The organism is Geodermatophilus sp. SYSU D00697 (assembly GCF_054050175.1).
Map to the genome: position 1 here is coordinate 168,128 of NZ_JBJGYV010000001.1, position 113,086 is coordinate 281,213.

117 protein-coding genes, 4 tRNA genes and 1 pseudogene (2 of these 122 cut by a window edge) are annotated in these 113,086 nt (G+C 72.9%); 99 read left to right on the forward strand and 23 right to left on the reverse strand.

Annotated features, from left to right (window positions below):
• The 13 genes from nuoE to ACI79C_RS00905 form a co-directional block, all read left to right on the forward strand.
• Positions 1–421 carry the 3' portion of an NADH-quinone oxidoreductase subunit NuoE gene (nuoE, locus tag ACI79C_RS00845; RefSeq protein ID WP_456943721.1) on the forward strand. It extends 593 nt beyond the left edge of the window, so the window shows 421 of its 1,014 coding nt (coding positions 594–1,014); the start codon falls outside the window, past its left edge; it ends in the stop codon at positions 419–421.
• 1 nt (position 422) lies between these two features.
• Positions 423–1,751, forward strand: a complete 1,329-nt coding sequence (nuoF, locus tag ACI79C_RS00850) for an NADH-quinone oxidoreductase subunit NuoF (protein WP_456943722.1) — start codon at positions 423–425, stop codon at positions 1,749–1,751.
• 73 nt (positions 1,752–1,824) lie between these two features.
• Positions 1,825–4,281, forward strand: a complete 2,457-nt coding sequence (locus ACI79C_RS00855) for an NADH-quinone oxidoreductase subunit G (protein WP_456943723.1) — start codon at positions 1,825–1,827, stop codon at positions 4,279–4,281.
• Positions 4,278–5,765, forward strand: coding sequence for an NADH-quinone oxidoreductase subunit NuoH (gene nuoH, locus ACI79C_RS00860; protein ID WP_456943724.1), 1,488 nt, complete (start codon positions 4,278–4,280; stop codon positions 5,763–5,765). Before ACI79C_RS00855 ends, nuoH begins: the two co-directional genes overlap by 4 nt.
• Positions 5,758–6,438 carry an NADH-quinone oxidoreductase subunit NuoI gene (gene nuoI / locus ACI79C_RS00865; RefSeq protein ID WP_456943725.1) on the forward strand — a complete coding sequence of 227 codons (681 nt, stop codon included), beginning with the start codon at positions 5,758–5,760 and terminating at the stop codon, positions 6,436–6,438. Before nuoH ends, nuoI begins: the two co-directional genes overlap by 8 nt.
• Positions 6,435–7,247: an NADH-quinone oxidoreductase subunit J gene (locus ACI79C_RS00870; RefSeq protein WP_456943726.1), complete on the forward strand. Its 813-nt coding sequence runs from the start codon at positions 6,435–6,437 to the stop codon at positions 7,245–7,247. The genes nuoI and ACI79C_RS00870 overlap by 4 nt, the downstream gene beginning before the upstream one ends.
• Positions 7,244–7,543, forward strand: a complete 300-nt coding sequence (gene nuoK / locus ACI79C_RS00875; RefSeq protein ID WP_456943727.1) for an NADH-quinone oxidoreductase subunit NuoK — start codon at positions 7,244–7,246, stop codon at positions 7,541–7,543. Before ACI79C_RS00870 ends, nuoK begins: the two co-directional genes overlap by 4 nt.
• A gap of 16 nt (positions 7,544–7,559) precedes the next feature.
• Positions 7,560–9,455 (forward strand): NADH-quinone oxidoreductase subunit L, encoded by a 1,896-nt coding sequence (gene nuoL, locus ACI79C_RS00880; RefSeq protein WP_456943728.1) that lies wholly within the window; start codon positions 7,560–7,562, stop codon positions 9,453–9,455.
• Between the two features lie 34 nt (positions 9,456–9,489).
• On the forward strand, positions 9,490–11,148 hold the full coding sequence (locus ACI79C_RS00885; RefSeq protein WP_456943729.1) for an NADH-quinone oxidoreductase subunit M: 1,659 nt from the start codon (positions 9,490–9,492) through the stop codon (positions 11,146–11,148).
• Positions 11,148–12,713 (forward strand): NADH-quinone oxidoreductase subunit NuoN, encoded by a 1,566-nt coding sequence (gene nuoN, locus ACI79C_RS00890; RefSeq protein WP_456943730.1) that lies wholly within the window; start codon positions 11,148–11,150, stop codon positions 12,711–12,713. The genes ACI79C_RS00885 and nuoN overlap by 1 nt, the downstream gene beginning before the upstream one ends.
• Positions 12,713–13,771, forward strand: a complete 1,059-nt coding sequence (locus ACI79C_RS00895) for a polyprenyl synthetase family protein (protein ID WP_456943731.1) — start codon at positions 12,713–12,715, stop codon at positions 13,769–13,771. Before nuoN ends, ACI79C_RS00895 begins: the two co-directional genes overlap by 1 nt.
• 22 nt (positions 13,772–13,793) lie before the next feature.
• A complete protein-coding gene (locus ACI79C_RS00900; protein WP_456943732.1) occupies positions 13,794–15,008 on the forward strand; it encodes a PQQ-dependent sugar dehydrogenase in 1,215 nt (404 codons plus the stop codon).
• Between the two features lie 121 nt (positions 15,009–15,129).
• Positions 15,130–15,630, forward strand: coding sequence for a hypothetical protein (locus ACI79C_RS00905; protein ID WP_456943733.1), 501 nt, complete (start codon positions 15,130–15,132; stop codon positions 15,628–15,630).
• Between the two features lie 180 nt (positions 15,631–15,810).
• Here ACI79C_RS00905 and ACI79C_RS00910 read toward each other — a convergent pair whose 3' ends face one another.
• Positions 15,811–16,899, reverse strand: coding sequence for a 2-oxoacid:ferredoxin oxidoreductase subunit beta (locus ACI79C_RS00910; protein ID WP_456943734.1), 1,089 nt, complete (start codon positions 16,897–16,899; stop codon positions 15,811–15,813).
• Positions 16,896–18,815 (reverse strand): 2-oxoacid:acceptor oxidoreductase subunit alpha, encoded by a 1,920-nt coding sequence (locus ACI79C_RS00915; RefSeq protein ID WP_456943735.1) that lies wholly within the window; start codon positions 18,813–18,815, stop codon positions 16,896–16,898. The genes ACI79C_RS00910 and ACI79C_RS00915 overlap by 4 nt, the downstream gene beginning before the upstream one ends.
• 204 nt (positions 18,816–19,019) lie before the next feature.
• On the opposite strand from ACI79C_RS00915, the gene htpX reads away from it, so the two are divergent.
• Positions 19,020–19,895, forward strand: coding sequence for a zinc metalloprotease HtpX (gene htpX, locus ACI79C_RS00920; RefSeq protein ID WP_456943736.1), 876 nt, complete (start codon positions 19,020–19,022; stop codon positions 19,893–19,895).
• Positions 19,896–19,929: 34 nt separating this feature from the next.
• Here the strand turns inward: htpX and ACI79C_RS00925 are convergent, their stop codons facing one another.
• Entirely contained in the window at positions 19,930–20,481 is a 552-nt protein-coding gene (locus ACI79C_RS00925) for a cupin domain-containing protein (RefSeq protein ID WP_456943737.1), read from the reverse strand.
• Between the two features lie 82 nt (positions 20,482–20,563).
• Between ACI79C_RS00925 and ACI79C_RS00930 the strand changes: the two genes are divergently transcribed.
• The gene (locus ACI79C_RS00930) at positions 20,564–21,445 is read left to right on the forward strand and encodes a sigma-70 family RNA polymerase sigma factor (protein WP_456943738.1); all 882 of its coding nucleotides are present in this window, start codon (positions 20,564–20,566) and stop codon (positions 21,443–21,445) included.
• Positions 21,446–21,547: 102 nt separating this feature from the next.
• Here the strand turns inward: ACI79C_RS00930 and ACI79C_RS00935 are convergent, their stop codons facing one another.
• Positions 21,548–22,210 (reverse strand): response regulator, encoded by a 663-nt coding sequence (locus ACI79C_RS00935; RefSeq protein WP_456943739.1) that lies wholly within the window; start codon positions 22,208–22,210, stop codon positions 21,548–21,550.
• Positions 22,207–23,325: a histidine kinase gene (locus ACI79C_RS00940; protein WP_456943740.1), complete on the reverse strand. Its 1,119-nt coding sequence runs from the start codon at positions 23,323–23,325 to the stop codon at positions 22,207–22,209. Before ACI79C_RS00940 ends, ACI79C_RS00935 begins: the two co-directional genes overlap by 4 nt.
• A 213-nt stretch (positions 23,326–23,538) precedes the next feature.
• Here ACI79C_RS00940 and ACI79C_RS00945 point away from each other — a divergent pair, with 213 nt between their 5' ends.
• Positions 23,539–23,958, forward strand: a complete 420-nt coding sequence (locus ACI79C_RS00945; RefSeq protein ID WP_456943741.1) for a DUF6223 family protein — start codon at positions 23,539–23,541, stop codon at positions 23,956–23,958.
• A gap of 160 nt (positions 23,959–24,118) precedes the next feature.
• Here ACI79C_RS00945 and ACI79C_RS00950 read toward each other — a convergent pair whose 3' ends face one another.
• On the reverse strand, positions 24,119–24,610 hold the full coding sequence (locus tag ACI79C_RS00950; protein WP_456943742.1) for a YajQ family cyclic di-GMP-binding protein: 492 nt from the start codon (positions 24,608–24,610) through the stop codon (positions 24,119–24,121).
• 100 nt (positions 24,611–24,710) lie between these two features.
• Here ACI79C_RS00950 and ACI79C_RS00955 point away from each other — a divergent pair.
• Positions 24,711–24,792: transfer RNA gene (locus tag ACI79C_RS00955), tRNA-Tyr, on the forward strand.
• Between the two features lie 65 nt (positions 24,793–24,857).
• On the opposite strand, the gene ACI79C_RS00960 is transcribed toward ACI79C_RS00955, so the two are convergent.
• The gene (locus tag ACI79C_RS00960) at positions 24,858–25,289 is read right to left on the reverse strand and encodes a pilus assembly protein TadG-related protein (protein ID WP_456943743.1); all 432 of its coding nucleotides are present in this window, start codon (positions 25,287–25,289) and stop codon (positions 24,858–24,860) included.
• A gap of 707 nt (positions 25,290–25,996) precedes the next feature.
• On the opposite strand from ACI79C_RS00960, the gene ACI79C_RS00965 reads away from it, so the two are divergent.
• The 7 genes from ACI79C_RS00965 (at position 25,997) to ACI79C_RS00995 (ending at position 31,382) form a co-directional block, all read left to right on the forward strand.
• On the forward strand, positions 25,997–28,450 hold the full coding sequence (locus ACI79C_RS00965) for a putative bifunctional diguanylate cyclase/phosphodiesterase (protein ID WP_456943744.1): 2,454 nt from the start codon (positions 25,997–25,999) through the stop codon (positions 28,448–28,450).
• A gap of 69 nt (positions 28,451–28,519) precedes the next feature.
• Positions 28,520–28,592: transfer RNA gene (locus tag ACI79C_RS00970), tRNA-Thr, on the forward strand.
• Positions 28,593–28,637: 45 nt separating this feature from the next.
• Positions 28,638–28,711, forward strand: a tRNA-Met gene (locus tag ACI79C_RS00975).
• 112 nt (positions 28,712–28,823) lie between these two features.
• Entirely contained in the window at positions 28,824–28,988 is a 165-nt protein-coding gene (gene rpmG / locus ACI79C_RS00980) for a 50S ribosomal protein L33 (RefSeq protein WP_113782538.1), read from the forward strand.
• A 95-nt stretch (positions 28,989–29,083) separates the two neighbouring features.
• On the forward strand, positions 29,084–29,530 hold the full coding sequence (locus ACI79C_RS00985; protein WP_456943745.1) for an FAS1-like dehydratase domain-containing protein: 447 nt from the start codon (positions 29,084–29,086) through the stop codon (positions 29,528–29,530).
• Positions 29,527–29,955 (forward strand): MaoC family dehydratase, encoded by a 429-nt coding sequence (locus ACI79C_RS00990; protein WP_456943746.1) that lies wholly within the window; start codon positions 29,527–29,529, stop codon positions 29,953–29,955. Before ACI79C_RS00985 ends, ACI79C_RS00990 begins: the two co-directional genes overlap by 4 nt.
• Complete coding sequence (locus tag ACI79C_RS00995; protein WP_456943747.1) at positions 29,952–31,382, forward strand: M1 family aminopeptidase; 1,431 nt, start codon at positions 29,952–29,954, stop codon at positions 31,380–31,382. Before ACI79C_RS00990 ends, ACI79C_RS00995 begins: the two co-directional genes overlap by 4 nt.
• A gap of 130 nt (positions 31,383–31,512) precedes the next feature.
• Here the strand turns inward: ACI79C_RS00995 and ACI79C_RS01000 are convergent, their stop codons facing one another.
• A complete protein-coding gene (locus ACI79C_RS01000) occupies positions 31,513–32,769 on the reverse strand; it encodes a pyridoxal phosphate-dependent aminotransferase (RefSeq protein WP_456943748.1) in 1,257 nt (418 codons plus the stop codon).
• 289 nt (positions 32,770–33,058) lie between these two features.
• Between ACI79C_RS01000 and ACI79C_RS01005 the strand changes: the two genes are divergently transcribed.
• From ACI79C_RS01005 to ACI79C_RS01050, 10 genes are all read left to right on the forward strand, one after another.
• A tRNA-Trp gene (locus ACI79C_RS01005) sits at positions 33,059–33,131 on the forward strand.
• Between the two features lie 112 nt (positions 33,132–33,243).
• On the forward strand, positions 33,244–33,798 hold the full coding sequence (secE, locus tag ACI79C_RS01010; protein ID WP_456943749.1) for a preprotein translocase subunit SecE: 555 nt from the start codon (positions 33,244–33,246) through the stop codon (positions 33,796–33,798).
• A 44-nt stretch (positions 33,799–33,842) separates the two neighbouring features.
• Positions 33,843–34,721, forward strand: coding sequence for a transcription termination/antitermination protein NusG (gene nusG, locus ACI79C_RS01015; RefSeq protein ID WP_456943750.1), 879 nt, complete (start codon positions 33,843–33,845; stop codon positions 34,719–34,721).
• An 85-nt stretch (positions 34,722–34,806) separates the two neighbouring features.
• Positions 34,807–35,238 (forward strand): 50S ribosomal protein L11, encoded by a 432-nt coding sequence (gene rplK, locus ACI79C_RS01020; RefSeq protein WP_091446692.1) that lies wholly within the window; start codon positions 34,807–34,809, stop codon positions 35,236–35,238.
• 133 nt (positions 35,239–35,371) lie between these two features.
• On the forward strand, positions 35,372–36,091 hold the full coding sequence (rplA, locus tag ACI79C_RS01025) for a 50S ribosomal protein L1 (RefSeq protein WP_456943751.1): 720 nt from the start codon (positions 35,372–35,374) through the stop codon (positions 36,089–36,091).
• A 156-nt stretch (positions 36,092–36,247) separates the two neighbouring features.
• On the forward strand, positions 36,248–36,904 hold the full coding sequence (locus ACI79C_RS01030) for an NADPH-dependent F420 reductase (protein WP_456943752.1): 657 nt from the start codon (positions 36,248–36,250) through the stop codon (positions 36,902–36,904).
• Between the two features lie 277 nt (positions 36,905–37,181).
• Entirely contained in the window at positions 37,182–37,778 is a 597-nt protein-coding gene (rplJ, locus tag ACI79C_RS01035) for a 50S ribosomal protein L10 (protein WP_456943753.1), read from the forward strand.
• A 17-nt stretch (positions 37,779–37,795) separates the two neighbouring features.
• Positions 37,796–38,194 carry a 50S ribosomal protein L7/L12 gene (gene rplL, locus ACI79C_RS01040; protein WP_456943754.1) on the forward strand — a complete coding sequence of 133 codons (399 nt, stop codon included), beginning with the start codon at positions 37,796–37,798 and terminating at the stop codon, positions 38,192–38,194.
• A gap of 551 nt (positions 38,195–38,745) precedes the next feature.
• Entirely contained in the window at positions 38,746–42,255 is a 3,510-nt protein-coding gene (gene rpoB / locus ACI79C_RS01045) for a DNA-directed RNA polymerase subunit beta (protein WP_456943755.1), read from the forward strand.
• Positions 42,256–42,343: 88 nt separating this feature from the next.
• Positions 42,344–46,249 carry a DNA-directed RNA polymerase subunit beta' gene (locus ACI79C_RS01050; RefSeq protein WP_456943756.1) on the forward strand — a complete coding sequence of 1,302 codons (3,906 nt, stop codon included), beginning with the start codon at positions 42,344–42,346 and terminating at the stop codon, positions 46,247–46,249.
• Positions 46,250–46,361: 112 nt separating this feature from the next.
• Here the strand turns inward: ACI79C_RS01050 and ACI79C_RS01055 are convergent, their stop codons facing one another.
• From ACI79C_RS01055 to ACI79C_RS01065, 3 genes are all read right to left on the reverse strand, one after another.
• Positions 46,362–47,402 (reverse strand): LLM class F420-dependent oxidoreductase, encoded by a 1,041-nt coding sequence (locus tag ACI79C_RS01055; RefSeq protein WP_456943757.1) that lies wholly within the window; start codon positions 47,400–47,402, stop codon positions 46,362–46,364.
• Positions 47,403–47,480: 78 nt separating this feature from the next.
• Entirely contained in the window at positions 47,481–47,696 is a 216-nt protein-coding gene (locus ACI79C_RS01060; RefSeq protein ID WP_456943758.1) for a hypothetical protein, read from the reverse strand.
• Positions 47,697–47,796: 100 nt separating this feature from the next.
• Positions 47,797–48,774 (reverse strand): hypothetical protein, encoded by a 978-nt coding sequence (locus ACI79C_RS01065; RefSeq protein ID WP_456943759.1) that lies wholly within the window; start codon positions 48,772–48,774, stop codon positions 47,797–47,799.
• Between the two features lie 573 nt (positions 48,775–49,347).
• Between ACI79C_RS01065 and rpsL the strand changes: the two genes are divergently transcribed.
• From rpsL to truA, 37 genes are all read left to right on the forward strand, one after another.
• Positions 49,348–49,722 (forward strand): 30S ribosomal protein S12, encoded by a 375-nt coding sequence (rpsL, locus tag ACI79C_RS01070; RefSeq protein ID WP_012950487.1) that lies wholly within the window; start codon positions 49,348–49,350, stop codon positions 49,720–49,722.
• A 1-nt stretch (position 49,723) separates the two neighbouring features.
• Complete coding sequence (rpsG, locus tag ACI79C_RS01075) at positions 49,724–50,194, forward strand: 30S ribosomal protein S7 (RefSeq protein WP_456943760.1); 471 nt, start codon at positions 49,724–49,726, stop codon at positions 50,192–50,194.
• Between the two features lie 102 nt (positions 50,195–50,296).
• Positions 50,297–52,396: an elongation factor G gene (fusA, locus tag ACI79C_RS01080; RefSeq protein ID WP_456943761.1), complete on the forward strand. Its 2,100-nt coding sequence runs from the start codon at positions 50,297–50,299 to the stop codon at positions 52,394–52,396.
• A gap of 91 nt (positions 52,397–52,487) precedes the next feature.
• A complete protein-coding gene (gene tuf / locus ACI79C_RS01085; protein WP_456943762.1) occupies positions 52,488–53,681 on the forward strand; it encodes an elongation factor Tu in 1,194 nt (397 codons plus the stop codon).
• 167 nt (positions 53,682–53,848) lie between these two features.
• Entirely contained in the window at positions 53,849–54,154 is a 306-nt protein-coding gene (rpsJ, locus tag ACI79C_RS01090; RefSeq protein ID WP_014742859.1) for a 30S ribosomal protein S10, read from the forward strand.
• Positions 54,155–54,169: 15 nt separating this feature from the next.
• Positions 54,170–54,835 carry a 50S ribosomal protein L3 gene (gene rplC / locus ACI79C_RS01095; RefSeq protein ID WP_456943763.1) on the forward strand — a complete coding sequence of 222 codons (666 nt, stop codon included), beginning with the start codon at positions 54,170–54,172 and terminating at the stop codon, positions 54,833–54,835.
• Positions 54,832–55,794 (forward strand): 50S ribosomal protein L4, encoded by a 963-nt coding sequence (gene rplD / locus ACI79C_RS01100; protein ID WP_456943764.1) that lies wholly within the window; start codon positions 54,832–54,834, stop codon positions 55,792–55,794. The genes rplC and rplD overlap by 4 nt, the downstream gene beginning before the upstream one ends.
• The gene (gene rplW, locus ACI79C_RS01105; RefSeq protein ID WP_456943765.1) at positions 55,791–56,093 is read left to right on the forward strand and encodes a 50S ribosomal protein L23; all 303 of its coding nucleotides are present in this window, start codon (positions 55,791–55,793) and stop codon (positions 56,091–56,093) included. Before rplD ends, rplW begins: the two co-directional genes overlap by 4 nt.
• A 43-nt stretch (positions 56,094–56,136) precedes the next feature.
• Positions 56,137–56,970, forward strand: coding sequence for a 50S ribosomal protein L2 (rplB, locus tag ACI79C_RS01110; RefSeq protein ID WP_456943766.1), 834 nt, complete (start codon positions 56,137–56,139; stop codon positions 56,968–56,970).
• 23 nt (positions 56,971–56,993) lie between these two features.
• A complete protein-coding gene (rpsS, locus tag ACI79C_RS01115) occupies positions 56,994–57,275 on the forward strand; it encodes a 30S ribosomal protein S19 (RefSeq protein ID WP_089402109.1) in 282 nt (93 codons plus the stop codon).
• A gap of 21 nt (positions 57,276–57,296) precedes the next feature.
• On the forward strand, positions 57,297–57,764 hold the full coding sequence (gene rplV, locus ACI79C_RS01120) for a 50S ribosomal protein L22 (RefSeq protein ID WP_456943767.1): 468 nt from the start codon (positions 57,297–57,299) through the stop codon (positions 57,762–57,764).
• Entirely contained in the window at positions 57,764–58,675 is a 912-nt protein-coding gene (rpsC, locus tag ACI79C_RS01125; protein WP_456943768.1) for a 30S ribosomal protein S3, read from the forward strand. The genes rplV and rpsC overlap by 1 nt, the downstream gene beginning before the upstream one ends.
• A 3-nt stretch (positions 58,676–58,678) precedes the next feature.
• Positions 58,679–59,095, forward strand: coding sequence for a 50S ribosomal protein L16 (gene rplP / locus ACI79C_RS01130; protein ID WP_091362954.1), 417 nt, complete (start codon positions 58,679–58,681; stop codon positions 59,093–59,095).
• Positions 59,095–59,328, forward strand: a complete 234-nt coding sequence (rpmC, locus tag ACI79C_RS01135; protein WP_072919070.1) for a 50S ribosomal protein L29 — start codon at positions 59,095–59,097, stop codon at positions 59,326–59,328. Before rplP ends, rpmC begins: the two co-directional genes overlap by 1 nt.
• Positions 59,325–59,639 carry a 30S ribosomal protein S17 gene (rpsQ, locus tag ACI79C_RS01140; protein WP_456943769.1) on the forward strand — a complete coding sequence of 105 codons (315 nt, stop codon included), beginning with the start codon at positions 59,325–59,327 and terminating at the stop codon, positions 59,637–59,639. The genes rpmC and rpsQ overlap by 4 nt, the downstream gene beginning before the upstream one ends.
• 231 nt (positions 59,640–59,870) lie before the next feature.
• Positions 59,871–60,239, forward strand: coding sequence for a 50S ribosomal protein L14 (gene rplN / locus ACI79C_RS01145; protein ID WP_012950472.1), 369 nt, complete (start codon positions 59,871–59,873; stop codon positions 60,237–60,239).
• Between the two features lie 2 nt (positions 60,240–60,241).
• Entirely contained in the window at positions 60,242–60,577 is a 336-nt protein-coding gene (gene rplX, locus ACI79C_RS01150) for a 50S ribosomal protein L24 (RefSeq protein WP_456909084.1), read from the forward strand.
• A gap of 4 nt (positions 60,578–60,581) precedes the next feature.
• Positions 60,582–61,166 (forward strand): 50S ribosomal protein L5, encoded by a 585-nt coding sequence (gene rplE, locus ACI79C_RS01155; RefSeq protein ID WP_456943770.1) that lies wholly within the window; start codon positions 60,582–60,584, stop codon positions 61,164–61,166.
• A 22-nt stretch (positions 61,167–61,188) separates the two neighbouring features.
• The gene (locus tag ACI79C_RS01160; protein WP_012950469.1) at positions 61,189–61,374 is read left to right on the forward strand and encodes a type Z 30S ribosomal protein S14; all 186 of its coding nucleotides are present in this window, start codon (positions 61,189–61,191) and stop codon (positions 61,372–61,374) included.
• Between the two features lie 154 nt (positions 61,375–61,528).
• Complete coding sequence (rpsH, locus tag ACI79C_RS01165) at positions 61,529–61,933, forward strand: 30S ribosomal protein S8 (protein WP_456943771.1); 405 nt, start codon at positions 61,529–61,531, stop codon at positions 61,931–61,933.
• Between the two features lie 12 nt (positions 61,934–61,945).
• Positions 61,946–62,485 (forward strand): 50S ribosomal protein L6, encoded by a 540-nt coding sequence (gene rplF, locus ACI79C_RS01170; RefSeq protein ID WP_456943772.1) that lies wholly within the window; start codon positions 61,946–61,948, stop codon positions 62,483–62,485.
• On the forward strand, positions 62,485–62,895 hold the full coding sequence (gene rplR, locus ACI79C_RS01175; RefSeq protein WP_456943919.1) for a 50S ribosomal protein L18: 411 nt from the start codon (positions 62,485–62,487) through the stop codon (positions 62,893–62,895). The genes rplF and rplR overlap by 1 nt, the downstream gene beginning before the upstream one ends.
• Positions 62,896–62,935: 40 nt before the next feature.
• Entirely contained in the window at positions 62,936–63,550 is a 615-nt protein-coding gene (rpsE, locus tag ACI79C_RS01180) for a 30S ribosomal protein S5 (RefSeq protein ID WP_026857030.1), read from the forward strand.
• 1 nt (position 63,551) lies between these two features.
• Positions 63,552–63,734, forward strand: a complete 183-nt coding sequence (gene rpmD / locus ACI79C_RS01185; protein WP_456943773.1) for a 50S ribosomal protein L30 — start codon at positions 63,552–63,554, stop codon at positions 63,732–63,734.
• Between the two features lie 24 nt (positions 63,735–63,758).
• Positions 63,759–64,202 carry a 50S ribosomal protein L15 gene (gene rplO, locus ACI79C_RS01190; protein ID WP_456943774.1) on the forward strand — a complete coding sequence of 148 codons (444 nt, stop codon included), beginning with the start codon at positions 63,759–63,761 and terminating at the stop codon, positions 64,200–64,202.
• A gap of 180 nt (positions 64,203–64,382) precedes the next feature.
• Positions 64,383–65,693, forward strand: coding sequence for a preprotein translocase subunit SecY (gene secY / locus ACI79C_RS01195; RefSeq protein ID WP_456943775.1), 1,311 nt, complete (start codon positions 64,383–64,385; stop codon positions 65,691–65,693).
• Entirely contained in the window at positions 65,693–66,319 is a 627-nt protein-coding gene (locus ACI79C_RS01200) for an adenylate kinase (protein ID WP_456943776.1), read from the forward strand. The genes secY and ACI79C_RS01200 overlap by 1 nt, the downstream gene beginning before the upstream one ends.
• Positions 66,320–66,334: 15 nt before the next feature.
• Positions 66,335–67,195: a type I methionyl aminopeptidase gene (gene map, locus ACI79C_RS01205; protein WP_456943777.1), complete on the forward strand. Its 861-nt coding sequence runs from the start codon at positions 66,335–66,337 to the stop codon at positions 67,193–67,195.
• A gap of 273 nt (positions 67,196–67,468) precedes the next feature.
• Positions 67,469–67,690 (forward strand): translation initiation factor IF-1, encoded by a 222-nt coding sequence (gene infA, locus ACI79C_RS01210; RefSeq protein WP_012950459.1) that lies wholly within the window; start codon positions 67,469–67,471, stop codon positions 67,688–67,690.
• 67 nt (positions 67,691–67,757) lie between these two features.
• Positions 67,758–67,871 (forward strand): 50S ribosomal protein L36, encoded by a 114-nt coding sequence (gene rpmJ / locus ACI79C_RS01215; RefSeq protein WP_012950458.1) that lies wholly within the window; start codon positions 67,758–67,760, stop codon positions 67,869–67,871.
• Between the two features lie 14 nt (positions 67,872–67,885).
• Complete coding sequence (gene rpsM / locus ACI79C_RS01220; RefSeq protein WP_456943778.1) at positions 67,886–68,266, forward strand: 30S ribosomal protein S13; 381 nt, start codon at positions 67,886–67,888, stop codon at positions 68,264–68,266.
• A gap of 98 nt (positions 68,267–68,364) precedes the next feature.
• Positions 68,365–68,772 carry a 30S ribosomal protein S11 gene (gene rpsK, locus ACI79C_RS01225; protein ID WP_012950456.1) on the forward strand — a complete coding sequence of 136 codons (408 nt, stop codon included), beginning with the start codon at positions 68,365–68,367 and terminating at the stop codon, positions 68,770–68,772.
• Between the two features lie 35 nt (positions 68,773–68,807).
• Positions 68,808–69,434: a 30S ribosomal protein S4 gene (rpsD, locus tag ACI79C_RS01230; RefSeq protein WP_456943779.1), complete on the forward strand. Its 627-nt coding sequence runs from the start codon at positions 68,808–68,810 to the stop codon at positions 69,432–69,434.
• A 139-nt stretch (positions 69,435–69,573) separates the two neighbouring features.
• The gene (locus ACI79C_RS01235; protein WP_456943780.1) at positions 69,574–70,650 is read left to right on the forward strand and encodes a DNA-directed RNA polymerase subunit alpha; all 1,077 of its coding nucleotides are present in this window, start codon (positions 69,574–69,576) and stop codon (positions 70,648–70,650) included.
• Between the two features lie 209 nt (positions 70,651–70,859).
• Complete coding sequence (gene rplQ / locus ACI79C_RS01240; protein WP_456943781.1) at positions 70,860–71,561, forward strand: 50S ribosomal protein L17; 702 nt, start codon at positions 70,860–70,862, stop codon at positions 71,559–71,561.
• Positions 71,558–71,941, forward strand: a complete 384-nt coding sequence (locus ACI79C_RS01245; protein WP_456943782.1) for a hypothetical protein — start codon at positions 71,558–71,560, stop codon at positions 71,939–71,941. Before rplQ ends, ACI79C_RS01245 begins: the two co-directional genes overlap by 4 nt.
• On the forward strand, positions 71,913–72,797 hold the full coding sequence (gene truA, locus ACI79C_RS01250) for a tRNA pseudouridine(38-40) synthase TruA (protein ID WP_456943783.1): 885 nt from the start codon (positions 71,913–71,915) through the stop codon (positions 72,795–72,797). The genes ACI79C_RS01245 and truA overlap by 29 nt, the downstream gene beginning before the upstream one ends.
• Before the next feature lie 49 nt (positions 72,798–72,846).
• Here the strand turns inward: truA and ACI79C_RS01255 are convergent, their stop codons facing one another.
• The gene (locus ACI79C_RS01255) at positions 72,847–73,509 is read right to left on the reverse strand and encodes an NAD(P)H-binding protein (protein ID WP_456943784.1); all 663 of its coding nucleotides are present in this window, start codon (positions 73,507–73,509) and stop codon (positions 72,847–72,849) included.
• Positions 73,510–73,518: 9 nt separating this feature from the next.
• A complete protein-coding gene (gene mobA / locus ACI79C_RS01260) occupies positions 73,519–74,130 on the reverse strand; it encodes a molybdenum cofactor guanylyltransferase (RefSeq protein ID WP_456943785.1) in 612 nt (203 codons plus the stop codon).
• A 41-nt stretch (positions 74,131–74,171) separates the two neighbouring features.
• On the opposite strand from mobA, the gene fdhD reads away from it, so the two are divergent.
• Positions 74,172–74,999, forward strand: coding sequence for a formate dehydrogenase accessory sulfurtransferase FdhD (gene fdhD / locus ACI79C_RS01265; protein ID WP_456943786.1), 828 nt, complete (start codon positions 74,172–74,174; stop codon positions 74,997–74,999).
• 40 nt (positions 75,000–75,039) lie between these two features.
• On the opposite strand, the gene ACI79C_RS01270 is transcribed toward fdhD, so the two are convergent.
• From ACI79C_RS01270 to moeA, 3 genes are all read right to left on the reverse strand, one after another.
• A complete protein-coding gene (locus ACI79C_RS01270; RefSeq protein ID WP_456943787.1) occupies positions 75,040–75,531 on the reverse strand; it encodes a MogA/MoaB family molybdenum cofactor biosynthesis protein in 492 nt (163 codons plus the stop codon).
• Entirely contained in the window at positions 75,528–76,073 is a 546-nt protein-coding gene (gene moaC, locus ACI79C_RS01275) for a cyclic pyranopterin monophosphate synthase MoaC (protein ID WP_456943788.1), read from the reverse strand. The genes ACI79C_RS01270 and moaC overlap by 4 nt, the downstream gene beginning before the upstream one ends.
• Positions 76,074–76,142: 69 nt before the next feature.
• Positions 76,143–77,336, reverse strand: coding sequence for a molybdopterin molybdotransferase MoeA (moeA, locus tag ACI79C_RS01280; RefSeq protein ID WP_456943789.1), 1,194 nt, complete (start codon positions 77,334–77,336; stop codon positions 76,143–76,145).
• A gap of 134 nt (positions 77,337–77,470) precedes the next feature.
• On the opposite strand from moeA, the gene ACI79C_RS01285 reads away from it, so the two are divergent.
• From ACI79C_RS01285 to tsaD, 15 genes are all read left to right on the forward strand, one after another.
• Positions 77,471–78,487 (forward strand): methyltransferase, encoded by a 1,017-nt coding sequence (locus tag ACI79C_RS01285; protein WP_456943790.1) that lies wholly within the window; start codon positions 77,471–77,473, stop codon positions 78,485–78,487.
• A 54-nt stretch (positions 78,488–78,541) separates the two neighbouring features.
• Entirely contained in the window at positions 78,542–79,027 is a 486-nt protein-coding gene (locus ACI79C_RS01290) for a beta-class carbonic anhydrase (RefSeq protein ID WP_456943791.1), read from the forward strand.
• Between the two features lie 160 nt (positions 79,028–79,187).
• The gene (rplM, locus tag ACI79C_RS01295) at positions 79,188–79,631 is read left to right on the forward strand and encodes a 50S ribosomal protein L13 (protein ID WP_456943792.1); all 444 of its coding nucleotides are present in this window, start codon (positions 79,188–79,190) and stop codon (positions 79,629–79,631) included.
• Positions 79,628–80,047, forward strand: coding sequence for a 30S ribosomal protein S9 (gene rpsI / locus ACI79C_RS01300; protein WP_456943793.1), 420 nt, complete (start codon positions 79,628–79,630; stop codon positions 80,045–80,047). The genes rplM and rpsI overlap by 4 nt, the downstream gene beginning before the upstream one ends.
• 11 nt (positions 80,048–80,058) lie before the next feature.
• Positions 80,059–81,402: a phosphoglucosamine mutase gene (glmM, locus tag ACI79C_RS01305; RefSeq protein ID WP_456943794.1), complete on the forward strand. Its 1,344-nt coding sequence runs from the start codon at positions 80,059–80,061 to the stop codon at positions 81,400–81,402.
• Between the two features lie 255 nt (positions 81,403–81,657).
• The gene (gene glmS, locus ACI79C_RS01310; protein ID WP_456943795.1) at positions 81,658–83,520 is read left to right on the forward strand and encodes a glutamine--fructose-6-phosphate transaminase (isomerizing); all 1,863 of its coding nucleotides are present in this window, start codon (positions 81,658–81,660) and stop codon (positions 83,518–83,520) included.
• Between the two features lie 126 nt (positions 83,521–83,646).
• A complete protein-coding gene (locus ACI79C_RS01315; RefSeq protein ID WP_456943796.1) occupies positions 83,647–84,039 on the forward strand; it encodes a holo-ACP synthase in 393 nt (130 codons plus the stop codon).
• Positions 84,036–85,493, forward strand: coding sequence for an NAD(P)H-hydrate dehydratase (locus ACI79C_RS01320; RefSeq protein WP_456943797.1), 1,458 nt, complete (start codon positions 84,036–84,038; stop codon positions 85,491–85,493). Before ACI79C_RS01315 ends, ACI79C_RS01320 begins: the two co-directional genes overlap by 4 nt.
• 73 nt (positions 85,494–85,566) lie before the next feature.
• Positions 85,567–86,703 (forward strand): alanine racemase, encoded by a 1,137-nt coding sequence (gene alr, locus ACI79C_RS01325; RefSeq protein ID WP_456943798.1) that lies wholly within the window; start codon positions 85,567–85,569, stop codon positions 86,701–86,703.
• Positions 86,703–87,905 (forward strand): alpha/beta fold hydrolase, encoded by a 1,203-nt coding sequence (locus ACI79C_RS01330; RefSeq protein WP_456943799.1) that lies wholly within the window; start codon positions 86,703–86,705, stop codon positions 87,903–87,905. The genes alr and ACI79C_RS01330 overlap by 1 nt, the downstream gene beginning before the upstream one ends.
• A gap of 2 nt (positions 87,906–87,907) precedes the next feature.
• A complete protein-coding gene (locus ACI79C_RS01335) occupies positions 87,908–88,537 on the forward strand; it encodes a uracil-DNA glycosylase (RefSeq protein ID WP_456943800.1) in 630 nt (209 codons plus the stop codon).
• Positions 88,534–88,989, forward strand: coding sequence for a tRNA (adenosine(37)-N6)-threonylcarbamoyltransferase complex ATPase subunit type 1 TsaE (gene tsaE / locus ACI79C_RS01340; protein WP_456943801.1), 456 nt, complete (start codon positions 88,534–88,536; stop codon positions 88,987–88,989). Before ACI79C_RS01335 ends, tsaE begins: the two co-directional genes overlap by 4 nt.
• Positions 88,990–89,000: 11 nt before the next feature.
• Entirely contained in the window at positions 89,001–89,639 is a 639-nt protein-coding gene (gene tsaB, locus ACI79C_RS01345; RefSeq protein WP_456943802.1) for a tRNA (adenosine(37)-N6)-threonylcarbamoyltransferase complex dimerization subunit type 1 TsaB, read from the forward strand.
• Entirely contained in the window at positions 89,636–90,082 is a 447-nt protein-coding gene (gene rimI, locus ACI79C_RS01350; protein ID WP_456943803.1) for a ribosomal protein S18-alanine N-acetyltransferase, read from the forward strand. Before tsaB ends, rimI begins: the two co-directional genes overlap by 4 nt.
• On the forward strand, positions 90,079–91,125 hold the full coding sequence (tsaD, locus tag ACI79C_RS01355) for a tRNA (adenosine(37)-N6)-threonylcarbamoyltransferase complex transferase subunit TsaD (protein WP_456943804.1): 1,047 nt from the start codon (positions 90,079–90,081) through the stop codon (positions 91,123–91,125). The genes rimI and tsaD overlap by 4 nt, the downstream gene beginning before the upstream one ends.
• A 43-nt stretch (positions 91,126–91,168) precedes the next feature.
• Here tsaD and ACI79C_RS01360 read toward each other — a convergent pair whose 3' ends face one another.
• Entirely contained in the window at positions 91,169–92,392 is a 1,224-nt protein-coding gene (locus ACI79C_RS01360; protein ID WP_456943805.1) for a THUMP-like domain-containing protein, read from the reverse strand.
• A gap of 182 nt (positions 92,393–92,574) precedes the next feature.
• On the opposite strand from ACI79C_RS01360, the gene groES reads away from it, so the two are divergent.
• A complete protein-coding gene (gene groES / locus ACI79C_RS01365) occupies positions 92,575–92,883 on the forward strand; it encodes a co-chaperone GroES (RefSeq protein WP_089402145.1) in 309 nt (102 codons plus the stop codon).
• A gap of 146 nt (positions 92,884–93,029) precedes the next feature.
• The gene (gene groL / locus ACI79C_RS01370) at positions 93,030–94,673 is read left to right on the forward strand and encodes a chaperonin GroEL (RefSeq protein WP_456943806.1); all 1,644 of its coding nucleotides are present in this window, start codon (positions 93,030–93,032) and stop codon (positions 94,671–94,673) included.
• Between the two features lie 219 nt (positions 94,674–94,892).
• On the opposite strand, the gene ACI79C_RS01375 is transcribed toward groL, so the two are convergent.
• Positions 94,893–95,192 carry a WhiB family transcriptional regulator gene (locus ACI79C_RS01375; RefSeq protein WP_456909005.1) on the reverse strand — a complete coding sequence of 100 codons (300 nt, stop codon included), beginning with the start codon at positions 95,190–95,192 and terminating at the stop codon, positions 94,893–94,895.
• Positions 95,193–96,099: 907 nt separating this feature from the next.
• Between ACI79C_RS01375 and ACI79C_RS01380 the strand changes: the two are divergent.
• Positions 96,100–96,237 (forward strand): annotated as a pseudogene (locus ACI79C_RS01380) (response regulator transcription factor); the annotation flags it as partial.
• A 120-nt stretch (positions 96,238–96,357) separates the two neighbouring features.
• On the opposite strand, the gene ACI79C_RS01385 reads toward ACI79C_RS01380, so the two are convergent.
• Both ACI79C_RS01385 and ACI79C_RS01390 read right to left on the reverse strand, forming a co-directional pair.
• Positions 96,358–97,674 carry an S-layer homology domain-containing protein gene (locus ACI79C_RS01385; protein ID WP_456943807.1) on the reverse strand — a complete coding sequence of 439 codons (1,317 nt, stop codon included), beginning with the start codon at positions 97,672–97,674 and terminating at the stop codon, positions 96,358–96,360.
• A 204-nt stretch (positions 97,675–97,878) separates the two neighbouring features.
• Positions 97,879–98,280, reverse strand: a complete 402-nt coding sequence (locus tag ACI79C_RS01390) for a DUF5319 family protein (protein WP_456943808.1) — start codon at positions 98,278–98,280, stop codon at positions 97,879–97,881.
• A 125-nt stretch (positions 98,281–98,405) separates the two neighbouring features.
• Here ACI79C_RS01390 and guaB point away from each other — a divergent pair, with 125 nt between their 5' ends.
• From guaB to guaA, 3 genes are read left to right on the forward strand one after another with little or no spacing between them, the layout of a single operon-like run.
• Complete coding sequence (gene guaB / locus ACI79C_RS01395) at positions 98,406–99,926, forward strand: IMP dehydrogenase (RefSeq protein WP_456943809.1); 1,521 nt, start codon at positions 98,406–98,408, stop codon at positions 99,924–99,926.
• A 2-nt stretch (positions 99,927–99,928) separates the two neighbouring features.
• Positions 99,929–101,077: a GuaB3 family IMP dehydrogenase-related protein gene (locus tag ACI79C_RS01400; RefSeq protein WP_456943810.1), complete on the forward strand. Its 1,149-nt coding sequence runs from the start codon at positions 99,929–99,931 to the stop codon at positions 101,075–101,077.
• A complete protein-coding gene (gene guaA, locus ACI79C_RS01405; RefSeq protein WP_456943811.1) occupies positions 101,077–102,639 on the forward strand; it encodes a glutamine-hydrolyzing GMP synthase in 1,563 nt (520 codons plus the stop codon). Before ACI79C_RS01400 ends, guaA begins: the two co-directional genes overlap by 1 nt.
• Before the next feature lie 60 nt (positions 102,640–102,699).
• On the opposite strand, the gene ACI79C_RS01410 is transcribed toward guaA, so the two are convergent.
• From ACI79C_RS01410 to ACI79C_RS01420, 3 genes are all read right to left on the reverse strand, one after another.
• Entirely contained in the window at positions 102,700–103,680 is a 981-nt protein-coding gene (locus ACI79C_RS01410; protein WP_456943812.1) for a hypothetical protein, read from the reverse strand.
• A 264-nt stretch (positions 103,681–103,944) separates the two neighbouring features.
• Positions 103,945–104,247, reverse strand: a complete 303-nt coding sequence (locus ACI79C_RS01415) for a hypothetical protein (protein ID WP_456943813.1) — start codon at positions 104,245–104,247, stop codon at positions 103,945–103,947.
• On the reverse strand, positions 104,240–105,175 hold the full coding sequence (locus tag ACI79C_RS01420; protein WP_456943814.1) for a PspC domain-containing protein: 936 nt from the start codon (positions 105,173–105,175) through the stop codon (positions 104,240–104,242). The genes ACI79C_RS01415 and ACI79C_RS01420 overlap by 8 nt, the downstream gene beginning before the upstream one ends.
• 124 nt (positions 105,176–105,299) lie before the next feature.
• Between ACI79C_RS01420 and ACI79C_RS01425 the strand changes: the two genes are divergently transcribed.
• From ACI79C_RS01425 to ACI79C_RS01450, 6 genes are all read left to right on the forward strand, one after another.
• On the forward strand, positions 105,300–106,475 hold the full coding sequence (locus tag ACI79C_RS01425; RefSeq protein ID WP_456943815.1) for an ATP-binding protein: 1,176 nt from the start codon (positions 105,300–105,302) through the stop codon (positions 106,473–106,475).
• Positions 106,476–106,486: 11 nt separating this feature from the next.
• Entirely contained in the window at positions 106,487–107,143 is a 657-nt protein-coding gene (locus ACI79C_RS01430) for a response regulator (RefSeq protein ID WP_456943816.1), read from the forward strand.
• A 153-nt stretch (positions 107,144–107,296) separates the two neighbouring features.
• The gene (locus tag ACI79C_RS01435) at positions 107,297–108,361 is read left to right on the forward strand and encodes a glycosyltransferase family 2 protein (protein WP_456943817.1); all 1,065 of its coding nucleotides are present in this window, start codon (positions 107,297–107,299) and stop codon (positions 108,359–108,361) included.
• A 59-nt stretch (positions 108,362–108,420) separates the two neighbouring features.
• A complete protein-coding gene (locus ACI79C_RS01440; RefSeq protein ID WP_456943818.1) occupies positions 108,421–111,996 on the forward strand; it encodes a CDP-glycerol glycerophosphotransferase family protein in 3,576 nt (1,191 codons plus the stop codon).
• Positions 111,993–112,802, forward strand: a complete 810-nt coding sequence (locus tag ACI79C_RS01445; protein ID WP_456943819.1) for an ABC transporter permease — start codon at positions 111,993–111,995, stop codon at positions 112,800–112,802. Before ACI79C_RS01440 ends, ACI79C_RS01445 begins: the two co-directional genes overlap by 4 nt.
• Before the next feature lie 4 nt (positions 112,803–112,806).
• Positions 112,807–113,086 carry the beginning of an ABC transporter ATP-binding protein gene (locus ACI79C_RS01450; protein ID WP_456943820.1) on the forward strand. It continues 461 nt past the right edge of the window, so only the first 280 of its 741 coding nucleotides appear in the window; it begins with the start codon at positions 112,807–112,809; its stop codon lies beyond the right edge, outside the window.

The following is a 113,086-nucleotide window of genomic DNA, read 5'->3' on the forward strand; positions in this document are numbered from 1 at the left end:
CTTCCGAGGCATCTCGCGGCAGCTGGCCGGCTTCGACCAGTTCGGCAGCGAGGCCGCCCGTCGGGCCGCGATCGACGCCGAGGGCGCCATCGGCCCCACGCTGGCCGGCCTGCGCCTGGCCGCCGAACGCGGCGAGACGGCCCCACCGATGGCCGGCCCCGAGCAGCCGCCGGCCGATGCCGGCGAGCCTGCGGAGACCGTGCGACCCTCCGGCCGCACCGGGGAGACCCCGGAGGAGGAGGCGGCCGACGCCCGCGTCGCCGCCGCCGACACCCCGGCCGAGCGGGCCGGTGCCGCGCAGGCCCACCCGGACAAGGGCGCCGAGTACGGGCAGCCGCGCGGCCGGCAGCGCGCCGGCACGGAGAACCCGCCGGCCGCCGAGCCGGCCACCGGGACGACCCCCACTGACGGGAAGGCGTGACATGCCCCTCGCACCCGTGCTGACCGCCCGCTGGGCCGAGCCGCAGTCGTGGCGGCTGTCGACCTACGAGCGGCTCGACGGCTACACCGCACTGCGCACCGCGCTGGGCATGAGCCCCGACGAGCTGGTCTCCCTGGTCAAGGACTCCGGCCTGCGCGGCCGCGGCGGCGCCGGCTTCCCGACCGGCATGAAGTGGAGCTTCATCCCGCAGCCCAAGCCGGGCGAGACGCCGACCGGGCCGGCGGCGATGCCCAAGTACCTGGTGGTCAACGCCGACGAGGGGGAGCCGGGCACCTGCAAGGACCTCCCGCTGATGATGGCCGACCCGCACTCCCTGATCGAGGGCGTGGTCATCGCCGCGTACGCGATCCGCTCGCACCTGGCGGTCATCTACGTCCGCGGCGAGGCGGTGCACGCGCACCGGCGGCTGGTCAACGCCGTCGAGGAGGCCTACGCGGCCGGCTACCTCGGGACGGACGTCCTCGGCTCCGGCTACGACCTCGAGCTGATCGTGCACGCGGGCGCGGGCGCCTACATCTGCGGTGAGGAGACCGCGCTGCTGGACTCGTTGGAGGGCTACCGGGGCCAGCCGCGGCTGAAGCCGCCGTTCCCCGCCGTCGCCGGCCTGTACGGCGCCCCCACCGTGATCAACAACGTGGAGACGCTGGCCAGCGTGCCGTTCGTCGTCCGCGGCGGGTCGGACTGGTTCAAGGAGTTCGGTCCGGAGAAGTCGCCAGGCCCGAAGATCTACTCGCTGTCGGGGCGGGTCGTCCGGCCCGGCCAGTACGAGGCCCCCATGGGGACCACGATGCGCGAGCTGCTGGAGATGGCCGGCGGCGTCCGCCCCGGGCACCAGCTGAAGTTCTGGACGCCGGGCGGCTCCTCCACGCCGTACTTCACCCCCGAGCACCTCGACGTCCCGCTGGACTTCGACTCCGTGGCCGCCGCGGGCTCCATGCTCGGCACCACCGCGCTGATGGTCTTCGACGAGACCGACTCGATCGTCGAGGCGACCCTGCGGTTCACCGAGTTCTACGCGCACGAGAGCTGCGGCAAGTGCACCCCGTGCCGGGAGGGCACGTACTGGCTGGTCCAGATCCTCGAGCGGCTGGTCCACGGCCGGGGGACGGCGGCCGACCTGGACCTGCTCACCGACACCTGCGACAACATCCTGGGCCGCTCGTTCTGCGCCCTCGGCGACGGCGCGACCAGTTGCATCAGCAGCTCGCTGAAGTACTTCCGCGACGACTACGTCGCGCTGCTGCCGCCGGAGGAACAGGCCCGTCTGGGCCGCAGCCTCCGGCTCGAGCCCGTCGGGGTGGCCTCGTGACCGAGCTCGCGAGGTCACGCACGGGCACCGCACGACACGGCGCTGGGCCGACGAGCGCCAGCGAGGAGGACCAGTGACCACGCCCCAGCCCGCGCCCGCCGCCGTCCCGGCGGTGCCCGGCCCCCACACCCCGCCGGACGCGGTCCACTGCGTCATCGACGGCTTCGACGTCGCCGTGCCCAAGGGCACGCTGATCATCCGGGCCGCCGAGATGATCGGCGTCCAGATCCCGCGGTTCTGCGACCACCCGCTGCTGGAGCCGGTCGGCGCCTGCCGGCAGTGCCTGGTCGAGGTGGAGGGCCAGCGCAAGCCGGTGGCCTCCTGCACGATGCCGGTCACCGACGGCATGGTGGTGAAGACCCAGCTCACCAGCCCGGTCGCGGACAAGGCGCAGCAGGGCACGATGGAGCTGCTGCTGATCAACCACCCGCTGGACTGCCCGGTCTGCGACAAGGGCGGGGAGTGCCCCCTGCAGAACCAGGCGATGACCAACGGGCGCACCGAGAGCCGGTTCGTCGACGTCAAGCGGACCTATCCCAAGCCCCTGCCGATCAGCAGCCAGGTCCTGCTCGACCGGGAGCGCTGCGTCCTCTGCGCCCGCTGCACCCGGTTCTCCCAGCAGGTCGCCGGTGACCCGTTCATCGAACTGTTCGAGCGTGGCGCGCTGGAGCAGGTGGCGATCTACGAGGACGAGCCCTTCTCCTCCTACTTCTCCGGCAACACCACCCAGATCTGTCCGGTCGGCGCGCTGACCAGCGCCCAGTACCGGTTCCGGTCCCGGCCGTTCGACCTGCGCAGCGAGCCCAGCGCCTGCGAGCACTGCGCCTCGGGCTGCGCCCAGCGCACCGACTACCGCCGTGGCCGGGTGCTGCGCCGGCTGGCGGGGGAGGACCCGGCGGTCAACGAGGAGTGGAACTGCGACAAGGGCCGCTTCGCGTTCCGCTACGCCACCTCCAACGACCGGCTGACCACGCCCCTGGTCCGCCGCGACGGCGTGCTGCAGCCGGCGTCCTGGCCGGAGGCGTGGGCCGCGGCCGCCGAGGGGCTGCGCGCCGCGCGGGACGCCGGCGGGGTCGGCGTCCTGCCCGGCGGCCGGCTGACCGTCGAGGACGCCTACGCCTACGCCAAGTTCGCCCGGGTCGCGCTGGGGACCAACGACGTCGACGCCCGGGCCCGCGCCCACTCGGCGGAGGAGCTGGCCTTCCTCGCCGCGCACGTCGCCGGGACCGGCCCCTCCAACGGTGCGGTCACCTACGCCGACCTCGCCGAGGCGCCCGCGGTGCTGCTGGCCGGGTTCGAGCCCGAGGAGGAGTCGCCCATCGTCTTCCTGCGGCTGCGCCGGGCGGTGCGCACCCGGGAGCTGCGGGTGTTCGACCTCGCCCCGTTCGTGACGCGCGCCGCGGAGAAGCTGCAGGCGACCGTGCTCGCCACCCTGCCCGGCACCGAGGCCCGGTCCCTGGCGGCGCTGGCGGAGGGCACGTGGGGTGGCCCCGCGGTCGAGGCGATCCGCCAGCCCGGCGCCGTCGTGCTCGCCGGCGAGCGGCTGGCCGAGGTCCCCGGCGCGTTCTCCGCGCTGGACGCCCTCGCCCGCGCCACCGGCGCCCGCGTGGCCTGGGTGCCGCGCCGGGCGGGGGAGCGCGGGGCGGTCGAGGCCGGCGCGCTGCCGACGCTGCTGCCCGGTGGACGGCCGGTCACCGACGCGGGCGCCCGCGCGCAGGTCGCCGCAGCCTGGGGCGTCGCCGACCTGCCGGCCACGCCCGGCCGCGACACGAACGGCATCCTCGCGGCGGTCACCCACGGGCAGCTGAGCGGGCTCCTGGTCGGCGGGGTCGACCCGGCCGACCTGCCCGACCCGCGGCTGGCCGAGGCGGCGCTGGCCGACGCGGACTTCGTGGTCAGCCTGGAGATGTTCCCCAGCGCGGTCACCGAGCACGCCGACGTCGTCCTCCCCGTCGCCGCCGCTCCGGAGAAGGCCGGCGGGTACCTGGACTGGGAGGGCCGGCTGCGCTCCTTCGACGCCACGCTGCACGGCACCGGGCAGCTGCCCGACGGCCGGGTCCTGCAGGGGCTGGCCGACGAGCTCGACGTCGACCTGCGGCTGCCCGCGCCCGAGGCGGCCCGCGCCGAGCTCGCCGCGCTGGGCGCCGTCGCCGTCCGGCCCGAGGTCACCGGCCTGGACGTCGCCCCGCCGGCCGACCCGCCGCTGGCCGAGGACGAGGCGGTGCTGGCCTCCTGGCGGCAGCTGCTCGACGTCGGCACGCTGCAGCGCGACGAGCCCGAGCTCGCCGGGACGGCCCGGCCGCCGGTGGCCCGGCTCGGCAAGGACGCCGCCCGCCGGCTGGGCCTGGCCGACGGCGACCGGGTCACCGTCTGCGGCGCGATGGGCGAGGTCAGCCTGCCGGTCCAGGTCACCGAGATGCCCGACCAGGTGGTCTGGCTGCCGATGCGCTCGCCCGGCAGCGAGATCCGGACCTCACTCGGCACGCCGCCCGGCGGCGTCGTCCGACTCGTCGCGGGAGGCCTCGCGTGACCCTGCTCGCCGCCATGCCCTCGTCGCTCGCGGCGGAGAACCAGCCGACGCTCGAGGACTTCGGGCACGACGTCTGGTGGATCGTCCTCATCAAGATCGTCGGCGTCTTCGTCGTCCTGGTGCTGATGACGCTGTTCGCGATCGTCTTCGAGCGCAAGGTCGTCGCCCGGATGCAGCAGCGGATCGGCCCCAACCGGGTCGGGCCCCGCGGCTACCTGCAGAGCCTCGCCGACGGGCTGAAGCTGGCGTTCAAGGAAGACATCATGCCGGCGCTCGCGGACAAGCCGGTCTACTTCCTGGCGCCGGTCATCGCCGCGATCCCGGCCTTCCTGGCCTTCTCGGTGATCCCCCTGGGCCCGACGGTGAGCATCTTCGGCCAGCGCACCCCGCTGCAGCTGACCGACGCCCCCATCGGCGTGCTCGTGGTGCTGGCCTGCTCGGCGATGGGCGTCTACGGGATCGTGCTGGCCGGCTGGGCGTCGGGCTCGACCTACCCGCTGCTGGGCAGCCTGCGCAGCGCGGCGCAGATGGTCAGCTACGAGATCGCGATGGGGCTCTCCATCGTCGCGGTGTTCCTCTACGCCGGCACGATGTCGACCTCGGAGATCGTCGCCGCGCAGGCCGACGGCACCCAGCTGTCGTTCTTCGGGCTGGAGTTCACCGGGCCCAGCTGGTTCGCGGTCCTGCTGCCGGTCTCGTTCGTGGTCTACGCCGTCGCGGTGGTCGGCGAGACCAACCGGGCGCCGTTCGACCTGCCGGAGGCCGAGAGCGAGCTCGTCGGCGGGTTCCACACCGAGTACTCGTCGCTGAAGTTCGCGCTGTTCTTCCTCGCCGAGTACATCAACATGGTCACCGTCTCCGCGCTGGCCGCGACGCTGTTCCTCGGCGGCTGGCGGGCGCCGTGGCCGCTGTCGATCTGGGACGGCGCCAACAGCGGCTGGTGGCCGCTGCTGTGGTTCTTCCTCAAGGTCGTCGTCGCGCTGTTCGTCTTCATCTGGCTGCGCGGCACGCTGCCCCGCCTCCGCTACGACCAGTTCATGCGCTTCGGCTGGAAGGTGCTGGTGCCCACGGCGCTGGTCTGGATCCTCGCCGTCGCGACCATGCGCACCGTGGCCCGCGAGGCCGAGCTGTCCTCCGGCGAGGTGGCGGTCTTCGTCGGCGTGCCCCTCGCGCTGCTCGTGCTCGCCGGGTTGCTCGTCGCCAGCCGGGTCAGCAACCGCGACACCCGGATCGCGGCCACCAAGGCGGCCGCCGGGTCGATCCACCCGACCGACGCCGAGCCGGAGGTGCTGCCCCCGGCCGGGGCGCGGCGCCGGCCGGCCGGCGGTCCCAGCCGCGCCGAGGGCGGCTTCCCGATCCCGCCGATGGACCTGGCCGTGCCGCCGTCACCGCGGCTGCGCAGCCGGGAGGCCGTCGCCGCCGGCGGCGTGGTGAGCACCGGACGGCGCGGCACACAGACCGCAGAGGAGGACGGCGATGCCTGAGCGGGACCCGTTCACGGAGGGCTCGGAGAAGGGCCTGGCGCAGGCTGCCCGCGGCGAGCTGGCCCGCCGCGACGACCAGGACGCCGGGCCGGTCAAGCGCTCCAGCCTGCTGCCCGGCCCGGCGCAGGGCTTCGGGGTCACCTTCGCGCAGATCTTCCGGAAGGTGACCACCGAGGAGTACCCCTACGAACCGAAGGTGACCAAGCCGCGCTACCACGGGCGGCACGTGCTCAACCGGCATCCCGACGGGCTGGAGAAGTGCGTCGGCTGCGAGCTGTGCGCCTGGGCGTGCCCCGCCGACGCCATCTACGTCGAGGGCGGGGACAACACCGAGGACGCGCGCTACTCGCCCGGTGAGCGGTACGGGCGCGTCTACCAGATCAACTACCTGCGCTGCATCTTCTGCGGGCTGTGCATCGAGGCGTGCCCCACTCGCTCGCTGACGATGAGCAACGACTTCGAGCTGGCCGACGACAACCGGCAGGACCTGATCTACACCAAGGAGCAGCTGATGGCACCGCTCCTGCCCGGGATGGAGGCCCCGCCGCACCCCATGCGGCTCGGGGACGACGAGAAGGACTACTACGTCCGGACGCCGGACGTCCCGGTCCCGCCGGCCGACCGCTCCGCCGGGGCGCGGGAGGACCAGCCGGTCCCCGGGGGCGCGGCGTGAACCCCGACGTGGTGATCGGCACCGGGGAGGCGGTCGTCTTCTGGGTCCTCGGCCCGATCGCGCTGGCCGGCGCGCTGGGCATGGTGCTCTCGCGCAACGCCGTCCACTCGGCGCTGTGGCTGGTGAACACGATGCTGGCGCTGGGCGTGTTCTACGTCGTCCAGGAGGCGCCGTTCCTCGGCGCGGTGCAGATCATCGTCTACACCGGCGCGATCATGATCCTGTTCCTGTTCGTCCTCATGCTCGTCGGCCGGGACTCCTCGGACTCGGTGGTGGAGACCCTCCGCGGGCAGCGGGTGGCCGCGATCGTGCTCGGCATCGGCTTCGCCGGGCTGGTCGGCGCGGGGATCGCCCGGGCCACCCAGGACCTCCCGATCACCGGCCTGGCGGCGGTGCAGGGCGGGGAGACCAGCAACATCGAGGCGATCGCCCAGCTGCTGTTCACCCGGTACCTGCTGGCGTTCGAGGTCACCAGCGCGCTGCTGATCACCGCCGCGGTCGGGGCCATGGTCCTGGCCCACATCGAGCGCGAGCCCGGCAGCCGCCGCACCCAGAAGGAGCTCTCGCGGGCCCGGTTCCTCACCGACCGGCCGCAGACCCTCCCCGGTCCCGGGGTGTACGCGCGGGCCAACTCCGTCGCCGCCCCCGCGCTGCTGCCCGATGGCCGGACGGCCGAGGACAGCCTCGCCACCGGGATCGATCCCCAGGAGGTCGAGCAGATGCCGCGTCCCACCGGCCGGGCCGAGCTCGGCAGCCCCGACGCGGCGCTCGGGGACGTCGACGGCGTGCGCGGAGGGGACCAGCGATGAGTCTCGCGCACTACCTGGTGCTGGCCGCGATCCTGTTCACCATCGGCGCGGTCGGCGTGCTGGTGCGGCGCAACGCGATCGTCGTCTTCATGTGCATCGAGCTGATGCTCAACTCGGTGAACCTCACGCTGGTCACCTTCGCCCGGGCCAGCGGCACCGTCGACGGCCAGATCATGGCGTTCTTCGTCATGGTCGTCGCCGCCGCGGAGGTCGTCGTCGGCCTGGCGATCATCATGTCGATCTACCGGACCCGCCGGTCGGCGTCGGTCGACGACGCCAACCTGCTCAAGTACTGAGAACGGGGATCCGGGGATGGACACCGTGCCCGCCGACGGGCTGCTCGCCGCCTCCTGGCTGCTGATCGCGCTGCCCCTGGCCGGCGCCGCCGTGCTGCTGCTGGGTGGACGCCGCACCGACCGCTGGGGCCACCTGCTCGGCGTGGCCACCGTGGTCGTGGCCTTCGTCATCGGGCTGGTCTGCACCTTCCAGCTCGACGGGCGGTCGGTGAGCGTCGACCTGTTCACCTTCGTCGCGACCGGCTCGCTCGACGTGCAGGCCGGGCTGCTCTACGACCCGCTGTCGGCGGTGTTCGTCCTGCTGATCACCGGCGTGGGCGCGCTCATCCACGTCTACTCGGTGGGCTACATGGCCCACGACCCCGGCCGGCGCCGGTTCTTCGCCTACCTCAACCTCTTCGTCGCGGCGATGCTGCTGCTCGTCCTCGGCAACAACTTCGTGATGCTCTACGTGGGCTGGGAGGGCGTCGGCCTGGCGTCCTACCTGCTCATCGCCTTCTGGTACACCCGCCCGTCGGCGGCCACCGCCGCGAAGAAGGCGTTCATCATGAACCGGGTCGGGGACGTCGGGCTGGCGCTGGCGATCTTCCTGATGTTCGCGCAGCTGGGCACCGTCACCTACGAGGGCGTCTTCAGCGCGGTCGGCACGCTGGCCGGCGGCACGGTCACCGCCCTGGGGCTGCTGCTCCTGCTCGGGGCCTGCGGCAAGTCCGGCCAGTTCCCGCTGCAGGCGTGGCTCCCGGACGCGATGGAGGGCCCGACCCCGGTCTCCGCGCTGATCCACGCCGCGACCATGGTCACCGCCGGCGTCTACCTCATCGCCCGCGCCGCCCCGATCTACGACGAGACGGCGACCGCCCGGGCCGTCGTCCTCGCCGTCGGGGCGATCACGCTGACCATCGGCGCGATCGCCGGCTGCGCGCAGGACGACATCAAGAAGGTGCTGGCCTACTCCACGGTCAGCCAGATCGGCTACATGTTCCTGGCCGTCGGGCTGGGGCCGGTCGGCTACGTCGCGGGCCTCGCGCACCTGCTCACCCACGGCTTCTTCAAGGCCGGGCTGTTCCTCGGCGCCGGGTCGGTCATGCACGCGATGGACGACTCCGTGGACATGCGCCGCTTCGGCGGGCTGGCCACGCGGATGCGCACCACCTTCGTGACCTTCGGGCTGGGCTACCTGGCCCTCATCGGCTTCCCGTTCCTGTCCGGCTTCTACACCAAGGACGCGATCATCGAGGCCGCGTTCGACCGCGGCGACGGCTGGGGCTACCTGCTCGGCACGCTGGCGATCCTGGCGGCCGGGCTGACCGCCTTCTACATGACCCGGCTGATGCTCATGACCTTCTTCGGGCGGCCGCGCTGGGAGGAGGGCGTCCACCCGCACGAGGCGCCGCCGGTCATGACGGTGCCGATGGTGCTGCTGGCCGTCGGCTCGGTGGTCGCCGGGTTCCTGCTGGTCGTGGCCTTCCCGCTGGAGGAGTGGTTCACGCCGGTGTTCGGCGAGCCGGAGGCCGCCGAGCACGTGGTCGCGCCGCTGCTGGTGAGCGTGCTGGTGACGCTGGTGATGCTGCTCGGGGTGGGCGCCGCGTGGCTGTTCGTGGGCCGCCGCGAGGTCCCGGTGACCGCTCCGGCCCGGGTCTCCCTCCCGGTCCGGGCCGCGCGCCGCGCGCTGTACGCCGACACGGTCAACGAGTCCCTGTTCATGCGGCCCGGACAGTGGCTGACCCGGGCGCTGGTGTTCGTCGACAACCGCGGCGTGGACGGCGCGGTCAACGGGCTGGCCGCGACGCTGGGCGGCTCCTCGTCCCGGCTGGGCCGCACGCAGACCGGCTTCGTGCGCTCCTACGCGCTGTCCATGCTCGGCGGCGCCGTCGTCGTCGCCGGGGCGCTGCTGGCGGTGACGGCGGGATGACCCGAGCGACGACGAACGAGAGGGGTCCCCGACCGTGACCGACTTCCCGTGGCTGCTGGCGATGATCGTCGTCCCGGCGGCCGGAGCGGCCGTGGTCGCCGCCCTGCCCAGGGGCCGTGACGACCTCGCCAAGCAGCTCGCCCTCGGCGTCAGCGCCGTCGTCCTGCTGCTGGCCGTGCTCGCCACGGTCGCCTTCGACACCGGCGGCGAGCGGTTCCAGCTGACCACGTCGGTGTCCTGGATCCCGGACTTCGGGGTGGACTTCGCCCTCGGCGTCGACGGCATCGCGCTGGTCATGCTGCTGCTCATCGGCGTCCTGGTGCCGGTGGTCGTGGTCGCCTCCTGGCGGGACACCCCCGCCGGCCGCCGCTCGATGCGCGCCTTCTTCGCCTGGCTGCTGCTGCTCGAGGCGATGATGGTCGGCGTCTTCGCCGCAACCGACGTCTTCCTCTTCTACGTCTTCTTCGAGGCGATGCTCGTCCCGATGTACTTCCTGATCGGCAGCTTCGGCGGCCCGCGACGGCAGTACGCGGCGGTCAAGTTCTTCCTCTACAGCCTGGTCGGCGGGCTGGTCATGCTGGCCGCAGTCATCGGGCTGTACGTGGTGAGCAACAGCGAGCTGGGGCAGGGGACGTTCGCCTTCGACGCGCTGCGGCAGATCGACATCGACCCGGGTGTGCAGAAGCTGCTGTTCCTCGGCTTCTTCGTCGCCTTCGCGATCAAGGCGCCGCTGGTGCCCTTCCACACCTGGCTGCCCGACTCCGGTGCCGAGGCGCCGATCGGCGGTGCGGTGCTGCTGGTGGGCGTCCTGGACAAGGTCGGCACGTTCGGGTTCATCCGCTACTGCCTGCCGCTGTTCCCGGACGCCTCCCGCGACCTCGCCCCGTACGTGCTCGTCCTCGCCGTCGCCGGGATCCTCTACGCCGCACTCCTGGCGATGGGGCAGTCGGACATGAAGCGGCTGGTGTCCTACACCTCGATCGCACACTTCGGCTTCATCGCGCTGGGCATCTTCGCCTTCACGACCGAGGCGGCCACCGGCGCGGTGCTCTACATGGTCAACCACGGCATCGCGACGGGCCTGCTCTTCCTCGTCGTCGGGATGCTCATCGCGCGCGGCGGCAGCCGGCAGGTCGGGGACTACGGCGGCGTCGCCGCCCAGGCCCCGTTGCTGGCCGGCGTCTTCCTCGTGGCGGGGCTCGCCTCGCTGGCCCTGCCGGGCACCAACAGCTTCGTCAGCGAGTTCCTCGTGCTGATCGGGTCCTTCCCGGAGGTGCCGGTCTACACGGTCCTCGCCACCGTCGGGATCATCCTGGCCGCGCTCTACGTCCTGCTGGTGTACCAGCGCACCATGCACGGCCCGCCCCGTGGCGTGCTGCTGGAGACCGCAGAGGGGACGGCGGACGGGGGGACGTCGTCGGCAGCGGTGACCCCGGCGGACGGCGGCACCGCGACCCTGACCGCGCCGGCCCCGGCGCCGGCACGACTGCGGGTGCACGACCTGTCCCGCCGGGAGCTGGCCGTCGCCGCGCCGATGGTCGCGCTGGTCATCGCGCTGGGGGTCTACCCGCAGCCGCTGCTGGACCTGATCGAGCCCGCGGTCGCCGCGACGATGACCGACGTCGGCGCCGACCCCGCCGGCGTGCAGCCGGCCGCGGCCCCGGCCGCCGACGACACTGCCGGGGGGAACTGATGCTGGTCAGCGCGGTCGACGCGATCGAGGCGCCGAGCCTGTCGCTGGGGGCCCTGGCGCCGCTGGCGATCGTGCTCGGGGCCGCGTGCGTCGGCGTCATCGTCGAGGCCTTCGCCCCGCGGGAGAGCCGGCACCCGGTGCAGGTCGCCGTCGCCCTCGTCGGCACCCTCGGCGGGCTGGTCACCAGCCTGCTGCTGGCGGGGGAGCGGACGGTCACCGCCGGTGGCGCGCTCGCCGTCGACGGCCCGGCGGTCTTCCTCCAGGCGACCATCGCCGGGCTCGGGGCGCTGTCGGTCCTGCTGTTCGCCGAGCGCTCCCTGGACCCCGCCCGGTCGGCGTTCGTCGCGGCCGCCGCGGTGCCCGCGGGCAGCCCCCGCGACCGGGAGCTGATGACCGCACCGCGGGTGCAGACCGAGGTCTACCCGCTGGCCCTGTTCGCGATCGGCGGCATGATGCTGTTCGTCGCGGCCAACGACCTGCTGGTCATGTTCGTCGCCCTCGAGGTGCTCAGCCTGCCGCTGTACCTGATCAGCGGGCTGGCCCGCCGCCGCCGGCTGCTCTCCCAGGAGGCGGCGGTCAAGTACTTCCTGCTCGGGTCGTTCGCCTCGGCGTTCTTCCTCTACGGCGTGGCCCTGGTCTACGGCGCCACCGGCAGCGTCCGGCTCTCCGACGTCCGGTCGGCCGCCGCGGTCGGGGGCAGCGACGTGCTCCTGGTCCTCGGCCTGGCGCTGCTGGTGGTCGGGCTGATGTTCAAGGCCAGCGTGGCGCCGTTCCACTCCTGGACGCCGGACGTCTACCAGGGCGCCCCGACGCCGGTGACCGCCTTCATGGCCGCCTGCACCAAGGTCGCCGCGTTCGGGGCCATCCTGCGGCTGCTCTACGTCGCCTTCGGCACCAGCGAGTGGACCTGGCGGCCCCTGGTCTACGGCATCGCGATCGTGTCGATGGTGGTCGGCGCCGTGCTCGGCCTCACCCAGACCGACCTCAAGCGGATGCTGGCGTACTCCTCGATCGCGCACGCGGGGTTCCTGCTCACCGGCGTCATCGGGCTCGGCGGCGGCGCGGACGGCTCCGGTTCGGGGGTCCCGGGCACGATGTTCTACCTGCTGGCCTACGGGCTGACCACGCTCGGCGCCTTCGCGGTGCTCACGCTCGTCCGGGACGGCGACGGGGAGGCCACGCACCTGGCCAAGTGGGCCGGCCTGGCCCGGCGCTCGCCGCTGACCGCGGCGGTCATGGCCCTGTTCCTCCTGGCGCTGGCGGGGATCCCGCTCACGAGCGGCTTCACCGGCAAGTTCGCGGTGTTCCGGGCCGCCATCGACGACGGCGCGTGGCCGCTGGTGGTCGTGGCGCTGCTGGCCAGCGCGGTGGCGGCCTTCTTCTACCTGCGGGTCATCGTGCTCATGTACTTCTCCGAGCCCGCCGCCGACGGCCCGACCGTCGGTGTGCCCGGCCTGCCCACCACGATCGTGCTCGCCGTGACCGTGGCCGCCACCCTCGTGCTGGGGATCGTCCCCGGGGCGGTGCTCGACCTGGCCGAGAAGGCGGCTATCTTCGTCGGTTGATGACCGGAGCCAGCGCCGCCGTCGACGGGGACACCCCGGTCGAGACCTGGCAGCGGATCTCGACGCCCGCCTCGACGATGGGCCCGTGGTTGCCCGAGGGGGATCTCGGCCCGCGCCTCGCCGAGGGGCTGGCCCGCGTCGAGGAGGCGCTGCGGACCGCGGTCACCAGCGAGCACGCGTTCATCTCGGAGGCGGCCGGGCACCTGGTCGCCGCGGGCGGGAAACGCTTCCGGCCGCTGCTGGCGCTGCTGGCCGCCGAGCTCGGGGACCCGCACGCCCCCGGGGTGACCGAGGCCGCGGTGGTCTGCGAGCTGACCCACCTGGCGACGCTCTACCACGACGACGTCATGGACGAGGCCGCCGTCCGCCGGGGGGCGCCCAGCGCCAACAGCCGGTGGTCCAACAGCATCGCCATCCTGACCGGCGACCTCCTCTTCGCCCGCGCCTCGGATCTGCTGGCCGACCTGGGCCCCGAGGCGGTGCGCATCCAGGCGCGCACCTTCGAGCGGCTGGTCACCGGCCAGATCCTGGAGACCGTCGGGCCGCGTCCCGGGGCCGACCCGGTCGCCCACCACCTGCAGGTGCTGGCCGACAAGACCGGCTCGCTGGTGGCCACCTCGGCGCGCTTCGGCGCCTCCTTCGCGGGGGTGGGGGAGGACCTCGTCGCCGCGCTGACCGCCTTCGCCGAGGAGGTCGGGGTCGCCTTCCAGCTCTCCGACGACCTGCTCGACATCGTCAGCCAGGACGGCGCCTCGGGGAAGTCGCCCGGGACCGACCTGCGCGAGGGCATCGCCACCCTGCCGGCGCTGTTCGCCCTGGCCGGGGACGACCCGGCCGAGCAGCGGCTGCGGGACCTCGTCTCCCGGCCGATCACCGACGACGCCGAGCACGCCGAGGCGCTGACCCTGCTGCGCTCGTCGGCAGGTCTGGTGCGGGCCACCGAGGTGCTGCGGGAGTACGCCGACCGGGCCCGGGCGCGGCTGTCCGCCGTCCCCCAGGGGCCGGTCCGCGACGCGCTCAGCGCCCTGTGCGACTACGTCGTCACGCGCACCAGCTGAGCGTCGTGGGCATGCTGGGCGGGTGCGCGCCCGCCTGATCTGCCTGGTCACCGTCGCGGCGCTGCTGGCCGCCTGTACCGGCGACCCGGCCCAGGCCCCCGGCCCGCCCTCCCGGACGACGGCTCCGCCGCCGGACAGCAGCGCCCCTCCGCCGCCGACGACTCCCCCGCCGGTCGTCCCGGCTCTCGACGTCACGGTCGTCGCCGACGGCCTGGACCACCCGTGGGACCTCGCGCAGGCCCCCGACGGGACGCTGCTGGCCGACGAGAGGGGCGGCGGGCTCACCGCGGTCCTGCCCGACGGGACCGTCCAGGAGGTCGAGGCCGACTTCTCCGACCTGTTCGCCCGCGGGGAGACCGGCCTGATGGGGCTGGTCCTCGACCCGGGGTTCGCGGGCAACCGGCGCTTCTACACCTGCCAGGGGCGCCAGGACGGCGGCGAGCCGGCCGTCGCGGTCGTGGCCTGGACCGTGGACGCCGGCTGGCGCAGCGCCACCCGGGTCGCCGATCCGCTGCTCGGCGGCATCCCGGTCAACGAGCGCATCGGCCGGCACGGCGGCTGCCGGTTGCGCTTCGACCAGACCGGCGCACTGCTCGTCGGCACCGGCGACACCGCCGACCCCTCGCGCGCCCAGGACCTGGGCACGACCGCCGGCAAGGTGCTGCGCATCGACCCGGCCACCGGAGGGCCGGCCCCGGGCAACCCGTTCGCCGGCCGCCCGGGCGCCGAGGCCCGGGTGTGGACCTACGGGCACCGCAACGTCCAGGGGCTGGCCGTGCGCCCGGGCTCGGGTCAGGTCTACGCCGCCGAGCACGGCCCCGACCGGGACGACGAGGTCACCCTGCTGCGGCGCGGGGGCAACGGCGGGTTCGCGCCGCAGGGGCCCGGCTACGGCGAGTTCGTCCCCATGACCGACCCCACCCTGCCCGACGTCCTGCCGGCCACCTGGGCCTCCGGGGACCCGACCATCGCCTCCTCCGGCGCCACCTTCCTCGACGGCGACCGCTGGCAGGCCTACGAGGGGCTGCTGCTGCTCGGCGTCCTCAAGGGGCGGGGCGTCCTGGCGCTGCGGGTGGCCGAGGACGGCGCGCTGCTCGAGCAGCTCCGGCTGCCCGAGCTCGAGGGCACCCACGGCCGGATCCGCACCGTCCAGCTGGGCGTCGACGGCCTGCTGTACGTCACGACCGACAACGGGAACGGGAGCGACCAGATACTGCGGGTCATGCCTCGCCCGTGACCCCGAGACGGATACCGAGAGTTCCAGATCACGGGGTTGTGACGATCGTCATGAATTCGTAAAGGTGGCCCGCGTCAGAGGTCCACGGCCGCCTCGCGGCCGCGCACAAAGGGGAATCTCCATGCGCCGCTCCCGCCTGCTGCTCGCTCTGCCCGCCGCCACGGCACTGGTGTTCACCGGCGCCGCGCCCGCCTGGGCCGGCGGTGGCGACGGACACCACAACGGCGACGACGCCTGGGCCAAGGTCGTCGAGATCAACGACGAGGCCGAACTCGGCGACGACGGCGACGAGCTCGACGTCACGTTCACGTACAAGTGCGAGGACGACGACGACGACGACGACATCACGGCCGACGTGACCGCCGAGAAGGACGACATCAAATACGAGGCGGAGGACGTCAAGCTCGACTGCGACGGCGAGGAGAACGAGAAGACCGTCACGCTGGAGAAGAAGGACGAGGCCGCAGAGGAGGGTGACTGGGTCGAGGTCACGGTCACCATCAGCGACGGCGACGACGAGCTCGACGAGGAGTCCGAGTGGGTCGAGGTCGTGGACGAGGACAACGGTGACGACAACGGTCACCGCGACGGCGACAAGGACCACCACAAGGACCACCACTGAGCCCAGCGCCCTGAGGGGCTGACCTCCACAACGACGAGGGGCGCCCGGGAACCACAGGTTCCCGGGCGCCCCTCGGCCGTTCAGGCGCGGACCGTCAGGCGCTGACCGAGCCCACGGGTCGGCTTCCGCGGCCCGGTCCGCTCCTCGCTCGCAGACCTCGCTGCGATGCTCCCGGCCCTGTCAGCCGACGGTCCAGGTGTCGCCGCCGGCCAGGAGGGCGTGGAGGTCGGCCGGGGACTGCGTCCGGGCCTCCTCGACCTGGTCGGCCATCATCCGGTCGTAGGTCGGCTTCTGCACCGCCCGGAAGACGCCCATCGGGGTGTAGCGGAGGTCCTGGCCGGACAGCCGCGACAGCGCGAAGGCGTAGGACGGGTCCTGACGCGTGACGTCGTGGACGACGATGTCCTCCGCGGCCACCTGGTTGGTCTCGGCGATCCGCAGCCCGCCGAACTCGTCGCGGACCACGCACGAGGCGCCGTCCGGGCCGAACACCAGCGGCTTGCCGTGCTCCAGCGGGATCGACCACTGCGTCCCGGTGGTCGGGTCCTTGAGCAGGTCGAAGGCGCCGTCGTTGAAGATGTTGCAGTTCTGGTAGATCTCCACCAGCGCCGTGCCCTGGTGCTCCGCGGCCTGCCGCAGCACGTCGGTGAGACCCTTGCGGTCGGAGTCCATCGCCCGCCCGACGAAGGTCGCGTCGGCCCCGAGGGCCAGCGACACCGGATTGAACGGGTGGTCCAGCGACCCCATCGGCGTGGACTTCGTGATCTTGCCGACCTCGCTGGTGGGCGAGTACTGGCCCTTCGTGAGCCCGTAGATCCGGTTGTTGAACAGCAGGATCTTCAGGTTCACGTTGCGGCGCAGCGTGTGGATCAGGTGGTTGCCGCCGATCGACAGCGCGTCGCCGTCCCCGGTCACGACCCAGACCGACAGGTCCGGGCGGGACGCGGCCAGGCCGGTGGCGATCGCCGGGGCGCGGCCGTGGATGGAGTGCATCCCGTAGGTGTTCATGTAGTACGGGAAGCGGGACGAGCAGCCGATGCCCGAGACGATGACCATGTCCTCGCGCGCGATGCCGAGGCTGGGCAGGAAGCTCTGGACGGCGTTGAGGATGACGTAGTCACCGCAGCCGGGGCACCAGCGGACCTCCTGGTCGGTCTTGAAGTCCTTGGCCTTCAGCGCGGTCTGCTTCTCGCCCTGGCTCTCCAGGGAGCGGGCGATCGCGTCGGCGATGGGACCGTCGGCCGGCATGCCGAGGTCGATGGTGGTCACTGGGTGCCTCCGGTGGTGGAGTCGATGACGTCCTGGACCACCGCGGCGAGCTCGGCGGCCCGGAAGGGCAGCCCGCGCACCTGCGTGTGGCTCTGGACGTCGACGAGGTACTTGGCGCGCAGCAGCAGGGCCAGCTGCCCGAGGTTCATCTCCGGGCAGACCACCCGGTCGTAGCGGCGCAGGACGTCGCCGAGGTCGGCGGGCATCGGGTTGAGGTGGCGCAGGTGGATCTGCGCGACCGAGCGCCCGGAACTGCGGATCCGGCGGCAGGCGGCGCCGATCGGACCGTAGGTGGAGCCCCAGCCGATGACGGCGACACGGGCGTCACCGTCCGGGTCGTCGACCTCGGTGGGCGGCAGGGTCGCCGCGATGCCGTCGACCTTGGCCTGGCGCAGGCGGGTCATCAGGTCGTGGTTGGCCGGGTCGTAGGAGATGTTGCCGGTCTTGTCGGCCTTCTCCAGGCCACCGATCCGGTGCTGCATCCCCGCCGTGCCCGGGATCGCCCACGGCCGGGCGAGCGTCTCGGGGTCGCGCAGGTAGGGCAGGAAGGACCCGTCCTCGCCGTTGGGCTCGGTCGCGAACTCCACCCCCAGGTCCGGCAGCGCGTCGACGTCCGGGATCTGCCACGGCTCGGCACCGTTGGCGAGATAGCCGTCGGACAGCAGCATCACCGGCGTGCGGTAGATCAGCGCGATCCGGGCCGCCTCCAGCGCCGCGTCGAAGCAGTCGGCGGGCGAGCGCGGGGCGATCACCGGCAGCGGTGCCTCGCCGTTGCGGCCGAACATCGCCTGCAGCAGGTCCGACTGCTCGGTCTTGGTCGGCAGACCGGTGGAGGGCCCACCGCGCTGCACGTCGACGACGACCAGCGGCAGCTCGGTCATCACGGCCAGACCGATGGCCTCCGACTTCAGCGAGATCCCCGGCCCGGACGTCGTCGTGACGCCGAGCGCGCCGCCGAAGGAGGCGCCGATCGCGGAGGCCACGCCGGCGATCTCGTCCTCGGCCTGGAACGTGCGGACGCCGAAGGACTTGTGCCGGGACAGCTCGTGCAGGATGTCCGACGCCGGGGTGATCGGGTAGGCGCCCAGGAACACCGGCAGGCCCGACCGCTGGCCGGCGGCGACGATGCCGAGCGCCAGGGCCTGGTTGCCCGAGATGTTGCGGTAGCGGCCCGGTGCCATCGGCGCGGGCTTGATCTCGTAGGAGACCGCGAAGGCCTCCGTCGTCTCGCCGTAGTTGTAGCCGGCCCGGAACGCGGCGATGTTGGCCGCGGCGATCTCGGGCTTGCGGCGGAACTGCCGCTCGAGGAAGCGGATCGTCCCCTCGGTGGGCCGGTGGTACATCCAGCTCAGCAGGCCGAGGGTGAACATGTTCTTCGAGCGCTCGGCCTCCTTCTTGCCGAGGCCGGAGTCGGCGAGCGCGTCGAGGGTCATGCTCGTCAGCGGCACGCTGACCAGCTGCCAGCCGTCGAGGGAGCCGTCCTCGAGCGGGCTGGTCGCGTAGCCGACCTTGGCCAGGTTGCGCGGGGTGAACTCGTCGGAGTCGACGATCAGCAGCCCGCCGCCGGGCAGGTCGGAGAGGTTGGCCTTGAGCGCGGCCGGGTTCATCGCGACCAGGACGTCCGGGGCGTCGCCCGGGGTCATGATGTCGTGGTCGGCGAAGTGCAACTGGAAGGAACTGACGCCGGGCAGGGTCCCCGTCGGTGCGCGGATCTCGGCGGGGAAGTTGGGCAGCGTCGAGAGGTCGTTGCCGAACGACGCCGTCTCGCTGGTGAACCGGTTCCCGGTCAGCTGCATGCCGTCGCCGGAGTCGCCGGCCAGCCGGATGACGACCCGGTCCAGCTCGACGACGCTCTTGACGAAAGGCACCGTGCTCCCCGCCGTACCGGCGGTGTCGGGCGGGTTGGTCGTGGTCATGAGTGGTGCACCTCCACCGGCCGAGGTTACGTGTCCGTCACAACCCACGGTCGCGCTGCGGGGACGACGGTCGAGAGCGGCCGGGTCCCCCCGGCACCTGCATGGGACAACCGCGCGGCGACCGGTGCCATTCCGTGACCGTGCTCGCAGCAGGCCGCCGTCCACCACGGGGAACGGCGACCCCGGACGCTCCGTTGTCCGGACGTGCATCGCTGGAGCAACGGGCTCAAGACCGCGGTCCTCCTCGGTCTCATGGGCGGGCTCATCCTCGCCGCCGGTGCGTTGATCGGTGGACGGGGCGGCCTGTTCATCGCGCTCGTCGTCGCCCTGGCGGTCAACGGCTACGCGTACGTCAACAGCGACAAGCTCGCGCTGCGGGCGATGCGGGCCTTCCCGGTCACCGAGACGCAGGCCCCGGCGCTGTACGCGATGGTCCGGGAACTGGCGACCGAGGCCCGGCAGCCGATGCCCCGTCTCTACGTGAGCCCCACCGACCAGCCCAACGCGTTCGCGACCGGACGCAACCCGCGCAACGCCGCCGTCTGCGTCACCCAGGGCATCCTCGAGCTGCTCGACCGCCGGGAGCTGCGCGGCGTCCTCGCCCACGAGCTCTCGCACGTCTACAACCGCGACATCCTGATCAGCTCGGTGGCCGGCGCGATGGCGACGGTGATCACCTACCTCGCGCACATGGCGATGTTCGCGTCGCTGTTCGGCGGGCGGTCCGACGAGCGCGGCGGCGGCAACGCGCTGGGCAGCCTGCTGCTGGTCTTCCTGGGCCCGCTCGCGGCCGGGTTGGTGCAGATGGCGGTCAGCCGCAGCCGGGAGTACCAGGCCGACACCTCCGGGGCCGTCCTCTCGCACGACCCGCTGGCCCTGGCCTCGGCCCTGCGCAAGATCGAGCGAGGGGCGGCCGCCCGGCCGCTGCCGCAGGAGGACCGGCTGGTGACCCAGAGCCACCTGATGATCGCCAACCCGTTCCGGGGTCAGGGGCTGGCGTCGCTGTTCGCCACCCACCCGCCGATGCCGGAGCGCATCGCCCGGCTGGAGCAGCTGGCCCGGGAGCTCGGACGGGGCTGAGCGACCGGCGGGCGACCCGGCGTGCCGCGGCGCGTCACCCCAGGCGGTCGAGGACCTCCCGGAGGATGGGTGGGCCGAGCGGCACCACCTCCGGGACCGGCTGGAGCGCCCACGGCGGCGGCTCCGTGCCGGTGGCCTGCGCGGCCATCCGGGCGAACTGGCGCTCGAAGCCGGCGGGGGTGCACACGAGCAGGTAGCGCGCTGGATCGTCACGGCGGTTGGCCAGTGCGTGCGCGGCGTCGCGCGGGGCGAAGGCGAGCTGTCCCGCGGTCCGCACGAGGAGGACGTCGCCGACGCGGAAGACGAGCTCGCCCTCCAGGACACAGAAGGTCTCGTCGAAGTGGTGCCTGTGCAGCGGCGGTCCCGCGCTGCGCGCCGGGACGACGTTCTCCACGACGGAGACGTGGCCGCCGCTGTCCTCACCGCGCAGGAGGATGGTGCTGCGGAGGTCGGGGGGCATCGGGTTCCTCTCGATCTCGACGCGGCGGCGCGGTCGGGCGCCCGCGGGGTCGACGATCTCGACCGGGTGACGGACGCTGCCCCACTCCTCGGGCACGGTGCCGGGATGCTGCTCGTGAGCCTGCACGGGGTCCTCCTCTGCCGACGGTCACATCGCCGCGTCCGGCGACGTCACTGCACTGACGGACCCCGACGGGAGGATGTGACAGGTGAGCGAGGAGGCGGCACGAGCCGACCGGCTGGCCGAGCAGTTCGAGACGCACCGCGCACATCTGCGGGCGGTCGCGCGCCGGGTGCTCGGCTCCCCGGCCGAGGCCGACGACGCCGTCCAGGAGGCATGGCTGCGCCTGCAGGGCAACGGGTCCACCGGCGTGGACAACCTCGCCGGCTGGCTGACCACGGTCGTCGGCCGGGTGTGCCTCGACATGCTGCGCCGCCGGGGCGCGCGCCGCGAGGAGCCGTTGGAGCTGCACCGACCGGACCCCGAGGACGGGCCGGAGCCGGAACGCGAGGCGGTGCTGGCCGACTCCGTCGGCCTCGCGCTCCTCGTCGTGCTCGATGCGCTGACGCCGCCGGAGCGGCTCGCCTTCGTGCTGCACGACCTGTTCGCCGTCCCGTTCGAGGATGTCGCGGCCGTCCTCGACCGCAGCCCGGCCGCGGCGCGCCAGCTGGCCAGCCGTGCTCGGCGCCGGGTGCAGGGCGCGGCTCCGCACGCCGTCGGCCCGGCAGACGCGGCGCGCCGCCGGGAGGTGGTGCAGGCGTTCCTCGCCGCCTCGCGCGAGGGTGACTTCGCCCGACTGCTGGCCGTGCTCGACCCGCACGTCGTGTTCCGCGCCGACGCCCCCGTTGCCGCGCTCGGCGGGCTCACGCGACTGCGCGGCGGCGAGGCGGTCGCCCGGGCCTTCCTCGGCAAGGCCCAGGCCGCCCGCGCCGCGCTGCTCGATGGAGCCGCAGGCGCCGTGTTCACCACGGACGGCCGGCTGCGCGCGGCGCTGGACTTCGTCGTCACGGGCGGGCGGATCACCGCCGTCGAGGTCGTCTCCGACCCGGTCGTCCTGAACGCCCTCGACGTGGTGGTGCTCGAGACCTGAGTGGTCCCCTCGCGGCCCGGGGTGGAGCGCAGCTCGTGGAACACGTGACGGCGACCGGTGAGAGGGGCATCGTCGGGCAGGTCTGCGGCCGGACCGTGGCTGTCAGGAGTCGCGCGGGGCCACCAGGCCGGTCTCGTAGGCGAGGACCACGAGTTGGGCGCGGTCGCGGGCGCGGAGCTTGGTCATGGCTCGGTTGACGTGGGTCTTCGCGGTGAGCGGGCTGATCACCATGCGGTCGGCGATCTGTCCGTTGGACAGGCCCTGCGCGACCAGGGCGACGGCCTCTCGTTCCCGGTTCGTCAGTTCGGTCAGCCCTGTGCCGGTGTCGGTGGTGAGCGGCTGGGTGACGTAGCGGTCGATCAGCTTGCGGGTGATCGACGGTGCGAGCAGGGCGTCGCCGCGCGCGGCGACGCGTACGGCGTGCAGGAGGTCCTCCGGCTGGATGTCCTTGACGAGGAACCCGGCCGCGCCGGCCCGGAGTGCGTTGAAGACGTACTCGTCCAGGCCGTAGTTGGTCAGGATGACGACGTGCACCGACGCCAGGGTCGGGTCCGCGGCGATGCGGCGGGTCGCCTCGATACCGTCGAGGACCGGCATCTGGATGTCGATGAGCGCGACGTCGGGCAGGTGTTCCCTGGCCCGCGCCAGGCCCTCGCTGCCGTCGCCGGCCTCGGCCACCACCTCGATGTCGTCCTCGGTGTCCAGGAGCGCCCGGAACCCGCTGCGGATGAGCGGCTGGTCGTCGACCACCAGGACCCGGATCACGACGCGTGGCCCAGGGGGAGCTCGGCCTCGACGGTGAAGCCGCCCTCGCTGCGCGGTGCCGCCCGCAGGCGGCCTCCGAGAGCGGTCACTCGTTCGCGCATCCCCAGCAGCCCGACGCCGGGCACCGGCGCGGCGGCCGGCGTGGCCCTGCCGTCGTCATCCACCCGTATCAGCACGGCGTCGGGCCGGTAGTCGATCCGGACCGACGCGGTGGTGGCGGCGGCGTGACGGGCGACGTTGGTCAGCGACTCCTGGACGATCCGGTACGCGGTCCGGTCCACCGCGGTCGGCACGTCCTCGTGGTGTCCCTCGATCGTCAGCTCCGTGTCCAGACCGGACATCCGGGCCCGTTCCACCAGGTCGGGGACGTGATCGAGCCCCGCCGGCGGGTTCTCGTCGTCATCACGCAGCGCCTCCAGGGTGGCTCGCAGCTCTCGGGCCGCCTCGCGACCGGCCTCCCGGATCGCCAGCAGGGCCTCGGGCACCTGTTCGCCCCGCTTGCGGGCCAGGTGGACGGCGACTTCGGCCTGCACCTTGATGACGGAGATCTGGTGGGTGAGCGAGTCGTGCAACTCCCGCGCGATGTGCAGGCGCTCCTCGCTTGCGCGCCGCCGCCCGGTCTCCTCGCGGGTGCGCTCGGCCTCGTCCGCCCGGCGCTCGGCCTGCCGCAGCGCCTCACCGGCCGCACCGGCGGCGATCAGCCAGGCCAGTTCGAGGACGTCCCGGGACTGCGTGAACGCCTCGCCCACGGGCCAGTCGTGGGGGGAGACCAGGATCGCCAGCGGCACAGCAGCCAGCATGGTCACCGACCCGGCCACCGTGACGATGCGGTGTCCTGCCCGGACCGCGGCGTACACCGCGAACAGGAACGCGACGACCGGCACGTCGAAACCGAGGCTCTGGTAGCCCACCGCGCACAACCCGGTGACGACCAGCACGGTGACCGGAGCCCAGCGGCGGGCGACCAGCGACAGCCCACCGGCTGTCAGCAGCGCGTAGCCCAGCGGGTCGAGATCGGTGGAGGGGTGGTGGCCGGACAGCCCGGCCACCAGCAGGGTCGCCCCCACGCCGACGGCGATCGCCCAATCTCCGACGCTGATCCGCGCCCCGCCCATGCGGGCACGCTAGCCCGATGTCCGCGCAGGCGACTCCGGCGCACGGATGATCGACCGCCTACCGCAGACGCGGTACCTCCGGCTCCTGCGGTATCCGCGCGGTGGCCGGCTACGGCATCGGCGGCAGCGCGAACTGTCTGCGTCCGGACGACGACCGGCCAGGGGACAGGTGGCCATGATCAGCGGCGTCCCGTTGTGGGAGGAGGAGCACCCATGTCAGTCCGCCACCTGCTCGCCGCCGGCGCGGCCGCCCCGCTCGGCGTCCTCGGGTTCGCCGCCCCGGCAGCCGCGCACGTCCTCGCCCAGCCGGTCGCCGTCAGTGCTGACGCCGTCACCCCCGGGCGTCTCTGGTCCCTCGTGGCCGCGCTGCTGGGACTGGCCGGTGTGGTCATCGGGGGAGTGGCCCTGCGCTCCGCCGGTCGCATCGGTGGCGGCACCGGGAGGAACGGGGCCATCGTGGCCCTGGTCGCAGGGGTGACCGGCGCGGTCGTCGGCGGGCTCGTCGTGGCCGCCGCCGACGGTGGTCCCGGCACCGGCTACGGGATCGTCGGGGGCTTCATGGCCCTGGCGGTCGGGCTGATCGCCATCGTCCTCGGTGGGCTGGCCCTGGCCCGCTTGCGCCGCACCGGCTGACCGCAGCACGCACGAGCGCGTCCGGGGCTGCCCGGAGGCGGCCCGTCACGGTGGAGCGCCGCCCCGGCCGGCGGCCCGATGGGCCGCCGGCCGGGGCACGTGCGGACTCCCTGCGGGCCAGGACGCTGCACGACGCGCTGCCGTGCAGGGACACGCCAGGTCAGCGGTAGTTGTCGAACTGCAGGGCGACGTCGAGGTCCTTGCCGCGCAGCAGCTGCTGCACGGCCTGCAGGTCGTCGCGCTTCTTGCCGCTGACCCGCAGCTGGTCGCCCTGGACCTGGGCCTGCACGCCCTTCGGACCCTCGTCGCGGATGATCTTGGCGATCTTCTTGGCGGTGTCGGACTCGATGCCCTGCTTGATGCGGGCGGAGATCTTGTAGCTCTTCCCGATGGACTGCGGCTCGCCGGCGTCGAGGGACTTGAGCGAGATCTTCCGCTTGACCAGCTTGTCCTTGAACACGTCGAGGGCGGCGGTCACCCGCTCCTCGGTGTCGGCTTGCAGCGTGACGCCCTCCTCGCCGGACCACGCGATGCTGGCGTTGGTGCCGCGGAAGTCGAAGCGCTGGGCGAGCTCCTTGGCGGCCTGGTTGAGCGCGTTGTCGACCTCCTGGCGGTCGACCTTGCTCACCACGTCGAAGGACGAGTCGGCCATGTGTCGGTGCTCCTCTCGGTCCGTCGTCCCTGCGCCGTTCCGTGGTGGGGTCTCGGCGGGGGCGGCGGCGTCGTCTTGTACGCTCTCCCGGTACCACCACGGCGGGTTGCCCGAGTGGCCAATGGGAGCGGACTGTAAATCCGTCGGCACAGCCTACGAAGGTTCGAATCCTTCACCCGCCACAGGTACGCCGAAGGCCCCCGACCTCCGTAGAGGTCGGGGGCCTCCGTCTTCCTCCGGCGGTGCGTCACGCGGCCGTCGGGGCCCGGGCGCTGGCGACGGCGGTGCGGTCCAGCGGCTCCCCGCCGAGGAAGAGCCAGCCGAACGCGATCTCCACGCGACGGGTGCAGTGGACGGTGACCTCCACCCCGTCGGTCTCGGCGGACCATGCGTCGAGCGGCGTCCCGACGTCGGCGAGCTGGTCGGCCACGGCGGCCTGCGTGCTGGCCGCGGTGAGCGGGAGGGCCGTGCCCAGTCCCGTGGTGTAGAGCGTGGCCTCGTCGGTGGCGTTCGCCGCCGCGAGCGCCGCGCCGTCGCAGACCGCCTGCACCTGCTGTTGTTCGAGGAAGGCGTCGGAGGCGGCGATCGCGCCGAACGCCATGAGTGCGGCGACCAGCCAGCAGACCAGCACCAGGGGCAGCGTCGAGCCGCGTTCGGACCCCGCCGCCTCGGATCGCACGGCGGGCAGCGTAGGGCGCGCGCCGTCCTGTCCACGGCCTGTGGACGGCGCTGTGGACAGCTGTGGACCGGGGGGCCGGATCCCCGGTGCGGGGCTGGTGTCCCTGTGGACGGCGCGCGGCACGGCGTCCACTGTCCCTCTCCGGCCCCGGCCGGCGCAGCATGCTCACCCGTCCCGGTGGTCACACGAACAGGTGACGGAGAGGCAGAAATCGTAACCCATCGTGACGGCATGACGGTTCGTCACTCCGTCGTGATCTTCCGTGCTTGTCGCGATCGGGTGACGGGCAGCAATCTTCCGGGCGCGGTCCGTACCGAACGACGCTCTGCCCCCGCGCCTGGGTGACTGCCGCGCTACTTCCAGCAGTCCTTCATGCCTGAGGAGGCGTCATGAACACGCAGCGTGGGTCGAAGTGGGGTCGGGGTTCGAAGTGGGGCCGTGGCTCGAAGTGGGGCCGCGGTTCCAAGTGGGGCTGCTGAGCTCCCGCTAGGCACTTCTCGGGCAGCCGGTCCGGCGGCGGACCGGCTGCCCCCTTCGGGTTGGAGCGCTCCCTCCGGGGCGTTGTCCGCTGTTAGCCTCGGCGCGCTCTCCTCCCCTTCCCCAGAATCCGGGTGACGTTGGCCAGTCCCGAGCCGCGCGCGCCACAGCCACGGGCCGCCGCGCCACTCCATCCGTGGACGATCACGGCAGGCGGCTGCCTGCTCGCGGTGATCGCGGCCGTCCTCGTGTTCCCAGGGGCGGAGACGAGGCTGCAGCCGTTGCCCTTCCTCGTCGTCGCCGCCGCCTTCTTCCTCACCGAGACGGTCTCGCTGCACGTCGAGTTCCGGCGGCAGACCTGGCTGTGGTCGGTCAGCGAGATCCCCCTGACCATCGCCCTGCTCGAGGTGGGCGGCGTGTGGGCCGCCGTCGCCCGCGTCCTGGGCCTCGGGGTCAGCCAGGTGGTGCAGCGCTACGCGCCGGCCAAGGCAGTCTTCAACATCGCGGTGGCCGTGCTCGAGGTCGCCGTCGCCGTCGCCGTCCTCGAGGTCCTGCCCCTCGGTGAGCTGACCGAGCCGGGGACCTGGGTGTCCCTGATGGTGGCCGTGCTGCTCGCCGACATCGTCGGCACCCCGCCGGTCATCGCGGCGATCCGGCTCAGCGGTGGCAACCCCGGCCGGCGGATGTGGCAGGAGCTCCTGCTGCCGGTGGCCGTGGTCGGGCCCTTCGCGGTGTCCGTGGCGATCGTGACGCTGATGCTCACCAGCCAGACGCCCTGGGCCTCGGTGCTCATGGTGCCGGCCGCGCTCGCGGTGGTCCTGCTCTTCCGTCGCTTCGCGCTCGTGGCGCAGGAGCGCCAGAACCTCGAGCGCGTCTACGAGTTCGCCCGTCGCGTCGAGGGGGTCTCGCCCGACGAGGAGGGGACCCTCCAGATCGTCGACGCCGTCCGGGAGCTGCTCAACGCCGAACGCGTCGCGCTGTGGCTGCCCCCGTACCTCGACGAGGGACCGCAACTCGTCGTCGCCGCCGAGGACGGCCGCTCCTGGTACGACGGCCCCGGGGACCCCGACGACCTCATCCGCCGCCGCGCGACCGACGGGTCCAACGACGGTCCGCTGCTGGTGTCGCTCGCCCGCGCCACGGAGGCCGAGGCCGAGGCGCTGGCCCGGCGTGGCGCGCGGGACCTGCTCGCCGCGCCGGTGGCCACGGCCGCGGGGGAGCCGGGCTACCTCGAGGTCTGCGACCGGCAGAGCGACACCGTCTCCCTCGGCGGCGGTGACCGCTCGGCGCTGGACTCGATGCTCACCCACGTCAACGCGGCGATCCGCCAGCAGCAGCTGCTCACGCAGATCCGCTACGACGCCGACCACGACCGGCTCACCGGCCTGCCGAACCGGCAGCGCCTGGCGGTGGAGATCGACCAGCTCCTGGCCGCCGACCCGGTGGGCGGCCGCGCGGGGCTGATCCTCGCCGCGCTGGACAACTACACCGAGGTGACCGACACCCTCGGGCACGCGGCCAGCGACGAGTTGCTGCTGGTCACCGCCGGCCTGCTGCGGGAGCACGCGCCGCCCCAGGCCCTGGTCGCGCGCATGGAGGGGGAGCAGTTCGCCGTCCTGCTGCCCGGCCTGTCCCTGGCGGCGACCGAGCGCGCCGCCCGCCGGCTGCGGGAGGCCACCTCCACCCGCGCCCGGGTCGCCGGCCTCGACCTGGAGGTCACCCTCTCCATCGGGGTGGCCGCGGCCCCGGTCCACGGCACCGACGCCGGCACGCTGATGCAGCGCGCCGACGTCGCCCTGCTCGCCGGGTCCGGCTCCAGCGGCGTGGCCAGCTACCACCCGGTGCTCGACCAGCAGAGCCTGCGCCGCCTCCAGCTGGGCACCGAGCTCGAGCAGGCCATGGCCGACGGGCAGATCAGCGTCGTCTTCCAGCCCATCATCGACGCGCGGTCCTCCGACATCGTCTCGGTGGAGACGCTGGTGCGCTGGGCCCACCCGCGCTACGGCGCCATCGCGCCCGACGACTTCATCCACCTGGCCGAGCAGATCGGCCGGATCGGCCTGCTCACCGACCACGTGCTCGACCTCGCCCTGGCCCGCTGCCGCAAGTGGCTCGACCAGGACATCGCGCTGTCGGTCGCGGTGAACCTGTCGGCGCGCTGCCTGGCCGAGCCCGACCTGGTCGACCGGGTGCGGCGGGCGCTGCGGCGGCACGGTGTCCCCGGGGAGCTGCTGACCCTCGAGCTCACCGAGGGCAGTGTCGTGGACGACTCGGTGCGCAGCAGCACCGTCCTGGCCGACCTGCACGCCCTGGGCCTGCGGCTGTCGATGGACGACTTCGGCACCGGCTACTCGTCGCTGTCCCAGCTGCGCCAGCTGCCCATCGACGAGGTGAAGATCGACAAGTCCTTCGTGCTGGGCATGTCCACCAGCCAGGGGGAGTCGTTCATCGCCCGTTCGATCATCGAGCTGGCCCACAACCTGGGCCTCCGGGTGGTCGCCGAGGGCGTCGAGGACGAGCTGACGCGCAACCTCCTGGCCGAGATGGGTTGCGACAAGCTGCAGGGCTTCCTGGTCAGCCGGCCGCTGCCCGACGACCGCCTGGAGAGCTGGATCCTCGCCCGCACGGGGGTCCGGTCCGCGGTCCCGGGGACGCCGCACCGGCGGCTGTTCGTCCGCACCTGACCGGCCGGGGACCCCCCTGCAGCAGGCGTCCGCGGGCGTCGGGTAGAGTCGTCGACGGCTCCGGCCACCGCCCCTTTAGCTCAGTCGGCAGAGCGTCTCCATGGTAAGGAGAAGGTCTACGGTTCGATTCCGTAAAGGGGCTCCGACCAACCGGTCCAGTCGCGAGACCGGGCCGCACGGTCCTCCCGGCGGTGTAGCTCAGCCAGGCAGAGCAAGCGGCTCATAATCGCTGTGTCACCGGTTCAAATCCGGTCACCGCTACTCTCGACGGACCCCGCACTCCGGGGTCCGTCGATGTGTTGTACGACCCTGCGGGCGCCCGCCCGCAGGTCGGGGCCCGAGGGCCCGTACCGACAAGGCGAGGAGCGCCTCCATGGCAGCCACCGACATCCGTCCGAAGATCACCCTGGCCTGCCAGGAGTGCAAGAGCCGGAACTACATCACCCGCAAGAACCGGCGCAACGACCCCGACCGGCTCGAGCTGAAGAAGTTCTGCCCGAAGGACCGTCGGCACACGATCCACCGTGAGACGCGCTGACGCGGTCTCTGCCACCGCAGAGACGCGCTGACGCGGTCTCTGCCACCGCAGAGACCCGCTGACCCAGCGGTCCACGCGCGAAGGAGGGCGGGAGCATGGCGCTTGATCCGACACTGGTCGGGCGCAGCTACCCGCCCTCCGCCGTCTACGAGGTCGGCCGCCAGAAGATCGCCGAGTTCGCCGCGGCCATCGGCGCGACCGACCCCGTGCACCGCGACCCCGGCGCCGCTCGCGCCGCGGGGCACCTCGACGTCATCGCCCCGCCCACCTTCGCCATCGTGCTGACCCTCTCGGCGGCCGGTGTCGTCGTCGAGGACCCCGACGTCGCCCTCGACTACAGCCGCGTGGTGCACGGGGAGCAGAAGTTCACCCACCACCGCCCGATCCGTGCCGGCGACCGGCTGGTCGCCACCCCCACCATCGAGGCGGTCCGCAGCGTCGCGGGCAACGACCTGCTCACCACGCGGGTCGACGTCGCCACCGAGGACGGCGAGCCGGTGTGCTCGGCGTGGGCCATGCTCGTCGCGAGGGGGACGGCGTGAGCGCGCTGGTGCGGGCCGCGGACGTCTCCGTCGGCACGGAGCTCCCCGAGCAGGCCTACCGGGTCACCCGCGCCGACCTGGTGCGCTACGCCGGCGCCTCGGGCGACTTCAACCCCATCCACTGGAACGAGCGCGTGGCCACCGCCGTCGGCCTGCCCGGGGTCATCGCCCACGGCATGCTGACGATGGCGCTGGCCGGCCGCGCGGTCACCGCCTGGGCGGGGGACCCCGGGGCCCTGGTGGAGTACCACGTCCGCTTCGGACGGCCGGTGCTCGTCCCGGACGACGACGAGGGCGCCACGGTCGTCGTGCGCGGGAAGGTCGCCGCCCTCGGGGAGAACGGCCGCGCCCGCGTCGACCTCACCGTCACCAGCGGCGGCGATAAGGTCCTCTCGCTGGCCCGCGCCACCGTCCAGCTGGCGTGAACGCGCGGCGCCGGGCCGTCGTCGCGGCCGCCTCGGCGCTGCTCCTCACCGGGTGCGGGACCTCCTTCGTCGAGACCCTCGCCGCCGACCGCGCCGCCGGACCGGGTGCCGCTCCCACGGCGGAGCCCGGCAGCTGCGACCGGCGGGCCGCACCCGACCCGGACCGTCCCGTGGTCGACCTCCACTTCCGCCTGGCCGACGACCTGCACACGGTCACCGGCACGGAGACGGTGGTCTTCACGCCCGACCGCGCCACCGACGAGCTGGTCTTCCGGCTGGTCCCGAACGCCCCCGGCGCGGCCCGGGCGGGCAACCGGCTGGTCGTCGACGGCGTCCGCGGTGCCGACGTGGCCGGGGGTGACCACGAGGACGCGGGCGCCGACGGGCCCGGCGGGCTGTACGTCGTCCGGCTGGACGGCGAGCTCGCGGCCGGGGAGTCCACGGAGGTGGAGCTGGACTTCACCCTGACGCTGGGCCGCGGTGGGTTCGAGCGGGTCGGCACGGCCGAGGGCGTCTCCTGGTGGGCCAGCGGCGCCCCACTGCTGGCCTGGGAACCAGGGGTCGGCTGGGCCCGCGACCCCTTCGTCGACGTCCTGGGGGAGACCGCGACCAGCCCGGTCGCCGACACCACCGTCCGGGTCTCGGCGCCGGAGGCCCTCACCGTCCTCATGACCGGCGACCAGGACCCGCCCTCCGCCGCCCGGGACGGCCGTCGCACCTGGACGTCGACCGAGCCGGTGGCCCGGGACGTCAGTGTCGCGGTGGGGGAGTTCACCACGGCCACGGCCACCACACCGGCCGGGGTCGAGGTGACCACCGGGGTGCTGCCCGACCCGGAGGTCCCGGCCGACGAGCTCGCCGGCTGGACGGTCGAGGCGATCGCCGACCTCGAGCAGCGCTTCGGGGCGTTCCCGTACGCGACCCTCACCGTGCCGCTGCTGCCCGACTACGGCGGGGGCATCGAGTACCCCGGCTCGATCCTCCTGGCCGGTGCCGACCGCGTGGTGCTGGTGCACGAGGTCGCGCACATGTGGTTCTACGGGATGGTCGGGGACTCCCAGTTCCGCGACCCCTGGCTCGACGAGGCCTTCGCCAGCTACGCCGAGTCGGTCGTCTTCCCGGAGCCGGAGACCGAGGTGGACCGGGCGCTGGAGGTCACGGGGGACGTCGGCTCGGCGATGGACCAGTTCGCCGACACCCGGGCCTACTTCGGCCGGGTCTACGGCAAGGGCGGCGCCGCCCTGCTGGCCGCGCGGGAGGCCGCCGGGGCCGAGGCCTTCGACACCGCGCTGCGCTGCTACGTGGACGCCAACGCCTGGTCCATCGCCACCCCGGACGACGTCGCGCGGGCACTCGGGGACCTGCCCGCGGCACTGGACGTCCTCGTGGAAGCCGGGGCTCTGCAGGAGGACGACCTGCCCCGCTGAGCGCCCCGGAGCCCGTCCGAGCGCCGGGGAGGTCCTCCTCCCTCACCGCAGCGCGTCCTCCCGCACCGCCCACCCTGCGGGAGGACGCGCTTCGATCAGGTCACCGGATCGGAGCCGACCGGCGCGGCGCTCAGCCGGCGGAGCCGAGCAGGCGCTGCATCCGGGCCACGCCCTCCACGAGGTCGTCGTCGCCGAGGGCGTAGGACATGCGCAGGTAGCCGGGGGTGCCGAAGGCCTCACCGGGGACGACGGCGACCTCGGCCTCCTCGAGGACCAGCTCGGCCAGCTCGACGCTGTTGCTCGCCGTCCGCCCCGCGATGGACCGCCCCAGCAGGCCCTTCACCGACGGGTAGACGTAGAAGGCGCCCTGCGGCTCCGGGCAGGCCACGCCGGGGATCTTCCGCAGCATCGACACGATCGTCCGGCGCCGCCGGTCGAAGGCCTCCTTCATCGTCTCCACCGCCGACAGGTCGCCGTTGAGCGCGGCGATGGCGGCGGCCTGCGAGACGTTGGCCACGTTGGACGTGGCGTGCGACTGCAGGTTGGTGGCGGCCTTGACCACGTCGGTGGGGCCGACGACCCAGCCGACCCGCCAGCCGGTCATCGCGTAGGTCTTGGCCACGCCGTTGACGACCACGCACCGGTCGGCCAGCTCGGGGACGACGACCGGCATGGAGGGCGCGGTCGCCCCGTCGTAGGTCAGGTGCTCGTAGATCTCGTCGGTGAGCACCCACAGCCCGTTGTCGAGCGCCCAGCGGCCGATCTCCTCGACCAGCTCGGGCGGGTACACCGCACCCGTCGGGTTCGACGGCGAGCAGAACAGCAGGACCTTGGTGCGGGGCGTGCGGGCGGCCTCCAGCTGGGCCACCGACACCAGGTAGCCGCTCTGCTCGTCGGCCACGACCGGCACCGGGACGCCGCCGGCGAGGGCGATCGCCTCCGGGTAGGTCGTCCAGTACGGCGCGGGCAGCAGGACCTCGTCGCCGGGGTCGAGCATCGTCGCGAACGCCTCGTAGACGGCCTGCTTGCCGCCGTTGGTGACCAGCACGTTGGCCGGGGTGACGGTCAGGCCCGAGTCGCGGGCGGTCTTGGCGACGATCGCCTCCTTCAGCGCCGGCAGGCCACCCGCGGGGGTGTAGCGGTGCATGGCCGGCTGCCGGCAGGCGGCGACGGCGGCCTCGACGATGTAGTCCGGCGTCGGGAAGTCCGGCTCGCCGGCACCGAAGCCGATCACCGGCTTGCCCGCCGCCTTGAGCGCCTTGGCCTTGGCGTCCACGGCCAGCGTCGCCGACTCGGCGATGGCGGCGATCCGGCGGGAGATCCGCCGCTGCGCGGGCGGCAGGTCGGGGGCGGGGGCAGCGGGCTCCGAGGAGGAGACGGCGGTCATGCCCTCATCGTGTCAAAGGGCGGCGTCCGGGGTCGCCCCCGTTCCCGGACGACCCGCCCCGCAGGGCCACGGACGGTGAGGGGTGTCGTGGTGGAACGGCCGGTCCTCACCCCCTCCCGGGCCTCCTGCCACCCCGGGAGGAGGCGCGTTGGCTGCCGGTCCCGTCGGTCCCGTACACTCGGTGTCCTGGGGCAGGTGACCCCGCCACCGGCGTGCCCCGGATCCCCCCGACGGGGCTCGGTGCAGACCGTGGTGGGGCGCGCGGTCCCAGGGCCCGGCTCAGGGCACTAGGGGTGTAGCTCAATTGGCAGAGCAGCGGTCTCCAAAACCGCAGGCTGCAGGTTCAAGTCCTGTCACCCCTGCCCGTGCCGCCGGCTCCCGCCGGCGACGAGCACGACACGTACGACGGCAGCACAGACCACCGACCGCCGGCCCCAGGGCAGCGGCCACCACCCACGAGGCGAGCGAGGCGCAGTGAGCGACGAGAAGCCGGGACGCGAGGACGACCCTCGCGCCGCCTCCGACGCCGAGCTGACCGACGAGCAGCTCGACCGGGAGGCGCCGGGCGTCGAGGACGCCGCCGAGCTCGAGGCCGCCGAGGCCGACGTCGCCGCCGAGGCCCAGGCCGACGAGGACAAGGTCGTGGCCGGTCGCACCTCCGGTGCCCGCCGCGGGAGCCGCATCACCGCCGGCGACGACGAGGGCGACGACGAGCCCGTCGCCCCGCGCACCCGGCGACCGGCCCGCGAGCGCACCGCCTCCCGTCCCGCCGGACGGGCAGCGGAGGGTGCGGGCACGCGGTCGCGCGCGGCCGCGCAGCGGGCCCGCACCGAGGAGGTCCGCCAGCGGCGCAGCCTGCGCCGGTTCCTGCGTGAGGTCGTCGCCGAGCTGCGCAAGGTCATCTGGCCGGGACGGCGGGAGCTGATCACCTACACGACCGTCGTCATCGTCTTCGTGGCCTTCATCGTGGCGCTGGTGGCCGGCCTGGACCTCCTCTTCGCCCAGGGCGTGCTCGCCGTCTTCGGCTGAGCCCACCCGCCCCGACCACACGACGCCGACGAGGAAGAGACACCGTGACCGACCCCCGCGAGCCCTTCGAGACCGACAGCGCCGTCGAGGGGATCGACCTCGACGACGCCCGTTTCGACGTCCGCGGCGCCGCGGACGTGGAGACCGGCGTGACCGAGCCCGGTGCCGCCGAGGGCTCCTCCGACACCGCCGACCAGGACGTCCTCACCGGCGTGGCCGACGCGACCCCCGAGGTCGAGAGCGGGGACGTCGACAGCCTGGTGAGCGACCCGCTGGCCGCTCCGGCGCCGTCCTCCGACCTGGGCGAGGGCGAGGAGGACGAGGACCCGGCCGAGGCGCTGCGCAAGGCGCTGCGGCTCGCGCCCGGCGACTGGTACGTCGTCCACTCCTACGCGGGCTACGAGAACAAGGTGAAGACCAACCTCGAGTCCCGCATCCAGTCGCTGGACATGGAGGACTACATCTACCAGATCGAGGTGCCCACCGAGGAGGTCACCGAGATCAAGAACGGCAAGCGCACGCAGGTCAACCGCAAGGTGTTCCCCGGCTACCTGCTGGTCCGCATGGAGCTCAACGACGAGTCCTGGGGCGCGGTGCGCAACACCCCCGGGGTGACCGGTTTCGTGGGCGCCACCTCGCGGCCCTCGCCGCTGACCCTCGACGAGGTCGTCAAGATCCTCGCCCCGGCCACCCAGAAGCAGGCGGCCAAGGCCGCCGAGACGACGACCACCACGGCCGCGCCGGCCGCCGTCGTCGACTTCGAGGTCGGCGAGTCGGTGACCGTGATGGACGGCCCGTTCGCCACGCTCCCGGCCACGATCAACGAGATCAACGCCGAGCAGCAGAAGCTGCAGGTGCTCGTCTCCATCTTCGGCCGGGAGACGCCGGTCGAGCTCTCGTTCAACCAGGTCCAGAAGATCTGAGGAAGGACCCCGTCGCCCCGTCGCTCGCAGGCTCGCGCCGGGACCCGCGACGAGGCCGTTCCACCCCGTCACGAAGAAGGAAGTCATGCCCCCCAGGAAGCGGTTGACCGCGGTCATCAAGCTCCAGATCAACGCCGGTGCGGCCACCCCCGCCCCGCCCGTGGGTCCGGCGCTCGGCCAGCACGGCGTCAACATCATGGAGTTCTGCAAGGCCTACAACGCCGCCACGGAGTCGCAGCGCGGCAACGTGATCCCGGTCGAGATCTCGGTCTACGAGGACCGCTCGTTCACCTTCGTCACCAAGACCCCGCCGGCGGCGCGCATGCTGCTCAAGGCGGCCGGCGTCGAGAAGGGCTCCGGCGAGCCGCACAAGACCAAGGTCGCCACCGTCACGCGTGACCAGGTCCGCGAGATCGCCCAGACCAAGATGGCCGACCTCAACGCCAACTCCCTCGACGAGGCCGAGAAGATCATCGCCGGCACCGCCCGGTCGATGGGCATCACCGTCCAGGGCTGAGGAAGTCGCCGCCGTCCGGCGGCGTTGCACCACCGGGTCCGCACCGGACCCGTTCGAGCACCCGTGGGAGGGCCTGCGCCAGGCCCGCGCACCACACGACCTCCCGGCCGCGCGCCGGGGGAGAGGACACACCATGGCGAAGCACGGCAAGAAGTTCCGCGAGGCGGCCGCGAAGGTCGACCGCGACAACCTGTACTCCCCGCTGCAGGCGGCCTCCCTGGCCAAGGAGACCTCGCCGACGTCCTACGACGCCACCGTCGAGGTCGCCATGCGGCTGGGCGTCGACCCGCGCAAGGCCGACCAGATGGTCCGCGGCACCGTCAACCTGCCGCACGGCACCGGCAAGACCGCCCGCGTCATCGTCTTCGCGACCGGTGACAAGGCCGCCGAGGCCGAGGCGGCCGGCGCCGACGTCGTCGGCTCCGACGACCTGATCGAGCGGATCCAGGGCGGTTTCCTGGACTTCGACGCGGCGATCGCCACCCCCGACCAGATGGCCAAGGTCGGCCGGATCGCCCGCATCCTCGGCCCGCGCGGCCTGATGCCGAACCCGAAGACCGGCACGGTCACCCCCGACGTGACCAAGGCCGTCAACGACATCAAGGGCGGGAAGATCAACTTCCGCGTCGACAAGCAGGCCAACCTGCACCTGGTCATCGGCAAGACCTCGTTCGACGAGGCCAAGCTGGTGGAGAACTACGCCGCGGCGCTGGACGAGGTCCTGCGGGCCAAGCCCGCCGCGGCCAAGGGCCGGTACCTCAAGAAGGTCACCATCTCCACGACCATGGGCCCGGGCATCCCGGTCGACCCGAACCGCACCCGCAACCTGACGGTGGACGAGTCCACCGCCTGAGAGAGGACCCCGTCCTCCCCACCCTTCGCAGGCTCAGGGCAGGGCCCGGGACGGGGCCGAGGGGAAGCCCACGAGGCCCCGCAGCGCACGTCGCTGCGGGGCCTCCGGCGTTGCCGGGGCCGGAAGGGACGGTGGCGGCGCGCGGTTGTCGCGGTCATGAGCACCCTGGGGACCATCGGCGCGGGTCACATCGGCAGCGCACTCGCCCGCGTCGCGCTCGACGCGGGTCACGACGTCGTCCTGTCCAACTCACGCGGCCCGGAGACGCTGGCCGAACTCGTCGCCGAGCTCGCCGCCCGACCCACGTCACGCGGCTCGGTGCGGGCGGCCACCGCGCGGGAGGCGGCCGAGGCCGCCGACCTCGCCGTGGTGACCATCCCGCTGCACGCGATCGGTCAGGTGCCGGTCGAGCCGCTCGCCGGCAAGGTCGTCATCGACACCGGCAACTACTACCCGCAGCGGGACGGCCGGATCGCCGACCTGGACGAGGGCCGGGCCACGAGTTCGGAGCTGCTGCAGCGGCGGCTGCCGGCGTCCTCGGTGGTCAAGGCCTTCAACCACATCGCCGCCGCGCAGATCGTCGACCACCGGTCGCCGGCCGGTACCGAGCACCGCCGGGCCCTGGCCATCGCGGGGGACGACGCCGCGGCCAAGCAGCGGGTCGCCGCGTTCATCGAGGAGCTGGGCTTCGACGTCGTGGACCTCGGCACGCTCGCCGACAGCTGGCGGATCGAGCCGGGGACCCCCGGTTACGGAGCCGAGGACGAGGCAGGGCAGCTGCGCGCCCACCTGGCCGCCGCCACGCGGAGCTGACGGCGGAGAGTCGTGGACCGGCCGGCTACCGGCTCGGCGCATCCATCGCGTACTCTTGGTCCCGTTCCCCCCAAGACCGCTGGTCGTCGCACGTCCGCGTGCGATCGAAGGTCCCGGATCCCGGGCGACCCGCGCAGGAGGACGGTTCGATCGACGGGCGCGCTGCGACCGTCCCTCGCCCCGTGCGCCCTGCGCCGGGGCGTTGCTCGTCTCCGGGCCCGGTATCGCCCGCCGTCGTGCACCGGCCGGTGGTCGCCCGACAGACGAGAGGAGGCCCATGCCCACGCAGGCGAAGGCCGCGGTGATCGACGAGATCACCGAGCGGTTCCAGTCGTCCAGCGCGGCGGTGCTCACCGAGTACCGCGGGCTGACCGTGGCCCAGCTGACCCAGCTGCGCCGTTCCCTCGGTGAGGGCAGCAGCTACGCCGTCGTCAAGAACACGCTGACGAAGCGGGCCGCGGAGCAGGTCGGTTTCGCCGACCTGGCCCCGCTGCTCAACGGGCCCACCGCGATCGCCTTCATCGAGGGCGACCCGGTGAACGCCGCCAAGGCCATCCGAGACTTCGCGCGCGCCAACCCGCTGCTCGTCGTCAAGGGCGCCGTGGTCGAGGGCCGCACGGTCGGCGCCGCCGAGGTCACCGCCCTCGCCGACGTCGAGCCGCGCGAGGTCCTGCTGGCCAAGCTGGCCGGCGCGATGAAGGGCAACCTCACCAAGGCCGCGGGTCTGTTCCAGGCCCCGCTGTCCCAGGTCGCCCGCCTGGCCGCTGCGCTGCAGGAGAAGAAGCCCGCCGAGGGCGCCGACTCCGCTGCTGCTGACACCACCACCACCGACTCCGACGCTGCCGCCGGCGACGCCGCGGCCAGCACCGACTGACCCCCGAAGGAGAGATCATGGCCAAGCTGTCCACCCAGGACCTGCTCGACGCGTTCAAGGAGATGACGCTGCTCGAGCTGTCCGACTTCGTGAAGCAGTTCGAGGAGACCTTCGAGGTCACCGCTGCTGCGCCCGTCGCCGTCGCGGCCGCCCCGGCCGCCGGTGGCGCCGGTGGCGACGGCGGTGCCGCCGCTGCCGAGGAGCAGGACGAGTTCGACGTCATCCTCGAGAGCGCCGGTGACAAGAAGATCCAGGTCATCAAGGAGGTGCGCGGCCTGACCTCGCTGGGCCTCAAGGAGGCCAAGGACCTGGTCGACGGCGCGCCGAAGCCGGTCCTGGAGAAGGTCGCGAAGGACGCCGCCGAGAAGGCCAAGGCCGCTCTCGAGGGCGCCGGCGCCACCGTCACCGTCAAGTAGGAGGACCTCGCTGCCCCCGCGCCTCGCAGGCTCGGCGCGGGACCCTGCAGCGAGGCCTTGCCCCGGCGGACGCCGGGTGAGCACCACCTCGCACGACCCGCAGGGGCCGTCCTCCACCCGGAGGGCGGCCCCTGCGCCGTCCCGCCTGCCGGGTGCCGTCGCACGGTGACCCCGCGGTGACCCCGCGGTTCCCGACCAGGAGATCCCGGCGTGGCGGTCCCGCAGCCGCCGTCCGGCTGGCATCATGGCCGTGTCGTCGCGCACGACCCACCCGGCCCCTGCGGGCCGGCTGTCCTTCCCGGGTGTGTCTCCGGTCGCACCGGACCCCCGACGTGGACAGCCCGCCGTAGCGGGGGTAGGGTTCTCTGTTGCGCTGCCCCCTGACTGCCTGCCCGCTACTGACGGGTCACCAGTGGTGCCCGGGATCCGTCCCGGACCCGGTGGACCCCCATCGTGCAGGACGACGCGGACAGCCCCGCCATTACCGACGACGACCCAGGACGAACAGCACCCACCGCCCGCACGTCGTGAGGTCCTTGGAAGGACGCATCTTGGCAGGCTCTCGCCCCACCAGCATCTCCGCCAGCACCACCGAGTCAGGTACCACCGGCATCACCCCGCAGTCCCCCCAGACCGGCCCCCGCACCGGCGAGGCCGATCAGCAGAAGATCCCCGGCGCGCCGCTGCGCGTCTCGTTCGCCAAGATCTCCGAGCCGCTCGAGGTGCCGGACCTGCTGGCCCTCCAGACGGCCTCCTTCGACTGGCTGGTCGGCAGCCCCGAGTGGCGGGCCACACTCCCGCCCGAGGAGCAGGCCGACGCCGTCGGCGGCCTGGCCGAGATCCTCGAGGAGATCTCCCCGATCGAGGACTTCAGCGGCTCCATGTCGCTGTCCTTCTCCAACCCGCGCTTCGAGGACGTGAAGGCGTCCCTCGAGGAGTGCAAGGACAAGGACATGACCTACGCGGCGCCGCTGTTCGTCACCGCCGAGTTCATGAACAACACCACTGGCGAGATCAAGAGCCAGACGGTGTTCATGGGCGACTTCCCGATCATGACGAACAAGGGCACGTTCGTCATCAACGGGACCGAGCGTGTCGTCGTCTCGCAGCTGGTCCGCAGCCCCGGCGTCTACTTCGACAAGACCCTGGACAAGACGTCGGACAAGGACGTCTTCAGCGCCAAGGTCATCCCCAGCCGCGGTGCGTGGCTGGAGTTCGACGTCGACAAGCGCGACACCGTCGGCGTCCGCATCGACCGCAAGCGCCGGCAGCCGGTCACCGTGCTGCTCAAGGCCCTGGGCTGGACCGAGGACCGCATCCGCGAGCACTTCCAGTGGTCGCCCACCATCCTCGCCACCCTGGAGAAGGACCACATCGCCGGGCAGGACGAGGCGCTGCTCGACATCTACCGCAAGCTGCGGCCGGGTGAGCCGCCGACGCGGGAGAGCGCCCAGGCGCTGCTGGAGAACCTCTTCTTCAACGCCAAGCGCTACGACCTGGCCAAGGTCGGCCGGTACAAGGTCAACAAGAAGCTGGGCGTCGACGTGCCGCAGGGCACCTCGACGCTGACCGAGGACGACATCGTCGCCACCATCGAGTACGTCGTGCGCCTCCACGCCGGCGAGCCCGACCACGGCGTCGACGACATCGACCACTTCGGCAACCGTCGCCTGCGCACGGTCGGCGAGCTGATCCAGAACCAGATCCGGGTCGGCCTCTCCCGCATGGAGCGCGTGGTCCGCGAGCGGATGACGACCCAGGACGTCGAGGCGATCACGCCGCAGACCCTGATCAACATCCGGCCGGTCGTCGCCTCCATCAAGGAGTTCTTCGGCACCAGCCAGTCGTCCCAGTTCATGGACCAGACCAACCCCCTCTCGGGCCTGACCCACAAGCGCCGCCTGTCGGCGCTGGGCCCGGGTGGCCTGTCCCGTGAGCGGGCCGGCATGGAGGTCCGGGACGTGCACCCGAGCCACTACGGCCGGATGTGCCCGATCGAGACCCCGGAAGGCCCGAACATCGGCCTGATCGGTTCGCTGTCGGCCTACGCGCGGGTCAACCCGTTCGGCTTTATCGAGACGCCGTACCGCCGGGTGAGCAACGGGGTGGTCACCGACTCGATCGACTACCTGACCGCCGACGAGGAGGACCGCTTCGTCGTCGCCCAGGCGAACTCGCCGCTGGACGCGCAGGGCCGCTTCTCCGAGGAGCGCGTCCTGGTCCGCACCAAGGGCGGCGAGGTCGACTACCTCTCGCCCGAGCAGGTCGACTACATGGACGTCTCGCCGCGGCAGATGACCTCGGTCGCGACGGCGATGATCCCGTTCCTCGAGCACGACGACGCCAACCGCGCGCTCATGGGCGCGAACATGCAGCGCCAGGCCGTCCCGCTGCTGCGCAGCGAGGCGCCCCTGGTGGGCACCGGCATGGAGCTGCGGGCCGCGGTCGACGCCGGCGACGTGGTGGTGGCCGAGAAGGCCGGTGTGGTCGAGGACTCCACCGCCGACTACGTCACCGTCATGGCCGACGACGGCACCCGGCAGACCTACCGGCTGCTGAAGTTCCGCCGCTCCAACCAGGGCACCTCGATCAACCAGACCCCCGTCGTCGACGAGGGCCAGCGGGTCGAGGTCGGCCAGGTCATCGCCGACGGGCCGTGCACCGACCAGGGTGAGATGGCGCTGGGCAAGAACCTGCTCGTCGCCTTCATGCCGTGGGAGGGCCACAACTACGAGGACGCGATCATCCTGTCGCAGCGCCTCGTGCAGGACGACGTCCTGTCCTCGATCCACATCGAGGAGTTCGAGGTCGACGCCCGCGACACCAAGCTCGGTGCCGAGGAGATCACCCGGGACATCCCGAACGTCTCCGAGGAGGTCCTCGCCGACCTCGACGAGCGCGGCATCATCCGCATCGGTGCCGAGGTCGTCCCCGGCGACATCCTCGTCGGCAAGGTCACGCCCAAGGGCGAGACCGAGCTGACCCCCGAGGAGCGGCTGCTCCGGGCGATCTTCGGTGAGAAGGCGCGGGAGGTCCGCGACACGTCGCTGAAGGTGAAGCACGGTGAGTCCGGCAAGGTCATCGGCGTCCGCGTGTTCTCGCGCGAGGACGGCGACGAGCTGCCCGCCGGCGTCAACGAGCTGATCCGGGTCTACGTCGCCCAGATGCGCAAGATCTCCGACGGTGACAAGCTCGCCGGCCGCCACGGCAACAAGGGCGTCATCGCGAAGATCCTGCCGCAGGAGGACATGCCCTTCCTCGAGGACGGCACCCCGGTGGACATCGTCCTCAACCCGCTCGGCGTCCCCGGCCGGATGAACGTCGGCCAGGTCCTGGAGACCCACCTCGGGTGGGTCGCCAAGTCCGGCTGGCAGGTCGAGGGCGACCCGGAGTGGGCGGTGAACCTGCCCGAGGCCGCCCGCGCCGCCGAGCCGGGCACCCGGACGGCGACCCCGGTGTTCGACGGTGCGCGCGAGGAGGAGATCGTCGGGCTGCTCAGCTCGACCATCCCCAACCGCGACGGCAACCGGATGGTGCAGCCCACCGGCAAGGCCCGGCTGTTCGACGGCCGGTCCGGGGAGCCCTTCCCGGAGGCGATCTCGGTCGGCTACGTCTACATCCTGAAGCTGCTGCACCTGGTCGACGACAAGATCCACGCCCGGTCGACCGGCCCCTACTCGATGATCACGCAGCAGCCGCTGGGTGGTAAGGCGCAGTTCGGTGGCCAGCGCTTCGGTGAGATGGAGTGCTGGGCGATGCAGGCCTACGGTGCGGCCTACGCGCTGCAGGAGCTGCTGACCATCAAGTCCGACGACATCCTGGGCCGCGTCAAGGTCTACGAGGCGATCGTCAAGGGCGAGAACATCCCCGAGCCGGGCATCCCCGAGTCGTTCAAGGTGTTGCTCAAGGAGCTGCAGTCGCTGTGCCTCAACGTCGAGGTGCTGTCCGGTGACGGGCAGGCGATCGAGCTGCGGGACACCGACGACGAGGTCTTCCGGGCCGCGGAGGAGCTGGGCATCGACCTGTCCCGCCGCGAGCCCTCCAGCGTCGAGGACGTCTGATCGTCCCCGCCGGCCGGCCCTGAGCTCCAGGGCCGGCCGGCCACACATCTCTGACACAGAAGCGAACTAGCCCCGGAAAGGGGTCCCCTTGCTCGACGTCAACTTCTTCGACGAGCTCCGCATCGGTCTGGCCACCGGCGACGACATCCGCCAGTGGAGCCACGGTGAGGTGAAGAAGCCCGAGACCATCAACTACCGGACGCTGCGTCCGGAGAAGGACGGTCTCTTCTGCGAGAAGATCTTCGGTCCCACCCGGGACTGGGAGTGCTACTGCGGCAAGTACAAGCGGGTCCGGTTCAAGGGCATCATCTGTGAGCGCTGCGGCGTCGAGGTGACCCGGGCCAAGGTCCGCCGTGAGCGGATGGGCCACATCGAGCTGGCCGCGCCGGTCACCCACATCTGGTTCTTCAAGGGCGTCCCCTCGCGCCTGGGCTACCTGCTCGACCTGGCGCCCAAGGACCTCGAGAAGATCATCTACTTCGCCGCGTACCTGATCACCTCGGTCGACGACGAGACGCGTCACCGCGACCTCCCGACCATCGAGGCCGAGATCAGCGCGGAGAAGCACAACCTCGAGACCCGTCGCGACGCCGACGTCGAGGCCCGCCAGCAGAAGCTGGAGGCCGACCTGGCCGAGCTCGAGGCCGAGGGCGCCAAGTCCGACGTCCGCCGCAAGGTCCGCGAGGGCGGCGAGCGCGAGATGCGCCAGCTGCGCGACCGCGCCCAGCGGGAGATCGACCGCCTCGAGGAGGTGCTCGACACCTTCCGCAAGCTCGAGGTCAAGCAGCTCATCGCCGACGAGGGGCTCTACCGGGAGCTGCGCGACCGGTTCGGCGAGTACTTCGAGGGCGGCATGGGCGCCGCGGCGCTGCAGAAGCTGCTCGCCGACTTCGACCTCGACGCCGAGGCCGCCTCGCTGCGCGAGACGATCCGCAGCGGCAAGGGCCAGCGCAAGCTGCGGGCCCTCAAGCGGCTCAAGGTCGTCGCGGCGTTCCAGCAGACCCGCAACTCGCCGATGGGCATGGTGCTGGACTGCGTCCCGGTCATCCCGCCGGACCTGCGCCCGATGGTGCAGCTCGACGGTGGCCGCTTCGCGACCAGCGACATGAACGACCTGTACCGGCGCGTGATCAACCGGAACAACCGGCTCAAGCGGCTCCTCGACCTCGGCGCGCCCGAGATCATCGTGAACAACGAGAAGCGGATGCTGCAGGAGTCCGTCGACGCGCTGTTCGACAACGGCCGTCGCGGCCGGCCGGTCACCGGCCCGGGCAACCGTCCCCTCAAGTCGCTGTCCGACCTGCTCAAGGGCAAGCAGGGCCGGTTCCGCCAGAACCTGCTCGGCAAGCGCGTCGACTACTCCGGCCGCTCGGTCATCGTCGTCGGCCCGCAGCTGAAGCTGCACCAGTGTGGTCTGCCCAAGCAGATGGCCCTGGAGCTGTTCAAGCCCTTCGTCATGAAGCGGCTGGTCGACCTCAACCACGCGCAGAACATCAAGTCCGCCAAGCGCATGGTCGAGCGCGCCCGGCCGGTCGTGTGGGACGTGCTCGAGGAGGTCATCACCGAGCACCCGGTGCTGCTCAACCGCGCGCCGACGCTGCACCGTCTGGGCATCCAGGCCTTCGAGCCGCAGCTGGTCGAGGGCAAGGCCATCCAGATCCACCCGCTGGTCTGCACCGCGTTCAACGCGGACTTCGACGGTGACCAGATGGCGGTGCACCTGCCGCTGTCTGCCGAGGCCCAGGCCGAGGCCCGCATCCTGATGCTGTCCTCGAACAACATCCTGTCCCCGGCCGACGGTCGCCCGATCACCGCGCCGACCCAGGACATGGTGCTGGGCCTGTACCACCTGACCACCCTGGTGCCCAGCCGGTACGAGGCCGACGGCGGCCGGCCGGCGGCGTACGCGTCGGCGGCCGAGGCGGTCATGGCCTACGACCAGGGCGCGCTGGGTCTGCAGGAGCGGGCGCTGATCCGCCTCGACGAGGTCTTCGGCGTCGACAACGGCAAGGTCAACGAGCCGTGGGAGCAGCCGGCGGACTGGACGCCGGGCCAGCCCGCGCTGGTGGCGACCAGCCTGGGCCGGGTGCTGTTCAACGAGGCCCTGCCCGAGGACTACCGGTTCGTCAACTACCAGGTGCCGAAGAAGGAGCTCGGGGCGATCGTCAACGACCTCGCCGAGCGCTACCCCAAGGTGCAGGTCGCGGCGACCCTCGACGCCCTCAAGTCGGCCGGCTTCCGCTGGGCGACCCGCTCGGGTGTCACGATCGCCATCGACGACGTGGTGACCCCGCCGGCCAAGCAGGAGATCCTCGACCGGCACGAGTCCGAGGCCCGGCAGATCGAGCGCCAGTACGAGCGCGGTGTCATCACCGACGCCGAGCGTCGTGGCGAGCTGATCGAGATCTGGACCCGTGCGCGGGCCGAGGTCTCCCAGGCGATGGTGGACAACTTCCCGACCACCAACCCGGTCTGGGTCATGGTCAACTCGGGCGCCCGAGGCAACATGATGCAGATCAGCCAGATCGCCGGTATGCGTGGTCTGGTCGCCAACCCGAAGGGCGAGATCATCCCGCGGCCGATCAAGGCCAACTTCCGGGAGGGTCTGTCCGTGCTGGAGTACTTCATCTCCACGCACGGTGCGCGCAAGGGTCTGGCCGACACCGCGCTGCGGACGGCGGACTCGGGTTACCTCACCCGCCGGCTGGTCGACGTCTCGCAGGACGTCATCATCCGCGAGGAGGACTGCGGCACCGAGCGCGGCGTGATCATGCCGATCGCGACCGTGATCGACGGCCAGCTCACCCGGGACGCGCACGTCGAGACCAGCGTGTACGCCCGCTCCCTGGCCGCCGACGTGGTGGCCGAGGACGGCACGCTGATCGCGCAGGCCGGGCAGGACCTCGGCGACGTGCTGATCGGCCAGCTGGTCGACGCCGGCGTCGCGGAGGTCAAGGTCCGCTGCGTCCTGACCTGCGAGTCGCTGCTGGGCACCTGCGCCACCTGCTACGGCCGGTCGCTGGCGACCGGCAAGCTGGTGGACGTCGGCGAGGCGGTCGGCATCATCGCCGCCCAGTCGATCGGTGAGCCCGGCACCCAGCTGACGATGCGCACCTTCCACACCGGTGGTGTCGCGGGTGAGGACATCACCCACGGTCTGCCGCGTGTCGTGGAGCTCTTCGAGGCCCGCGTCCCCAAGGGCAAGGCGCCGATCGCCGAGCTGGCCGGCCGCGTCCGCATCGAGGACGGCGAGCAGTTCCGGAAGCTCACGATCACGCCGGACGACGGCTCCGACGAGGTCGTCTACGACAAGCTGTCGCGTCGCTCGCGGCTGCGGGTCGAGGACGGCGGCCACGTCGAGGTCGGCGAGCAGCTCACCGAGGGTGCGGTCGACCCGCACGAGGTGCTGAGGATCATGGGCCCGCGCGAGGTGCAGCTGCACCTGGTCCGCGAGGTCCAGGAGGTCTACCGCAGCCAGGGTGTGTCGATCCACGACAAGCACATCGAGGTGATCATCCGCCAGATGCTCAAGCGGGTGACCATCATCGACTCGGGCGCGACGGAGTTCCTGCCCGGGGCGCTGGTCGAGCGGACGCTGTTCGAGACCGAGAACCGTCGGGTCGTCGCCGAGGGTGGCGAGCCGGCCTCGGCCCGCCCGGTGCTGATGGGCATCACCAAGGCCTCGCTCGCGACCGAGTCGTGGCTGTCGGCCGCCTCCTTCCAGGAGACGACCAAGGTGCTCACCGACGCCGCGATCCAGGGCAAGAGCGACAGCCTGCTCGGCCTCAAGGAGAACGTGATCATCGGGAAGCTGATCCCGGCCGGTACCGGCATCAGCCGCTACCGGAACATCACGGTCGAGCCGACCGAGGAGGCCCGCGCCGCCGTCTACACGATGGCCGGGTACGACGACGGGCAGTACTACAGCCCGGACGTCTTCGGTCAGGGCTCCGGCGAGGCCGTCCGCCTCGAGGAGTACGACTGGCGGGGCTGAACCCCCGGTAGGCAGTGACGGCAGGGCCCCGCAGGCGAACCGCCTGCGGGGCCCTGCCGCGTACTGACCGGCACGGGGAGCGGGACCGGGCGCGCGCGGCGTGCGCCGGTGCTCACCCCGCCAGGCGCCGCATCGTCTCCACCGTCCTCAGGCGTCCCTCGGGACTGCCGTCGAGCGGCTGCAGCATCAGCGTGGTGACGCCGGCCTCCCGGAACGCGGCGACCCGCTCGGCGACGTGGCCCTCCGGCCCGATCAGCGACGTCGCCCGCACCAGCTCGTCGGGGATCGCCGCGGCCGCCTCGTCCTTCTTGCCGTCGAGGTAGAGGTCCTGGATGGTCCGAGCCTCGTCCTCGTAGCCGTAGCGCCGGGCCAGGTCGTTGTAGAAGTTCTTGCCCCGTGCGCCCATGCCGCCGATGTAGAGCGCCAGGGAGGGCCGGACGTGGTCCAGCAGCGGCTCGACGTCGTCCCCGATCGCCACGGGCACGCCGGTCACGACCTGGAGGTCACCGAGGGTCGGGTCGCGCCGGGCCCGCCCCGCGGCCAGCGACTCGCCCCACACCGCGGCCGCCTTCTCCGGCATGAAGAAGATCGGCTCCCAGGCCTCGGCGATCTCCGCGGCCAGTTCGACGTTCTTGGGACCGAGCGCGGCCAACAGCACCGGGATCCGCTCCCGCACCGGCGTGTTGATGAGCTTGAGCGGCTTGCCCAGGCCGCTGCCCTGGTCCGCCGGCAGCGGGATGGTGTACTTCGGCCCGTCGTGGACGAGCCGCTCGCGGCGCCAGACCTGCCGGCAGATCTCCACGATCTCGCGGGTGCGCTGCAGGGGGGCGTCGTAGCGGACCCCGTGCCAGCCCTCGATGACCTGCGGGCCCGAGGCGCCCAGGCCCAGCGTGAACCGGCCGTCGGACACGAAGTCCAGCCCCGCCGCGGTCATGGCGGTCAGGGCGGGGGTGCGGCTGTAGATGGGGAAGATGCCGCTCATCAGCTCGACCCGCTGGGTCACCGCCGCCAGGTACCCGAGCTGGCTCACCGCGTCGAAGGTGTAGACCTCCGCCACCATCGCGAGGTCGAGCCCAGCGGACTCGAGGTCGCGGATCTCCGCGGCGGTCTCACGGAACCCACCGCTGTAGCTGGCCTGGATGCCGATGCGCACGTCCACTCCTCAGGTCGGCGGCGCCCTCGTCGGCACCGGAGCCGACCGTATCGGCAGCGCAGACCGGCCTCGCGCGGCTCAGAGGGCGCGGACGGCCCCCACGACCTCGGTGACGACGCGCACGCCGTCGATGTCGCCGGGGACGCGGCTGGCCGCGTGCGTGTCGGCCAGGTTCACCTTGACCACGTAGCCGCTCTCACCGCGGGCCACGCCCACGCCCACGACGCCGGGATCGGCGGCCAGCCGCGCGCTGAGGGTCCGCTTGGCGGCTGAGGCGGAGGCCCGGTCGGTCATGGCACCCATGGTGCCCCTGATCAGCCCGGCGCGACAGTAGGAGGACCCCCTGCTCCGCACCACTCGCAGGCTCGCGGCGGGACCCTGCAGGGGCCGGCGGCTACGCGGGCACCCACTCCAGGTCGAGCAGCTCCAGCACCGTGGCCATCGGGTTGGCGTAGGTGACCCCGCCGCCGTTGCGACCGCCGGTCTCGCTGCCGGCGAAGAGCAGCCCCAGCGGCGCCCGGTCGGCGCTCCGCCAGATCACCGAGCCGCTGTCGCCGCCCGCGCTGAAGCCCCCGCTGAGCCCCTCGACCTCCACCTGGTCGTCGAAGGTGTGCACCGCGTCGTCGTACTGCACCGTGACCCCGTCGACCTCCACGGCGGTGATCCGGCCGAGCGTGTGGCCGGTGGTGCGGCCCACCTTCTCCACCCGCTCGTCGGGGTCCACGTCGTCCACGTCGGGTGCCTCGTCGGCGAGCGGGCCGCCCGGGAGTCGGCCGGGCTCTGCCGGCACCTCGGGGTCGAGGACGGCGACGGCGGCGTCGACCAGGTTGGTCCCGCCGTCGCCCCGGAACCGCACGAAGGCCGCCAGCGTGGCGACGCGGTCGGCGTCGGGCACGCCGCCGTCCGCCGGGCCCGGCTGCAGCACCGGGTCCCCCAGGGTGGCGGCATCGCTCGCGGCCAGCACGTGGTTGTTCGACAGCATCGCCAGCCGCCCGTCGACCCGGACGAACCCGCCCAGGGTCCCCGCCGTCACCGCGACGTGCGCCACGGAGAGGCCGGGGTGCAGGGGGCGGGCCCGACGCTGCAGCTGGTCGGGGGTGGGGGAGGAGAGGGCCCGCACCGGCCCGATCACCCGGACGTCGATCTCGTCGAGCACCGCGTCGTCCAGGCCGGCGAGGAGGACGTCGGCGTCGTCCTTCACCGCCAGCCGGATGGCCAGGTGGGCCTGGTCGGGGCCGATGGGCGCCAGGCCGAGGGCGGGACGGGCCCAGCCGCGGGGGCCGCCCACGTCACTGGCGGTGACCAGCCCCCCGGTCTCGGCCAGGCGCGCGGCCAGGTGGGTCTTCAGCTCGCGGGCCAGGTCGACGTGCACGGCATCCTCCGGTGGCGGTCGGTGGGCGTCCTGACACCGACCGTAGGGCCGGGGTACGACACTCGCGCGACTGCCCCCGGCCGCCGGACGCCCCCGGGGTGTCGCGTGCCGGAGGGCCGGTCGGCCGACCGGCGAGGCGGTACAGTCGCCGCCACTGCCGGGCCCCGACGTCGGGTCGGCCCACCCCGGGAACACCCCGGGTGCGGAGGGCGTTCACCAGGACGTACGAGCCCGGTGGACGGGGCCTGACCCCGCCCGCCGAGGTGTGGCGGACCCGGCTTTGACCGGGTTCCGGCACGCGGGTATCGTGGTCAGCCGTGCCCAGGGTGCCCTGGGCCTGCTCCCGTTCGCGGTGCGCCTGCCGACAGGTGGTGGCGCCGAGTCGCGGGGGGCGACCGAACCGGTATGAATCGCCGGCCGGTTCCGGGGAAGGCGACACGCCCGACCGCGGGGACCGGTGGTGGTCCACGCCGCGGGCCGGGTAGGACCCCAGCAGGACCGGCACCCCGAGTACGACAGACCAGAGCACCGTCCACAGCACGTCGCAGCGCAGGTAGGAGATCCAGGCCACCCATGCCCACGATCAACCAGCTGGTCCGCAAGGGCCGCGAGGACAAGGTCGAGAAGACCAAGACCCCGGCGCTGAAGGGCTCCCCTCAGCGTCGTGGTGTGTGCACCCGCGTGTACACGACGACGCCGAAGAAGCCGAACTCGGCCCTGCGCAAGGTCGCTCGTGTTCGCCTCACCAGTGGCATCGAGGTGACCGCCTACATCCCGGGCGTCGGGCACAACCTGCAGGAGCACTCGATGGTGCTCGTGCGTGGCGGCCGTGTGAAGGACCTGCCCGGCGTGCGCTACAAGATCATCCGCGGCTCGCTCGACACCCAGGGTGTCCGCAACCGCAAGCAGGCTCGCAGCCGGTACGGCGCGAAGAAGGAGAAGAGCTGACATGCCGCGCAAGGGCCCCGCGCCGCGCCGGCCGCTGGTCGCCGACCCGGTGTACCAGTCGCCTCTGGTGACCCAGCTGATCAACAAGGTGCTCGTCGACGGCAAGCGCTCGGTCGCCGAGTCGATCGTCTACGGCGCCCTCGAGGGTTGCCGGGACAAGACCGACACCGACCCGGTGGTGACCCTCAAGCGCGCGCTGGACAACGTCAAGCCCGCCCTCGAGGTCCGCAGCCGCCGCGTCGGTGGAGCGACCTACCAGGTCCCGGTCGAGGTCCGCGCCTCGCGGAGCACCACGCTGGGCCTGCGCTGGCTGATCCAGTACAGCCGGGCGCGCCGCGAGAAGACGATGACCGAGCGCCTGATGAACGAGCTGCTCGACGCGAGCAACGGCCTCGGTGCCGCGGTCAAGCGCCGCGAGGACACCCACAAGATGGCCGAGTCGAACAAGGCCTTCGCGCACTACCGCTGGTAAGTGCTCCCCCGGCTGGCTCCGCCAGCCCCCGCGGCCGGCGGGTGGACCGGGCCACCCCTGGACCACCCCGCACGCGCACTGCGAACCACAGAGGAGAGAGTCATGGCCGACACCAAGGCCACCCTCGCCAGGACCCGCAACATCGGGATCATGGCGCACATCGACGCCGGCAAGACCACGACGACCGAGCGCATCCTCTTCTACACCGGTATCAACTACAAGATCGGTGAGGTCCACGACGGCGCGGCCACGATGGACTGGATGGAGCAGGAGCAGGAGCGCGGCATCACCATCACGTCCGCCGCGACGAAGTGCTCCTGGAACGACCACGACATCAACATCATCGACACCCCCGGGCACGTCGACTTCACCGTCGAGGTGGAGCGGTCGCTGCGGGTGCTCGACGGTGCCGTCGCGGTCTACGACGGTGTCGCCGGCGTGGAGCCGCAGACCGAGCAGGTCTGGCGGCAGGCCGAGAAGTACGGCGTCCCGCGCATGTGCTTCGTCAACAAGCTGGACCGGACCGGCGCGGACTTCTTCCGCTGCGTCGACATGATGGTCGAGCGCCTGGGTGCCAACCCGCTGGTGCTGCAGCTGCCGATCGGTGCCGAGGCCGACTTCATCGGCGTCGTCGACCTGGTGCAGATGCGTGCCCTCACCTGGCGCGGCGAGACCAAGATGGGTGAGGACTACGCGGTCGAGGAGATCCCGGCCGAGCTCGCCGACCAGGCCGCCGAGTACCGCGAGAAGCTCCTCGAGGCGATCGCCGAGACCGACGACGACCTCATGGAGGCCTACCTCGGCGGTGAGGAGATCTCCGTCGAGCGGCTGAAGGCGGCCATCCGCAAGGCCACCATCGCGGCTCAGGTCAACCCGGTGCTCACCGGCACGGCGTTCAAGAACAAGGGCGTGCAGCCCCTGCTCGACGCCGTCGTCGACTACCTGCCCAGCCCGCTGGACGTCGAGGCGATCGTCGGCACCGCGCTGGACGGCGAGACCGAGGTCATCCGGCACGCCGACGAGGACGAGCCCTTCTCGGCGCTGGCCTTCAAGATCCAGACCGACCAGCACCTCGGCAAGCTGACCTACATCCGGGTCTACTCGGGCAAGGTCAACTCCGGGTCCCCGGTGCTCAACAGCACCAAGGACCGCAAGGAGCGGATCGGCAAGATCTACCAGATGCACGCCAACAAGCGCGAGGAGCGCGAGGGCGTGGGCGCCGGCCAGATCGTCGCGGTCGTGGGCCTGAAGCAGACCACCACGGGTGACACGCTCAGCGACCCGCAGAAGCCGGTGATCCTGGAGTCGATGACCTTCCCGGCCCCGGTCATCTCGGTCGCCATCGAGCCGAAGACCAAGAGCGACCAGGAGAAGCTCGGCACCGCCATCCAGAAGCTGGCCGAGGAGGACCCGACCTTCCAGGTCCGCCTCGACGAGGAGACCGGTCAGACGGTCATCTCCGGCATGGGCGAGCTGCACCTGGAGATCCTCGTCGACCGCATGCGGCGCGAGTTCAAGGTCGAGGCCAACGTCGGCAAGCCGCAGGTGGCGTACCGCGAGACGATCCGCAAGGCCGTCGAGAAGTACGACTACACGCACAAGAAGCAGACCGGTGGGTCCGGCCAGTTCGCGAAGGTCCAGGTCACCCTGGAGCCGCTCGAGGTCTCCGGCGACGGGCCGACCTACGAGTTCGAGAACGCCGTGACCGGCGGCCGCATCCCCAAGGAGTACATCCCCTCGGTGGACCAGGGCATCCAGGACGCGATGCAGTACGGCGTCCTCGCCGGCTACCCGCTGGTGGGTGTCAAGGCCACGCTGGTCGACGGTCAGTACCACGAGGTCGACTCCTCGGAGATGGCCTTCAAGATCGCCGGCTCGATGGTCTTCAAGGAGGCCGCACGCAAGGCCAGCCCGGCCCTGCTCGAGCCGCTCATGGCCGTCGAGGTCGTCACGCCCGAGGACTACATGGGCGACGTCATCGGCGACCTGAACTCCCGGCGCGGGACGATCCAGGCGATGGAGGAGCGCTCCGGCGCCCGCGTCGTCCGGGCCCTGGTCCCGCTCTCGGAGATGTTCGGCTACGTGGGCGACCTGCGCAGCCGCACCCAGGGGCGGGCGAGCTACACCATGGTGTTCGACTCGTACGCCGAGGTCCCGCAGAACGTCGCCAAGGAAATCATCGCCAAGGCGACCGGCGAGTGACCTGCCGGGCGGGGGTAAGCCCCCGCCCGGGCCCCCAGCAAGCCCACCCCAGAGTTCGCGCACGACGCGAGACCACGAGGAGAGGAACCCAGTGGCCAAGGCCAAGTTCGAGCGGACCAAGCCGCACGTCAACATCGGCACCATCGGGCACATCGACCACGGCAAGACGACGCTGACCGCGGCGATCACCAAGGTGCTGCACGACAAGTACCCGGACCTCAACGAGGCCTCCGCCTTCGACCAGATCGACAAGGCGCCCGAGGAGAAGGCCCGCGGCATCACGATCTCGATCGCGCACGTCGAGTACCAGACGGAGAACCGTCACTACGCGCACGTCGACTGCCCCGGTCACGCCGACTACATCAAGAACATGATCACCGGTGCGGCGCAGATGGACGGCGCCATCCTGGTGGTCGCGGCGACCGACGGCCCCATGCCGCAGACCAAGGAGCACGTCCTCCTGGCCCGCCAGGTCGGCGTCCCCTACATCGTCGTGGCGCTCAACAAGGCCGACATGGTCGACGACGAGGAGATCCTCGAGCTCGTCGAGCTGGAGGTCCGCGAGCTGCTCAGCGAGTACGAGTTCCCGGGCGACGACGTCCCCGTGGTGCGCGTGTCCGCGCTCAAGGCGCTCGAGGGCGACGCGGAGTGGGGCGACAAGCTCATGGAGCTGATGAACGCCGTCGACACCGCGATCCCCGAGCCGCAGCGTGAGATCGACAAGCCGTTCCTCATGCCCGTCGAGGACGTCTTCACCATCACCGGTCGCGGCACCGTCGTCACCGGTCGCGTGGAGCGCGGCATCGTCAAGGTGAACGAGGAGGTCGAGATCGTCGGCATCCGTTCCTCGTCGACCAAGACCACCGTCACCGGCGTCGAGATGTTCCGCAAGCTGCTCGACCAGGGCCAGGCCGGCGACAACGTCGGTCTGCTGCTTCGCGGCATCAAGCGCGAGGACGTGGAGCGCGGCCAGGTCGTCGTGAAGCCCGGCTCGATCACCCCGCACACCAACTTCGAGGGCTCGGTCTACATCCTCTCGAAGGACGAGGGTGGCCGTCACACGCCGTTCTTCAACAACTACCGTCCGCAGTTCTACTTCCGGACCACGGACGTCACGGGCGTCGTGACCCTGCCGGCCGGCACCGAGATGGTCATGCCGGGCGACAACACCGAGATGACGGTCGAGCTGATCCAGCCGATCGCCATGGAGGAGGGCCTGCGGTTCGCCATCCGTGAGGGTGGCCGCACCGTCGGCGCTGGTCGCGTCACCAAGATCATCAAGTAGTCCTCCCGACGGGCGGCGGTGCGATCCCGCGCCGCCGCCCGTCCCCGGGTGGCCGTCGCCTGTGTGCAGCGCCACCCATCCCGCTGGGGCCAGACCGGATGAGGTCTGCGACCACCCGGCGTTCCCCAGCTAGAACAGACACCGATCGGCAGGAGCAGAAGACAGCGATGGCGGGACAGAAGATCCGCATCCGGCTGAAGGCCTACGACCACGAGGCGATCGACGCCTCGGCGCGGCGCATCGTCGACACGGTGACCAAGACCGGTGCGCGCGTCGTCGGCCCGGTGCCGCTGCCGACGGAGAAGAACGTGTACTGCGTCATCCGCTCGCCGCACAAGTACAAGGACTCGCGGGAGCACTTCGAGATGCGCACGCACAAGCGGCTCATCGACATCCTCGACCCGACGCCGAAGACGGTCGACGCGCTCATGCGCATCGACCTGCCGGCCTCGGTCGACGTGAACATCCAGTAAGGGCAGTCAGCAGACATGGCGAGCACATTCCGTGGTCTCCTCGGCGAGAAGCTGGGCATGACCCAGGTCTTCGACGAGAACAACCGCATCGTGCCGGTGACCGTCGTCAAGGCGGGCCCGTGTGTGGTGACCCAGGTGCGCACCCCCGAGGTCGACGGCTACTCCGCCGTCCAGCTCGGGTTCGGCGAGATCGACCCGCGCAAGGTGAACAAGCCCGAGGGCGGGCACTTCGCCAAGGCGGGCGTCACGCCGCGTCGTCACCTGGTCGAGCTGCGCACCGAGGACGCCTCGAACTACACGGTCGGCCAGGAGCTGACCGCCGAGGTCTTCGACGGCGTCGCGAAGGTCGACGTCATCGGCACCAGCAAGGGCAAGGGCACGGCCGGTGTCATGAAGCGGCACGGCTTCCGCGGCCTGGGCGCCGCGCACGGCACGCAGCGCAAGCACCGGTCGCCCGGTTCCATCGGCGGGGCCTCGACCCCCGGCCGCGTCTTCAAGGGCCTGCGCATGGCCGGCCGCATGGGCGCGGTGAAGACGACCACCCTCTCGCTCAACGTGCACGCGGTGGACGCCGAGCGTGGGCTGCTGTTGATCAAGGGCGCGATCCCGGGCCCGAAGGGCGGCCTCGTGCTCGTCCGCTCGGCCGTCAAGGGCGGCCCCGTGGGGAGTGACAACCAGTGACCCAGTCGACCCAGACCCGGACCGACCGCCAGGTCGACGTCCGGACCCCGGCAGGGGAGACCTCCGGCAGCGTGACGCTGCCCGGTGAGCTCTTCGACGCGTCGGCCAACGTCGCGCTGATGCACCAGGTCGTGGTGGCCCAGCTGGCCGCCGCCCGCCAGGGCACGCACGCGACGAAGACCCGTGGCCAGGTCAGCGGTGGCGGCGCCAAGCCGTACCGCCAGAAGGGCACCGGCCGCGCCCGCCAGGGCTCGACGCGTGCGCCGCAGTTCGCCGGCGGTGGCACCGTCCACGGCCCGCAGCCGCGGGACTACACGCAGAAGACCCCGAAGAAGATGAAGGCCGCCGCCCTGCGCGGTGCCCTCTCCGACCGGGCCCGCGAGGACCGCGTGCACGTGGTGAGCACCTTCGTCGACGGCGACGCGCCGAAGACCAAGGCCGCGCTGGCCACGCTCGAGGCGATCACCTCCGCCAAGCGCGTCCTGGTGGTCCTCGACCACGACGACGTCCTCAACTGGGTGAGCCTGCGCAACGTGCCGCAGGTGCACCTGATCGAGGCCGGTCAGCTCAACACCTACGACGTCCTGGTCGCCGACGAGGTCGTCTTCACCGAGGCCGCGCTCGCCGAGTTCGTCGCCGGCCCGGCCGGCGGCAAGAGCCGCGGTGTGGAGAAGCCCGACCTCACGACGCCGGACATCCCGGGCGCCATCCCGTCGATCCAGGGTGAGGGGACGACCGACCTCGACCTGGGCGAGAGCCCGGCCGAGCCGGCCCCGGAGACGACGTCCGCCGCGAGGACTGCCGCGCCCACCGCCACCACGCCGCAGGAGGCCGCTCCGGCCACCGCCGCCGAGGCAGCCGCGGCTCCGGTCGCGCAGGCCGAGGCCGCCAACGCCGGTGCCGACGCCACGGCGCCCACCGAGGACGGCACCACCGACGCCAGCGAGGAGACCAAGTGAGCGTCCGCGACCCCCGGGACGTCCTGCTGTCCCCGGTCATCTCGGAGAAGAGCTACGGCCTCCTCGACGACAACCAGTACACGTTCGTCGTCCTGCCCGAGGCCAACAAGACGCAGATCAAGATCGCGGTCGAGCAGATCTTCAACGTGAAGGTCCTCGGCGTGAACACCATCAACCGCCAGGGCAAGCGCAAGCGCAGCCGGGGCAACAAGCTCGGCAAGCGCAAGGACACCAAGCGGGCCATCGTCTCGCTGGCGCCCGGCGACCGCATCGAGATCTTCGGTGGTCCCGGCGCCTGAGCGCCGCGACCGTTCGGACCAGAGATAGAGGACTGAGTCAGCAATGGCTATCCGCAAGTACAAGCCGACGACGCCGGGCCGCCGTGGCTCCAGCGTCGCCGACTTCGCCGAGGTCACCCGCGACCATCCCGAGAAGTCGCTGGTCCGGCCGCTGCACGGTCGCGGCGGGCGCAACGTGCACGGGAAGGTCACCGCGCGGCACCAGGGCGGCGGGCACAAGCGCGCCTACCGGGTGATCGACTTCCGCCGGGCCGACAAGGACGGCGTGCCGGCGAAGGTCGCGCACATCGAGTACGACCCGAACCGCACCTCGCGCATCGCGCTGCTGCACTTCGCCGACGGCGAGAAGCGCTACATCCTCGCGCCGGCCCGGCTCAAGCAGGGCGACACGGTGGAGTGCGGTCCCGCGGCCGACATCAAGCCGGGCAACAACCTGCCGCTGCGGAACATCCCGGTCGGCACCGTGGTTCACGCCATCGAGCTCCGTCCCGGTGGCGGCGCGAAGATCGCCCGCTCGGCCGGCACCAGCGTCCAGCTGGTGGCCCGTGAGGGTCGACTCGCGCAGCTGCGCATGCCGTCGGGCGAGATCCGCAACGTCGACGTCCGCTGCCGCGCGACCGTCGGCGAGGTGGGCAACGCCGAGCAGTCGAACATCAACTGGGGCAAGGCCGGCCGCATGCGGTGGAAGGGCAAGCGCCCGACCGTCCGCGGTGTCGCCATGAACCCGGTGGACCACCCGCACGGTGGTGGTGAGGGCAAGACCTCCGGTGGTCGCCACCCGGTGAACCCGAAGGGCAAGCCGGAGGGCCGGACGCGCAAGCGCAAGGCCAGTGACGCCCTGATCGTGCGCCGCCGGCGCACCAACAAGAAGCGCTGAGCGGGTAGAGGAGTCCGACAGACATGCCACGCAGCCTGAAGAAGGGCCCGTTCGTCGACGACCACCTGCTCAAGAAGGTGGACGCGCAGAACGAGAAGGGCACCAAGACCGTCATCCGGACCTGGTCGCGCCGCTCGACGATCATCCCCGACATGCTCGGGCACACGATCGCCGTGCACGACGGCCGCAAGCACGTCCCGGTGTTCGTGACCGAGGCCATGGTCGGGCACAAGCTCGGCGAGTTCGCGCCCACCCGCACGTTCCGTGGGCACGTCAAGGACGACCGCCGGTCCCGGCGCGGCTGACCAGGTAGAGAGAGAATCCACATGACTTCCCAGGTGGGACAGGAGGCGCCGGTCGCCCGGGCTACGGCCCGGTTCGTCCGCGTCACCCCCATGAAGGCACGCCGGGTGGTGGACCTCATCCGCTACCTGCCGACCGACGAGGCCCTGGCCCTGCTGCGCTTCGCGCCGCAGGCCGCCAGTGAGCCGGTGCTCAAGGTCGTCGCCAGCGCCGTCGCCAACGCCGAGCACAACCTGCGGCTGGACCCGGCCGCGCTCGTCGTCAGCGCGGCGTACGTCGACGAGGGCCCGACGCTCAAGCGGATCCGTCCGCGGGCCCAGGGTCGCGCGTACCGCATCAACAAGCGGACGTGCCACATCACCGTCGAGGTGGCCGAGGTGTCGTCCAGCGCCGAGCTGGCCGGCAAGTCGCGCACCGCCCGCCGCCGCACCGGCCAGTCCGGCCCGGCGACCCAGCAGCAGAGCAGCAACACGAGAGGAGGGACCCGCTAGTGGGTCAGAAGGTCAACCCGCACGGGTTCCGACTGGGCATCACCACCGACTACAAGTCCCGGTGGTACGCCGACAAGCTCTACAAGGACTACGTCAAGGAAGACGTGGCCATCCGCAAGCTCATGAGCAAGGGGATGGAGCGGGCCGGGATCTCCAAGGTCGAGATCGAGCGCACCCGCGACCGCGTCCGCGTCGACATCCACACCGCCCGGCCGGGCATCGTCATCGGCCGGCGTGGGGCGGAGGCCGACCGCATCCGTGGCGAGCTGGAGAAGCTCACCGGCAAGCAGGTGCAGCTGAACATCCTCGAGGTCAAGAACCCCGAGTCCGACGCGCAGCTGGTCGCCCAGGGCGTCGCCGAGCAGCTCTCCAGCCGCGTGAGCTTCCGTCGCGCCATGCGCAAGGCCATGCAGTCGGCCCAGCGCAGCCCGCAGGTCAAGGGCATCCGGGTGCAGTGCTCCGGGCGCCTGGGCGGCACCGAGATGAGCCGGTCGGAGTTCTACCGCGAGGGTCGGGTGCCGCTGCACACGCTGCGCGCGAACATCGACTACGGCATCTACGAGGCCCGGACCACCTTCGGCCGCATCGGCGTGAAGGTCTGGATCTACAAGGGTGACGTCAGCGGCTCGCGTGCCGAGCGGGAGGCCCTCGAGGCCCTCGCCGCGCGGCAGCAGCGCCGTGAGCGCGCCCAGCGTCCGCGCCGGTCCGGCTCGTCCGGCACCACCGCCGGCGGCACCGAGGCCGGCCGCGCCGCGGTCGAGTCCTCGACCGGTCCGGTCGACACCACCGAGAGCGCCGTGGCCGCGACCTCGGGCGAGGTCGCTCCCGAGCAGACCGTCGCCGAGAGCGCGGGCGCCGAGGCCACCGCCGCGGCCGAGAACACGGCCGCACAGAACACGACGGAGGGCTGACACGTGCTGATCCCACGGCGCGTCAAGCACCGCAAGCAGCACCACCCGAGCCGATCGGGCCGGGCCAAGGGCGGCACCGCGATCAACTTCGGTGAGTACGCCATCCAGGCCCTCGAGCCGGCGTACGTGACCAACCGGCAGATCGAGTCGGCCCGTATCGCCATGACCCGGCACATCCGCCGTGGCGGGAAGGTCTGGATCTCGATCTACCCGGACCGTCCGCTCACCAAGAAGCCGGCCGAGACCCGCATGGGTTCGGGTAAGGGCTCGCCCGAGTGGTGGGTCGCCAACGTCAAGCCGGGCCGCATCATGTTCGAGCTCTCCGGCGTCGCCGAGCCGGTGGCCCGCGAGGCCATGCGCCGCGCGATCCACAAGCTCCCCATGAAGTGCCGCTTCATCACTCGTGAAGGAGAGGTGTGATGGCCGCCGGTCTGACCGCTCCCGAGCTGCGTGAGCTCTCCGCCGAGGAGCTCGCCACGCGGCTGCGCGAGTCGAAGGAAGAACTGTTCAACCTGCGGTTCCAGGTGGCCACCGGCCAGCTGGACAACAACCGGCGGCTGCAGACCGTTCGCCGCGACATCGCCCGGATCTACACGATCATGCGCGAGCGCGAGCTCGGTCTCTCGGTCGCCCCGAACGAGGGTGTGGCATGAGCGAGCCCCAGTCGGCGGCTACGCCGAACACTGCTGCCGCGTCGGGCCCCGGCCTGGCCGGTCGTGGCTACCGCAAGGTCCGTGAGGGCCTCGTGGTCAGCGACAAGATGGACAAGACGATCGTCGTCGAGGTCGAGGACCGCGTGAAGCACGGCCTCTACGGCAAGGTCATCCGTCGCACGAGCAAGCTGAAGGCCCACGACGAGCAGCAGGTCGCCGGCATCGGTGACCGCGTGCAGATCATGGAGACCCGGCCGCTGTCGGCCACCAAGCGGTGGCGGCTGGTCGAGGTCCTCGAGAAGGCCAAGTGATCCCCGGTCACTCGGCCCGCACGTGGGCCGAGTGACCAGCGCCCCTCCGGGGGAGGTCCAGGAGCAGGTACGCTGGACGACTGGCGCGCCCTCAGGGTGCGCGCCGCATCCCGGTACCCGTGCCTCGGACGCACCGGCGGCGAACGCTGCCGGTGCGTCCGCACGTGGGTACCGGACAGCCGGTTCACCGTTCCGGCCCGGCTGTCACATCGAAAGATCAGGGAGTAGGACGTGATCCAGCAGGAGTCGCGACTGCGGGTCGCCGACAACACCGGTGCGAAGGAGATCCTCTGCATCCGTGTTCTCGGCGGGTCCGGGCGACGCTACGCGGGCATCGGCGACGTGATCGTCGCCACCGTCAAGGACGCGCTGCCCGGCGCCGGCGTCAAGCGCGGTGACGTGGTCAAGGCCGTCGTGGTCCGCACGGTGAAGGAGCGTCGTCGTCCGGACGGCTCCTACATCCGCTTCGACGAGAACGCCGCGGTCATCATCCGCGACAGCGGCGACCCGCGCGGTACGCGCATCTTCGGCCCCGTCGGCCGGGAGCTCCGCGACAAGCGCTTCATGCGGATCATCTCGCTCGCCCCGGAGGTGCTGTGACCATGGCCGAGAAGACCCCCTCGATGAAGGTCAAGAAGGGCGACACGGTCGTCGTGCTGTCCGGCAAGGACAAGGGCGCCAAGGGCCGCGTGATCGCCGCCTACCCCAAGCAGCAGAAGGTCCTCGTGGAGGGCGTGGGCCGGGTGAAGAAGCACACCCGGATCAGCTCCAACCAGCGTGGTGCCCAGTCGGGCGGGATCGTCACGCAGGAGGCTCCCATCCACGTGAGCAACGTGATGGTGATCGACTCCGAGGACAAGCCGACCCGGGTCGGCTACCGCAAGGACGAGGAAGGCCGCAGCATCCGGGTCTCGCGGCGCACCGGTAAGGACCTCTGACCCCATGAGTGCACCCACCCGTGAGCTGCCCCGCCTGCTCGAGCGTTACCGCGCGGAGATCGCGCCGGCGCTGCAGTCGGAGTTCAACTACGACAACGTCATGCAGATCCCGCGGCTGACGAAGATCGTCGTCAACATGGGCGTCGGCGAGGCCACCCGCGACGCGAAGCTGATGGACGGCGCGGTCCGCGACCTCACCGCCATCACCGGTCAGAAGCCGGCCGTCGTCCGGGCCCGGAAGTCCATCGCGCAGTTCAAGCTGCGCGAGGGCATGCCGATCGGCGCCAAGGTGACCCTGCGTGGCGACCGCATGTGGGAGTTCCTGGACCGGCTGCTGTCGCTGGCCCTGCCCCGCATCCGTGACTTCCGCGGCCTGTCCGCCAAGCAGTTCGACGGTCACGGCAACTACACGTTCGGGCTGACCGAGCAGTCGATGTTCCGCGAGATCGACGTCGACAAGATCGACCGTCCCCGCGGCATGGACATCACGCTGGTCACCACCGCCACGAATGACGAGGAGGGTCGCGAGCTCCTCCGCCTGCTGGGCTTCCCGTTCGCCGGCCAGCCCGTCGTGACCACCACCCGCTGAGCCGGGGCGAGGAGACAGACAGATGGCCAAGAAGGCGCTGATCAACAAGGCGGCCCGCAAGCCCAAGTTCGCGGTCCGCGGCTACACCCGATGCCAGCGGTGCGGCCGTCCGCACTCGGTCTTCCGCAAGTTCGGCCTGTGCCGGATCTGCCTGCGGGAGATGGCCCACGCCGGCGAGCTCCCGGGCGTCAGCAAGTCCAGCTGGTGAAGGACCCGGCTGCCTCCCACGACACGCTCCGCGCGCCGTGGGGCCCTGCAGCCGGGCCGCTCCAGCACGTCACACAGCGAGCACCACTGATCGCCGAGAGGCCCGCGCACAGCGCGTGAGGAACCGCGGCGAGAGAGGCACCACACCCATGACGATGACCGACCCGATCGCGGACATGCTCACGCGGATCCGGAACGCCAACCAGGCGTACCACGACTCCACGACGATGCCGTCCTCCAAGCTGAAGACGCACATCGCGGAGATCCTCCAGCAGGAGGGGTACATCGCCGGTTGGCGCGTCGACGAGGTCGAGCAGGACGGCACCGCGCGCAAGCAGCTGGTGATCGACCTGAAGTACGGCCCCAACCGTGAGCGGAGCATCGCCGGTGTCCGGCGCGTCTCCAAGCCCGGTCTGCGGGTGTACGCCAAGTCGACCGCACTGCCCAAGGTGCTCGGCGGCCTCGGGGTGGCGATCATCTCCACCTCGACCGGGCTGCTGACCGACCGGCAGGCGAACAAGAAGGGCGTGGGCGGGGAAGTCCTCGCCTACGTCTGGTAAGGGGACGAGCAGATGTCACGGATCGGACGACTCCCGGTTCCCGTGCCCAGCGGCGTGGACGTCGCCATCGACGGTCAGACCGTCAGTGTCACGGGCCCCAAGGGCTCGCTGCGCCACACCGTCGCGGCGCCCATCACCGTCGCCCGCGGCGAGGACGGCACGCTGAGCGTGCAGCGCCCCAACGACGAGCGGGAGAGCCGCGCCCTGCACGGGCTGTCGCGCACCCTGATCGCCAACATGATCACCGGCGTCACCACGGGGTACAGCAAGACCCTCGAGATCGTCGGTGTCGGTTACCGCGTCCAGGCGCGTGGCTCGGACCTCGAGTTCGCGCTGGGCTACAGCCACCCGGTGCCGGTGCGTGCCCCTGAGGGCATCACCTTCACCGTCGAGTCCCCGACCCGCCTGCGGGTGGACGGGATCGACAAGCAGCAGGTGGGGCAGGTCGCGGCCAACATCCGCAAGCTGCGCCGTCCGGACCCGTACAAGGGCAAGGGCGTGCGCTACCAGGGCGAGGTCATCAAGCGCAAGGTCGGGAAGACGGGTAAGTGATGGCACAGACCGAGAAGGCTGCCGCTCGGGTGCACAAGCCCGTCGGCACCGACATCAGCACCGCGCGGCGGGTCTCCCGCCTGCGCCGGCACAACCGGCTGCGCAAGCGGGTCTCGGGCACGTCGGAGCGTCCGCGCCTGGTGGTCAACCGCAGCTCGCGGCACATCCACGTCCAGGTCGTCGACGACACCGTCGGCCGTACCCTGGTCAGTGCCTCCACGCTGGACCCGAGCCTGCGCAGCGCCGAGGGGGACAAGTCCACCCTGGCGCGCCAGGTGGGTGCCCTCGTCGCCGAGCGGGCCAAGGCCGCGGGGATCACCGCGGTCGTGTTCGACCGGGGCGGCAACCGCTACCAGGGCCGCATCGCCGCGCTGGCCGACGGCGCCCGCGAGGGCGGGCTGGACTTCTGATGAGCCACACCGCGAACGAGAAGATCGAGAGGGACGTCTGATGCCAGGACCACAGCGACGCGGCGGCGGCGCCGGCGGCGGCAACGACCGCCGCGACCGTCGTGACGGCGGGCGGGGGCCCGGCGGCGCGCCTGCCGAGAAGAGCAACTACATCGAGCGCGTGGTGGCGATCAACCGCGTCTCCAAGGTCGTCAAGGGCGGTCGGCGCTTCAGCTTCACCGCGCTGGTGATCGTGGGCGACGGCGACGGCACCGTGGGCGTCGGCTACGGCAAGGCCAAGGAGGTGCCCGCGGCGATCGCCAAGGGCGTCGAGGAGGCCAAGAAGCACTTCTACAAGGTGCCCCGGATCGCCAGCACCATCCCCCACCCGGTGCAGGGTGAGGCGGCGGCCGGTGTCGTGCTGCTCAAGCCGGCCAGCCCCGGTACCGGTGTCATCGCCGGTGGCCCGGTGCGCGCCGTCCTCGAGTGCGCCGGCATCCACGACGTGCTGTCGAAGAGCCTCGGCTCGTCGAACCCGATCAACATCGTGCACGCCACCATGCAGGCGCTGAAGGACCTCGTCCGCCCCGAGGAGATCGCGGCTCGCCGCGGCCTGCCCCTCGAGGACGTCGCGCCCGCGGCCATGCTGCGGGCCCGTGCAGGCCAGGGGGTCTGACATGGCGCAGCTGAAGGTCACCCAGGTCAAGTCCGCGATCGGCACCAAGCCCAACCAGCGACAGACGCTGCGCTCGCTGGGCCTCAAGGGGATCAACGACTCGGTCGTCCAGGAGGACCGTCCCGAGATCCGCGGGATGGTCGCGACGGTGCCGCACCTGGTCACCGTCGAAGAGATCAGCTGAACCCCGGCTGAGTAGGGACATCTCATGACTCTCAAGGTCCACCACCTGCGTCCGGCCCCCGGCGCCCACACCCCCAAGACCCGCGTGGGTCGCGGTGAGGGCTCCAAGGGCAAGACGGCCGGTCGCGGCACCAAGGGCACCGGCGCGCGGGGCAACACCTCCGCGCGGTTCGAGGGCGGGCAGACGCCGCTGCACATGCGGCTGCCCAAGCTCTCGGGCTTCAAGAACCGGAACAAGGTCGTCTTCCAGGTCGTCAACCTCGACCGGATCGCGACCCTGTTCCCCCAGGGCGGCTCGGTGAACCCCGACTCTCTCGCCGAGGCCGGCGCCGTGCGCCGTGGCCAGCCGGTGAAGGTGCTCGGCACCGGCGACCTGGGCGGTGTCGAGGTGCACGTCCACGCGCACGCGTTCTCGTCGTCCGCCGCCGAGAAGATCGCCGCGGCCGGGGGCAGCACCACCCGCATCTGACCGCCGACGACCCCCGGGGAGCGCACCAGGCGCCCCGGGGGTCGTCTGCTACCCGGCCGGGCCCTGCCGCGCCGGGCCCGTCCCGGGCGGCGGACGGCGCGCCTCACCCTCGAGAGCGGGTGCTCGGCCGGTCCGCACCCCACCGTTGCTAACCTCATCCGACCGATCAGGGGAGGGCACGTGCTGCAGGCGTTCGCCGCGGCGTTCCGGACGCCAGACCTCCGGCGCAAGCTGCTGTTCTCCCTGGCGATCATCGCCGTGTACCGGCTGGGTGCCGCGATCCCGGGCCCCGGCGTCTCGGTGGAGGCGATCAACAGCTGTCTCGAGCAGGCGCAGGCCTCCGACCAGCGGGACCTCTACTCGCTGGTCAACCTCTTCTCCGGCGGCGCGCTGCTCCGGCTGTCGGTGTTCGCGCTCGGGATCATGCCCTACATCACGGCGAGCATCATCGTGCAGCTGCTGGTCGTGGTCATCCCGCGCTTCGAGCAGCTGAAGAAGGAAGGGCAGTCGGGCCAGCAGAAGCTGACCCAGTACACCCGTTACCTGACGATCGCCCTGGCGATCCTGCAGAGCACCGGGATCATCGCGCTGGCCCGCAGCGGTCAGCTGTTCCCCGGGTGCGCCCAGGACATCATCCCGGACACGTCCATCTGGACGACCGTGGTCCTGGTCATCGCCCTCACCGCCGGCACCGCCGTGATCATGTGGCTCGGGGAGCTGCTGACGGAGAAGGGGATCGGCAACGGCATGTCCGTGCTGATCTTCACCTCGATCGCGGCGCGCATCCCCGCCGAGGGTGGCTCCATCCTGCAGACCCGCGGCGGCTTCGTCTTCGCCGTCGTCTGCGTCATCGCCGTCGTCATCATCGGCACGGTGGTGTGGGTCGAGCAGGCCCAGCGGCGGATCCCGGTCCAGTACGCCAAGCGCATGGTCGGCCGCCGCATGTACGGCGGCACGTCGACCTACCTGCCCCTCAAGGTCAACCAGGCCGGCGTCATCCCCGTGATCTTCGCGTCGTCGCTGCTCTACCTGCCGCAGCTCATCACGCAGCTGCAGGGCGACGAGACCGGCCCGGTGCGGCGGTTCTTCGAGAACTACGTCATCGACCAGAGCAGCCCGGCGCACATCGCGATCTACTTCGGCCTGATCGTGTTCTTCACGTACTTCTACGTGTCGATCACCTTCAACCCGGAGGAGCGGGCCGAGGACATGAAGCGCTACGGCGGCTTCATCCCCGGCATCCGGCCGGGTCGGCCCACCGCCGAGTACCTGCAGTACGTGCTGTCCCGGATCACCCTCCCCGGGTCGATCTACCTGGGGCTGGTGGCAGTGTTGCCCAACCTGTTCCTGTCGATCACGCAGCAGGGGCAGAACCAGAACTTCCCGTTCGGCGGGACCGCGGTGCTGATCATGGTGGGAGTGGGGTTGGAGACGGTGAAGCAGATCGAGACGCAACTCAACCAGCGCAACTACGAAGGGTTCCTGAAGTAGTGCGCGTCGTGCTGCTCGGCCCGCCCGGGGCGGGCAAGGGCACCCAGGCGCAGATCATCGCCGGACAGCTCGGTGTCCCGGCCATCTCCACGGGCGACATCTTCCGGGCCAACGTCAGCGGCCAGACCGAGCTGGGCCTCGCGGCCAAGGTCTACATGGACGCCGGCGACCTCGTGCCCGACGAGATCACCGTCGCGATGGTCAAGGACCGGTTGGCCGAGACCGACGCCAAGGGCGGGTTCCTCCTCGACGGGTTCCCCCGGACCATCGCCCAGGCCGAGCAGCTGGCCGAGTCGCTGCGCGAGCTCGGGCACGGCCTCGACCGCGTCCTGGAGCTCGTCGTCGACGAGGAGGAGCTCGTGCGACGGCTCTCCGGCCGGCGCATGCTCGTGGACGGCCAGTGGGTGCAGCGCGACGACGACAAGCCCGAGACGGTGCGGCACCGGCTGCAGGTCTACCGGGAACAGACCGCACCCCTGTCGGGGTTCTACGAGGCTGAGGGGCTGCTCGTCCGCATCGACGCGATCGGCGCGGTCGAGGAGGTCACCGAGCGGGCGATGACGGCGCTCGGGGTGACGTCGGCCGGGCGGCCCGAGGGACCGACCGGGCAGCCGAGCGCGGACTGAGGAGCGGCGGCGCACATGACTGCCGCCGGGATCCTGGGACGCCTCCCGCTGCTGGCGAAGTGGAGTGGACGGATGATCCAGATCAAGACGCCGCACGAGATCGAGCTCATGCGGGCCTCCGGTCTCGTCACGGCAGGCGCCCTGGAGGCGGTGCGGGCCGCCGTCTGCCCGGGGGTCAGCACCAAGGAGCTCGACGCGATCGCCGAGGACCACATCCGGTCGCAGGGCGCGGTGCCGAACTTCCTCGGCTACCACGGCTTCACCGGGACGATCTGCGCGTCGGTCAACGACGAGGTGGTCCACGGCATCCCGAACCCCGACCGGGTGCTCGCCGAGGGCGACAACATCTCCATCGACTGCGGCGCCATCCTCAACGGCTGGCACAGCGACTCGGCCGTGACCGTGACGGTGGGGGAGCCCTCCGCCGAGGACGCGGCGCTGCTGGCCGTCACCGAGCGCTCGATGTGGGCCGGGCTGGCCCGGGCGATCGCCGGTGGCCGGCTGACCGACATCAGCCACGCCGTCGAGGAGGCGATCACCGCGGAGGAGCACCCCTACGGGATCGTCGACCACTACGGCGGGCACGGCATCGGGACCGAGATGCACCAGGACCCCCACGTCCTGAACTACGGCCGGGCCGGCCGTGGCCCCCGGCTGGTCCCGGGGCTGGCGCTGGCCATCGAGCCGATGGTCACCGTGGGGGACCCGGCCACCGTCGAGCTCGAGGACGGCTGGACCGTGGTGACCAAGGACGGGTCGCGCGCGGCCCACTTCGAGCACACCGTCGCCATCACCCCGGAGGGCCCCTGGGTCCTCACGGCGGAGGACGGCGGCGTCGCGGGGCTGGCCCCGTTCGGGATCACGCCCCGCACCTAGCGGCCGACCTGCAGGGTCCCGCCGCGAGTGTGCGAGCGGTGGGGGCAGGTGGGTCTCTCCACCACCCTGCCGGATCACAGCGGCCCGGGTTGGAGAGGCGCGCCGGGGCGGGGTACAGTGGCCGTTGGCGCTCGCGCCGTCCTGTCGTCGTGCTGTGGCCGTACGACGCGGGACGCCCTCGCGGGAGTGTCTGCACCACCTGTTCCGCAATCAACCAGCGCGTCCCAGCGGGTCTCCCCGTGGGCGCCGTCGAGCCGGGAGGCCGTGTCGGGTATGGCGAAGAAGGACGGGGCCATCGAGGTCGAGGGTCGCGTCGTCGAGCCGCTGCCCAACGCGATGTTCCGGGTCGAGCTGCAGAACGGGCACCGGGTGCTCGCCCACATCAGCGGCAAGATGCGCCAGCACTACATCCGCATCCTGCCCGAGGACCGCGTGGTCGTGGAGCTCTCGCCCTACGACCTGACCCGCGGTCGCATCGTCTACCGCTACAAGTAAGCCGCCGGAGCGCCGCGGACCCGCGAGCGCCCGGCCACACGATCGACAGGAATGAGGGGCGGCACCGGTGAAGGTCCAGCCGTCGGTGAAGAAGATCTGCGACAAGTGCAAGGTGATCCGCCGGCACGGCCGGGTCATGGTCATCTGCGACAACGCCCGCCACAAGCAGCGGCAGGGCTGAGGGAGTACCTGGACATGGCACGACTGGCCGGCGTCGACCTGCCCCGCGACAAGCGGATGGAGATCGCGCTCACCTACATCTACGGCATCGGCAAGACCGCCGCGAAGGAGACCCTGGCCGCGACGGGCGTCAGCCCCGACCTGCGCGCCCGGGACCTCTCCGACGAGGACCTGCTGAAGCTGCGTGACTACATCGACGAGCACTTCCGCGTCGAGGGTGACCTGCGCCGCGAGGTGGCCGCCGACATCCGCCGCAAGGTGGAGATCGGCTGCTACCAGGGCCTGCGTCACCGTCGCGGACTGCCCGTCCACGGTCAGCGCACCCGCACCAACGCTCGCTCGAGCAAGGGTCCGCGCAAGACCATCGCCGGCAAGAAGAAGGCCGGCAAGAAGTAAGCCGTGCAGCGCGCCGTCGCAGGCGACCCGTGAGGGCGGGAGCGACGGCGCGCACGCGTGCTGCATCTGGCCACTGATCAGAAGGAAACCGGAGAGACATGCCTCCCAGGGCTCGCGCCGCGGCTGGTGCCAAGAAGGTCCGCCGCAAGGAGAAGAAGAACGTCGCCCACGGCGCCGCGCACATCAAGAGCACCTTCAACAACACCATCGTGTCGATCACCGACCCCACCGGGAACGTGATCAGCTGGGCCTCGGCCGGCCACGTCGGCTTCAAGGGCTCGCGCAAGTCGACGCCGTTCGCCGCCCAGATGGCCGCGGAGAACGCCGCGCGCAAGGCGCAGGAGCACGGCATGCGCAAGGTCGACGTCTTCGTCAAGGGCCCCGGGTCCGGCCGCGAGACCGCCATCCGGTCCCTGCAGGCCACCGGCCTCGAGGTGGGCCAGATCCAGGACGTGACGCCGCAGCCGCACAACGGCTGCCGCCCCAAGAAGCGCCGCCGGGTCTGACCGGCCACTGACGAGACGAACGAGGAGTACCTGACGTGGCCCGTTACACCGGAGCCGACTGCCGCATGTGCCGGCGCGAGAAGATGAAGCTGTTCCTCAAGGGCAGCAAGTGCGAGTCCCCGAAGTGCCCGATCGAGATCCGGCCCTACCCGCCGGGCGAGCACGGCCGGGGTCGCAGCAAGGACAGCGAGTACCTGCTGCAGCTGCGCGAGAAGCAGAAGGCCCGCCGCATCTACGGCGTGCTGGAGAAGCAGTTCCGCGGCTACTACGAAGAGGCGAACAAGAAGTCGGGCAAGACCGGTGAGGTCCTGCTGCAGATCCTCGAGTCGCGCCTGGACAACGTGGTCTACCGGGCCGGCTTCGCCGAGTCCCGCGACATGGCCCGCCAGCTGGTGCGCCACGGGCACATCCGCGTCAACGGCCGCAAGGTGGACATCCCGTCCTACCGCGTGAGCGCGAACGACATCATCGAGGTCGCCGAGAAGTCGCGGCAGATGATGCCCTTCGAGATCGCCCAGGCCCGCGCCGGCGAGCGCCCCGTGCCGCCGTGGCTGGAGGTCATCAGCAGCCAGCTGCGCGTGCTCGTGCACAGCGTGCCGGCCCGCCAGGTGATCGACACCCCGGTCCAGGAGCAGCTGATCGTCGAGCTCTACTCCAAGTAGCAGCTCGCCGCCTGGTGCAGGGGCCCCGGTCCCTGCACCAGGCCGGCCCCGGTCGGCGGACAGATGCCGGCCGGAGCCAGCACCACCCCCTCACGGCGTCATATGGCGGGCGCCGGAGGAACCTGAGGAGAACACCACAATGCTCATCGCACAGCGTCCGACGCTGACCGAGGAGACCCTCACCGAGCAGCGCTCGCGGTTCGTCATCGAGCCGCTCGAGCCGGGCTTCGGCTACACCCTGGGCAACTCCCTGCGTCGCACCCTCCTGTCCTCCATCCCCGGCGCTGCTGTCACCAGCATCCGGATCGAGGGGACCCTGCACGAGTTCACCACCGTGCCCGGGGTCAAGGAGGACGTCACCGAGATCATCCTCAACCTCAAGGGCCTGGTCGTCAGCTCCGACTCCGACGAGCCGGTGACCATGTACCTGCGCAAGCAGGGCCCGGGCGAGGTCACCGCCGCGGACATCGCGCCGCCGGCCGGGGTCGAGGTGCACAACCCCGAGCTGCACATCGCCACGCTCAACGGCAAGGGCCGGCTGGAGATCGAGCTGGTCGTCGAGCGGGGCCGCGGCTACGTGCCCGCGCCGCAGAACAAGCAGCCCGGGCAGGAGATCGGCCGGATCCCCGTCGACTCCATCTACTCCCCGGTCCTCAAGGTGACCTACGCCGTCGAGGCGACCCGCGTCGAGCAGCGGACCGACTTCGACCGGCTGGTCGTCGACGTCGAGACCAAGCCGTCGATCGCCCCGCGCGACGCGATCGCCAGCGCCGGCTCCACGCTGGTCGAGCTGTTCGGCCTGCTGCGCGAGCTGAACATCGACGCGGAGGGCATCGAGGTCGGGCCGAGCCCGGCCGAGGCCGCCGACATCGCCAACTTCTCGATGCCGATCGAGGACATGGACCTCACCGTCCGGTCCTACAACTGCCTCAAGCGCGAGGGCGTGCACACCGTCGGTGAGCTCGTCACCCGCTCCGAGGCCGACCTGCTCGACATCCGCAACTTCGGGGCCAAGTCGATCGACGAGGTCAAGATGAAGCTCGCGGCGATGGGCCTCGCGCTCAAGGACAGCCCCCCCGGGTTCATCCCCACCTCGGTGGAGAGCTACGACGAGGGCTACGAGACCGACGCCTACCAGCAGCACGGGGAGTACGCCGCCGCGTACGACCAGGCCCAGTACGACGAGGGCTCCTACCAGGAGACCGAGCAGCTCTGAGAGGACCCCACTGCCCCCACCGCTCGCACGCTCGCGGTGGACCCTGCAGCGGGGCCGGTGCCGGACGGCGGGTGGACCCGCCGTCCGGCACCGCCCTCCGGGCCGCCACACTGGTCCGGATGCACCACAGCGCGCGCCGCGCGCCGATCGACAGCACCACCACGGAACGCAGCCGGCACCGCGGCCCGGCCGCCTGAGGAAGGACCGACATGCCCACCCCCACCAAGGGCCCCCGTCTCGGCGGGTCCCCCTCGCACGAGCGGCTGATGCTGGCCAACCTGGCCACGTCGCTGTTCGAGCACGGGCGGATCACCACCACCGAGGCGAAGGCGAAGCGGCTGCGCCCGTACGCCGAGAAGCTGGTGACCTTCGCCAAGCGCGGTGACCTGCACGCCCGTCGCCAGGTGATGACCGTCATCCGGGACAAGGACGTCGTCCACACGCTGTTCGCCGAGATCGGCCCGCGCTACGCGGACCGTTCGGGCGGCTACACCCGCATCACCAAGGTCGGTCCGCGCAAGGGCGACAACGCCCCCATGGCCGTCATCGAGCTGGTCGAGGGCCAGACCGTGGCCCAGCAGGCCGTCGGCGAGGCCGAGCGCGCCCGCGGCACGCGGTTCGCCTCCGGCGCCGGTGCCGCCGCCGCGTCCGGTGAGGTCACCGCCGACGCCCTCGAGGCCGCGCCCGGCGACGACACCGCGACCGTGGCCGCCGACGCCGAGTCGCCGGGCGACGCCGAGGCCGCCGACGCCGACACCACCGAGGCCGCCGACGCCGACTCCACCGAGGCCGCCGACGCCGACACCACCGAGGCCGCCTCCGACGAGGCCGGGACCGCCGACGCCACCGAGACCGTGGCCGCCGACGCCGAGTCGCCGGGCGACGCCGAGGAGACGGGCGGCGCTCGGTGACCGACCGGGAGCAGCCGGGCGCGGGCGGCGACGCCGGCGCTGCCGGTGTCTCCGCCGGTGGCGGTGACCAGGGCTCGACCTTCGAGGGCGAGACGACCGGGCCCGGTGGCGACACCTCCCCGGCCGTGACCGCCGGAGACGTCGACCCCGAGGCCCAGCAGGTCGTCACGGACGTCTTCAACCCCGACGGCGAGCGCCAGGACGACGGCGACGTCACCCCGCAGCCGACCGCGGAGAACGTCGCTGTCGTCGACGACCCGATCCTCTCCCCGGACGTGGCCGCCGCGGCCGCCGCCGAGGTGGAGGCGGCCGAGCTGGGCGACGCCGCCACGGCGGGCACGCACGCCCCCGGTGGCGAGGCCGCGCCCGACCCCAAGTGAGCGGTCGCTGAACGGCCAGCACGACCTCGACGAGCCCGTCACCGCACCCGGTGGCGGGCTCGTCCGTCTCCGGCTGGAGATCGGCTACGACGGCACCGCACTGCACGGCTGGGCCCGCCAGCCGGGTCAGCGGACCGTCCAGGGCGACCTGGAGGCCGCGCTGGCGACGGTGCTGCGCACCCCGGTCGAGCTGACCGTCGCCGGCCGCACCGACGCGGGGGTGCACGCGACCGGGCAGGTCGCGCACGCCGACGTCCCCCGCGCGGTGTGGGAGGAACAGCGGGACAGGCTGGTCCGCCGGCTGCGTGGGGTGCTGCCGCCCGACGTCGCGGTGACCGCCGTGGCCGAGGCGCCGCCGGAGTTCGACGCCCGCTTCGGCGCGCTCCGCCGGCACTACCTCTACCGGCTCGCCGACGCCGATGCCGGTCCGCCGCCGCTGCGCCGGCTCGACACCGTCGGGTGGCCGCGACGGCTGGACGTCGAGGCGATGTCGCTGGCGGCCGGGCTGCTGCTCGGCGAGCACGACTTCGCGGCGTTCTGCCGTCGTCGGGAGGGAGCCAGCACCGTCCGGACGCTCCTGGCGCTGTCGGCCGAGCGCGACGGCGACCTGGTCCTCGTGCGGGCCTGCGCCGACGCGTTCTGCCACTCGATGGTGCGCAGCCTGGTCGGCGCCCTGATCGCGGTGGGGGAGGGGCGGCGGGCGGCGGAGTGGCCGGCCTCGCTGCTGTCGCGCGCCGAGCGGGCCGGTGAGGTGGTGGTGGCCCCGGCCGCCGGTCTCACGCTGGTCGCGGTCGACTACCCCCCGGTCGCCGAGCTGGCCGCCCGAGCGCAGGTCACCCGGGCGCGCCGCGGCTGAACAGCCGTCCCGACGGGCCGGTCGATCCCGTGCCCACCCGAGCCGGCGCTCAGGGCAGGGCGGCGACCGCCTCGTCGATCGGCGTGGGACCGCTGACCAGCGCGACCACCTCGTCGGTCTTCCCGGCGTCGAGCAGCGCGACCAGCACGGCCGCGACGTCGTCCCGCGGGACCTCCCCGTAGTCCACCCCGTGGGCGAGGGTGACCCGGCCGGTCCCGGGGTCGTCGGTGAGCCGTCCGGGTCGCAGCACCACCGTGCCCAGCCCCGGCCGCGGGAGGATGACGTCCTCGGCGGCGAGCTTGGCCTGCAGGTACGCGGCGAAGACCGGGTCCATCCCCTGCGGCGTGCCGCGCCGGGCCTGCTCCACGCCCATCGAGGAGACCAGGAGGTAGCGGCCGACGCCGGCGCGCTCGGCGGCGTCGGCCAGCAGGACCGCCGCGCCGCGGTCGACCGTGTGCTTGCGGGCCGCTCCGCTGCCCGGGCCAGCCCCGGCGGCGAAGACGACCGCGTCGGCTCCGCGCACGACCTCGGCGACCTCGTCGACGCCGGCCTGCTCGAGGTCCAGGACCGCCGGCTCGACGCCGTCGTCCCGGAGGTCGGCCTCGTGGTCGGGGTTGCGGACGATGCCGACCACGGTGTCCCCGCGGCCGGTCAGGAGACGACCGAGGCGGCGGGCGACCTGCCCGTGGGCCCCGGCGATGACTATGCGCATGGGCCGGGGCTACCCGCGCCGCCGACGGCCCATCCGGGCCGCCTCCGCGGCCGCCGCCCGTGCGCGGGCCAGGTCGGCGGGGGTGTCGCAGTCGGTCCACGGCGGCGGCGAGCCCGGCGCCACGGTCGGGTGCAGGCGGCGCACCGCCAGCGGGGCCAGCACCTTGCGCACCGACGTGGGGCCCGTGACGTCGGCGACGGCGGCCCGCAGCGCGCCGGTCCGCCACACGCCCAGCAGCAACTGGTCGCGGTCGGTGTCGTCGACGACGAGGACGCCGTCCCCGGTGAGCCGCTCGCGCAGGGCGCCGATCAGCGCAGGGGTGAGGAACGGCAGGTCGCCGGCGAGCACGGCGACCACCTCGGTGGGGACGGCGGCCAGTCCGGCTCGCATCGCGGCCACCGGCCCGCCCCGCGGCGGGTCCTCGCGGACGACGACCACCCCGGGCGGCACCGGCTGCGGCGGGCCCACGACCACCCGCGGCTGCGCGTCGGCCACCGCCTCGAGGACGGCGGCCAGCATGGTCCGGCCGCCGACGTCCAGCTGCGGCTTGGCCTGCCCGCCCATCCGCGCCGCACGGCCCCCGGCCAGGACGACGGCGGCGTAGGGGGGCAGCGCGGGCACACGCAGACCGTAGGGCGCGCACGTGGGTACCGTCGCGCCTCGTGGGACGAGTCACGAGCCGGACGCCGGTGCTGCGGATCCGCGGGTCGGCGCGCAGCACCCGACCGGACACCGTGGCGGCGGAGGAGCCGCTGGAGATCCGGCTGTCGGGCACGCCGCTGGCGGTGACCATGCGGACCCCGGGGCACGACTTCGACCTGGTGCACGGCTTCCTGGCCACCGAGGGCGTCATCGGCGGTGCGGACGACGTCCTGGGCCTGCGCTACTGCGACTCCGTCGACCCCGACGGGCGCAACACCTACAACGTCGTGGACGTCGACCTCGCGCCCGGGGTCGAGCCGCCGGACACCGCGCTGGACCGCAACTTCTACACGTCGAGCTCGTGCGGGGTGTGCGGCAAGGCGAGCATCGAGGCCATCCGGACGAGGACCCGGCACGACGTCGCGGGCGACCCGGTCCGGCTGGACCTCGCGACGCTGCTCGCGCTGCCCGACCGGCTGCGCGCGGCCCAGCAGGTGTTCGACAAGACCGGGGGCCTGCACGCGGCCGGGCTGTTCACGGCCGACGGCGGGCTGGTCGCGCTGCGCGAGGACGTCGGCCGGCACAACGCCGTCGACAAGGTCGTCGGCGACGCGGTGCGGGAGGGCCGGCTGCCCCTGACCGGGCACGTGCTCATGGTCAGCGGCCGGGCGAGCTTCGAGCTGACCCAGAAGGCGGCGATGGCCGGCATCCCGGTGCTGGCCGCCGTGTCGGCGCCGTCGTCCCTGGCCGTGGAGCTCGCCGCGGACGCCGGCATCACCCTGGTCGGCTTCCTCCGCGGCGACGGCTGCAACGTCTACACCCGCCCCGAGCGCCTCACCGGGGTGTGAGAGCGCAGGTCCCCTGCGCTCTCACACCCCGCACGTGTGCTCAGTGGTCGCCGCCGCGCAGCTGGCTCACCACGTGCGGCAGCAGCGGACCGAGCACCGCGAGCCCGTCCCGCACCCCGCCGGTCGAGCCGGGCAGGTTGACGATCAGCGTCCGCCCCGCCGTGCCGGCGAGCCCCCGCGAGAGGACCGACGTCGGCACCGTGGGCTCGCCGTACCGGCGGACCGCCTCCGCGATGCCCGGCGCCTCCCGCTCGAGCACCGCGCGGGTCGCCTCGGGGGTGACGTCGGTGGGCGAGAGCCCGGTCCCGCCCGTGGTGAGGACGACGTCGGCGCCGGTCGCGACCGCCTCGCGCAGCACCACCTCCAGCTCGGCGACGTCGTCGGGACGCACGTGCGGGCCCTCGACGGTGAAGCCCAGCTCGGCCAGCCCCGCGGCGAGCGCCTGCCCGCTGCGGTCGGCGTAGACCCCGGCGGCCGCGCGGTTGGAGGCGGTGACGACGACGGCGCGGGCGTCGTCGGGCAGCCCGGTCACCGCCGCCACTCCCCGCTCTTCCCGCCGGACTTGGCCAGCAGCCGGACGTCGGTGATCGTGGCCCGCGGGTCGACGGCCTTGACCATGTCGATGACGGTCAGCCCGGCCACGGCGACGGAGGTGAGCGCCTCCATCTCCACCCCGGTGCGGTCGGCGGTGCGCGCGGTGGCGGTGATCTCGACGGCGTCGTCGGCGACGCTGACGTCGACGGTGACCCCGTGCAGGGCGATCGGGTGGCACAGCGGCACGAGGTCGGGCGTGCGCTTGGCTCCGGCGATGCCGGCGATCCGCGCGACGGCGACCGCGTCGCCCTTGGGCACCCCCTCGCCGCGCAGCAGGGCGACGACCTCGGGACTCACGAGGACCCGCCCGGCCGCAGTGGCCTCCCGAGCGGTCACCGCCTTGGCCGAGACGTCGACCATGCGGGCGGCTCCGGCCGCGTCGACGTGGGTCAGCCGCCGCTCGGCGACGGGCGAGTGCACGCCGTCCTCGCGGGTCGGGTTGTCCGCCGTCGGGTCGATGCTGGCGGGGTCACCGGTCACTGTGTGCTCCTGTTCGTCTCCGGCACTGCTCCGCTCCTCGCTCGCTGCGATGCTCACCGCGCCGTCGACTCACTGGAGGGCTCCTTCGATCAGCACGACGTCGACCTCGGCGCCGGCGGGCAGTTCGGTCACGTCCTCGGGGACGACGACCAGGCAGTTGGCGCGGGCCAGGTGCGCCACCAGGTGCGACCCGGGTCCGCCGACCTGGGAGACCTGACCGCCGTCGTAGCGGCCGCGCAGGAACTGGCGGCGGCCGGCGGGGGAGCGCAGTGGGGCGGTCAGCGTGGCCGGGGCCCGCAGCCGGCCGGGCGCGGCGTGGCCGAGCGCGCGGCGCAGCGCGGGCCGCACGAACACCTCGAAGGAGACGAACGAGCTGACGGGGTTCCCGGGCAGGGTGACCACCGGGACGCCGTCCACCGTGCCCGCGCCCTGCGGACCGCCGGGCTGCATGGCCACCTTGACGAACTCGACGGTGCCCAGCGCCCGGAAGGCGTCCTTGACCACCTCGTAGGCGCCGGCGCTGACCCCGCCGCTGGTCACCAGCAGGTCTGCGGTCGTCAGCTCCGCGCGGACCGTGGCGAGGAACTGGTCGACGTCGTCGGGCACGAAGTGCAGCCGCCGGGCCGCGCCGCCGGCGTCCTCGACCGCGGCGACCAGCAGGGCGGAGTTCGACTCGTAGATCTGGCCGGGCAGCAGCGGCTCCCCGGGCTCGACCAGCTCGCTGCCGGTGGAGAGCACCAGCACGCGCGGACGGCGGCGCACGGTCAGCGTCCGGGCTCCCACCGCGGCGGCCAGGCCCAGGTGCGCGGCGCCCAGCGGGGTCCCGGCGGTCAGGGCGACCGTGCCGGCGGCGATGTCCTCCCCGGCCGCGCGCACGTGCGTGCCGCGCGCGGGGGCGTCCCGGATCTCCGCCACCTCGGTGCCGCCGTCGGTCAGCTCCACGGGCACGATGACGTCCGCGCCGGCAGGCACGGGGGCGCCGGTCATGATCCGCTGCACCGTCCCCGGCGCCAGCGGCCGGACGTCGGTGCGCCCGGCCGGGACGTCGTCGGAGACCGGCAGCCGGACCGGCGGAGCCGACACCTCCGCCCACCGCGCGGCGTACCCGTCCATCGCGGAGTTGTCGAAGCCCGGCAGCGCCACGGCCGCGGTCAGGTCCCGCGCGAGGACGCGGTTGTGCGCCGCGGCCAGCGCCACCTCCTCCACGGGCATGTCGGGCAGGAGGGCGGCCACGACCGCCTGGTGTTCCTCGACCGTGCGCACGGGCACATCCTGACCGATCGCCCGCGCCCCGGACCCCCGAGGGAGGGCGTCCCCGGATCTGACCGGGGTGCCGCGCGGCGGCGTCGAGGGGCATCCTCGCGGGAGAGCGGACCGGTGCTCCCCGGGAGGTCGAGGTGACCGAGTCGGTGACGGCGGCCTACCAGGAGCTCGCCGACCTGGTACGGGGCTACCAGCGGTCGCAGGCGCTGACCGTGGCCGCGAGGCTCGGGATCGCCGACCTGCTCCGGGACGGTCCCCGGACGGTCGCCGACCTCGCCCGGGCGACCGCGACCCACGAGCCGACCCTCTACCGGTTGCTGCGGGCGCTGGCCGCGATCGGGGTCTTCCTGGAGGGCGAGAGGCGGACCTTCTCCCTCGGGGCGACCGGGCAGTACCTGCGCACCGACCACCCACTCTCCGTCGACCCCCTCGCGCGCATGTTCTGCGCGGCCTACGAGTGGCGAGCCTGGGGGGACCTGCTGCACAGCGTCCGGACGGGGGAGAACGCGGCCCGGCACGCCCTCGGCGTGGACGTGTGGGAGTACCGCCGTCAGCACCCCGAGGAGCAGGAGGTGTTCGACGCGGCGATGCGCACCCTCTCCCGGGCCCTCACCCCCGGGTTCCTCGCCGCGCACGACTTCGGGCGGTACCGGGTGCTCGCCGACGTCGGGGGCGGCACCGGGGCCCTGCTGGCCTCGGTGCTCCGCGCGCACCCCGGGCTGCGCGGACTGCTGTTCGACCAGCCGCAGGTGCTCGCCGGAGCGGGCGACGTGCTGCGGGAGGCCGGGGTGGCCGACCGGGTGACGGTGGTGCCGGGCGACTTCTTCGCCGAGGTGCCCGACGGTGCCGACGCCTACCTGCTCAGCCGGATCCTGCACGACTGGCCCGACGACGAGGCGCGGGCGATCCTGCGGCGGGTCCGCGCGGCGCTGGGGCCGGAGGCGGTCCTCCTGGTACACGACGCGGTGGTCGGCCCGCCCAACACCGACGCGCCCGTGGCCTTCCTCGACCTGATGATGCTGGTCAGCGCGGGCGGCCGGGAGCGCACGGAGGCGGAGTGGCGGCAGCTGTTCGAGGCGACCGGCCTGCGCTGGCAGGGGGCCGTACGGGTCGGCCCGAGCACCTCCCTGGTCACCGCCGTCCCGGGGTGAGCCGGCGCGGCTGCGCGGTTAGGGTCGGCGCAGTCGCAGGCGAGAGGGGTGGGCGTGAGCGAGATCGACCGGATGCTGGCGGCCAACACGGAGTGGGCGCGGCGGTTCCCCGGCTCGAAGGACGTGCGTCCGGCCCGGCGCGTGGCCGTGGTGGCCTGCATGGACTCCCGGATGCCGCTGTTCCAGATGCTCGGTCTGGAGGTCGGCGACGCGCACGTCATCCGCAACGCGGGCGGCGTCATCACCGAGGACGTCGTCCGTTCGCTCACCGTCTCCCAGCACGTGCTAGGCACCCGCGAGATCCTGCTCGTGCACCACACCCAGTGCGGGCTGCAGGCCACGGACGACAACTCCTTCGCCGACCTCGTGGAGCAGGCCACCGGGCGCCGGCCCCCGTGGGCGGTGCGTGCCTTCCGGGACGCCGACGAGGACGTGCGCGAGTCGATGCGGCTGATCCGGGAGAGTCCCTACCTGCTCTCCCGCGAGGTCCGGGGCACCGTCTACGACGTCGAGTCCGGTCAGCTGCACGAGGTCAGCTGAGCGGTCCACCCCTTCGCTGCCCGAGGGCCGGGATCGGCGGGCTGGTATCGTGGTCGGCTGGCGCGCGGGCCGGCTGGTGCCCGCGCGCGCTGCACCGTCTCCCGTGCTCGGTGAGGCGATCCCACCAGCCGATCCGACGACGACGGAGGACACGAGCGCCGTGCGCACGTACACCCCCAAGCCCGGCGAGGTCAGCCGGGCCTGGCACGTCATCGACGCCACTGACGTGGTGCTCGGTCGACTCGCCAGCCAGACCGCGGTCCTGCTCCGCGGCAAGCACAAGCCCCAGTACGCCCCGCACGTGGACGTCGGCGACTTCGTCGTCATCGTCAACGCCGGCAAGGTGGCGCTGACCGGCTCCAAGCGCGACCAGAAGATCGCCTACCGCCACTCGGGCTACCCGGGCGGCCTCAAGGCCACCCCGGTCGGCGACCAGCTGCGCACCCACCCCGACCGCGTCATCGAGCGCGCCATCAAGGGGATGCTGCCGCACAACAGCCTGGGCCGGCAGATGCTCAAGAAGCTGAAGGTGTACGCCGGGCCGGAGCACCCGCACGCCGCGCAGCAGCCCCAGCCCTACGAGATCAAGCAGGTGGCCCAGTGACCAGCGCACTGACCGTGACCGACGCCGAGGGGCGTCCGGTGCAGACCGTCGGCCGGCGCAAGGAGGCCGTCGTCCGCGTGCGGCTGCTGCCCGGCACCGGCCAGTTCCGGCTCAACGGCCGGACCATCGAGCAGTACTTCCCGAACAAGGTGCACCAGCAGCTCATCCGTGAGCCGCTGGTGACCGTGGAGCGGGCCGAGCAGTACGACGTCGTCGGCATCCTCAGGGGCGGCGGCGTCAGCGGCCAGGCCGGTGCGCTGCGCCTGGCGATCGCCCGGGCGCTCGTCGAGGTCGAGGCCGAGGACCGTCCGGCCCTGAAGAAGGCCGGCTTCCTCACGCGTGACCCGCGGGTCACCGAGCGGAAGAAGTACGGCCTGAAGAAGGCGCGCAAGGCGCCTCAGTACTCGAAGCGCTGACCGGTACGCCCGTGGGTCGCCTCTTCGGGACCGACGGCGTCCGGGGTCGGGCCAACGCCGACCTCACGCCGGAGTTGGCCCTCTCGGTGGCACGTGCTGCCGCCGGCGTGCTCGCCGACCGCGACGGGACCTCGCGTCCCGTCGCGGTCGTCGGCCGTGACCCCCGCGCCAGTGGGGAGATGCTCGAGGCCGCCGTCGTGGCGGGCCTCGCCAGTGCCGGTGCCGAGGTGCTGCGGGCCGGGGTGCTGCCCACCCCGGCGATCGCCCACCTCACGGCGCACACCGGCGCAGACCTCGGCGTGATGATCTCCGCCAGTCACAACCCGATGCCAGACAACGGCATCAAGCTGTTCAGCCGCGGCGGGCACAAGCTGCCCGACGCCGTCGAGGCCGCGATCGAGCGGGTCGTCACCGCCGGCGACGGGACCGGTCCCCGGCCGACGGGCGCCCAGATCGGCCGCGTGCGGGACCTCCCCGACGCTGCCGGCACCTACATCGAGCACCTGCTGTCGACGGTGCCGCAGCCGCTGTCCGGCCTGACCCTCGTCGTCGACTGCGCCCACGGCGCCGCGGCGACGGTGGGTCCCGAGGTGTACCGCCGGGCCGGCGCCACGGTGCACGTCATCGGCGGGGAGCCCGACGGCTGGAACATCAACGACGGCATCGGCTCCACCCACCTCGGCCCGCTGACCGAGGCCGTCCGGGCGCACGGCGCCGACCTGGGCATCGCCCACGACGGGGACGCCGACCGCTGCCTCGCGGTGAGTGCCGGCGGCGAGCAGGTCGACGGCGACGCAATCCTCGCCGTGTGCGCGCTCGCGCTCAAGGAGCGCGGGGAACTGGCCGGGGACACCGTCGTCGCCACGGTGATGAGCAACCTCGGCTTCCACCACACCATGCGTGACGCCGGCATCGCGGTGCACACCACCGCCGTCGGCGACCGCTACGTGCTGGAGGCCCTCCGGGAGCACGGCCTGAGCCTCGGTGGGGAGCAGAGCGGGCACCTGGTGTTCCTCGACCACGCCACCACCGGCGACGGGCTGCTGACCGGCTTGTCGCTGCTGTCCCGGATGGCGGCCACCGGCAGCTCACTCGCGGAGTTGGCGTCGGTGGTGCAGCGGCTGCCCCAGGTGCTGGTCAACGTGCCGGTCCGCGACCGCCTCGCGGTCGTGGAGAGCGACACGGTCGCCGACGCGGTGAACGCGTGCGAGGCCGAGCTGGGGGACGACGGCCGGGTGCTGCTGCGCCCGTCGGGCACCGAGCAGCTGGTCCGCGTGATGGTCGAGGCCCCCACCCAGGAGCAGGCCGACGCGATCGCCGGCCGGCTGGCGGAGGTCGTCGCCTCCGTCGACTGACAGCCGCGGGAGCATCGCAGCGAGCGTCAGCGGGTGAGGAGCGGACCGAGGCGCGGAAGTCGACCGGTGTCACCGTCGACTGACGAAGGACCCCCTCCTCCCCACCCCTCGCGAGCTCGGGGCGGTGCCCTGGAGGGGGGCGGCGTGGGAGTCGACCGTTCACACCGTGGGGTGAGGCGAGCGTCTCGCCCCCGAAGGGGTGGTTGACGCTCGCGAGGGACGGATGGGTCCGGATCCGCCGGTACCCTCGGCACAATGTGCGGAATCGTGGGATACGTCGGCCCGCAGAACGCCCTGGACGTCGTCCTGGACGGTCTGCGACGGCTCGAGTACCGGGGGTACGACTCGGCGGGCGTCGCCGTCCTCGCTGACGGGGCCATGGCGACGGCGAAGAAGGCCGGCAAGCTGGCCAACCTGGAGAAGGTCCTCGCCGACCAGGCGCTGCCCGAGGCCACCATCGGCATCGGGCACACCCGCTGGGCCACGCACGGCGGGCCGACCGACCGCAACGCGCACCCGCACCTGTCCGCCGACGGCAAGGTCGCGGTGATCCACAACGGCATCATCGAGAACTTCGCGGCGCTGCGCGCCGAGTGCGAGGCGGCCGGGGTCGAGTTCAGCTCGGAGACCGACACCGAGGTCGCCGCGCACCTGCTCGCGGCCCAGTACGCCGAGACCCCCGAGGGCCCGGGCCGGCTGGCCGAGGCGATGCGCGCGGTGAGCCGACGGCTCGAGGGCGCGTTCACCCTCGTGGCCTCCCACGCCGACGAGCCCGACACCCTGGTGGCCTCCCGACGCAACAGCCCGCTGGTGGTGGGCGTCGGCGAGGGCGAGTACTTCCTCGGGTCCGACGTGGCCGCGTTCATCGCGCACACCCGCGAGGCGCGCGAGCTGGGCCAGGACCAGGTGGTGGAGATCGACCGCGAGCGCGGCCTGACGGTCACCGACTTCGAGGGCAGCGTCGTCGAGCCGACCGCCTACACCGTCGACTGGGACGCCGCGGCCGCCGAGAAGGGCGGCCACGACTGGTTCATGCTCAAGGAGATCGCCGAGCAGCCCCAGGCGGTCGCCGACACCCTGCTGGGGCGGCTGGGCGACAACGGCGAGCTGGTGCTCGACGAGGTGCGGCTCTCCGACCAGGAGCTGCGCGAGATCGACAAGGTCTTCGTCGTGTCCTGCGGCACCTCCTACCACGCCGGGCTGATCGCCAAGTACGCCATCGAGCACTGGACCCGCATCCCGGTCGAGGTCGAGGTGGCCAGCGAGTTCCGCTACCGCGACCCGGTGCTCGACCGCTCCACGCTGGTCGTCGTCATCAGCCAGTCCGGCGAGACGATGGACACCCTGATGGCGCTGCGCCACGCCCGCGAGCAGAAGGCCCGCGTGCTGGCGATCTGCAACGTCAACGGGTCGACCATCCCGCGCGAGTCCGACGCGGTGCTCTACACCCACGCCGGCCCCGAGGTCGCCGTCGCCTCGACCAAGAGCTTCCTGGCGCAGATCGTGGCCTGCTACCTGGTCGGGCTCTTCCTCGCCCAGGTCCGGGGCATCAAGTTCGCCGACGAGGTCGCCTCGATCGTCGAGGACCTCCGCCAGATGCCGGAGGCGGTCAGCGAGGTGCTGACGCAGATGGAGCCGGTGCGCGCGCTCGGCCGCTCCCTGGCCGACGCCGACACGATCCTGTTCCTCGGCCGGCACGTGGCCTTCCCGGTGGCGCTCGAGGGTGCGCTCAAGCTCAAGGAGCTGGCCTACATCCACGCCGAGGGCTTCGCCGCCGGCGAGCTCAAGCACGGACCGATCGCGCTCATCGACCAGGGCACCCCGGTCGTCGTCGTGGTGCCCTCGCCGCGGGCGCGCGAGTCGGTGCACGGCAAGGTGGTCTCCAACATCCAGGAGGTCCGGGCCCGGGGCGCGCGCACGATCGTGATCGCCGAGGAGGGCGACGAGGACGTCGTCCCCTACGCCGACCACATCATCCGCGTGCCGCAGACCCCGACGCTCCTGGCGCCGCTGGTCACGACGGTGCCGCTGCAGGTCCTCGCCTGCGAGATCGCCGACACCCGCGGCTACGACGTCGACCAGCCGCGCAACCTGGCCAAGTCCGTCACCGTCGAGTGAGCTGACCCGCCGACCTCGCGCCGTCGCGGCCGACCTCGCCGCACACCGCGGGGTCGGCGGCGCCGCGCCGGGGTCGGTGACCCTGCCGGGACGACGCCGCGGACCGCGGCAGGGCAGACTGGCCCGGTGATCATCGGGGTCGGCATCGACGTGGTCCCCGTGGAGCGCTTCGCCGCGACGCTCACCCGCACCCCGGGCCTGCGCGACCGGTTGTTCACCGCGGCCGAGCAGTGCACGCCCTCGGGGAACCCGCGCAGCGGTGAGTCGCTGGCCGCCCGCTTCGCGGCCAAGGAGGCCCTGGCCAAGGCCCTCGGCGCCCCCGGCGACCTGCGCTGGCACGACGCCGAGGTCACCGTGGGCGAGCACGGCCGGCCGCACCTGGAGGTCCGCGGGACGGTGGCCGGGCGGGCGGCGCAGCTGGGGGTCACCTCCTGGCACCTGTCGCTGAGCCACGACGGCGGCATCGCCTCGGCGGTGGTGATCGCCGAGGGACTGACCCGCGCCGAGGAGGCGTCGTGATCGGCCTGTACACCGCCGAGGAGGTGCGGGCCGCGGAGGAGCCGCTGCTCGCCGCCACCCACGAGGGCACGCTGATGCAGCGGGCGGCGGCGGGCCTCGCGACGGTGTGCCTGCGGCTGCTGGGCCGGGCCGTCGGCGTGCGGGTCACCGCCCTGGTGGGCGCCGGCAACAACGGTGGGGACGCGCTGTTCGCCGGTGCCGTCCTCGCCCGCCGCGGCGCGCGCGTGACCGCCGTCCTCCTGGACGCCGACCGGGCGCACGCCGCCGGCCTGGCCGCCCTGCGCGCCGCCGGAGGCCGGGTCGCCGGCCCCGACGGGCCGACCGGGCTCGACCGGGCCGACCTGGTGCTCGACGGGATCGTCGGCATCGGCGGCTCCGGCGGGCTGCGCCCGGCGGCCGCCGCGCTGGTGGAGCAGGCGGCCACCGGTCCCGGGCTGATGGTCGCCGTCGACGTGCCCAGCGGGGTCGACGCCGGCACCGGCGCCGTGGCGGGCGCGGCCTTCCCCGCCCAGCACACCGTCACCTTCGGCGTGGTCAAGGCCGGGCTGGTGGTGGGGGAGGGCCGCGGGTACGCGGGCACCGTCCACCTCGTCGACATCGGGCTGGACCCGCCGGTGGCGTCGGCGCACCAGCTCACCGACGCCGACGTCGCGGCACGGATCCGGCCGCCGCACGCCGGCGACGACAAGTACACGCAGGGCGTCGTGGGCGTCGTCGCGGGCTCCTCGACCTACCCGGGAGCCGCCGTCCTGTGCGCCGGAGCGGCGTTGCGCACCCGTCCCGGCCTGGTCCGCTACGCCGGGACGGCGGCGGCCGGGGTCCGGGCCGCCTGGCCGGAGGTGATCGTCACGGAGGGCCGCCCCGGTGACGCGGGCCGGGTGCAGGCCTGGGTCGTCGGCCCCGGCACGGGCACCGACGACGCCGCGCGCGACGTGCTCGCCGAGGTGCTCGCCACCGACCTGCCGGTCCTGGTGGACGCCGACGCGCTGACGATGGTCGCGCAGCAGCCGGGGCTGGTGCGCGACCGCGGCGCCCCCACCGTGCTGACGCCGCACGACCGCGAGTTCGCCCGGTTCGGGGTCGACGTCGGGCCGGACCGGATCGGCTCGGCCCGCCGGCTGGCCGCCGACCTCGGCGCCGTCGTCCTGCTCAAGGGCGACGCCACGGTCGTCGCCGCGCCCGACGGCGCCGCGTACGTCAATGGCACCGGCACCGCCTGGCTGGCCACCGCCGGGACCGGCGACGTGCTCTCCGGGATCGGCGGGGCGCTGCTGGCGACCGGCCTGCCCGCGGCGGAGGCGGCCGCGGTCGCCGCGCACGTGCACGGCCGGGCCGGGCAGGCGGCCGCCGGGCACGGTCCGCTGATCGCCGGCGACCTGGTCCGCCGGCTGCCCGCGACGCTGGCCCGCCTGCACCGGGACCCGCATCCCGGCCTGGGAGACTGGGGGACGTGACCGAGCTCGCGAGGTCACGCGGAGGCACAGCACGTACCGGCACGTCTCCGACGAGCGTCAGCGAGGAGGAGACGTGACGAACCGAGCCCGTGCGGAGGTGGTCGTCGACCTCGACACCATCGCCGCCAACACCGCGGTGCTGCGCGAGCGGGTCGGCCGGCCGCTGATGGCAGTGGTCAAGGCCGACGGCTACGGGCACGGCCTGGTCCCCGCGGCCCGTGCGGCGCTGGCCGGGGGCGCCGACGCGCTCGGTGTCGCCGTGCTGGAGGAGGCCCTGGCGCTCCGGGCGGCCGGCGTCACCGCTCCCGTGCTGGCCTGGCTGCACGCTCCGGGCACCGACTACGCCGCCGCGCTCACCGCCGACGTCGAGCTCTCGGTCAACGCGGAGTGGGCCCTGGAAGAGGTGGTCGCGGCGGCCCGCACCACCGGTCGCGCCGCGCGGCTGCACCTGTTCGTCGACACCGGCCTCTCCCGCGAGGGCGCCACCGAGGCCGACTGGCCCGGGCTGGTCGCCGCGGCGGCGCGGGCGCAGGCCGACGGCGAGGTCGAGGTGGTCGGGCTGTGGAGCCACATGGCCTACGCCGACGCCCCGACCCATCCCACGATCGGCGCGCAGGTCCGGGTGTTCGAGGAGGCCGTCGGGATCGCGCGGTCGGCCGGGCTGACCGACGCCCGCCGGCACCTGGCCAACTCCGCGGCAACCGTCGCCCTGCCCGACACCTGGTACGACATGGTCCGGCCCGGCGTGGCCGTCTACGGCCTGGACCCGCTCGGCGGGGACCCCGCGGTCCACGGCCTGCGCCCGGCGATGACGGTGCGCGCCTCCGTCGCGCTGACGAAGCGGGTGCCGGCGGGCGTGGGCGTCTCCTACGGGCACACCTACTTCCCGGAGACCGAGACCACGCTCGTCCTGGTGCCGGTCGGCTACGCCGACGGGGTGCCGCGGGCGGCCGGGAACCGGGCTCCCGTCCTCGCCGCGGGAGCGCACCGGACCATCGCCGGCCGGGTCTGCATGGACCAGTTCGTGCTGGACGTCGGCGACGCCGAGGTGCGGGCCGGGGACGAGGTGGTCCTCTGGGGCCCGGGGGACCACGGCGAGCCGACCGCGCAGCAGTGGGCCGACGCCGTCGACACCATCCACTACGAGCTGGTCACCCGGATCGGGGGCCGCTTCACCCGCCGCCACGTCGGCTCGGCGGGCGCCGTCTGATGGCGGTGGCGAGGAAGCGGCCGGCCGCGGGGAAGCCGTCGGTGAAGGGCCACCCGCACTCCCGCGCGGGGGTCGTGGGTGCGGTCCTCGGCCTGGCGGCGGCCGCCGCCGCGGTCGGCATCGGGGTCAGTCGCGCCGCGGCCCGCCGCGTGGGGGCCGAGCGGCTGGGGTCGGCGGCGGAGCTGCCGGCCGGGGCGTCGGACGCCGAGCTGCGCGAGGACGACCCGCTCGGGCCGGCCGCACGCCGGGCCGAGCGCACGGCCCTGGTCCTGGCCGACGACGGCGTCCTGCTCGACGTGGAGGAGGTCGGGCCGTCGGACGCACCCCTGACCGTCGTCTTCGTGCACGGCTACACGCTGTCGATGGCGTCCTGGACCTTCCAGCGGCGGGCGCTGGGCGCGGAACTGGCCACCGCCAACGGCTCCCGGCCCACGGCCCGCCTGGTCTTCTACGACCAGCGCGGCCACGGCTCCTCCGGTCGCGGGCCGGCCCAGCACTCGACGATGGAGCAGCTGGGCCGCGACCTGGGCCGGGTCATCGAGACCCGGGTGCCCCGGGGCCCGGTGGTGCTGGTCGGCCACTCGATGGGCGGCATGACGATCATGGCGCTGGCCGCGCTGCGCCCGGAGCTGTTCGGCACCCGGGTCGTCGGCGCCGCGTTGCTGAGCACCTCCAGCGGGAACCTGGCCGACCTCGACTTCGGGATGCCGGAGCTGCTGACCCGGGTGCGGGCGGCGCTCCTCCCGGTCGCGGCGTTCACCATGCGCCGCCGTCCGGCCTTCGCCGAGCGCACCCGCCGGCTGGCCGCCGACCTCATCTCGCACGTCACGTGGTCGCTGTCGTTCGCCTCGGCCGACGTGGACCCCGCCCTGGGCCGCTACGTCGACTCGATGATCGCCGGCACGCCGGTCGAGGTGATCGCGGAGTTCTACCCGGCGCTGGCCGGCCTGGACGAGACCGGGTCGCTGGAGCCGCTGCGCGCCGTCCCGACGCTGGTGCTCACCGGCGACGCGGACACGCTGATCCCCAGCGAGCACAGCGACGCCATCGTGAAGCGGCTGCCGGAAGCCGAGTACGTCGTGGTCCACGAGGCCGGCCACATGGTGCTGCTGGAGAAGCCCGACGAGGTGACCGCCGCGCTCTCCGGGCTGCTGCGCCGCGTGGTCGCCGGCCTCCCGGACGTCGCCGGGCGGGGGTGCTGACCGTGGCCGCACCCCGGCCGCCCCGGTTCGACGCCGCCGCGGAGGAGGTGGCCCGCACCGCCGCCGCGGCTGCGGACTGGGCCGCCCTGGCCACTGCCGCCCGGCCGTGCGTGGCCTGTCCGGAGCTGGCCGCGACCCGGCAGCACGTGGTCGTCGGCGACGTCCCCGCCGCGGGTCGCCCCCGGCTGGCCCTGGTCGGGGAGGCACCCGGCGCGCAGGAGGACGCCACCGGCCGGCCCTTCGTCGGGAGGTCGGGAGCCCTGCTCGACCAGCTGCTCGGCGAGGCCGGGCTCGACCGCGGCCAGGCCGCCGTCCTCAACGTGGTGAAGTGCCGCCCCCCGGGCAACCGGACGCCGAGGGCGCCGGAGGTGGCGCGCTGCAGCGGCTGGCTGCGGCGGCAGCTGGAGCTGCTGGACCCGCCGGTGGTGGTCGCGCTGGGCCTGTCGTCGGCCAAGTGGTTCCTCGGCCCGCGCACCGTCCTGGCCGAGGCCCGCGGCCGGGCCCACGAGGTGGACGGCCGGGCCGTGTGGGCCACCTACCACCCGTCCGCGGCGATCCGGTTCGGCCCCAACGGCGCGCCGCGGGCCGGGCTGCTCGCCGACCTCACCGCCGTCGCGCGGAGCCTGCGGTGAAGCGCGAGCACGTGCTCCCCGGACCGGAGGACACCCGTGCGCTCGGCGCGGCCCTGGCCGGGCTGTTCCGCGCCGGGGACCTGGTCGTGCTGGTCGGTCCGCTGGGAGCGGGGAAGACCGCGCTGACCCAGGGCATCGGGGAGGCGCTCGGCGTGCGGGAGCCGGTCACCTCCCCGACGTTCGTCATCGCCCGCGTGCACCGCGGCGGCCGGCTGCCGCTGGTGCACGTGGACGCCTACCGCCTCGGCGGTGTCGCCGACGTCGACGACCTGGACCTCGACGCCTCGACCGACGAGTCGGTCACGGTCGTCGAGTGGGGGCAGGGGCTGGTCGAGCAGCTCGCCGACGAGCACCTCGAGGTGCGGCTGGACCGCCGGGACGACGACGTCCGGACGGCGCTGCTCGTGCCGCACGGCCCGGGCTGGGAGCGGCGGCTGGACGGCGCTGCGTAACCTGGACGGTCGTGCTCGTCCTCGCCCTCGACACCGCCACCCCGACGCTGGTCGCCGGCCTGGCGCGGTGGGTGCCGGAGGGCCCGCCCGAGGTCCTCGCCGAGCGGGCCGTCCCGTCCGGGAACCGGCACGCGGAGCTGCTGACCATCGCCGTGACCGAGGTGCTGGGCGAGGCGGGGTCCTCGACCGCCGACGTCGGCGCCGTCGTCACCGGACTGGGCCCGGGTCCGTTCACCGGACTGCGGGTCGGCGTGGTCACCGCCGCCGCCCTCGCCGACGCCCAGGGGATCCCGGCCGTCGGCGTCTGCTCGCTGGACGCGATCGGCTCGGGCGCCCGCACGGTGGTCACCGATGCCCGCCGCAAGGAGGTCTACTGGGCCGCCTACGCCGCCGACGGGTCGCGCACCGCCGGCCCGGGCGTCGTCCGGCCGGAGGAGCTGACCGTCACGGGCCCGGTGGTCGGGGACGCACGCTTCGCCGAGCGGCTCGGCGCGGAGGTCGTCCCGGCCGAGGTGACGACGGCGGGGCTGCTGCGGGCCGCGGCGGCGCAGCTGGCCGACCCCTCGAGCGCCGGCCCGCTGACGCCGCTCTACCTGCGCCGTCCCGATGCCGTCCCGCCGACGACGTTCAAGCCGGTGACGACGACGTGACTGCGCGCCTGCGGCCGATGCGGCTCGCGGACCTGGCCGCCGTCCTGGAGCTCGAGGAGGCGCTCTTCGCCCCGGACACCTGGACCGCGGCGATGTACCGCGACGAGCTGTCCCGCACCGACACCCGCCACTACCTGGTCGCCGAGGACGGGGACCGCGTCGTGGGGTACGCGGGCCTGATCGCCTACGACGACGAGGCGCACGTGGCCACCATCGGGGTGGCTCCCGACCGGCAGGGCGAGGGGATCGGCGCGGCGCTGCTCGACGCGCTGCTGGCCGAGGCCGACCGGCGCAGCCCGGTGGTGCTGCTGGAGGTCCGCGCGGACAACCAGCTCGCCCAGGGGCTCTACCGGCGGCGTGGGTTCACCGAGATCGGCCGGCGTCGCGGCTACTACCAGCCCAGCGGCACCGACGCCGTCGTGATGAGACGGGAGACGCTGTGAGCGGCGTGGGTGGGGGAGCACTGGTGCTCGGGTTCGAGACCTCGTGCGACGAGACCGGGGTCGGCCTGGTCCGCGGGCGGACGCTCCTGTCCGACGCGCTGGCCACGTCGATGGCCGAGCACGAGCGCTTCGGCGGCGTCGTCCCGGAGATCGCCTCGCGGGCGCACCTCGAGGCGATGGTGCCGACGGTGCACCGTGCCCTCGCCGAGGCCGGCGTGCGGGCGGGCGACGTCGACGCGATCGCGGTGACGGCAGGGCCGGGCCTGACCGGCGCGCTGCTGGTGGGGCTGGCTGCGGCCAAGGCATACGCGCTGGCGCTGGGCAAGCCGCTGTACGGCGTGAACCACCTCGCCGCGCACGTCGCCGTCGACGAACTGCAGCACGGCAAGCTGGCCGAGCCGTCGATGGCGCTGCTGGTCTCCGGCGGGCACAGCTCGCTGCTGCTGGTGCCCGACCTCGCCCGGGAGGTGCAGTCGCTCGGCCGCACCATCGACGACGCCGCGGGGGAGGCCTTCGACAAGGTGGCCCGCGTGCTCGGCCTGCCGTTCCCCGGCGGGCCGCCGATCGACAAGGCCGCGCGCGAGGGCGACCCGAGCGCGATCGACTTCCCGCGCGGGCTGACCGGCCCCCGCGACGCCCCCTACGACTTCTCCTTCTCCGGCCTCAAGACCGCCGTGGCGCGGTGGGTGGAGGCGCGGCAGCGGGCGGGGGAGCCGGTACCGGTCGCCGACGTCGCGGCGTCCTTCCAGGAGGCGGTCGCCGACGTGCTGACGAGGAAGGCGGTCCGCGCCTGCCGGGACGCCGGCGTCGACCACCTCGTGCTCGGCGGCGGGGTGGCGGCCAACTCGCGGCTGCGCGCGCTGGCCGAGGAGCGGTGCGCGGCGGCGGGGATCGTGCTGCGCGTGCCGAGCCCCCGGCTGTGCACCGACAACGGCGCGATGGTCGCCGCGCTCGGCTCGCGGCTGGTCGAGGCGGGCGTGGCACCGTCGGCCCCGGACTTCGGCGCGGACAGCTCCCTGCCGATCGACGTCGTCAGGAGGTGAGCGGAGGGGATCGGTCCGCGTCACACGGACCGATCCCCTCGACTCACCCCGCAACCCCGCACACCAGCGCCGTCGGAGCGCCGGCCACCCTCGTGACGACGACGACCGCCGACCCCGCACCCGGGCCGCGCAACTGCCGGGCGAGCTGCTCGGGCTCGATCGCCGAGCCGCGCTTCTTCACCACGACCCGACCCAGGCCGCGCGACCGCAACAGGGCCTTGAGCTTCTTCAGGTTGAACGGCAGCACCTCGTCGACGCGGTACGAGGACACCCACGGAGAGCCGGCCGGCGCGTCGGAGGTCAGGTAGGCGATCGTCGGGTCGACCAGCGTGGCGCCGAGGTCCGTGGCCACCAGCGTGATCAGCCCCGACCGGATCACCGCGGGGTCGGGCTCGTGCAACCAGCCGCGCACCGGGCCCGTGGGAGCCGGTCCCGGGTCGGCGTCGGCGGTCAGCTCCAGCACCGCGCCCTCGTGCACCAGGGACGCCCGCCGCCAGGTCGCCGACAGCCCGCGCCCCCACAGCAGCGCCTCGACGATCGAGCCGCCCGCCGACACCCACTCCGCCTCCACCCCGGGAGGCACCCGCTCGTGGTCCAGCCCGGGCGCCACCTTCACCACCGCACGCGGCACGCGGTCCAGCAGCGCGGCGACGGTCGACCACGGGGGCGACCAGCGGTCGGGGTCCAGCTGCCGCCGTCCGCCGGCCCGCCGTGCGGGGTCCAGGACGGCGGCGTCGCACCCGGCCACGGCGCCCCCGTCGGCTGCGGCCACGAGGTCGACGACGTCGGCGTCGAGCACGGTGACCCGGTCGGCCACCCCGAGCGCCACGGCGTTGGCGGCGGTCAACTCGCGGGCCAGTGGGTCCCGGTCGACGGCGACGACCGCTGCGCCGGCCCGCGCGAGCGCGACCGTGTCGGTGCCCGAGGCGCAGCCCAGGTCGGCCGCGGTGGCGCTGCCGGCCAGCAGCCGGGTCGCCCGGCGGGCCGCCAGCGGGGGGCGGCCGGCCTGCTCGAGGGTGTCGGCGGTGAGGAACAGGACGTCGGCGTCCGGGCCGAACACCGGCCGCGCGCGGGCGCGCAGCCGCGCCAGCTCCCACGCCGGCCCGGCGTGGGCGGGCCCCACCTCTGCGCGCAGCCGACCGAGCCCGGTCAGCAGGTCGGCCCCCTCGGCGAGCAGCCCGGCCGCGCGGGCCACGGCCGCCTGCCCGTCGGCGGTCTGCAGCCACCTGAGCTGGGTGAGCGCGTCGGCGGCTGGCTCGGCGGGCACGGGCTCAGCGTGACGCACGGGCCGGGCGCCCGGTGCGGGGACCCGGTTGAGCGGCTGGCACTCTCGTGGGTAGAGTGCCAATCGACACGGGCTGGCGCCTGATCCCCGCGACGGCAGGCCCTCGCACCGTGCCACAGCATCAGCACCCACAGCCGTCCGACACCGAAGGGGGCGTCGCCGACGTGACGACCGCTACCAAGGTCACCATCAAGCCGCTGGAGGACCGCGTCGTGGTCCAGGCCAACGAGGCCGAGACCACCACCGCCTCTGGTCTGGTCATCCCGGACACCGCCAAGGAGAAGCCGCAGGAGGGCACGGTCATCGCCGTGGGCCCCGGTCGCATCGACGACAACGGCAACCGCGTCCCGCTCGACGTCAACGTCGGCGACGTGGTCATCTACTCGAAGTACGGCGGCACCGAGGTCAAGTACGCCGGCGAGGAGTACCTGGTCCTCTCCGCGCGTGACCTGCTCGCCGTCGTGGAGAAGTAAGAGGACCTCGTCCTCATCCCTCGCGAGCTCGGGACGAGCCTCCGGACGAGGCCGTTCCAGCACGTCACCGACCGCCCCGGCGACCCGAACACCGGGTCCCGGGGCGGTCGTCGTCGGTCCCGCACCACCCCAGATCGGAAGGGCCCATGGCCAAGATCATCAAGTTCAACGAGGACGCCCGCCGCGCACTCGAGCGCGGTGTCGACAAGCTCGCCGACGCGGTCAAGGTGACCCTCGGCCCGCGGGGGCGCAACGTCGTCCTCGACAAGAAGTTCGGCGCGCCGACCATCACCAACGACGGCGTCACCATCGCCCGCGAGATCGAGCTCGAGGACCCGTACGAGAACCTCGGCGCCCAGCTGGCCAAGAACGTCGCCACCAAGACCAACGACGTCGCCGGCGACGGCACGACCACCGCGACCGTGCTGGCCCAGGCCCTGGTCAAGGAGGGCATGCGCAACGTCGCCGCGGGCGCCGGCCCGATGGCGCTCGGCGCCGGCATGCGGACGGCCGCCGACGCGGTGTCGAAGGCCCTCGACGAGGTCGCGATCCCCGTCTCCGACCAGCAGGCCATCGCCGGCGTCGCCACCATCTCCGCGCAGGACGCCGAGGTCGGCCAGCTGATCAGCGAGGCCATGGAGAAGGTCGGCAAGGACGGCGTCATCACCGTCGAGGAGAGCAACACCCTCTCCACCGAGCTGGACGTCACCGAGGGCGTGCAGTTCGACAAGGGCTACCTCTCGCCCTACTTCGTCACCGACCAGGAGGCGATGGAGGCCGTCCTCGACGACGCCCTCGTCCTGCTGGTGCAGGGCAAGATCGGCGCGCTGGCCGACCTGCTGCCGCTGCTGGAGAAGGTCCTCTCGACCGGCAGCCGTCCGCTGCTCATCGTCGCCGAGGACGTCGAGGGCGAGGCCCTGTCCACCCTGGTCGTGAACTCGATCCGCAAGACGATCAAGGTCGTCGCGGTGAAGTCGCCCTACTTCGGCGACCGCCGCAAGGCGTTCATGACCGACCTCGCCGTCGTCACCGGCGGCCAGGTGGTCAGCGAGGACGTGGGCCTCAAGCTCGACCAGGTCGGCCTCGAGGTGCTCGGCACCGCCCGCCGGGTCGTCGTCGACAAGGACAACACCACGATCGTCGACGGCGGCGGCACCCGCGAGGCCATCGGCGACCGCGTGGCGCAGATCCGCCGCGAGATCGAGGCCACCGACTCCGACTGGGACCGCGAGAAGCTGCAGGAGCGGCTGGCCAAGCTGGCCGGCGGCATCGGCGTCATCCGCGTCGGTGCGGCCACCGAGGTCGAGATGAAGGAGAAGAAGCACCGCATCGAGGACGCCATCGCCGCCACCCGCGCCGCGGTGGAGGAGGGCGTCGTCCCCGGGGGTGGCTCGGCGCTGGTCCACGCGGCCGCGGCGATCGAGTCCCTCGACCTCTCCGGCGACGAGCTGACCGGCGCCCGCGCCGTCCGCGCGGCGCTGGACGCCCCGCTGGTGCGGATCGCCGAGAACGCCGGCTTCGAGGGCCGCGTCGTCGTGGCCAAGGTGCGCGAGGCCGGCCCGGGGTCGGGCTTCAACGCCGCCACCGGCGAGTTCGGCGACCTGGCCGCCCAGGGCGTCATCGACCCGGTCAAGGTCACCAAGGCCGCGCTCAACAACGCCGTGTCGATCGCCGCGATGGTGCTGACCACCGACTCCGCCGTCGTCGAGGCTCCCGAGGAGGAGCACGACCACGCCGGTGCCGGGCACCACACGCACGGCCACTCGCACGGCCACGGGCACGCCCACTGAGGTGGTCCCCGGCGGCGACGACCAGGTGACCTGATCGTCGCGCGTCCTCCCTCACCGTCTGCCGTGGGGGAGGACGCCGCGCCGCGGGGGAGGACGCCGCGCCGCGGGGGAGGACGCCGCGCCGACGACGTCCCCGCGGTGCGGACCCGCACACGCCGAGAGGGCGGGTCCAGCAACTGCTGGACCGGCCCTCTCGGCGTTCGAATCTGTGGCGAGGCGTCAGACCCCCGCGGCGACGGCGGCGGGCTCCGCGGCGATCAGCCGGGCCCGCTCCTCCTCGCTCATGCCGCCCCACACGCCGTAGGGCTCGCGGACGGCCAGCGCGTGCTTGAGGCAGGCGTCGATGACGGGGCAGCGGCTGCAGACGGCCTTGGCAGCCGCCTGGCGACGGGCCCGGGCCGGACCGCGCTCACCGTCCGGGTGGAAGAACAGGGCCGTGCTCTCACCTCGGCAAGCTCCGTGCAGCTGCCAGTCCCACACCTCGGCGACGGGAGTGGGCAGGCGGCGGATGTCGGCCATCTCAGGTCCTCCTCGGCTCGGCGCGAGCCGGAGGGGGCGGTCCGGCTGCATGGGGGCCGGTGCCCGACGTGTCCGTGGGTCAAACACACCGTGACCCCGCATTTTCACGGCTCCCGTCTCCCCCCGCTGGGTGAGAGCCGCTGTCGTCCCGCCCCCCGGTCGATCAAGGTGGCTGCAGGTCGTGCCGAACTCCGGCGTGGGACACCCGTCCGGAGCGTCGGCCACGACCGGAGCGACGGCGGTGGGTCCCCGGGCGGGGAGCTCCGACCCGAGCGACACCCGGCCGGGGGAACCGGGCGGTGGGACCCGGCGGCACCGTCGGGGGAGCGTAGGAGCAGGCGTGATCGACGACAGGATGCGCGGTCCGGGCCACGGCACGACGACCGTGTGGGTCTACGACGAGCGGCGGCGGGTCCGCGACGACATCGCGGGCCGGTTGGTGGCACTGCCGTTCGTCGGCCGGGTGGAGGTCGTCGGCGACGCCGCGGCCCTCATGTCCCGGCTGGCCACGCGGATGCCCGACGTCCTGCTGATCGGCACCCAGCGGGCCGTCGACTCGGGGCTGACCGTCGCCACCCAGGCGCTGCGCGCCCACCCGAAGCTGCCCGTCCTCGTGCTCGGCGCGCCCGACGACGCCGAGACCGTCCGTGCCGCGGTCGCGGTCGGCGCGCGGGGCTACCTGCGCTGGGACGCCACCGCCCTGGAGATGGGCCTGGGCCTGTCCCGCGTCGGCCTCCGGGTCGACGGGCGCGGCCCGGTGCCGGCGATCCCGCACCAGCCGGTCCCGCTCGCGTCGGTCGGCGCTCCCAGCGGTGCGCCGTCGTGGAACGGGGCCACCCCGCTGGCCGGGGCGAGCCCGACGACGGTGCGCTCCACGGTGCGCGAGCCGGCTCCGGTCGCCCTGTCGATGCGCGAGATGCAGGTGCTCACCGGCATGAGCCAGGGCAAGAGCAACGCCCAGATCGGCCGCGAGCTCTACCTGTCCGAGGACACCATCAAGACCCACGCCCGCCGGCTGTTCCGCAAGCTGGGCGCCAAGGACCGCGCCGAGGCGGTGGCCACGGGTTACCGCCGCGGAATGAGCCACTCCCGCTGGGGTCCGGGACGGCGAGGGCGAGAGCCCCCGGGGCGCCCACCGGGGGCTCTCGACGTGTCCGGGGGACGCTCAGGTGCAGGAGTGGTTGCGGTCGAAGCCGTCGATGTACTGGGCCATCGCGACCCGCCCGCCCCGGGTGAGCGGGGGGAGCTGGCACGCGGCCCGGGCGCCGGCCACGGTGCGGGCGCCGGCCAGCCAGCTGGGCAGCCCGTTGAGCGGGCTGTTCGCCGGCACGCTGGAGCGGACGATCGTCGTCCACTGGTAGGCCGTGGAGTACAGGCCGACCCCGGCGACGCCGACGCTGCGCAGCTGCTCGACCATCCCCTCGAGGACGGCGACGTTCCGCGCCGCACCCGCGGCCGTGAGGTCCCAGGTGTTCTCCAGCTCCACGTCGAGCCACCAGACGAAGTCCTGCGGCCGGCTGACCCCGCGGACGGTCACGTCCTCCCGCGCCCGGTCCCGCCCGTACTGGTAGGCGCAGGCCGTCGAGTTGGCGCCGGTGCAGGTGCCGTAGCGGTTCGTGCCGGACCTCGGCCAGGTCGGGGTGTCCAGGCCGCCCGGGTTGGCCGTGTTGACGTAGAGCTGCACGCGCGGCTGCCCGGTGCCCCCGACCGATCCCCGGGCCCACGCCAGCTGCGTCGCCAGGCAGGGGTTGGTCGTCGTCGCCGTCCCGGCATTGACCCCGACGATCCCGAAGGCCTGTCCGGTGGGCAGCGGCCTGCCGCACTGCGGGTGGGACACGTCGGCCCCCAGCACCGGCGACCGGACGTCAGACCAGCCGTGCAGGAACGTCGCGGTCGCGGCCCGGGTGGCCGCGCTCGTCGGCCGGAAGGTGCCGTCGGACAGCCCGACGGCGATCCCCTGCGACTTCAGCCAGGCCACGGCCGCGCAGGCGCTCGACGAGACCGGCACGTCGCGGAACGGTGCGCTGGTGCAGGCCCGGGGTGGCGTCCCGCCGGCCAGCCGGGAGACGGCGACGGCGAGGTACTGCCGCGTCGTGGGTGTCGAGGGGCCGAAGGCGGGCCCGGCGGCCACGACGCGGGCGGCCTTGAGCCAGGCGATCGCCCCGCAGTACGGCGAGGACGCCGGCACGTCGGAGTAGGGCTTGACCGTGCAGGCGGGGGCGGACCGACCGGCGTGGCTCGTCCGGTAGAGGAAGACCGCCGCCTCCTGCCGGGTGACGGTGGCCGTCGGTCGGAACCTCCCGCCGGCGGCGGTGGTGATCCCCCGGTCGACCATCCACCGCGCGTCGGCCGCGTACGGGGCGTTGGCCGGGACGTCGGTGAAGGTGGTGGCCGCCGCTGCCGGGACGGCTGTGGGGAGCCCGGCGAGGACCAGTGCCAGGGCGATGCCGACCACGACCGCCGCTGCTCGCCGCAGACCCATGCCCCGACCCCTCTCCCCGCCCTGTCGTCCGGTGGCCGACGTCGCGACGGAGGAGTAGCCCCCGGCTCAGCCGTGCGGTCCCGAGCGGGACCGAGGCGTTCGTAGCAACGGGACGACGGCCGGACGGGGACCCCGGGCGCGTCGGTGTGACGGCTGATCCCGCCGGGAGGGGAGGGGTGGGTGCGTCGGCGACGCGGGGACTGCTCAGTCGTCGCGGGCGTGCTTGCCGGCGCGGCCGGACCCACCGGGCTCCTCGCGCTCGGCCATCGCGGCGATCCCGTCGGCGTAGCCGCTGGCGTAGTCCCAGCTGACGTAGTCGTCGGGGTCGGGGTCGAAGGGCGGCTCGTGCCGGCCGGTCTGCCCCTCCTCGAGCAGCTGCCGCAGGTTGGCCTGCATCAGCGCCCAGTCGACGTGGTGCTCCTCGTCGCAGTCCGGGCAGTCGACGACGATGCCCTTGATACCGGTCGGCTCCAGCAGGGTCCGGAACACCTCCAGCTCCGCGAGGTCGTCCAGGACGCCGGCCCGCTCCTCCATGGTCAGCGGCGGCGGACCTGGCTGGTCGGCGGGCCCGAAGTCGGGCCCGGAAGCGTCGTCCCACGTACTCACGGCCCCCACGGTAGTGGCCCGACGGGGATCACATCGAGGGCGCGAGGTCGCCGCCTACGATCGGGAGGAGGCTCCCCGCGCGCCCAGGAGAGGGTGCCGGCCGATCCGGAGGGGTGGCGGCATCCATGCGGCCCGACGAGTTCGTCCCCGAGCTGCCGGCGAAGTTCGCCCCGCTCGGCCTGACCTACGACGACGTCCTGCTGATCCCCGGGGCGTCCGACGTCGTCCCGGCCGAGGTGGACACCAGCAGCCGGCTGACCCGGGGCATCCGGCTGGCGGTGCCGCTGCTCTCCAGCGCGATGGACACCGTGACCGAGGCCCGGATGGCGATCGCCATGGCGCGCGTGGGCGGTGTCGGCGTCCTGCACCGCAACCTCGCCGCCGAGGAGCAGGCCGGCCAGGTCGACCTGGTCAAGCGCTCCGAGGCCGGCATGGTCACCAACCCGGTGACCGCCTCCCCGGACAACACCCTCGCCGAGCTCGACGCGCTCTCGGCCCGGTACCGCATCTCCGGTGCGCCCGTGGTGGACGACGACGGCGTGCTGGTCGGCATCTGCACCAACCGCGACATGCGGTTCGAGACCGACAAGCACCGCCTCGTCCGCGACGTCATGACGCCGATGCCGCTGATCACCGCCCCGGTGGGGGTCGACGCCGACACCGCGCTGCGGCTGCTGTCCCAGCACAAGGTCGAGAAGCTGCCGCTGGTCGACGACGCGGGCCGGCTGCGCGGGCTGATCACCGTCAAGGACTTCGTCAAGCGCGACCAGTACCCGCTGGCGACCAAGGACGCCGACGGCCGCCTCGTGGTCGCCGCCGCGGTCGGCGTGGGCGAGGACGCCTACAAGCGGGCCGGCCTGCTGGTCGACGCCGGCGTGGACGTGCTCGTCGTCGACACCGCGCACGGCCACCAGCGGGCGGTGCTGGACATGGTGGCGCGGGTCCGCGCCGACTTCGGCTCCGGCGAGCGCGGCGTGCAGATCGTCGGCGGCAACGTCGCCACCCGCGCCGGCGCGCAGGCGCTCATCGACGCCGGCGTGGACGCGGTCAAGGTCGGCGTCGGCCCCGGCTCCATCTGCACCACCCGGGTGGTCGCCGGCGTCGGCGTCCCGCAGGTCACGGCCGTCTACGAGGCGGCGCTGGCCGCCCGCCCGGCCGGGGTCCCGGTCATCGCCGACGGCGGGCTGCAGTACTCCGGGGACATCGCCAAGGCGCTGGTCGCCGGCGCGGACACCGTGATGATCGGCGGGCTGTTCGCGGGCGTCGAGGAGGCGCCCGGCGACCTCGTGTTCGTCAACGGCAAGCAGTTCAAGACCTACCGCGGCATGGGGTCGCTGGGCGCGATGCAGAAGCGCGGCGACCAGTCCTACAGCCGGGACCGCTACTTCGCCGATGACGTCCTCTCCGACGACAAGCTCGTCCCCGAGGGCATCGAGGGCCAGGTGCCCTACCGCGGCCCGCTGGCCGGCGTGGCCCACCAGCTCGTCGGCGGCCTGCGCGCCTCGATGGGCTACGCGGGCGCGGCCACGATCGCCGACCTGCAGGAGCGCGGGCAGCTGACGCGGATCACCTCGGCCGGCCTGGTGGAGAGCCACCCGCACGACATCCAGATGACGGTCGAGGCACCGAACTACCGGGGGCGCTGACGATGAACGTGCGCGACACCGTCGAGATCGGGCTCAACCGCTTCGCCCGCCGCGGCTACGACCTCGATGAGGTCTCCATCGTCCCGTCCCGGCGCACCCGGGACATGGACGACGTCTCCACCGCCTGGCAGATCGACGCCTTCCGGTTCGAGATCCCGCTGGTGGCCAGCCCCTCCGACGCCGTGGTCAGCCCGGCCACCGCGATCGCGATCGGGCAGGCCGGCGGCCTGGGCGTGCTCAACGCCGAGGGCCTGTGGACCCGCTACGACGACCCCACACCGGTGTACCGGCGGCTGCGCGACGCCGCGGGGGACGGCGCCCCGCCGGTGGCGCTGCTACAGGAGGTCTACGCCGAGCCGGTCAAGCCGGACCTGGTCACCGCCCGGGTGAAGGAGATCCGCGACTCCGGGGTCACGACGGCGGTGCGCGTCTCCCCGCAGCACACGCTCCAGCTGGCCCCGACCGTGCTCGCCGCGGGCGTCGACCTGCTGGTCATCCAGGGCACGATCGTCTCCGCCGAGCACGTCACCACCTCCGGTGACGCGCTCAACCTCAAGGACTTCATCGCCGACCTCGACGTCCCGGTGATCGTCGGCGGGGCGGCCAACTACCAGACCGCGCTGCACCTCATGCGCACCGGCGCGGCCGGGGTGATCGTGGGCGTGGGCGCCGACACCTACTCCACCACCGACACCGTCATGGGCATCCGGGTGCCGCTGGCCAGCGCGATCACCGACGCCGCCGCGGCCCGCCGGGACTACCTGGACGAGACCGGCGGGCGCTACGTGCACGTCATCGCCAACGGCCGGATCGAGACCAGCGGGGCGATCGCCCGCGCGCTCGCCTGCGGGGCGGACGCCGTCCAGGTCGGCGAGCCGCTGCGCGCCGCGGCCGAGGCCCCCGGTGGCGGCATCTGGTGGGACTCGGTGGCCGCCCACCCCCGGCTGCCCCGGGGCGGCACCTCCGCGCCGGTCGCGCCCGCAGGGTCCCTGTACGACGTCCTGCTCGGCGAGGCGCGCACCGCGGACGGGCGGACCAACCTGTTCGGCGCGCTGCGCCGGACGATGGCCAAGACCGGCTACCGGGACCTCAAGGAGTTCCAGCGGGTGGACCTGGTCATCGGCGGCTACCAGCCCCAGCAGGACGACTGATGGAGTTCCCCACCGTCCTCGTCGTCGACTTCGGCGCCCAGTACGCCCAGCTGATCGCCCGGCGGATCCGGGAGGCGGGGGTCTACTCCGAGATCGTCCCCTCCGACGTCCCGGCCGAGGAGATCGTCGCCCGCAAGCCCGCGGCGATCGTCCTCTCCGGTGGGCCGTCCAGCGTCTACGCGCCCGAGGCCCCGCAGGTGGACCCCACGCTGTTCGAGGCCGGGGTGCCGGCGTTCGGCATCTGCTACGGCTTCCAGGCCATGGCGCAGAGCCTGGGCGGCACCGTCGCCCGCACCGGCGACCGCGAGTACGGCGGGACGCCGCTGACGGTCACCACGCAGTCGCGCGTGTTCGGGACCCTGCCGGTGGAGCAGTCGGTGTGGATGAGCCACGGGGACGCGGTCAGCGCCGCGCCGCCCGGGTTCACCGTCACCGCGACGTCCACCGGGGCGCCGGTCGCCGCCTTCGAGGACGTCGACCGCAAGCTCGCCGGCGTGCAGTTCCACCCCGAGGTCCGGCACACCGCGCACGGGCAGACGGTGCTCGAGCACTTCCTGTTCGACATCGCCGGCCTCGAGCCGACCTGGACGATGGCCAACGTCGTCGAGGAGCAGGTGGAGCGGATCCGCGCGCAGATCGGCGACCGGCGGGCGCTGTGCGCGCTGTCCGGCGGGGTCGACTCCGCGGTCGCCGCGGCTCTGGTGCAGCGGGCCATCGGGGACCGGCTGACCTGCGTGTACGTCGACCACGGGCTGATGCGCGAGGGGGAGACCGAGCAGATCGAGCGGGACTTCGTCGCCGTCACCGGCGCGGACCTGCGGGTGGTCGACGCCCGCGACCAGTTCCTGGACGCCCTGGCCGGGGTGAGCGACCCCGAGCAGAAGCGGAAGATCATCGGCCGCGAGTTCATCCGGGTCTTCGAGCAGGCCGCGACCGACGTCGTCGCGGATGCCCAGGCACACGGCGAGACCGTCGACTTCCTCGTGCAGGGGACGCTCTACCCCGACGTCGTCGAGTCCGGCGGCGGCACGGGGACGGCGAACATCAAGAGCCACCACAACGTCGGCGGCCTGCCCGAGGACCTCACCTTCACGCTGGTCGAGCCGCTGCGCACGCTGTTCAAGGACGAGGTGCGCGAGGTGGGCCTGCAGCTGGGGCTGCCCGAGTCGCTGGTCTGGCGGCAGCCGTTCCCAGGTCCGGGGCTGGGCATCCGGATCGTCGGCGAGGTCACCCGGGAGCGGCTCGACCTGCTGCGGAAGGCCGACGCGATCGCCCGGGCCGAGCTGACCGCGGCGAACCTGGACCGGGAGATCTGGCAGTGCCCGGTGGTGCTGCTGGCCGACGTCCGCTCGGTGGGGGTCCAGGGCGACGGTCGCACCTACGGCCACCCGATCGTGCTGCGGCCGGTGTCCAGCGAGGACGCGATGACCGCCGACTGGACCCGCCTGCCCTACGACGTCCTGTCGCGGATCTCCACGCGGATCACCAACGAGGTGCCCGAGGTCAACCGGGTCGTCCTCGACGTGACGAGCAAGCCGCCGGGCACCATCGAGTGGGAATAGACGGCAGAGGGCCCGGGGAGCGGTTCGCTCCCCGGGCCCTCTGTTGTCGACCGCCGGTCGTCAGGGTCGGTAGCACGCCGAGGAGTAGACGTGCGCGGTGATGAGGGAGAGCGTGGTGGCCCCGCTGACCCGGTAGTCACCGAACGACCAGCTGACCGCCTCACCTCCCGCGACCGACCCCCGGTACTTGCCCGTCGCGGTCAGGATGTCGGCCCGCGCGTTGAAGTTCGCGATGGCGATCTGCGCCGTGTGCATCGTCCGGTCCCTGTTCCCGACCAGTCCGGACCAGATGGTCCGCCCGCTGTTGGCGGGGTCGGTCCTGGCAGCGAACCTGGTGACCGGCATCGTCGTGGTGGGGTCGCACACCTCCGACCACGTCCGGACGTTGGTGATCCGGTAGGTGGCCCAGCCCCTCGGCGGCTCGTCCACGTACCAGCTGGTCAGCCCCGTCCCGGCGAAACCGTGTGACCTGGGCATGACGGCACCGCCCCAGACGTGCAACCCGCGCGACTCCAGGAACCCGCCGTTCCGGTCGTAGAACTTCAGGTCGGCCCGCCAGTCCTGCGGCACGGAGGTCGTGTTGTAGAGGTCGGCCGCGAGGAGGAACCGCCCGTCCGGGAGGACGCGTCCGGAGCTGGAGAGCAGCGCGACGCCGGAGATGACCTGCCCGCGGACGCTGAAGCGGGTGCTCGTGTACTTCTTGGCCGGCGAGGTCACCACGGCGTGGTAGGTCCCCGCCTTGAGCGGGCGGATGATCTCCTCGGCGTTGCGCCCCGCCCGGTTGCTCGTGGCGACGGTGCGCCACGAGCCGTCGTACAGCGTCAGGGCGTAGTCGGCGCCGAGGTCACCGACCACGAACCGGGCCGTCGCCGCCGACTTCAGGACGTAGGTGTAGGTGGCCTTGGGGGCGGAGGCGGAGATGGCAACGGAGTGCCACTGGCCCCAGGAGGCGGACGCGGCCTGCGCCCCCGGGACGGAGACCACGGAGGCCGCCACCGTCAGGGCGAGTACCGACAACAGCCGGCGGAGTCGGGTGCGCATGGGTCTGGCGCTCTCTGCTAGCCCGGCCCCGTGGGAGGGCGCCGGATCCTGTCACCTGGTGCCGGACGACCCCAGGAGTGTGCGGAACGCGGCGAGGATACGGAGCGGAGTCGTCCAATCACGGACGGAAATGGCACGTGTCACTCGATCGAGCCGGGATCGTGCCCCCCCGGCATCGGACCTGGTCACGCCCGGGACAGCGCGAGAGGGCCCGGGGAGCGGTTCGCTCTCCGGGCCCTCTGGTCCTCTCCGTCCCCCGTGCGGTCAGCTCCTCCTGCGGCGGGCCTTCCGGACCTCGCTGAGCAGCAGGGCCACCCCGGCTCCGATGAGCAGCAGCCACAGCAGTCCGCCGTCGTCGAAGAGGTCGAAGGGGAAGGCCGCGCCGGCCATCACCGAGATGGCCAGGAGGACGAACACCACGCCCGGGACGAGGGCGGTGAGGTCCACGCCGCGGCGCTGGGGCTGCGGCGGGTCCTCGACGGGCAGCGGCGCGACTGGGGTGACGTCACCCCAGGCGTGCTCCTGCCAGGCGGTGGGCGTCGTCGGGAACTCGCTGTAGTCAGGCACGGTCCACCTCCACGTCGCCGATGCCGGCGTTGATGGTCAGCACGATCTCGGGGTCGCCGTCGTTGGTCCAGGACGCCGTCCCGGTCCCGGCGTGGTAGCCGTCGGCCGCGCCCTCGTCGAAGACGTCGACGTTGCCGATGCCGCTCTCGACCTGGACCCGGACGTCGGCCGAGCGGGGGATCAGGACGTCGACGTCCCCGACCCCGGCGTCGATCCGCGTGGTGACCGGGGTGCTCCGGCCGGCGAGGTCGATGTCGGAGAGGTCCAGGGTCGCGTCACCGACGCCGAGGTGGTACTCGGGGCGGACGTCGGCGGCGCTGACCGGGCGGTACGTGCGGTCGCCGATGCCGCTCTCCACGTTGCGCCACGGTTCGGCCGCGGCCGCCAGCAGCGCCAGGGAGAGGATCGCGCCGAGGACGACCAGGCCGCCCTTGGCCCGGCGTCCGCCGGTGAAGGCCGCGGCGACCAGGCCGAGCCCGACGACCAGCAGACCCGACCCGAGGACCCACCGGGGGCCGATGGACCAGTCGGTGAACCGGCTGATCAGGACCAGCGTGCCGACGACGATGAGCAGGCCGGCCAGCGTCACCCCCGGGACCGGCGAGCGAGGGCCCGCCGGGGCCCGGTCGCGGGCGCTCCGGACCAGCCCGGTGCCGCCGGGCCCGGCCGGCATGAACAGCCACAGCAGCAGGTAGACCGGGATGCCGGGGCCCGCCAGCGCGAGAGCGACGAAGCCGACCCGCCACAGCAGCGGGTCGATGCCGCTGTACTCGGCGAGGCCGCCGGAGACACCGCCGATGACCTTGTCGGTCCGGCTGCGCTGCAGGGCCGGGCGGACCGCCGGACCGGCCGGCGGGTGGTCCGCGGCCGGCGGCTCGTACGGCGGGGGAGCGGGGGGTGTGGGGGGAGGAGGCGGTACGGAGGTCATGCCGGAGAGCCTGCGCCGCGCCGCCCTCCCTGGACATCAGGGAACGCCCCCAATCGACCCTGGTCCGGTACTCCAGGGTGATCACCGGTGTGGCGCGGCGCCCCGCGGTGCGACGATCGTCAGCGTGACGACGACCGCCCTGGTGCCGCAGCGCCCGCAGCTGGCGCGCCCGCGCTCCGGGCGGCTGCTCGCCGGCGTCGCCGCGGGGACCGCGGTCCACCTGCGGCTGGACCCGCTCGTCGTCCGGATCGGCTTCGTCGTCCTGGCGGTCACCGGCATCGGGGTCATCGCCTACGGGCTGCTGTGGTTCTTCATGCCGGTCGCCGACGTGGATGCGGTGCCCGAGACGCCCGCGCCGGACACCGAGCCCAGCCGCCGGCAGGCGCTCGGGCTGACCCTCCTCGGGTTCGGCGCGCTGGTACTGGTCACCAACCTGGCCACCTGGGGCAACAGCGACCTCGTCGTCCCGCTGGTCCTGGTCGGCGCCGGGCTGGCGGTCATCTGGCGGCAGCTGGACACCGACCGCACGCTGGCCCGCCCCGGCGTGCCGTGGGTGCTGGCCGGCGGCATCGCCCTCGGCGTCGTCGGCCTGGTGCTGCTGCTGGCCACCACCGGTCAGCTGGCCAACGCCCGCAACGGCTTCGCCGCGACCCTGGTGATCCTGGTCGGGATCGCGCTGGCCACCGCGCCGCTGTGGCGCCGGCTGCTGGCCTCCCGCGAGGCCGAGCGCACCGCCCGCGTCCGGTCCGAGGAGCGGGCCGCCGTCGCCGCCCACCTGCACGACTCGGTGCTGCAGACGCTCGCGCTGATCCAGCGGCACGCCGAGGACCCCAAGGCCGTCGCCCGGCTGGCCCGCAGCCAGGAGCGCGAGCTGCGGACCTGGCTCTACGAGCCGGAGAAGTCCACCGAGGGGACGTGGGCGGCGCTGGTGTCGGAGGTGGTCGCCGACGTCGAGGCCGACCACGCGCTGACCGTGGAGTCGGTCGTCGTCGGCGACGCCCCGGTCGACGACGCCCTCGCCGCGCTCGGCGCCGCGACCAAGGAGGCCCTGGTGAACGCGGCCAAGCACTCCGGCGCGACGTCGGCGGACCTGTACACCGAGGTGACCCCGGCGCAGGTGTCGGTCTTCGTCCGGGACCGCGGGGCCGGGTTCGACCCGGAGTCGGTGCCCCCCGACCGGCGCGGCCTGCGCGACTCGGTCACCGGCCGGCTGACCCGCGTGGGCGGGACGGCGACCGTCCGGTCCGCGCCGGGGGAGGGGACCGAGGTGGAGATGCTCATGCCGAGGGAGGCCGCGTGACGGAGGAGGGCATGCCGCGCGTCTTCCTGGTCGACGACCACGCGATGGTCCGGTCGGGCGTGCGCACCGAGCTGGGCGACGCGGTGGCCATCGTCGGGGAGGCGGCTGACGTCCCGGAGGCCATCGAGGGCATCCGGGCCACGGTGCCCGACGTCGTCCTGCTCGACGTGCACCTGCCCGGGGGCGGCGGCCACGCGGTGCTCGAGGCGCTGCGGGCGGAGCTGCCCTCGGTCCGCTGGCTGGCGCTGTCGGTGTCCGACGCCGCCGAGGACGTCATCGCGGTCATCCGCGCGGGCGCCCGCGGCTACGTCACCAAGACCATCTCCGGCCCCGACCTGCTCGCCGCGGTGAACCGGGTCGCCGAGGGTGACGTGGTGTTCAGCCCGCGGCTGGCCGGGTTCGTGCTCGACGCGTTCGCCGCGACCTCGGCGTCGGCCCCCGCGCCGTCGGAGGACCCGGCGACCGACCCGGGCCTGGACCTGCTCAGCGCGCGGGAGCGGGAGGTCATGCAGCTGCTCGCCCGGGGCTACACCTACCGGGAGATCGGCTCGCGGCTGTTCATCTCGGTGAAGACCGTCGAGTCCCACGCGTCCAACGTGCTGCGCAAGCTGCAGCTGTCCAACCGCAACGAGCTCACCCGGTGGGCGGCCACCAACCGGCTCCTCTGACGCCTGGACGGAGTGGTCCGTCCCTCCCGTCGGCTGCCGGGTGCGCTCCGCGTGCCGCGTGTGACTCCAGTGGCGTGTCGCGGCTGGCACATGTCGACGAATCGACGGGGGAGCGCGGATCCGGACCGTCGCGGAACTTAGAGTCACAGTGCCATGACAGAGACATACGTGCCCGCAGCCGACGGTCACCCGCGCGAGTGGATGACCGCGGAGGTGGAACGCGCCTGGCCGTCGGTCTCGGTCATCATGCCGGTGCTCAACGAGGCCCGGCACCTGGCCACGAGCGTCGCCGAGATCCTCGCGCAGGAGTACGGCGGCGAGGTCGAGCTGGTCATCGCCCTGGGGCCCTCCCGGGACGACACCGACCGCATCGCCCGTGAGCTGGCCGCGGCCGACCCGCGGATCAAGCTGGTGCGCAACCCGAGCGGGAAGACCCCCGCCGGCCTCAACGTCGCCGTCCAGGCGTCCAGCCACGGGATCGTCGCCCGCGTGGACGGCCACGGGATCCTGCTGCCGGGGTACCTGCAGCGGGCGGTGTGCCTGCTCGAGGAGACCGGTGCGGCCAACGTGGGCGGCCTGATGCTCGCCGTCGGCGAGACCGGGTTCGAGCAGGCGGTCGCCCGCGCCTACGCGTCCAAGGTCGGCCTCGGGGGCGGCAGCTTCCACGTCGGCGGGACGGAGGGCCCGGCCGACTCGGTCTACCTCGGCGTGTTCCGCCGGGAGGTGCTCGAACGCCTCGGTGGCTTCGACGAGCACTACCACCGCGCGCAGGACTGGGAGCTCAACCACCGCATCCGGCAGTCCGGCGGGGTGGTGTGGTTCTCCCCGGACCTGGCGGTCACCTACCGCCCGCGCTCGTCCTGGACCGAGCTGGTGCGGCAGTTCTTCCACACCGGCCGCTGGCGCCGCGAGGTGATGCGGCAGCACCCGGACTCGATCCGGCCCCGCTACCTCGCGCCGCCGGCCGTCACCGCAGCCATCCTCGTGGGGACGGCGGCCGGCGCGGTGGGCTCGGTGACCGGCCGGCCCGCCCTCCAGTGCGGGTGGCTGGCCCCGGCCGTCTACAGCGGCGGCGTGCTGCTCGCCTCCCTCGTCGAGGGACGCGGCCTGAACTGGAGGGCGCGGGCGTGGCTGCCCGCCGTCCTCGCCACCATCCACCTCAGCTGGGGCAGTGGATTCGCCTTCGGGCACCGCCCCGCCGGGCGTTTCCGGCGCTGATGTCCCGCCGGGCCGTGCGGACACGGCCCGACGACCACGGGGTCTACGAGGAGTTCTCGATGAGCATGGTCCGATCGGCCGCCCGCGCCCTGTCGCCGAAGCGCCAGGCAACCGCCCGACGCGCACTGGACCTGTCGGTCCGGACGCTGGGGACCGTGCCCCTCGCCCGCGCGCCCAAGGTCAGCATCGTGGTGCCGGTCTACAACGTGGAGCCCTACCTGCGGGCGTGCCTGTCGAGCATCACCCGGCAGACCTACCGCAACATCGAGATCGTCGTCGTGGACGACGGCTCCACCGACGGCAGCCTCGCGGTCGCCCAACAGGCGCGGCGGCGGGACCGCCGGATCAGGATCGTCCAGCAGCCCAACGGTGGGCTGAGCAGCGCGCGGAACACCGGCATCGCCGCCGCCACCGGGGAGTACCTCGCCTTCGTCGACTCCGACGACCGGATCGCCCGCGACGCGATCGGGACGGTGATGCGGTCCCTGCGCCGCACGGGGTCGGACTTCGCGGTCATGTGCTACCGGCGCATGAACAGTGAGACCACCTGGCCGGCGGGCGAGTGGATCCGCGAGCTGCACGCCGAGGCGCGGCCCGGGGTGACCCTCGAGGAGTTCCCGGGTGTCCTGGTCAACGCGGTGGCCTGGAGCAAGGTCTACCGGCGGTCCTTCTGGGACGCGGCCGGCCTGCGCTTCCAGGAGGGCGTCCTCTACGAGGACCAGGCCGTCTCGGCCGAGGCCTACGCCAAGGCCGCGGCGTTCGACGTCCTGCCCGACGTCCTCTACGACTGGCGGGTCCGCGAGGACAGGTCCTCCATCTCGCAGCAGGTGGCCACCGAGAACGACCTGCGCGAGCGGTTCGGCGCTGCCTTCGCCAGCCTGCAGGCGCTGCGGGACCACGCTTCGCTCGAGGTGCTGCAGGCCCGGTCCCGCCAGCTGCTCATGAACGACTTCCGGCTGTCGCTGGCCCAGATCGGCACGGCCGGCGAGGAGTACTGGAAGATCCTCGTCGACGGCGTCCGCCAGCTCTTCGAGGTCGTGCCCGACGACGTGTGGGGCGACATCTACGCCCAGGCGCGGGCCCTGTACCACCTGGTCCTGCGCGACGACCGCGAGCGCGCCGAGCAGTACGTGGCCCTCGGCGGACTGACGCTCAACGCCTGGCCGACGTCGGTGGACGACGGCCGGGTCACCGTCGAGCTGCCGCTGCACGACGACGAGGGCGCCGAGTGGCGGCCCGGCTGGAACGAGCTGGCCACCTCGCAGACCCAGCTGGTGACCGCCGTCCGCCGGGCCCGGTGGACCGCCCAGCACCTGCTGGAGATCCGCGGGTGGGCCTACATCCCGACCATCGACCTGGCCACGTACCCCACGCAGGTGGAGCTGTTCCTGCGCTCCGAGGACGGCAACGAGATCGTCCCGGTGCCCTCCGAGGCCACCCCGGACGAGGACCTCGCCCGGGTCAGCGGTCACCAGTGGGCCGACCTGCGCCCGGCCGGCTTCACGGCCACCGTCGACGTCACCACCCTGCCGTCGCTCGCCCGCGGCAAGACCACGACGTGGCAACTGTGGGCCCGGGTGGAGACCGCCGGCGTCGTCCGGGAGTCCGCCGTCTCGCGCGTGAACACCTGGAGCTCGGCCGGGCAGGTGATCGCCCGGGACCAGGGGGTGCAGGGCCGGGTCAGCGTGCGGATCGACCCGCGCGGCACCTTCTGCCTGCACACCCACAAGCCCCTCGTGCGGGTCCTCGGTGGACGCAGCTCCGGTGAGCGGGTCACCCTGGAGCTGGCCACGCACAACGGTGCGGCCCTGGCCGAGCTGACGGCGAGCCGCGGGGGCGTGACGGTGACCGCGAGGATGGGCGCCTGGACCGACGGGCGGGCGACGGTGACCCTGACCCTGCCCAAGCGCACCGGTCGCCCGCAGTACTGGACGCTGCGCGGGCGGACCCCCTCGGGCACCCACACCCTCGGCTGGGGCGACCTGCCACTGGACACCGAGCGGCTCGGTGCCGCCTCCGACGTCCTGTTCCGGCGCACGCGGGCGGGCAACCTGACCCTCGTCCAGGGCGGCACGGTCCTCGACGTCCTCGGCTGGCGGGTCGGCGGCGACCGGCTGGTCATCGAGGGCCGGGCGACGACCGACGACGAGCTCGTGCTCGCCTGGCGCACGCCCACGGGCGAGATCGTCGGCACCGTCGAGCGGACCGCCGGCGGCGTCGTCGGCCGCCTGCCCCTGCGCGCCGACCGGTGGGGCGTCGGGGAGCTGCCGCTGGCCGAGGGGCGCTACACCCTCGTGGCCCGCACCGTCGACCGGCAGGACCCGACCCGCACCTGGCCGGTGGCCGTCGAGGTGTCGGAGGACGCCGTCGCGCAGTTCCCGCTGCCCGTCCGCACCCGCGAGCTGCGCGGCCGGCTGGAGCGCTCGCCCAAGGGCGAGGTCACCCTCATCCTCATCCCCCCGCGGGAGGACGACGAGCTCGGTGCCCGCAACCAGCGGCGGCTCAAGGAGCACCACCGGACGGCGGACCTCGGCCTCCGGACCGACGCGGTGCTGTTCCGGTCGTTCTACGGCGAGAACACCTCGTGCAACGGCCTGGCCGTGCACCGCGAGCTCGTCCGCCGGGGCACCGACCTGACGCTGTACTGGGTGGTCAAGGACTTCTCGGTGCCGGTCCCGGACGGCGGCGTGCCGGTCCTGCGGGACAGCGCGCAGTTCTACGAGCTGCTGGGCAGCGCACGGTACGTCTTCGACAACGTGCACCAGCCGGACTACACCACCAAGCGGGAGGGCCAGGTCTTCGTGCAGACCTTCCACGGCTACCCGTTCAAGCTGATGGGCCGGCCGTTCTGGGAGAGGTCCGGCTACGCCCGGCACCGCATCGAGTCCTTCGACCAGCGCATGCGGGACTGGGACCACGTGGTCTCCCCGGCGCGCTACGCGACCCCGCTCCTGCAGGAGGCCTTCGGCATCGAGGGCGAGATGCTCGAGATCGGGTACCCGCGCAACGACGTGCTCGTCGACGAGTTCGCCGAGAAGGCCCGGGCCCGCACGCGCGCCGCGCTCGGGATCGCCGACCACCAGCGGGCGGTGCTCTACGCCCCCACGTACCGGGACAACCTGTCGATGTCGGAGTTCAAGTCCAAGATGGTGGACTTCCTCGACGTCGCGGAGTTCTCCCGTGCCATGGGTCCCGACACCGTCCTGCTCGTCCGGGGCCACGCGATGAACGCGCGGGTCGCGGCCCGCACCAAGCGGCGCGGCACCGTCATCGACGTCACCGACCACCCGGAGATCAGCGACCTCGTGCTCGCCTCGGACGCCGCGATCCTCGACTACTCGTCGCTGCGGTTCGACTACGCGCTGACCGGCAAGCCGATGGTGTTCCTCGTGCCCGACCTCGACGTCTACGGCGGCACGGCTCGGGGGTGGCTGTTCGACTACGAGCCCACCGCTCCCGGCCCGCTGGTGGAGGACACCGCCGAGGTGGTGGCGGCGCTGCGCGACCTGCCCGCCCTGACCGCCCGCTACGCCGCGGCGCGCGAACGGTTCCACCGCGAGTACCTCGACCTCGAGGACGGCCACGCCGCCGAGCGCCTGGTCGACGCGGTCATGCGGCCCCGGGGCGACGCGTGACGGGGGCGACCACGCTCGTCGCCCCGGCGCGGACCCGGGTCGGCGCCCTGTGGCGGGCCCGCGGGGTCTTCCGCCTGCTGGTCGTGCGCGACCTGCGGGTCCGCTACGCGGGCTCGGCGCTGGGCTGGCTGTGGTCGATCCTGGACCCGCTGCTCATGGCGGCGGTCTACTGGTTCGTCTTCACGACCATCTTCTCCCGCTCGGTGGGGGAGGAGCCCTACATCGTGTTCCTCCTGGCGGGCCTGCTGCCGTGGACCTGGTTCAACGGCGCGGTGACCGACACGGCGCGGGCCCTGCGGGTCGACGAGAAACTGGTCCGCTCGACCAACGTGCGCCGCGAGGTGTGGGTGCTGCGCCTCGTGGCCTCCAAGGGCATCGAGTTCCTGCTCAGCCTCCCCGTGCTGGCGATCTTCGCGGCGATCTACGGGGCGGGCCTGCACTGGCAGGTCGTGTTCGCGCCGCTGGCCTTCCTCCTGCAGGGGGTGCTCCTGGCCGGCGTGGGGCTCCTGCTCTCGCCGATGATCGTGCTGGTCCGGGACCTGGAGCGGGTGGTCCGGATCGTGCTGCGGCTGTGGTTCTACGTCACGCCGGTCATCTACGGGGCCGTGGACATCCCCGAGCAGTACACGGGCGTCTTCGCGCTCAACCCGCTGGTGGGGATCTTCTCGCTGTACCGGGCGGCCTTCTTCCCGGGACAGCTCGACTGGACCTACGTGCTCTCGTCCGCGGTGGCCTCGGTGCTGCTGCTCGTGGTCGGCTGGACCGTGTTCGCCCGGCTGGAACGCACCGTCCTCAAGGAGATCTGACCCGATGGCCACACCGATCATCTCGGTGACCGACGTCGGGATCCGGTTCTCGACCGGCAAGCGGCACCGCAGCGCGCGCGACTTCCTCTTCAAGGGCAGTCGCGGCCGGGACGTGCGCACCTTCTGGGCGCTGCGCGACGTCACCTTCGACGTCGCGCCCGGCGAGACCATCGGCCTGGTCGGCGCCAACGGGCAGGGCAAGTCGACCCTGCTCAAGCTCATCGCCGGCGTCCTGCTGCCCGACACCGGCCGGGTCGAGGTGCACGGCGGCGTCGCCCCGCTCA

Coding starts and splice junctions, on each gene's coding strand:
- nuoF (WP_456943722.1), top strand. CDS start 423: ATGCCCCTCGCACCCGTGCTGACCGCCCGCTGGGCCGAGCCGCAGTCG.
- nuoI (WP_456943725.1), top strand. CDS start 5,758: ATGCCTGAGCGGGACCCGTTCACGGAGGGCTCGGAGAAGGGCCTGGCG.
- nuoK (WP_456943727.1), top strand. CDS start 7,244: ATGAGTCTCGCGCACTACCTGGTGCTGGCCGCGATCCTGTTCACCATC.
- nuoL (WP_456943728.1), top strand. CDS start 7,560: ATGGACACCGTGCCCGCCGACGGGCTGCTCGCCGCCTCCTGGCTGCTG.
- nuoN (WP_456943730.1), top strand. CDS start 11,148: ATGCTGGTCAGCGCGGTCGACGCGATCGAGGCGCCGAGCCTGTCGCTG.
- ACI79C_RS00895 (WP_456943731.1), top strand. CDS start 12,713: ATGACCGGAGCCAGCGCCGCCGTCGACGGGGACACCCCGGTCGAGACC.
- ACI79C_RS00905 (WP_456943733.1), top strand. CDS start 15,130: ATGCGCCGCTCCCGCCTGCTGCTCGCTCTGCCCGCCGCCACGGCACTG.
- ACI79C_RS00915 (WP_456943735.1), bottom strand. CDS start 18,815: ATGACCACGACCAACCCGCCCGACACCGCCGGTACGGCGGGGAGCACG.
- ACI79C_RS00940 (WP_456943740.1), bottom strand. CDS start 23,325: ATGGGCGGGGCGCGGATCAGCGTCGGAGATTGGGCGATCGCCGTCGGC.
- ACI79C_RS00945 (WP_456943741.1), top strand. CDS start 23,539: ATGTCAGTCCGCCACCTGCTCGCCGCCGGCGCGGCCGCCCCGCTCGGC.
- ACI79C_RS00950 (WP_456943742.1), bottom strand. CDS start 24,610: ATGGCCGACTCGTCCTTCGACGTGGTGAGCAAGGTCGACCGCCAGGAG.
- rpmG (WP_113782538.1), top strand. CDS start 28,824: ATGGCAGCCACCGACATCCGTCCGAAGATCACCCTGGCCTGCCAGGAG.
- ACI79C_RS00985 (WP_456943745.1), top strand. CDS start 29,084: ATGGCGCTTGATCCGACACTGGTCGGGCGCAGCTACCCGCCCTCCGCC.
- ACI79C_RS01000 (WP_456943748.1), bottom strand. CDS start 32,769: ATGACCGCCGTCTCCTCCTCGGAGCCCGCTGCCCCCGCCCCCGACCTG.
- rplK (WP_091446692.1), top strand. CDS start 34,807: ATGCCCCCCAGGAAGCGGTTGACCGCGGTCATCAAGCTCCAGATCAAC.
- rplA (WP_456943751.1), top strand. CDS start 35,372: ATGGCGAAGCACGGCAAGAAGTTCCGCGAGGCGGCCGCGAAGGTCGAC.
- ACI79C_RS01030 (WP_456943752.1), top strand. CDS start 36,248: ATGAGCACCCTGGGGACCATCGGCGCGGGTCACATCGGCAGCGCACTC.
- rplJ (WP_456943753.1), top strand. CDS start 37,182: ATGCCCACGCAGGCGAAGGCCGCGGTGATCGACGAGATCACCGAGCGG.
- rplL (WP_456943754.1), top strand. CDS start 37,796: ATGGCCAAGCTGTCCACCCAGGACCTGCTCGACGCGTTCAAGGAGATG.
- ACI79C_RS01060 (WP_456943758.1), bottom strand. CDS start 47,696: ATGACCGACCGGGCCTCCGCCTCAGCCGCCAAGCGGACCCTCAGCGCG.
- rpsL (WP_012950487.1), top strand. CDS start 49,348: ATGCCCACGATCAACCAGCTGGTCCGCAAGGGCCGCGAGGACAAGGTC.
- rpsG (WP_456943760.1), top strand. CDS start 49,724: ATGCCGCGCAAGGGCCCCGCGCCGCGCCGGCCGCTGGTCGCCGACCCG.
- fusA (WP_456943761.1), top strand. CDS start 50,297: ATGGCCGACACCAAGGCCACCCTCGCCAGGACCCGCAACATCGGGATC.
- rpsJ (WP_014742859.1), top strand. CDS start 53,849: ATGGCGGGACAGAAGATCCGCATCCGGCTGAAGGCCTACGACCACGAG.
- rplC (WP_456943763.1), top strand. CDS start 54,170: ATGGCGAGCACATTCCGTGGTCTCCTCGGCGAGAAGCTGGGCATGACC.
- rplB (WP_456943766.1), top strand. CDS start 56,137: ATGGCTATCCGCAAGTACAAGCCGACGACGCCGGGCCGCCGTGGCTCC.
- rpsS (WP_089402109.1), top strand. CDS start 56,994: ATGCCACGCAGCCTGAAGAAGGGCCCGTTCGTCGACGACCACCTGCTC.
- rplV (WP_456943767.1), top strand. CDS start 57,297: ATGACTTCCCAGGTGGGACAGGAGGCGCCGGTCGCCCGGGCTACGGCC.
- rpmC (WP_072919070.1), top strand. CDS start 59,095: ATGGCCGCCGGTCTGACCGCTCCCGAGCTGCGTGAGCTCTCCGCCGAG.
- rpsQ (WP_456943769.1), top strand. CDS start 59,325: ATGAGCGAGCCCCAGTCGGCGGCTACGCCGAACACTGCTGCCGCGTCG.
- rplX (WP_456909084.1), top strand. CDS start 60,242: ATGGCCGAGAAGACCCCCTCGATGAAGGTCAAGAAGGGCGACACGGTC.
- rplE (WP_456943770.1), top strand. CDS start 60,582: ATGAGTGCACCCACCCGTGAGCTGCCCCGCCTGCTCGAGCGTTACCGC.
- ACI79C_RS01160 (WP_012950469.1), top strand. CDS start 61,189: ATGGCCAAGAAGGCGCTGATCAACAAGGCGGCCCGCAAGCCCAAGTTC.
- rpsH (WP_456943771.1), top strand. CDS start 61,529: ATGACCGACCCGATCGCGGACATGCTCACGCGGATCCGGAACGCCAAC.
- rplF (WP_456943772.1), top strand. CDS start 61,946: ATGTCACGGATCGGACGACTCCCGGTTCCCGTGCCCAGCGGCGTGGAC.
- rplR (WP_456943919.1), top strand. CDS start 62,485: ATGGCACAGACCGAGAAGGCTGCCGCTCGGGTGCACAAGCCCGTCGGC.
- rpsE (WP_026857030.1), top strand. CDS start 62,936: ATGCCAGGACCACAGCGACGCGGCGGCGGCGCCGGCGGCGGCAACGAC.
- rpmD (WP_456943773.1), top strand. CDS start 63,552: ATGGCGCAGCTGAAGGTCACCCAGGTCAAGTCCGCGATCGGCACCAAG.
- rplO (WP_456943774.1), top strand. CDS start 63,759: ATGACTCTCAAGGTCCACCACCTGCGTCCGGCCCCCGGCGCCCACACC.
- map (WP_456943777.1), top strand. CDS start 66,335: ATGACTGCCGCCGGGATCCTGGGACGCCTCCCGCTGCTGGCGAAGTGG.
- infA (WP_012950459.1), top strand. CDS start 67,469: ATGGCGAAGAAGGACGGGGCCATCGAGGTCGAGGGTCGCGTCGTCGAG.
- rpsM (WP_456943778.1), top strand. CDS start 67,886: ATGGCACGACTGGCCGGCGTCGACCTGCCCCGCGACAAGCGGATGGAG.
- rpsK (WP_012950456.1), top strand. CDS start 68,365: ATGCCTCCCAGGGCTCGCGCCGCGGCTGGTGCCAAGAAGGTCCGCCGC.
- ACI79C_RS01235 (WP_456943780.1), top strand. CDS start 69,574: ATGCTCATCGCACAGCGTCCGACGCTGACCGAGGAGACCCTCACCGAG.
- rplQ (WP_456943781.1), top strand. CDS start 70,860: ATGCCCACCCCCACCAAGGGCCCCCGTCTCGGCGGGTCCCCCTCGCAC.
- ACI79C_RS01255 (WP_456943784.1), bottom strand. CDS start 73,509: ATGCGCATAGTCATCGCCGGGGCCCACGGGCAGGTCGCCCGCCGCCTC.
- glmS (WP_456943795.1), top strand. CDS start 81,658: ATGTGCGGAATCGTGGGATACGTCGGCCCGCAGAACGCCCTGGACGTC.
- ACI79C_RS01330 (WP_456943799.1), top strand. CDS start 86,703: ATGGCGGTGGCGAGGAAGCGGCCGGCCGCGGGGAAGCCGTCGGTGAAG.
- groL (WP_456943806.1), top strand. CDS start 93,030: ATGGCCAAGATCATCAAGTTCAACGAGGACGCCCGCCGCGCACTCGAG.
- ACI79C_RS01375 (WP_456909005.1), bottom strand. CDS start 95,192: ATGGCCGACATCCGCCGCCTGCCCACTCCCGTCGCCGAGGTGTGGGAC.
- ACI79C_RS01385 (WP_456943807.1), bottom strand. CDS start 97,674: ATGGGTCTGCGGCGAGCAGCGGCGGTCGTGGTCGGCATCGCCCTGGCA.
- guaB (WP_456943809.1), top strand. CDS start 98,406: ATGCGGCCCGACGAGTTCGTCCCCGAGCTGCCGGCGAAGTTCGCCCCG.
- ACI79C_RS01400 (WP_456943810.1), top strand. CDS start 99,929: ATGAACGTGCGCGACACCGTCGAGATCGGGCTCAACCGCTTCGCCCGC.
- guaA (WP_456943811.1), top strand. CDS start 101,077: ATGGAGTTCCCCACCGTCCTCGTCGTCGACTTCGGCGCCCAGTACGCC.
- ACI79C_RS01410 (WP_456943812.1), bottom strand. CDS start 103,680: ATGCGCACCCGACTCCGCCGGCTGTTGTCGGTACTCGCCCTGACGGTG.
- ACI79C_RS01420 (WP_456943814.1), bottom strand. CDS start 105,175: ATGACCTCCGTACCGCCTCCTCCCCCCACACCCCCCGCTCCCCCGCCG.
- ACI79C_RS01430 (WP_456943816.1), top strand. CDS start 106,487: ATGCCGCGCGTCTTCCTGGTCGACGACCACGCGATGGTCCGGTCGGGC.
- ACI79C_RS01435 (WP_456943817.1), top strand. CDS start 107,297: ATGACAGAGACATACGTGCCCGCAGCCGACGGTCACCCGCGCGAGTGG.
- ACI79C_RS01440 (WP_456943818.1), top strand. CDS start 108,421: ATGAGCATGGTCCGATCGGCCGCCCGCGCCCTGTCGCCGAAGCGCCAG.